The sequence below is a fragment of the Cupriavidus sp. BIC8F genome, assembly GCF_032465815.1.
Lineage (GTDB): Bacteria > Pseudomonadota > Gammaproteobacteria > Burkholderiales > Burkholderiaceae > Cupriavidus > Cupriavidus necator.
The window spans coordinates 229,101-341,589 of sequence record NZ_CP136096.1 but is presented as its reverse complement, the minus strand read 5'-3'; the positions used below and the strand labels follow the sequence as shown (position 1 = coordinate 341,589).

111 protein-coding genes and 5 pseudogenes (2 of these 116 only partly in view) are annotated in these 112,489 nt (G+C 61.7%); 70 read left to right on the top strand and 46 right to left on the bottom strand.

Annotated elements, in window-relative coordinates; translation table 11 throughout:
* The 7 genes in view from RS901_RS36475 to RS901_RS36445 are tightly spaced (at most 17 nt apart) and all read right to left on the bottom strand, a layout consistent with a single transcriptional unit that may run on beyond the window.
* Positions 1-961: the 5' portion of a TraI domain-containing protein gene (locus RS901_RS36475; RefSeq protein WP_316157629.1), read on the bottom strand. 299 nt of this gene lie to the left of the window's left edge; only the first 961 of its 1,260 coding nucleotides appear in the window; it begins with the start codon at positions 959-961; the stop codon falls past the left edge of the window.
* Entirely contained in the window at positions 961-2,010 is a 1,050-nt protein-coding gene (locus RS901_RS36470) for a type IV secretion system protein (protein ID WP_316157502.1), read from the bottom strand. The genes RS901_RS36475 and RS901_RS36470 overlap by 1 nt, the downstream gene beginning before the upstream one ends.
* A complete protein-coding gene (locus RS901_RS36465; protein WP_316157501.1) occupies positions 2,007-2,744 on the bottom strand; it encodes a conjugal transfer protein TrbJ in 738 nt (245 codons plus the stop codon). Before RS901_RS36465 ends, RS901_RS36470 begins: the two co-directional genes overlap by 4 nt.
* 11 nt (positions 2,745-2,755) lie before the next feature.
* Positions 2,756-5,209, bottom strand: a complete 2,454-nt coding sequence (locus tag RS901_RS36460; protein WP_316157500.1) for a conjugal transfer protein — start codon at positions 5,207-5,209, stop codon at positions 2,756-2,758.
* Positions 5,203-5,532, bottom strand: a complete 330-nt coding sequence (locus tag RS901_RS36455) for a VirB3 family type IV secretion system protein (RefSeq protein ID WP_058698205.1) — start codon at positions 5,530-5,532, stop codon at positions 5,203-5,205. The genes RS901_RS36460 and RS901_RS36455 overlap by 7 nt, the downstream gene beginning before the upstream one ends.
* A gap of 1 nt (position 5,533) precedes the next feature.
* Positions 5,534-5,881 carry a prepilin gene (locus tag RS901_RS36450; RefSeq protein ID WP_316157499.1) on the bottom strand — a complete coding sequence of 116 codons (348 nt, stop codon included), beginning with the start codon at positions 5,879-5,881 and terminating at the stop codon, positions 5,534-5,536.
* A gap of 17 nt (positions 5,882-5,898) precedes the next feature.
* Positions 5,899-6,951: a CpaF family protein gene (locus RS901_RS36445; RefSeq protein ID WP_316157498.1), complete on the bottom strand. Its 1,053-nt coding sequence runs from the start codon at positions 6,949-6,951 to the stop codon at positions 5,899-5,901.
* A 441-nt stretch (positions 6,952-7,392) separates the two neighbouring features.
* On the opposite strand from RS901_RS36445, the gene RS901_RS36440 reads away from it, so the two are divergent.
* From RS901_RS36440 to tnpC (RS901_RS36345), 20 genes are all read left to right on the top strand, one after another.
* Positions 7,393-8,100, top strand: a complete 708-nt coding sequence (locus tag RS901_RS36440; RefSeq protein WP_316157497.1) for a VirB8/TrbF family protein — start codon at positions 7,393-7,395, stop codon at positions 8,098-8,100.
* A 16-nt stretch (positions 8,101-8,116) separates the two neighbouring features.
* The gene (locus RS901_RS36435) at positions 8,117-9,013 is read left to right on the top strand and encodes a TrbG/VirB9 family P-type conjugative transfer protein (RefSeq protein ID WP_316157496.1); all 897 of its coding nucleotides are present in this window, start codon (positions 8,117-8,119) and stop codon (positions 9,011-9,013) included.
* A complete protein-coding gene (locus RS901_RS36430) occupies positions 9,013-10,242 on the top strand; it encodes a TrbI/VirB10 family protein (RefSeq protein ID WP_316157495.1) in 1,230 nt (409 codons plus the stop codon). The genes RS901_RS36435 and RS901_RS36430 overlap by 1 nt, the downstream gene beginning before the upstream one ends.
* 54 nt (positions 10,243-10,296) lie before the next feature.
* Entirely contained in the window at positions 10,297-11,526 is a 1,230-nt protein-coding gene (locus RS901_RS36425; protein ID WP_316149395.1) for an ISAzo13 family transposase, read from the top strand.
* 34 nt (positions 11,527-11,560) lie between these two features.
* Complete coding sequence (locus RS901_RS36420) at positions 11,561-12,343, top strand: transglycosylase SLT domain-containing protein (protein ID WP_316157494.1); 783 nt, start codon at positions 11,561-11,563, stop codon at positions 12,341-12,343.
* A complete protein-coding gene (locus RS901_RS36415; protein ID WP_316157493.1) occupies positions 12,340-13,605 on the top strand; it encodes a TrbG/VirB9 family P-type conjugative transfer protein in 1,266 nt (421 codons plus the stop codon). The genes RS901_RS36420 and RS901_RS36415 overlap by 4 nt, the downstream gene beginning before the upstream one ends.
* Positions 13,605-14,039, top strand: a complete 435-nt coding sequence (locus RS901_RS36410; protein WP_316157492.1) for a lytic transglycosylase domain-containing protein — start codon at positions 13,605-13,607, stop codon at positions 14,037-14,039. Before RS901_RS36415 ends, RS901_RS36410 begins: the two co-directional genes overlap by 1 nt.
* Positions 14,040-14,067: 28 nt before the next feature.
* Positions 14,068-14,613, top strand: coding sequence for a toxin co-regulated pilus biosynthesis Q family protein (locus RS901_RS36405; protein WP_316157491.1), 546 nt, complete (start codon positions 14,068-14,070; stop codon positions 14,611-14,613).
* On the top strand, positions 14,610-16,265 hold the full coding sequence (locus RS901_RS36400; protein WP_316157490.1) for a pilus assembly protein PilN: 1,656 nt from the start codon (positions 14,610-14,612) through the stop codon (positions 16,263-16,265). The genes RS901_RS36405 and RS901_RS36400 overlap by 4 nt, the downstream gene beginning before the upstream one ends.
* Positions 16,266-16,280: 15 nt before the next feature.
* Entirely contained in the window at positions 16,281-16,949 is a 669-nt protein-coding gene (gene pilP, locus RS901_RS36395; RefSeq protein WP_316157489.1) for a type IV pilus biogenesis protein PilP, read from the top strand.
* A 3-nt stretch (positions 16,950-16,952) separates the two neighbouring features.
* Positions 16,953-18,215 carry a type 4b pilus protein PilO2 gene (gene pilO2, locus RS901_RS36390; RefSeq protein WP_316157488.1) on the top strand — a complete coding sequence of 421 codons (1,263 nt, stop codon included), beginning with the start codon at positions 16,953-16,955 and terminating at the stop codon, positions 18,213-18,215.
* Positions 18,212-20,014 (top strand): GspE/PulE family protein, encoded by a 1,803-nt coding sequence (locus RS901_RS36385; RefSeq protein WP_316157487.1) that lies wholly within the window; start codon positions 18,212-18,214, stop codon positions 20,012-20,014. Before pilO2 ends, RS901_RS36385 begins: the two co-directional genes overlap by 4 nt.
* Positions 20,011-21,051 (top strand): type II secretion system F family protein, encoded by a 1,041-nt coding sequence (locus RS901_RS36380; protein WP_316157486.1) that lies wholly within the window; start codon positions 20,011-20,013, stop codon positions 21,049-21,051. The genes RS901_RS36385 and RS901_RS36380 overlap by 4 nt, the downstream gene beginning before the upstream one ends.
* 36 nt (positions 21,052-21,087) lie before the next feature.
* The gene (locus RS901_RS36375) at positions 21,088-21,588 is read left to right on the top strand and encodes a prepilin type IV pili (RefSeq protein WP_316157485.1); all 501 of its coding nucleotides are present in this window, start codon (positions 21,088-21,090) and stop codon (positions 21,586-21,588) included.
* Between the two features lie 207 nt (positions 21,589-21,795).
* Positions 21,796-21,969 carry a hypothetical protein gene (locus tag RS901_RS36370; protein ID WP_316157484.1) on the top strand — a complete coding sequence of 58 codons (174 nt, stop codon included), beginning with the start codon at positions 21,796-21,798 and terminating at the stop codon, positions 21,967-21,969.
* A 169-nt stretch (positions 21,970-22,138) separates the two neighbouring features.
* Positions 22,139-22,618 (top strand): hypothetical protein, encoded by a 480-nt coding sequence (locus RS901_RS36365; protein WP_316157483.1) that lies wholly within the window; start codon positions 22,139-22,141, stop codon positions 22,616-22,618.
* A gap of 7 nt (positions 22,619-22,625) precedes the next feature.
* Positions 22,626-23,717: a shufflon system plasmid conjugative transfer pilus tip adhesin PilV gene (gene pilV / locus RS901_RS36360; RefSeq protein ID WP_316157482.1), complete on the top strand. Its 1,092-nt coding sequence runs from the start codon at positions 22,626-22,628 to the stop codon at positions 23,715-23,717.
* On the top strand, positions 23,650-24,126 hold the full coding sequence (gene tnpA / locus RS901_RS36355; RefSeq protein ID WP_316151030.1) for an IS66-like element accessory protein TnpA: 477 nt from the start codon (positions 23,650-23,652) through the stop codon (positions 24,124-24,126). The genes pilV and tnpA overlap by 68 nt, the downstream gene beginning before the upstream one ends.
* Entirely contained in the window at positions 24,126-24,479 is a 354-nt protein-coding gene (tnpB, locus tag RS901_RS36350; protein ID WP_316151029.1) for an IS66 family insertion sequence element accessory protein TnpB, read from the top strand. Before tnpA ends, tnpB begins: the two co-directional genes overlap by 1 nt.
* A gap of 57 nt (positions 24,480-24,536) precedes the next feature.
* The gene (gene tnpC / locus RS901_RS36345; protein WP_316151028.1) at positions 24,537-26,141 is read left to right on the top strand and encodes an IS66 family transposase; all 1,605 of its coding nucleotides are present in this window, start codon (positions 24,537-24,539) and stop codon (positions 26,139-26,141) included.
* 74 nt (positions 26,142-26,215) lie between these two features.
* Here tnpC (RS901_RS36345) and RS901_RS36340 read toward each other — a convergent pair whose 3' ends face one another.
* On the bottom strand, positions 26,216-26,476 hold the full coding sequence (locus RS901_RS36340) for a hypothetical protein (protein ID WP_316151027.1): 261 nt from the start codon (positions 26,474-26,476) through the stop codon (positions 26,216-26,218).
* 96 nt (positions 26,477-26,572) lie between these two features.
* Between RS901_RS36340 and RS901_RS36335 the strand changes: the two genes are divergently transcribed.
* Positions 26,573-26,884 (top strand): hypothetical protein, encoded by a 312-nt coding sequence (locus RS901_RS36335; RefSeq protein ID WP_316157481.1) that lies wholly within the window; start codon positions 26,573-26,575, stop codon positions 26,882-26,884.
* A 696-nt stretch (positions 26,885-27,580) separates the two neighbouring features.
* Here RS901_RS36335 and RS901_RS36330 read toward each other — a convergent pair.
* From RS901_RS36330 to RS901_RS36320, 3 genes are all read right to left on the bottom strand, one after another.
* A complete protein-coding gene (locus RS901_RS36330) occupies positions 27,581-28,594 on the bottom strand; it encodes a CAP domain-containing protein (RefSeq protein ID WP_316157480.1) in 1,014 nt (337 codons plus the stop codon).
* A gap of 533 nt (positions 28,595-29,127) precedes the next feature.
* Positions 29,128-30,303, bottom strand: coding sequence for a FlhC family transcriptional regulator (locus RS901_RS36325; RefSeq protein ID WP_316157479.1), 1,176 nt, complete (start codon positions 30,301-30,303; stop codon positions 29,128-29,130).
* 11 nt (positions 30,304-30,314) lie between these two features.
* Positions 30,315-31,523: a hypothetical protein gene (locus tag RS901_RS36320; RefSeq protein WP_316157478.1), complete on the bottom strand. Its 1,209-nt coding sequence runs from the start codon at positions 31,521-31,523 to the stop codon at positions 30,315-30,317.
* 417 nt (positions 31,524-31,940) lie between these two features.
* Here RS901_RS36320 and RS901_RS36315 point away from each other — a divergent pair.
* The 7 genes and pseudogenes from RS901_RS36315 (at position 31,941) to RS901_RS36285 (ending at position 37,600) form a co-directional block, all read left to right on the top strand.
* A pseudogene (locus tag RS901_RS36315) lies at positions 31,941-33,493 on the top strand (IS3 family transposase).
* 290 nt (positions 33,494-33,783) lie between these two features.
* Positions 33,784-34,092, top strand: coding sequence for a hypothetical protein (locus RS901_RS36310; RefSeq protein ID WP_316157477.1), 309 nt, complete (start codon positions 33,784-33,786; stop codon positions 34,090-34,092).
* Between the two features lie 95 nt (positions 34,093-34,187).
* Complete coding sequence (locus tag RS901_RS36305) at positions 34,188-34,616, top strand: hypothetical protein (protein WP_316157476.1); 429 nt, start codon at positions 34,188-34,190, stop codon at positions 34,614-34,616.
* Positions 34,617-34,619: 3 nt separating this feature from the next.
* Positions 34,620-35,420 (top strand): hypothetical protein, encoded by an 801-nt coding sequence (locus RS901_RS36300; RefSeq protein ID WP_316157475.1) that lies wholly within the window; start codon positions 34,620-34,622, stop codon positions 35,418-35,420.
* A gap of 12 nt (positions 35,421-35,432) precedes the next feature.
* On the top strand, positions 35,433-36,002 hold the full coding sequence (locus RS901_RS36295; protein ID WP_316157474.1) for a single-stranded DNA-binding protein: 570 nt from the start codon (positions 35,433-35,435) through the stop codon (positions 36,000-36,002).
* 210 nt (positions 36,003-36,212) lie between these two features.
* Complete coding sequence (locus RS901_RS36290) at positions 36,213-37,289, top strand: primase-helicase zinc-binding domain-containing protein (RefSeq protein ID WP_316157473.1); 1,077 nt, start codon at positions 36,213-36,215, stop codon at positions 37,287-37,289.
* Between the two features lie 101 nt (positions 37,290-37,390).
* Positions 37,391-37,600 (top strand): hypothetical protein, encoded by a 210-nt coding sequence (locus RS901_RS36285; RefSeq protein WP_316157472.1) that lies wholly within the window; start codon positions 37,391-37,393, stop codon positions 37,598-37,600.
* Positions 37,601-37,878: 278 nt separating this feature from the next.
* On the opposite strand, the gene RS901_RS36280 is transcribed toward RS901_RS36285, so the two are convergent.
* The 3 genes from RS901_RS36280 to RS901_RS36270 all read right to left on the bottom strand — a co-directional run bounded on the left by RS901_RS36280 (position 37,879) and on the right by RS901_RS36270 (position 40,192).
* Entirely contained in the window at positions 37,879-38,367 is a 489-nt protein-coding gene (locus RS901_RS36280) for a hypothetical protein (RefSeq protein ID WP_316157471.1), read from the bottom strand.
* A gap of 11 nt (positions 38,368-38,378) precedes the next feature.
* A complete protein-coding gene (locus tag RS901_RS36275; RefSeq protein ID WP_316157470.1) occupies positions 38,379-39,380 on the bottom strand; it encodes a PRTRC system protein D in 1,002 nt (333 codons plus the stop codon).
* A gap of 578 nt (positions 39,381-39,958) precedes the next feature.
* Positions 39,959-40,192, bottom strand: coding sequence for a hypothetical protein (locus tag RS901_RS36270; RefSeq protein WP_316157469.1), 234 nt, complete (start codon positions 40,190-40,192; stop codon positions 39,959-39,961).
* A gap of 300 nt (positions 40,193-40,492) precedes the next feature.
* On the opposite strand from RS901_RS36270, the gene RS901_RS36265 reads away from it, so the two are divergent.
* Positions 40,493-41,644: an integrase domain-containing protein gene (locus RS901_RS36265; RefSeq protein ID WP_316157468.1), complete on the top strand. Its 1,152-nt coding sequence runs from the start codon at positions 40,493-40,495 to the stop codon at positions 41,642-41,644.
* 158 nt (positions 41,645-41,802) lie between these two features.
* Here RS901_RS36265 and RS901_RS36260 read toward each other — a convergent pair whose 3' ends face one another.
* Together RS901_RS36260 and RS901_RS36255 are read right to left on the bottom strand one after the other, a co-directional pair.
* On the bottom strand, positions 41,803-41,934 hold the full coding sequence (locus tag RS901_RS36260; protein ID WP_316157467.1) for a hypothetical protein: 132 nt from the start codon (positions 41,932-41,934) through the stop codon (positions 41,803-41,805).
* A gap of 171 nt (positions 41,935-42,105) precedes the next feature.
* Positions 42,106-42,513 (bottom strand): DUF6788 family protein, encoded by a 408-nt coding sequence (locus RS901_RS36255; RefSeq protein ID WP_316157466.1) that lies wholly within the window; start codon positions 42,511-42,513, stop codon positions 42,106-42,108.
* On the opposite strand from RS901_RS36255, the gene RS901_RS36250 reads away from it, so the two are divergent.
* Positions 42,499-43,092: a DUF4277 domain-containing protein gene (locus RS901_RS36250; protein WP_316157465.1), complete on the top strand. Its 594-nt coding sequence runs from the start codon at positions 42,499-42,501 to the stop codon at positions 43,090-43,092. The genes RS901_RS36255 and RS901_RS36250 overlap by 15 nt on opposite strands.
* Before the next feature lie 21 nt (positions 43,093-43,113).
* Here the strand turns inward: RS901_RS36250 and RS901_RS36245 are convergent, their stop codons facing one another.
* The 3 genes from RS901_RS36245 to RS901_RS36235 are packed head-to-tail and all read right to left on the bottom strand — an operon-like array spanning position 43,114 to position 45,738.
* A complete protein-coding gene (locus RS901_RS36245) occupies positions 43,114-44,130 on the bottom strand; it encodes a site-specific integrase (protein WP_316157464.1) in 1,017 nt (338 codons plus the stop codon).
* Positions 44,123-45,073 carry a tyrosine-type recombinase/integrase gene (locus RS901_RS36240; RefSeq protein WP_316157463.1) on the bottom strand — a complete coding sequence of 317 codons (951 nt, stop codon included), beginning with the start codon at positions 45,071-45,073 and terminating at the stop codon, positions 44,123-44,125. The genes RS901_RS36245 and RS901_RS36240 overlap by 8 nt, the downstream gene beginning before the upstream one ends.
* Positions 45,070-45,738 carry a tyrosine-type recombinase/integrase gene (locus tag RS901_RS36235; RefSeq protein WP_316157462.1) on the bottom strand — a complete coding sequence of 223 codons (669 nt, stop codon included), beginning with the start codon at positions 45,736-45,738 and terminating at the stop codon, positions 45,070-45,072. Before RS901_RS36235 ends, RS901_RS36240 begins: the two co-directional genes overlap by 4 nt.
* A 358-nt stretch (positions 45,739-46,096) precedes the next feature.
* On the opposite strand from RS901_RS36235, the gene tnpC (RS901_RS36230) reads away from it, so the two are divergent.
* Together tnpC (RS901_RS36230) and RS901_RS36225 are read left to right on the top strand one after the other, a co-directional pair.
* A complete protein-coding gene (tnpC, locus tag RS901_RS36230; protein WP_316148913.1) occupies positions 46,097-47,551 on the top strand; it encodes an IS66 family transposase in 1,455 nt (484 codons plus the stop codon).
* 472 nt (positions 47,552-48,023) lie between these two features.
* Positions 48,024-48,503, top strand: coding sequence for a hypothetical protein (locus RS901_RS36225; RefSeq protein ID WP_316157461.1), 480 nt, complete (start codon positions 48,024-48,026; stop codon positions 48,501-48,503).
* A 231-nt stretch (positions 48,504-48,734) separates the two neighbouring features.
* Here RS901_RS36225 and RS901_RS36220 read toward each other — a convergent pair whose 3' ends face one another.
* The 3 genes from RS901_RS36220 to RS901_RS36210 form a co-directional block, all read right to left on the bottom strand.
* The gene (locus tag RS901_RS36220) at positions 48,735-49,313 is read right to left on the bottom strand and encodes a hypothetical protein (protein ID WP_316157460.1); all 579 of its coding nucleotides are present in this window, start codon (positions 49,311-49,313) and stop codon (positions 48,735-48,737) included.
* Between the two features lie 53 nt (positions 49,314-49,366).
* A complete protein-coding gene (locus tag RS901_RS36215) occupies positions 49,367-49,639 on the bottom strand; it encodes a hypothetical protein (protein ID WP_316157459.1) in 273 nt (90 codons plus the stop codon).
* Between the two features lie 332 nt (positions 49,640-49,971).
* Positions 49,972-50,280, bottom strand: coding sequence for a hypothetical protein (locus RS901_RS36210; protein WP_316157458.1), 309 nt, complete (start codon positions 50,278-50,280; stop codon positions 49,972-49,974).
* 214 nt (positions 50,281-50,494) lie between these two features.
* Between RS901_RS36210 and RS901_RS36205 the strand changes: the two are divergent.
* The 6 genes and pseudogenes from RS901_RS36205 to istB (RS901_RS36180) form a co-directional block, all read left to right on the top strand.
* A pseudogene (locus RS901_RS36205) lies at positions 50,495-51,022 on the top strand (IS21 family transposase); the annotation flags it as partial.
* Between the two features lie 146 nt (positions 51,023-51,168).
* The gene (locus RS901_RS36200) at positions 51,169-52,401 is read left to right on the top strand and encodes a tyrosine-type recombinase/integrase (RefSeq protein ID WP_316157457.1); all 1,233 of its coding nucleotides are present in this window, start codon (positions 51,169-51,171) and stop codon (positions 52,399-52,401) included.
* Positions 52,398-53,357 carry a tyrosine-type recombinase/integrase gene (locus tag RS901_RS36195; protein ID WP_316157456.1) on the top strand — a complete coding sequence of 320 codons (960 nt, stop codon included), beginning with the start codon at positions 52,398-52,400 and terminating at the stop codon, positions 53,355-53,357. The genes RS901_RS36200 and RS901_RS36195 overlap by 4 nt, the downstream gene beginning before the upstream one ends.
* Positions 53,350-54,354 (top strand): tyrosine-type recombinase/integrase, encoded by a 1,005-nt coding sequence (locus RS901_RS36190; protein ID WP_316157455.1) that lies wholly within the window; start codon positions 53,350-53,352, stop codon positions 54,352-54,354. The genes RS901_RS36195 and RS901_RS36190 overlap by 8 nt, the downstream gene beginning before the upstream one ends.
* A gap of 121 nt (positions 54,355-54,475) precedes the next feature.
* Positions 54,476-55,513 (top strand): annotated as a pseudogene (istA, locus tag RS901_RS36185) (IS21 family transposase); the annotation flags it as partial.
* Between the two features lie 21 nt (positions 55,514-55,534).
* A complete protein-coding gene (gene istB / locus RS901_RS36180) occupies positions 55,535-56,287 on the top strand; it encodes an IS21-like element helper ATPase IstB (protein ID WP_316157628.1) in 753 nt (250 codons plus the stop codon).
* Positions 56,288-56,524: 237 nt separating this feature from the next.
* Here the strand turns inward: istB (RS901_RS36180) and RS901_RS36175 are convergent, their stop codons facing one another.
* The 3 genes from RS901_RS36175 to RS901_RS36165 form a co-directional block, all read right to left on the bottom strand.
* The gene (locus tag RS901_RS36175) at positions 56,525-56,932 is read right to left on the bottom strand and encodes a DUF1173 family protein (RefSeq protein WP_410054264.1); all 408 of its coding nucleotides are present in this window, start codon (positions 56,930-56,932) and stop codon (positions 56,525-56,527) included.
* Between the two features lie 232 nt (positions 56,933-57,164).
* On the bottom strand, positions 57,165-58,487 hold the full coding sequence (locus tag RS901_RS36170; RefSeq protein ID WP_316157301.1) for an IS4 family transposase: 1,323 nt from the start codon (positions 58,485-58,487) through the stop codon (positions 57,165-57,167).
* 126 nt (positions 58,488-58,613) lie between these two features.
* Positions 58,614-59,063, bottom strand: coding sequence for a hypothetical protein (locus RS901_RS36165; protein WP_316157453.1), 450 nt, complete (start codon positions 59,061-59,063; stop codon positions 58,614-58,616).
* A 159-nt stretch (positions 59,064-59,222) separates the two neighbouring features.
* Between RS901_RS36165 and RS901_RS36160 the strand changes: the two genes are divergently transcribed.
* From RS901_RS36160 to RS901_RS36150, 3 genes are all read left to right on the top strand, one after another.
* Positions 59,223-59,780 carry a hypothetical protein gene (locus RS901_RS36160; protein ID WP_316157452.1) on the top strand — a complete coding sequence of 186 codons (558 nt, stop codon included), beginning with the start codon at positions 59,223-59,225 and terminating at the stop codon, positions 59,778-59,780.
* 965 nt (positions 59,781-60,745) lie between these two features.
* The gene (locus RS901_RS36155; RefSeq protein WP_316157451.1) at positions 60,746-61,963 is read left to right on the top strand and encodes a Fic family protein; all 1,218 of its coding nucleotides are present in this window, start codon (positions 60,746-60,748) and stop codon (positions 61,961-61,963) included.
* A 963-nt stretch (positions 61,964-62,926) separates the two neighbouring features.
* Positions 62,927-63,238 carry a hypothetical protein gene (locus RS901_RS36150; protein WP_316157450.1) on the top strand — a complete coding sequence of 104 codons (312 nt, stop codon included), beginning with the start codon at positions 62,927-62,929 and terminating at the stop codon, positions 63,236-63,238.
* 44 nt (positions 63,239-63,282) lie between these two features.
* Here RS901_RS36150 and RS901_RS36145 read toward each other — a convergent pair whose 3' ends face one another.
* A complete protein-coding gene (locus RS901_RS36145) occupies positions 63,283-64,548 on the bottom strand; it encodes an IS256 family transposase (RefSeq protein WP_316154236.1) in 1,266 nt (421 codons plus the stop codon).
* Positions 64,549-65,077: 529 nt separating this feature from the next.
* Between RS901_RS36145 and RS901_RS36140 the strand changes: the two genes are divergently transcribed.
* The 19 genes from RS901_RS36140 (at position 65,078) to RS901_RS36050 (ending at position 80,433) form a co-directional block, all read left to right on the top strand.
* Positions 65,078-66,745 (top strand): PRTRC system ParB family protein, encoded by a 1,668-nt coding sequence (locus RS901_RS36140; RefSeq protein WP_316157449.1) that lies wholly within the window; start codon positions 65,078-65,080, stop codon positions 66,743-66,745.
* A 62-nt stretch (positions 66,746-66,807) separates the two neighbouring features.
* The gene (locus tag RS901_RS36135) at positions 66,808-67,248 is read left to right on the top strand and encodes a PRTRC system protein E (protein ID WP_316157448.1); all 441 of its coding nucleotides are present in this window, start codon (positions 66,808-66,810) and stop codon (positions 67,246-67,248) included.
* An 11-nt stretch (positions 67,249-67,259) separates the two neighbouring features.
* Complete coding sequence (locus RS901_RS36130) at positions 67,260-67,484, top strand: PRTRC system protein C (protein ID WP_316157447.1); 225 nt, start codon at positions 67,260-67,262, stop codon at positions 67,482-67,484.
* 4 nt (positions 67,485-67,488) lie between these two features.
* A complete protein-coding gene (locus RS901_RS36125) occupies positions 67,489-67,692 on the top strand; it encodes a hypothetical protein (protein WP_316157446.1) in 204 nt (67 codons plus the stop codon).
* The gene (locus tag RS901_RS36120) at positions 67,611-68,720 is read left to right on the top strand and encodes a PRTRC system protein F (protein WP_316157627.1); all 1,110 of its coding nucleotides are present in this window, start codon (positions 67,611-67,613) and stop codon (positions 68,718-68,720) included. The genes RS901_RS36125 and RS901_RS36120 overlap by 82 nt, the downstream gene beginning before the upstream one ends.
* A 9-nt stretch (positions 68,721-68,729) precedes the next feature.
* Positions 68,730-69,452, top strand: coding sequence for a PRTRC system protein B (locus RS901_RS36115; RefSeq protein ID WP_316157445.1), 723 nt, complete (start codon positions 68,730-68,732; stop codon positions 69,450-69,452).
* A gap of 2 nt (positions 69,453-69,454) precedes the next feature.
* Complete coding sequence (locus tag RS901_RS36110; RefSeq protein WP_316157444.1) at positions 69,455-70,096, top strand: PRTRC system protein A; 642 nt, start codon at positions 69,455-69,457, stop codon at positions 70,094-70,096.
* Positions 70,093-70,893 (top strand): PRTRC system ThiF family protein, encoded by an 801-nt coding sequence (locus RS901_RS36105; RefSeq protein WP_316157443.1) that lies wholly within the window; start codon positions 70,093-70,095, stop codon positions 70,891-70,893. Before RS901_RS36110 ends, RS901_RS36105 begins: the two co-directional genes overlap by 4 nt.
* Positions 70,894-71,067: 174 nt before the next feature.
* A complete protein-coding gene (locus RS901_RS36100; protein ID WP_316157442.1) occupies positions 71,068-71,793 on the top strand; it encodes a hypothetical protein in 726 nt (241 codons plus the stop codon).
* A gap of 184 nt (positions 71,794-71,977) precedes the next feature.
* Positions 71,978-72,427, top strand: coding sequence for a glycine zipper 2TM domain-containing protein (locus RS901_RS36095; protein WP_316157441.1), 450 nt, complete (start codon positions 71,978-71,980; stop codon positions 72,425-72,427).
* A gap of 86 nt (positions 72,428-72,513) precedes the next feature.
* Positions 72,514-72,918: a hypothetical protein gene (locus tag RS901_RS36090; protein ID WP_316157440.1), complete on the top strand. Its 405-nt coding sequence runs from the start codon at positions 72,514-72,516 to the stop codon at positions 72,916-72,918.
* A 180-nt stretch (positions 72,919-73,098) separates the two neighbouring features.
* On the top strand, positions 73,099-73,479 hold the full coding sequence (locus RS901_RS36085; protein ID WP_316157439.1) for a hypothetical protein: 381 nt from the start codon (positions 73,099-73,101) through the stop codon (positions 73,477-73,479).
* Between the two features lie 9 nt (positions 73,480-73,488).
* Positions 73,489-73,959, top strand: a complete 471-nt coding sequence (locus RS901_RS36080) for a hypothetical protein (RefSeq protein ID WP_316157438.1) — start codon at positions 73,489-73,491, stop codon at positions 73,957-73,959.
* Between the two features lie 264 nt (positions 73,960-74,223).
* Positions 74,224-74,616, top strand: coding sequence for a hypothetical protein (locus RS901_RS36075; RefSeq protein ID WP_316157437.1), 393 nt, complete (start codon positions 74,224-74,226; stop codon positions 74,614-74,616).
* 68 nt (positions 74,617-74,684) lie between these two features.
* On the top strand, positions 74,685-76,244 hold the full coding sequence (locus RS901_RS36070) for a hypothetical protein (protein WP_316157436.1): 1,560 nt from the start codon (positions 74,685-74,687) through the stop codon (positions 76,242-76,244).
* 267 nt (positions 76,245-76,511) lie between these two features.
* Complete coding sequence (locus RS901_RS36065) at positions 76,512-77,537, top strand: ATP-binding protein (protein WP_316157435.1); 1,026 nt, start codon at positions 76,512-76,514, stop codon at positions 77,535-77,537.
* 109 nt (positions 77,538-77,646) lie between these two features.
* A complete protein-coding gene (locus tag RS901_RS36060) occupies positions 77,647-78,564 on the top strand; it encodes a hypothetical protein (RefSeq protein ID WP_316157434.1) in 918 nt (305 codons plus the stop codon).
* Between the two features lie 7 nt (positions 78,565-78,571).
* The gene (locus RS901_RS36055) at positions 78,572-79,738 is read left to right on the top strand and encodes a vWA domain-containing protein (protein ID WP_316157433.1); all 1,167 of its coding nucleotides are present in this window, start codon (positions 78,572-78,574) and stop codon (positions 79,736-79,738) included.
* A gap of 311 nt (positions 79,739-80,049) precedes the next feature.
* On the top strand, positions 80,050-80,433 hold the full coding sequence (locus tag RS901_RS36050; RefSeq protein WP_316157432.1) for a hypothetical protein: 384 nt from the start codon (positions 80,050-80,052) through the stop codon (positions 80,431-80,433).
* Between the two features lie 109 nt (positions 80,434-80,542).
* Here the strand turns inward: RS901_RS36050 and RS901_RS36045 are convergent, their stop codons facing one another.
* From RS901_RS36045 to RS901_RS36035, 3 genes are read right to left on the bottom strand one after another with little or no spacing between them, the layout of a single operon-like run.
* Positions 80,543-80,950: a polymer-forming cytoskeletal protein gene (locus RS901_RS36045; protein WP_316157431.1), complete on the bottom strand. Its 408-nt coding sequence runs from the start codon at positions 80,948-80,950 to the stop codon at positions 80,543-80,545.
* Between the two features lie 8 nt (positions 80,951-80,958).
* Positions 80,959-81,534: a hypothetical protein gene (locus RS901_RS36040; protein WP_316157430.1), complete on the bottom strand. Its 576-nt coding sequence runs from the start codon at positions 81,532-81,534 to the stop codon at positions 80,959-80,961.
* 15 nt (positions 81,535-81,549) lie between these two features.
* Complete coding sequence (locus tag RS901_RS36035) at positions 81,550-82,155, bottom strand: hypothetical protein (RefSeq protein WP_316157429.1); 606 nt, start codon at positions 82,153-82,155, stop codon at positions 81,550-81,552.
* Between the two features lie 491 nt (positions 82,156-82,646).
* Here RS901_RS36035 and RS901_RS39055 point away from each other — a divergent pair, with 491 nt between their 5' ends.
* The 5 genes from RS901_RS39055 (at position 82,647) to RS901_RS36015 (ending at position 88,863) form a co-directional block, all read left to right on the top strand.
* The gene (locus tag RS901_RS39055; RefSeq protein WP_425476462.1) at positions 82,647-83,108 is read left to right on the top strand and encodes a DUF7696 family protein; all 462 of its coding nucleotides are present in this window, start codon (positions 82,647-82,649) and stop codon (positions 83,106-83,108) included.
* The gene (locus RS901_RS36030) at positions 83,057-84,355 is read left to right on the top strand and encodes a hypothetical protein (protein WP_316157428.1); all 1,299 of its coding nucleotides are present in this window, start codon (positions 83,057-83,059) and stop codon (positions 84,353-84,355) included. Before RS901_RS39055 ends, RS901_RS36030 begins: the two co-directional genes overlap by 52 nt.
* A 103-nt stretch (positions 84,356-84,458) precedes the next feature.
* Positions 84,459-85,871, top strand: coding sequence for a metallophosphatase family protein (locus RS901_RS36025; RefSeq protein WP_316157427.1), 1,413 nt, complete (start codon positions 84,459-84,461; stop codon positions 85,869-85,871).
* 167 nt (positions 85,872-86,038) lie between these two features.
* A complete protein-coding gene (locus RS901_RS36020; protein ID WP_316157426.1) occupies positions 86,039-86,551 on the top strand; it encodes a hypothetical protein in 513 nt (170 codons plus the stop codon).
* A complete protein-coding gene (locus RS901_RS36015; RefSeq protein ID WP_316157425.1) occupies positions 86,539-88,863 on the top strand; it encodes an AAA family ATPase in 2,325 nt (774 codons plus the stop codon). Before RS901_RS36020 ends, RS901_RS36015 begins: the two co-directional genes overlap by 13 nt.
* A gap of 380 nt (positions 88,864-89,243) precedes the next feature.
* Here RS901_RS36015 and RS901_RS36010 read toward each other — a convergent pair whose 3' ends face one another.
* The 15 genes from RS901_RS36010 to RS901_RS35940 form a co-directional block, all read right to left on the bottom strand.
* Complete coding sequence (locus RS901_RS36010) at positions 89,244-89,693, bottom strand: HU family DNA-binding protein (protein WP_316157424.1); 450 nt, start codon at positions 89,691-89,693, stop codon at positions 89,244-89,246.
* A gap of 144 nt (positions 89,694-89,837) precedes the next feature.
* Positions 89,838-90,749, bottom strand: coding sequence for a tyrosine-type recombinase/integrase (locus RS901_RS36005; RefSeq protein WP_410054255.1), 912 nt, complete (start codon positions 90,747-90,749; stop codon positions 89,838-89,840).
* Positions 90,750-90,843: 94 nt separating this feature from the next.
* A complete protein-coding gene (locus tag RS901_RS36000; RefSeq protein ID WP_316157423.1) occupies positions 90,844-91,176 on the bottom strand; it encodes a hypothetical protein in 333 nt (110 codons plus the stop codon).
* Positions 91,173-91,949: a DUF6884 domain-containing protein gene (locus tag RS901_RS35995; protein WP_316157422.1), complete on the bottom strand. Its 777-nt coding sequence runs from the start codon at positions 91,947-91,949 to the stop codon at positions 91,173-91,175. The genes RS901_RS36000 and RS901_RS35995 overlap by 4 nt, the downstream gene beginning before the upstream one ends.
* Positions 91,950-92,142: 193 nt before the next feature.
* Positions 92,143-92,679 carry a hypothetical protein gene (locus RS901_RS35990; protein ID WP_316157421.1) on the bottom strand — a complete coding sequence of 179 codons (537 nt, stop codon included), beginning with the start codon at positions 92,677-92,679 and terminating at the stop codon, positions 92,143-92,145.
* A gap of 1,130 nt (positions 92,680-93,809) precedes the next feature.
* Positions 93,810-95,039 (bottom strand): ISAzo13 family transposase, encoded by a 1,230-nt coding sequence (locus tag RS901_RS35985; protein ID WP_316149395.1) that lies wholly within the window; start codon positions 95,037-95,039, stop codon positions 93,810-93,812.
* A 298-nt stretch (positions 95,040-95,337) separates the two neighbouring features.
* The gene (locus tag RS901_RS35980; RefSeq protein WP_316157420.1) at positions 95,338-95,712 is read right to left on the bottom strand and encodes a helix-turn-helix domain-containing protein; all 375 of its coding nucleotides are present in this window, start codon (positions 95,710-95,712) and stop codon (positions 95,338-95,340) included.
* Positions 95,709-96,008, bottom strand: coding sequence for a toxin-antitoxin system TumE family protein (locus RS901_RS35975; RefSeq protein WP_316157419.1), 300 nt, complete (start codon positions 96,006-96,008; stop codon positions 95,709-95,711). The genes RS901_RS35980 and RS901_RS35975 overlap by 4 nt, the downstream gene beginning before the upstream one ends.
* 362 nt (positions 96,009-96,370) lie before the next feature.
* Entirely contained in the window at positions 96,371-96,871 is a 501-nt protein-coding gene (locus RS901_RS35970; RefSeq protein ID WP_316157418.1) for a hypothetical protein, read from the bottom strand.
* Positions 96,864-99,182, bottom strand: a complete 2,319-nt coding sequence (locus tag RS901_RS35965; RefSeq protein ID WP_316157417.1) for a hypothetical protein — start codon at positions 99,180-99,182, stop codon at positions 96,864-96,866. The genes RS901_RS35970 and RS901_RS35965 overlap by 8 nt, the downstream gene beginning before the upstream one ends.
* Positions 99,179-99,538, bottom strand: a complete 360-nt coding sequence (locus tag RS901_RS35960; protein ID WP_316157416.1) for a hypothetical protein — start codon at positions 99,536-99,538, stop codon at positions 99,179-99,181. Before RS901_RS35960 ends, RS901_RS35965 begins: the two co-directional genes overlap by 4 nt.
* A gap of 33 nt (positions 99,539-99,571) precedes the next feature.
* Positions 99,572-100,837 carry an IS256 family transposase gene (locus tag RS901_RS35955; protein WP_316154236.1) on the bottom strand — a complete coding sequence of 422 codons (1,266 nt, stop codon included), beginning with the start codon at positions 100,835-100,837 and terminating at the stop codon, positions 99,572-99,574.
* A gap of 83 nt (positions 100,838-100,920) precedes the next feature.
* On the bottom strand, positions 100,921-102,150 hold the full coding sequence (locus tag RS901_RS35950) for a tyrosine-type recombinase/integrase (RefSeq protein ID WP_316157415.1): 1,230 nt from the start codon (positions 102,148-102,150) through the stop codon (positions 100,921-100,923).
* A complete protein-coding gene (locus RS901_RS35945) occupies positions 102,134-103,369 on the bottom strand; it encodes a tyrosine-type recombinase/integrase (protein ID WP_316157414.1) in 1,236 nt (411 codons plus the stop codon). The genes RS901_RS35950 and RS901_RS35945 overlap by 17 nt, the downstream gene beginning before the upstream one ends.
* Before the next feature lie 292 nt (positions 103,370-103,661).
* Entirely contained in the window at positions 103,662-105,062 is a 1,401-nt protein-coding gene (locus RS901_RS35940) for an ISNCY family transposase (RefSeq protein ID WP_316157413.1), read from the bottom strand.
* A 1,215-nt stretch (positions 105,063-106,277) separates the two neighbouring features.
* Here RS901_RS35940 and hmpA point away from each other — a divergent pair.
* The gene (gene hmpA, locus RS901_RS35935; RefSeq protein ID WP_316157412.1) at positions 106,278-107,489 is read left to right on the top strand and encodes an NO-inducible flavohemoprotein; all 1,212 of its coding nucleotides are present in this window, start codon (positions 106,278-106,280) and stop codon (positions 107,487-107,489) included.
* Positions 107,490-108,209: 720 nt separating this feature from the next.
* Here hmpA and RS901_RS35930 read toward each other — a convergent pair.
* On the bottom strand, positions 108,210-108,581 hold the full coding sequence (locus RS901_RS35930; protein WP_316157411.1) for a GGDEF domain-containing protein: 372 nt from the start codon (positions 108,579-108,581) through the stop codon (positions 108,210-108,212).
* 196 nt (positions 108,582-108,777) lie between these two features.
* Between RS901_RS35930 and istA (RS901_RS35925) the strand changes: the two genes are divergently transcribed.
* The 3 genes and pseudogenes from istA (RS901_RS35925) (at position 108,778) to RS901_RS35915 (ending at position 111,434) form a co-directional block, all read left to right on the top strand.
* A complete protein-coding gene (istA, locus tag RS901_RS35925; RefSeq protein ID WP_425476463.1) occupies positions 108,778-110,289 on the top strand; it encodes an IS21 family transposase in 1,512 nt (503 codons plus the stop codon).
* An 18-nt stretch (positions 110,290-110,307) separates the two neighbouring features.
* Positions 110,308-111,126 (top strand): annotated as a pseudogene (gene istB, locus RS901_RS35920) (IS21-like element helper ATPase IstB); the annotation flags it as partial.
* On the top strand, positions 111,123-111,434 hold the full coding sequence (locus RS901_RS35915; protein ID WP_316157410.1) for a hypothetical protein: 312 nt from the start codon (positions 111,123-111,125) through the stop codon (positions 111,432-111,434). The pseudogene istB (RS901_RS35920) and the gene RS901_RS35915, both read left to right, overlap by 4 nt.
* Before the next feature lie 337 nt (positions 111,435-111,771).
* On the opposite strand, the gene RS901_RS39005 is transcribed toward RS901_RS35915, so the two are convergent.
* Positions 111,772-112,023 carry a hypothetical protein gene (locus RS901_RS39005; RefSeq protein WP_410054263.1) on the bottom strand — a complete coding sequence of 84 codons (252 nt, stop codon included), beginning with the start codon at positions 112,021-112,023 and terminating at the stop codon, positions 111,772-111,774.
* Positions 112,024-112,292: 269 nt separating this feature from the next.
* Here RS901_RS39005 and RS901_RS35905 point away from each other — a divergent pair.
* A pseudogene (locus RS901_RS35905) lies at positions 112,293-112,489 on the top strand (hypothetical protein); its annotated part runs 103 nt beyond the window's last position; the annotation flags it as partial.

Sequence of the window (112,489 nt, the reverse complement as noted above, 5' to 3'; positions counted from 1 at the left end):
CGGGGCGCAGCGACTTGGTGCCGTCGAGTTGTACGACGCTTCGCGCTACCTCGCGTTGCGTGCCTTCGGCTGACTCGGCTTGAGACTGGGCTTCGCCAGTTCCAGGGCCCGCTTCCTTATCCATCTGCCACACCACCACAGTGCTCGCGATCTCCGGGCCGGGTGTCGAATAGGCTTGCGCCGCTGCTGGTGCGGCGGGTGGCTTGATCTGGGTCGACTCTACCGCGGCGGTTAGCGCTTCGACACTCGGTGCAGGCGTCGTGTCGGGCGCAAAGGCGGCGCGGCGGGCTTTGATCTCGAACTGTGTCACTGTGTCGATGGCCTGCCGGACAACCTTGTGAAGCAAGGTCTCGAGGCCGGTCGGTCGAGGCTCGGGGTTGATGGCGCCAAACAGATCAGCGAGGACCTGGCCGTCGAACTGTGCGAGCCGGTCAGCACCAAGAATCTCGCGCGCCAGCAACGCGGTGCGCATGCGCTCCAGTGGGAGCACCGCGTCACGACGGGTGACGCGATACGTGTCATCGCCTAGCCACGGACCGAAAGCTCCATGCACGGCGGGGATCCACTCCGCCCCATCCCTATCCCGAAAGAATTGGAAGTGTCGGCATGACTCATCAAGGCGGGAGCAACAGGCGGCGAGAAAGAGCGCATACAGGTATTGCGGTTCCAACTGCCTGCGCCGTTCGGACGTCTGATTGGCCGCGAACTTTTGTGCGCCAGACAGGCGCATGGCGAAGTAGGCCGCCTCAACCGTTGCGCGAAAAGCCCCACCGGCCTCGGCGTGCTCGCTGTGCCGCAGTGGCATACTTGAGAACCAAGTTGCACAACGCTCCAGCACATCAAGCCACTTGCTGTTGAAGTCCGCGCCGTCCGCTTCATTGGCGTACTGTCGGATGAGCGCGACGCGGTCTGCCTGGCAGGAAAGGAGAGCGGAAGCGGAAAGGTGTATGTGAGGGGTCATCATTTCCCTGCCAACTTCCTGCCGAGGTTCCAGGCTCCACGCCCAAACATCTTCATCCCACCGGTGCCACTCACCCCGCCACCAGTTCCAAAGAGAGATCCGGCGATCTTCGGAATCTCCAGGGCGACAAAGCCCAATAGGATGGCAATACTGAGTGCATAGCTTGCAGCAAGAAGCGTGTCCGTGCCGATGTTGCCAACGTCTGTGACGATGCTAAGCAGTGTGGCGCTCACCAGCTGAGAGATGATGGCGGCGACAACCATATACATCGAACCGGTGACCATGTAGTCCAGCCACGCGGTGAAGTATTTTCGGGAGATGTCCGCCATGCCAAATGCAACGGCTAGCGGGCCCACCACGATGCCTACGGCTACCTGAAGGTGACCCACCAGAATGAACCAGGAGTAGATCAAGGCGGCAATCAACACCGCAATGAATGCCAAGCCAAACAGAATCGCTGAGACGACGGCATCAATCAGTTTCAGTGGGTTAGCGAACCCAGCGAGCAGTGTCCTGAGCACGGAGTCGTAAAAGCTGCCTCCGGTCCTTGCCAACGAGATCGGCACGTTGTAGATGTCCACACCGCCATTGATCGCTTGGGCGAGATGGTTGAACCACACAAATAGACCGGGCGCGAAGCTGGCGTAGCTGGCGTAGAGTGACGCGAAGATGCCAACTACCAGAAAGGTTTCAAACAGATCTGTCCAAGCGGAAACTGCGTCGCTCGTTGCCGCGAACCGAAGGCCCGCGAATACGAGGGTAATCACGCCCAGCCCAAAGGCGATTTTGTCTGCGTCGTCGCGGGTGCGATCGCTCAGCGATGTGGCGGCCTGGATGAGGCCGCTTCGCAGGCCGTTCATCTTGTCCAGCGCTTTCTTGATGCCTTGACCGACCTCGCCAGGTGCGCCAGCATTTGCTACCGTGGCGCTCTCCGGACCGCTGTTCGATTCCTGTGCAGCGGCAACGCAGGAAAAGAAGGTGAGGAAGCTGAAGACGAGCGCGGTGAGCATCGCACAGAGGCCGTGTCGGATCAGCGAGGCGTAGCTCATTTCAAGTTCAGGATGCGCTGACGTTGCTGTTCGCGTTCTGCCTGCAGCCGGCGCGCGGCGTCTACCGACTCGGCTTCGACGGCCAGTGCCTTTTGATCCTTGTCGGCGTCCGACTGCGTCCTCGCGCTCATGATTTGCAGCAGATCGGAGTTCTGGTTTGCAAGGACATCCAGCATCTCGTTCGTCGCTTCGGCAGCAGCCTGTGCCGTTCCAGTCAGCTTCATTTCCTTCTGGATCTTCTGGCGCCGCTTCGCCTGGGTCTGCACGTTCTTGACGACGCTGTTCCCCAGGTTGAAAAGGTTCTTCGCGGTCTTGTCGCCGTTGGCGAGAAGCGTGCGCTGATCCTCAAGCCACTGACCGCTGGATTTTCCGGATGCGGCCACCATGCTCTGAACCTTGCTCAGGTAATCGGCATTCTCGGAGACCGTGCCATAAAGATCCTTCAGCGTCACGCCGTAGACGTCGTATTTGCCGATGTCGTCTTTGATGGCGTCCAGCTGTTCAGCTAGGTGCACGGGGTCCATGCCGGTGGCCTGAAGCAGCTGGTTGGCCATCATCCGGTATTGATAGGCAATGTTTGTGTTTTCGTAGATCTCCGTTTTCAGCGATTGCAGGGCGGTCCTCGTCGTTTGGACCAGGTTGGCCACATCGATAACGGGAAGCCCGCTGGCATGCGCAACCGACGAAACAAAGATGGATGCCGCGACCGCGGTCTTTGTGAACCAATTTCTCACGGGTAATCCCCTTAGACGGATCGCGCGAGCATTTCGCGCACATAGCTTTGCTGCCAGTCGGGCGCACCCGACGCGAAATGACGATCAAGAATCGATTGCGCGACACCATCCGAGCGCAGCATCGCTACCATCTCGTCGGAGAACGGGCTTTGCAGCATCCGGGTCTGGGAGCGCGTGATCCAGAGATAGTCACGATTCGGTACTGCGTCGGTGACCATCTGGATCTGGTCATCCGTCAGGCCGAACTTCTCCTTGTAGAGATCCTTGCTGGTATTGGCCTGGCTGTTCGGCAGGTAGACGAAGTTGCCGACGTTCTCCTTCAGGATCTCGAAGTCAGCGACCCGGGCCAGTTGTTTGAGCGACTGCGTGGCACCCCAGAGCGCAGCATTGAGCTTGCGGATGGTCACGATCCACATTTCGAACCGCTCGTAGAACCGCTTGTTCGTGAAGAAGAAGCCCAACTCTTCCACCTCGATGATCGTGTATCGCGTGCCGAGGCTCTGGCTGATGCGATAGAACGCGTAGTCCATGAATAGCGCTCCGGCGCGCGGATAGTTCAGGAACAGATCCCCCATTTCGATGGACAGGTTGTCGCTGATCTCAAACGCATCCTCTGCATGGTCGAAGAAATGCCCGTACTGTCCGCCTTGCAGCCAGATCTGCAGACGTTCCCGCAAGCTGTCGTGCAGCAGCGTTGCGAGTCGGCCCAACGTCCAGCTCTCTCGCCCGTATCCGGCAAGGATTTTCACTGCCTCGAAGATATCCTGGCGTTGCTGCGGCGAAAGCGTGAAGGAGTCGTCCTCAATGGCCAGCGTCACCCACTCGGAGACGTAGGTGAAGTTCATGGGGACGGCCAGCAACGACAGCGGATTCACCCGAGTCGCAGCCTCGAACTTGCCGGTGATGTCGATGAACTTCCCGCCGCTCAGGAGCGTCGTGATGCGAGTGGATCGGTCCTTGTCGAATCGGATGCGGCGAGCATCGTGTCTTCCAGCCTGGGAAACCAGGAAGTTCAGGAACACGGACTTACCCGCACCGATTGGGCCAATGACGATCAGATGGGCATTGCCACCGGGTTGGTGCAGGTCGACACGTTGTGCGGTCCGATGGCGGGTGGGCAGGCAGGTCAGCGGCGGCACTTCCTTGCCCGCCTTGTCCGAGAGCCAGTCGTTGCGTAACGGGCCGGGCATGACAGATCGGACGGGGGCGAGGTCGGAAACCGCCGGCGTCTCCACGAACTGCAGTCGGCGCTGCTTGTCCCAGCGGCCGGGCAGGGTAGAGTTCCAGGCGGGCATCAGATTCGCTTTCTCGCGGATGGCCCCAAAGCCAGCATTGGTGAGCGCACCGACCACCTCACTGACCGAGTCCTCCACGGCCGCCTCGGAATCGCCGTAGACGGTGATGGAAATGTTGGCAAAGCCGTGCTGCGTGTTCTTGGCCGTTAGGCGCTGGAGCGCCTTGCCAGCTTCCTTGGCCAATTCCTCGCGGCCTTCGTCGTTCTCGGCTTCCTCCTTGGCGAAGTACTGCTTCAGGATAGAGCGGATGTTGAGCGCTGCCATCTTGTAGAAGCGCCTGACCTTCTCGATGTAGGCAGCAGCGCGAGCCGTGTCGAGGAATCGGTACATGATGCAGACATCGAGCTCGGCGTCGATCCGCATCAGGCTGTCCAGTGCCGCTTCCTGAAAGCTCATCCATTCTTTGACGGCGACGATTGCCGCGTACCGCTTGCCGTGAGCAGACTCGAACAACAAGCGCTCGGCGCCGACGGTAACCTCGGATTCAGTCAGGTGGGTATCGAGCAGGGTCACCGGGTAACGAATGCACCGCGGCGGAACGCTCGGATTGGCAGCCTGGTGCAGGGCGGCATAGCTTTCCTGCATGACAAGGCGGCGGGTGCGCAGGCGCGGCACGCCGCCGGTGAACGCGTCGAGCATCGACTCGAAGCGACGCGCATCGGTCGAGATCTTCTCCAGATCAAAGGCAAAGGCGCTGCGCGCGAAGAGCGTGTCCTTCGTCGCCTCGAAGATCGCCGCGTAGATGGACTTGCCACCGACCGTCATGTGGAAACCGGCCTTGTCGAAGAACTTCGCGATGCCGCTCTCTGGCGTGTAAGCGAGTGCCAGCGAGTGGGCATTATGAAAGTACTTGCCGGTCGTCATGTGCGCCCGGTTAAGCGCGTCCAGACGCCCATCGGCCTGCGACGCGAATTCTCCTGCGACGTAGTCCCGGGCGCGCCGGTGGCTAATCTTCCACCACGCGGTAACCCGGTTATCGAACGTGCGGCATGCCTGGTCCAGCTGATTACGCGCAGACGTGATGTCATTGCTATCGGGGCTGTCGGCGTCCACACCCTGAAACTCGTAGGAGGCCAGTAGCGACCCATCCTTGTTAAGGATGAGCTCCGGTGTGATCGATGTCAGCCACGGCACCAACTCATAGAGGGGGCGTCGCTTTAGCTTCAGCATGGCAGGTCGCTGTCAAAGCCGTAGGGACGGCGAAAGAGGGTATGCAGCTTGCCGTGCCACGGGGTGGACTCGTACAGATCGCCGTAGTGGTTATAGACGTTCAGGATCTGGTTCCACCATGGGTCCCGCGTCGTGAGCCAGCGCAAGAGCGCATGGAACGCCATGCCCATCAGCACCACCGCGACCGGGATCTTCCAGCCGCTTCGAAAGGTCACATACACCAGCAATGCGACGACCGTGCCGTTGGCGATGGCCAGTCCGCGCACGGCCCCGCCGATTTGGCGAGGGCGGGAAAGCCCAATGCTGACGTGGTGTTCGCGCATATCAGAATCCTGAGCACTGGGCAGCAACGCCGAGCGTCTTCATGATCGCGGGTGCTGCAGCGGCAAGACCGATGCCGATACAGATCACCGAGACGAACTTCATGATGGTCGACTCGGAGTTGGCGATACCGATAGCGCCCAGGACGATCAGGATCAGACCGGCGACAAAGAGGTACTTCGTGTTGATGAACGTGGCGATGCCGCAGATGAATTCGCCCAGGTTGCCGAGGAACCCGTAGTCGGCCGCGACGGCGGATGTGGCCACGCTCATCATGCCGACCAGGACCAGCATCGACGGGGCGTACTTGCGCGCTGTCTTGGCGGCACATTGAACGAGCGGGGAAGACATTGGAAAGACTCCTTGGTTTAGAAAACGCGTTCGAGGTCGTAGTCGTTGTTGCGGAAGCCCTTGATCTCGATGATTTCCGAGACGTGCCGCATTTCGCCGGTGCGGCGCATGTGCACCACGTAGTTGAAGCACTCGGCGATCAGTTTGCGCATGTCGTCCAGCTCCCAGCGCGAACCCGGTGGGATGCCAAGCATGGCAAGGCTTTCCATGCGGGAGAGGGCCGAGCGGGCGTTGTTCGCGTGCAGCGACGCCATGCCGCCGTCGTGACCCGTGTTCAGCGCTTGCAGCAGGTCGAACGCCTCACCGCCGCGGACCTCGCCAACGAGGATGCGGTCGGGGCGGAATCGCAGGGCGAGCGCGACCAGCTGTTGGGTGGTCACGTTCTTGTCGGTGTTGGAGAGCAGGCGGACCGTATTGGGTACCCGCGTTTTGAGCTCCATCGTGTCTTCGATGGTCAGGACACGCTCGCCGTCCGGAATGTTCTCGACCAGGGCGTTCAAGAAGGTGGTCTTGCCGGAAGATGTGCCGCCAGCGACGAGGACGTTCTTCCGCTGCCGAACCAGCTCAATGAGCGCATCCTTGAGCGCTTCATCTTCGACAGCGCCCGTGAATATGGGCTGATCGGTGTGTTTGGTGCGGGCGTGCCGGGACGAGAAGGCCCCCGCCTTGACATAGTCGCTAAGAGAGAGATTGGTCTCGCGGTGCCGGCGGATGCTCAGCGCATGGCCGTCAATGGCTGTGGGCTGCATGACGGCGGCGATCCGAAGCCCTTTGTGGCCCGCATTGATGATGCCTTGTGCGGTGCCCCGCACCGCAGACTTCTGCACCGACGAAGCCAGGGAGCGCACGGCGCCTTCCAGCTTAGCGGGCTCGATCCTCACGTCCAGTCGCTTCATCTCGCCGCGCCGCTCCACCCAGATGCTGTTGTGCCGGTTGACCATGACTTCAGCCACATCGGATGCATCGATGTAGGCGCGTATTGGCGCGAGTGATTCAAAGAACATCGCGACCGCGCATTCTTCGAGCTGGCTGAGCTGCAATACGGGATGGTTGGCGACTGAGGATTCCATGCCCGATATTGTTGGCGGGCGATGAATCGTGTGGCGCGTTGAAAGCTATACGACTTTTGCCAGCTTTCTACGGATTTTTTTTGAGCACGGCTCTGGCCTGAGCCAATGGTGGTGGTGCGAAAGGAAAAGTCTGAGCATGCTCACGCTGTTTTCCCGGAAAGCGATACCAAAACGATCGGCTTTCCGGGCAATCCTCCTTCGGAGCGGTTTGATATAGGGTGGGCGGGAGAGGCAGCATGAAACGACGCCTCTTGCCGGCTCCCAAAGCCCGTCGCAGGATCCAGGCGTCGCTACAGCGTCCGGAGGTCTCCCAAGTGTCCTGCGTGATCTGGCGAGATCGCGGAGATTCTCGGAAAGCCGCGCAAAATCGCATGGCTTTCTGCGATCTGCAGGGTCGACTTCACTGCTTAAATTAGCGGCATCCCAAAGAACTGCCGCAGCATGCGCTTCTTCCGCAAAGATTCCGACAATGCCAAGCCCCTCGCCGTTGCGCCAGGGATGTATGGCAATGAAAGCCCCGAGCAGCTGATCTTCGATCGCACCACGAGAATCTCCGTGGAGCGCAACCATTGGAAGGTCGCAACGCTCGGCCTGGGCTGCATTGCGTTGGCGGCGATCATGACGCGTGAACCGCCGCCTTCGGTCGTAAAGGCTGTAGGCGTGTCGGCAGATGCGAACGGCAAGCCCATCGTGCGGGAGCTTGAGGCGTTCCAGCCGGAAGGCATCCAGTTGCAATGGGCATTCAAGGATCTCGTGACGCGCTGGTTCACCATCGAACCGATCCTGACAACCCAGGTCGAGGACTCACGGATGGCGCGCAACCTGCGCTCTGTCCGTGAGCAGATGATCGGGTCCTCTCGCAAGCAGTTCGAGGATTGGGTGGCTGAGGATGAACCGTTCCGGCAGGTCGGTGCGTCGGCAACCCTTGTCCGCGAAGTCAGGGTAACCAATGTCGCCGTCCTGCCCGACAGTACGGTCGCGGTGGAATTCATTACCACCACGACGGAGGACGGCTACAAGCCGCGAAAGATGCGGTACGCGATGACGTTCCGCTACCAGGTGAAACCGCCAACCAGCGACGCCGTGCTTGGCACCAATCCATTCGGTGTCCATCCCGTGTTCTTCAGCCTCCAGAAATCGCCGGCATAAGGCCGGGTCTACGCACATGGAAATTCGCCAGTCATCCCCGCTGAGTTCCCTGGCAGTCGCCGTACTGGTGGCGATGAGCCTCGCCATTCCGGACGCGAACGCTGCTGATAAGCCGGCGCGCCGGGGCGGCGCCGGCGTCGCGGGCCTCGGCATCGGCGACATTAGCGACGCCATGAACCCGGCCAACCCCTTTAACGGCGGCGTGGAGCCGATCGCGCTGCCGGGTGACTCCCGCCTCGTCGTCTTTACCTACAACCGCGACCAGATCTTTCGCGTGCTGAGTGCACCGCTGAAGATGACCACGATCGAGTTCCCTGAAGACGAGCAGATCGTTGGGGAGCCTGCGTGGGGTGAGAGCGTTCGTTGGGACTACGAAACCGATGGCTTGAACCATCTGTACGTGAAGCCGCAGGCGGCGGGTCTTGTCAATACCCTTTCAGTGAATACCAACAAGCGCAGCTACGAGTTCACGCTCGTATCGTCGCCGTTGGGCGGCATCTTCTACCAGAAGGTGCGCTTCCGTATCCCCACGACGTTTGCGGCCAGGGCCAAGGCGCGCAGTGAGGCGAGAAGCGAGCAAGCCGATGGCAGAGGCGACTTGGAGGTTCGCAATCCGGACGCCGTCTCCGTGGCTCCAGAGCAGCTGAATTTCGAGTATTCCATCTCGGGCAGCGCTAGCTTCAAGCCGGAGACTGCCTTTGACGATGGCAAGGCGGTGTGGTTACGGATACCGAAGGGCGCGGACTGGCCGGTGCCGCTTGCCAAGGACGGCAGCGACTACGTGGTGGTGAACTTCATACGCCATGGCGACTTCCTGGTCGTACAGCGGCTGGCGGAAGCTATCGCGCTGCGCTCCGGGAGCGAGGAGGTCAGGGTCGAGCGCGGCCGCCGGCGCATCCTGGGGCTGTTCTGATGCGCGATCGCACATCGTCCACCGGTGTCTCCGATGTGACGGATGCGCAGGAGCGCACCGTCAAGGGAAAGCTGCCGCGCAACATCGTCATGGCGCTGGGCGTCATCGCCGCCTTGCTGGTGGGTGGGCTCGGCTACTACTTCCAGTCGGTCAGCGAAGAGCAGTCTGACGCCAAGGCGGAGCAGGATCGCGCGGAGCAGCTGCGCCAACGCTCCAGCAGCGGTGACAACGGACAATCGCTTGAGGCCACGATTCGTGATCAGGCGGCCAGGGCGCGCGCTGAAGCGGAGCGCCAACGCGCATTGGCAGTGAAGCCGGACACAGGCAACGCGCCAGTAATGACGGCGAAGGATCTTGCCGCCCCGGCCAAAGCTGCAGCATCCGATGTGAAGAAGAACGAAGAAGACGATATCTTCACGGCGTCGATCTTCAAGAAGGGCATGCGCAAGTCCCAACTCGGGCAGGCCAAGGTGCCGACCGGGCTTGCTGATCTGACCGATCCCGCGCAGATGCGGGCGCTGCAGCAAGGCGCGGTGGCCCGTGCCAGCACTGCCAACGGGGCGCCGGAAGCGCCGGAACCGGCCGTCTCGCTGGACAAGCAGTTTCTCCGCGAGGCAGGTGCCATGACGACCCTGCGCACCGGCTTTGACGGCAAGCTCCCGAAGTGCACGCTGAGCCGAGGCTTCGTCATCCCGGCAACGTTCGCGGGCGGCCTCAACTCGGACAAGCCCGGCGAATTCCGCGCGACCGTCTCGCAGGACGTCTACGACACGGTGAATGGCCGGTGCAAGGTGATCCCGGCCGGCAGCACCCTGGTAGGCACCTACAGCGCCGAGGTCGCGGTCGGCCAGGAGCGCATCCTTGCCGCGTTCGTTCGTATGCAGCTGCCCAATGGGAAGACAGTACCCCTCTTGGGCATGCAAGGGGCGGACCCGAATGGGTACTCCGGCATCAGTGGAGACGTCAACAACCATTTCTGGAAGATCTTCAGTGGTGCACTGGTGATTGGCCTGCTTCAGCAGCGCTTTAACGACAGCAACACAGCCACCACCGTGGGACCGTCTGGTCTGACGACGTATGGAAATGCAGCCGGCCAGATTGCCGCTCAAACTGCTTCGACCATTCTGAACCGCAACCAGAGCATTCGGCCGACGATCACGACCGAGCCGGGCCAGAAGATGATGGTGCAAGTCAAGCACGACATGGTGCTGGAGGCATATCGTGACTAAGGACCCTAGCAAAAATAACTTGAACAGTTGTCCTCGCGTCTATACGATGCGCACATGGATATCAGCGAGGCAGTCGAAGCGAAGTTTCGGGCCCTGCAGGCGCGCCTTGATGAGGCGACGTTGCGCCTATGGGCCGCCGCCGAAGCGCGCAGCCTGGGGCGTGGGGGCGTGAGTCTGGTGGCCAAAGCGATAGGCATCTCGCGCACCACGATCTATGCGGGACTGGCCGAACTCGAAGCGGCCGGTGGAGCGACGCGGGACATGACGGCCAAGCGCATTCGTGCCCCGGGAGGCGGGCGCAAGAGGCTAACTGAGCTCGATGCGAGGTTGTTGGAGCACCTGGATGCACTGGTGGAGCCGACCAGCCGGGGTGACCCGATGTCAGCACTACGATGGACGTGCAAGAGCACCACCCGTCTGGCCGAAGAGCTCAACCGGCTGGGGCATCGCGTGAGTCAGCGCACGATCTGCGATCTGCTGACGCAGACGGGCTACAGCTTGCAATCGGTGCGCAAGACACGCGAAGGCGCGCAGCACCCCGACCGCGACGCGCAGTTCCACTACATCGCCGACAAGGTGGCGCAGTATCAGCGCCAGCGTCAGCCGGTCATCTCGGTGGACACGAAAAAGAAGGAGCTGATCGGCGATTTCAAGAACGCTGGCCGCGAATGGCAGCCCAAGGGCCAACCCGAGCAGGCGCGTGTGCACGATTTCATCGACGATGAACTGGGCAAGGTTGCCCCGTATGGCGTCTATGATGTGACGGCCAACGAGGGCTGGGTCAGCGTGGGCATCAACCACGACACCGCCGAGTTCGCGGTTCAAAGCATCCGTCGCTGGTGGCTGGAGATGGGCCGTCCGTTGTATCCGAAAGCCAGGCGACTGCTGGTCACCGCCGACTGCGGTGGCAGCAACGGGTATCGTGTGCGGCTGTGGCGGGTGCAGTTGCAGCGACTGGCCGACGAACTCGGTTTCGCTGTGCAGGTGTGCCACTTTCCGCCGGGTACGAGCAAGTGGAACAAGATCGAGCATCGCCTGTTCTGCCATATCACGAACAACTGGCGCGGCCGACCGCTGTTGACGCGTCAGGTGGTAGTGAACCTCATCGGCAGCGTGAGTACCGCTGAAGGGCTGAAAGTGCGTGCGGAACTGGACGAGAACATGTACGACGCAGGTATCAAGGTCAGCGACGCCGAACTCGCTGCCGTGGCCATTGAGCGCGACGAATTTCATGGCGAGTGGAACTACCGCATCAAACCTCGAACATCTCGTCGCAAGACGTAATTGTTCAAGTTATTTTTGCTAGGATCCTAAGACGATGATCGCCCTGACCACGCTGGTACTGGCCGGTGCGGCGCAGGCCGCAACGATTCAGGCTGTGATCAGCCCGAATGCCGTGGTAGTGCACGCCGATGGGAAAGACCGGCTGCACACGGTCGCTGGAAAGCCGGTCCTGTATTGCGGCCTCGACGCGTTCCTCGGCTGGTCGGCGAGGCTGGTTGGCGCATCGATCGAACCCGGGGCCGAGGACGGTCCAGTCGTCCAACTCGACGGGAAGGCTGTGCCGGTCGCAGTCCTCCTCGCACGCGAAGGCTGGCTGCGCCCGCCTGTCCTCTCCGAAGCAGCGCAAGAAGCGCTCGCGGAGCGCCGTGGCGGGTGGGCCTGCGCGCCGAAGACCGAGCCGTTCGCTCAGATGGGCCTACGCGTGGATCCCAAGATCACGGCTGGCATCGCGATGAATGAATCGGCATACCGTGGCCGGCCGTGGCCGTGGACCGTGAACGTCGCGGGGCGCGGCACGTTCTTCGCCACGCGCGAGGAAGCCTACGCGGCCATCAACCGTCTGCTGGCCAACCAGCGCTGCGATTTCGATGTCGGTCTCATGCAGGTGAACTGGTGCTATCACGGCAAGCGCTTCTCGTCGCCTTGGGAAGCGCTCGCACCGGCGACCAATATCCGCGTCGCGGAGGACATCCTGGCCGAAAACCTGCGGCGCAGCGGCTCTCCGATGAAGGCCGTGGCTTGGTACCACAGCGCCAATTCGGAGCGCGGCGGCCCGTACTTCGCTCGTTTCATGAACCACGTCGCCCAATTCCGATGATCAGGTCGCTTCTTCTCTCCGCGCTGGTGTTGACGGCGAGCGCTCACGCTGCGAGCGACACCGAGCCGCTGGACTTCGATTACCAGGTCGTTGCACGGGCTGCGGATCGGCCCGCCCTGATCTTCAATGATGGGCTCTCGACGTATATCCAACCGCGGCCGGGCCAAGTGGTGCAGGCTGACGGCGCCGCGCAGAACGGCCCGTACTGGGTGGTCGATGGTGTTCCCGATGTGGTGCGCTATTCGGCCAACGGCCAGACGGTCGTGGCGCGTTGGAAGCGAGCCAACGGCTTTACGTCCGAGCCGGCCAATCCGTTGGGCGATCTGCCGCGTGCGGCGATCTCGGGCAGGCTGGCTTTGATCGGCAGCTATACGGGCTTGCCACTGGTGCGCGCGGGCCGGTCGTCCCTGCCTCTGGCGCAAATGGTCAAGTCTATCGCGCCTGCCGGTTGGACCGGTACGGCGCAGAAGGACATTCCGCTGATGGATGACGTCTCCATTGAGCTGCATGGTGGTGAGAACTGGCTCCAGGCGCTCGCGCGGGTCCTCGATCGCCGCAATCTCTACGCCGAAGTGGATTTCACTCGCCGCAACATCGCACTGCGCGTTGCGCCGCCGAAGAGCTTCTCGGTGATGGGTGACGCGTCGGCCGCGGGGGCGGGTGGGCTGGTGCAAGCCTCCGCGACAGCAGCCGATATGGAGCCGGGCGGCCCAACTGAAACCGCAGCGGCGGTGCCGGTGACTGGCTCGCCACTGCAGGAGGGCCCAACCCTGGCATCGGCCTTCGGTGCCGTCGCAATTCGCGACGACAAGCAGGGTCGCATCGAGATTCGGTTCGAGCAGGAGCCCAAGGACCTGGTGTTGCGCGACGAGTCCGATAGCAAGATCTGGACGAAGTGGGATGGAGCACAACGCGTGCTGTCCTTTGCCACCGTCAACCGGTTCACGGCCATAGCGGACGGAAGATCCGTGAATGTGCATCGCGTGCCGGAGATCGACTACGTCTTCCCGCGAGAGAACGGCGCCGGGCTGGAAATGGCTTTCGAAAAGGACGGCGCGACCTACTTGAGCTTCGCCAAATCGATGGTGAGCGTGTCGGTTTTCGGCGATGACCACCAGCGCAACGGTGAGCAAAAGGACCGCTACTACAAATTCAACGGCATTGCGGCGCGATTGACGGTGATCGCCGACGGAAACGTGGTCTACGTGGATCGTGTGCCGCAAGTGCGGTTCAAAGAACAACCCGGGAAGGTGGCGCTGTGATGATCCGCAGGATCGCAGCGCTGATCGTCACCTCGCTGCTGGCTGGGACGGTCTATGCCGACTGCCTGGACGGTGCCGCCGTATTCCACGGTGTCAGCCCGTTGCTGCTGCGGAGCATCGCCATGCAGGAGTCCGGCATGAGGCCATGGGTGACTAACCGAAATGCGAACGGCTCAGAGGATATTGGGCTCATGCAAATCAACTCGATTCACTTGCCGCGGCTGGGCAAGTACGGCATTTCGCGGGCCCACCTCTTCGATGGCTGCGTGAATGCCTACGTCGGCGCGTGGATTCTGCGCGAGAACATCCAGCGCTTCGGCCCGACATGGAAGGCGGTTGGCGCCTACAACGCCGCGTCGCCCGACAAGCAGTTGCGGTACGCCAACCAGATCCATGCCCGGTGGCAGGCGCTGCAACGTGCCGCATTGCGGTAGTCCATTCCGTTCATTCGAAAGCATAGCTATGCGCCAATCCAACCGAACCCTCCGCATCGCCGGGGCTATTGCCTCGCTGGTCACCGGTCTGTGCGTCACGCCGGCCGCCAACGCTTCCAAGGCACCCAGCGCGCATCCAGCACAACAACTGTCGAGCGATGGGTGGCAGTCGTTGCAGCCCGATCGCACCGGCAAGGCCGCTGGCGGGGAGGCGGCACTGCTGTCCGCGGTGTCGCCCATCAGGACCACTGTAACAGGCGGCGCCGTGCTCGGCTCCGGTGACACCTCGACCGCTGCGGCGGCCGTCGCGCCGGTGACTCAAGAGTTCAGACTCCTCAAAGGGGAGCCCCTCCAACAACAGCTTCAAGGCTGGGCTACCCGGGCTGGCTGGACTGTGGCATGGAACGTCCCGGACGGTTGGATCGTTCCCGGCGACAAAGCTTACGGCAGTGACTTCGAAACGGCCGTCAAGCGTGTCGTCGAAGAGCTCGCGAGCAATGGTGCGGACGTGGTCGGCGATAGCTGGCGCGGCAACCGCACGGTGATCATCAGCCAAAACGGAATGGTGCAATGAGTATGCGAAGCAAACGCTTTACGGCGGCTGCCGTGGCGGCCGCCACGTTGATGTCCGGCTGCGGCGTGATCGAAACACGCAATGTACAAACTGCGATCGGCAGTGAGGCCAACGCGCACTATGCCGATGCGCCGCGCAGCCGGCCGGTGTTCCGTGTGCATGAGGGCGCATGGCTGATGGGAGAGAAGGTTCGCGCAAGCAAGCCACAACCGGACATCTACAGCAAGCATGTGGTGTTCAAAGGCAGTATCGGCTCACTGACGGAGGCCGCCAACTGGATCGCGCAAAGCGTCGGTGTGCGCGCCACCGTGGACGCGTCGGCGCTGCCAGTCAGCCCGGCTCCGGTGCAAGCGGGGACACGACCGGGTGGGCCTATCCCGATGGGTGGGGCGCCGCGTACAGTGGACCTCGGTGCGCCGCTGGCCGGTGGCGCCTCGGCATCGGCGAATGGCGCAAGCATGGCGTCGGCATTGCCGCTGACCCTGCGCTATGAGGGCAATTTCAAAGGATTTCTGGAGGTGCTCGAGGCGCATTTTGGCGCCTGGTCTCGCTACAACGACGGAACCGTGACCTTCTTCCGGACCGAGACACGGACCTACATGCTTCCGAGCCTGGCGGACTCCTCATCCATGAACGGATCGATCACCACCTCAGACAGCAGTTCCGGCAGCATGTCCGGTGCCAGCAGCAATGGCAGCGGTGCTGGCGGGAGCGGCGCGGGCAGAAGCGGCCAGTCGATGAACATGTCGGTCGAGATGAAACCCTGGGAAACCCTCCAGCAAACAGCGAAGGCGGTGGCCGGCGCCAGTGCTGAGGTCGTACTCGACAAGAACCTGGGCACCTTGACGGTCACTGGCGACCCCGTGCAGTGCGATCGCGTCGAGCAATTCGTGAAGAGCCTGGCTGCCATGTATGGCAAGCAGGTTGCCATCGACGTGCAGGTCTATGAAGTCCGCGTAACGCGCGAGGACAACTACGGCCTGAACCTCTCGCTCGCTTACCAAAGCTCCAGCGGCCATACCGGCGTCTCCTTCAGCTCACCCAGCACCCCGACTATCTCCGGCAGCGCCTCACCCATGAACCTCGGCGCAACGATCATGAGCGGCCCCCTGGCTGGAAGCAAGGCCGTGGTCCAGGCGCTCTCCAGCCTCGGCAACGTGTCGCAGGTGGTGTCGCGCTCGGGCGTCACCCAGAACGGCAAAGTGCTCGCCCTGCAGACGGCAACCCTGCAGGACTACGTGCCGCAGTCGCAGACGACGTTGGCAGCGAATGTCGGTTCCACCAGTTCCATCCAGACCGGCACCGTGACCTATGGCTTTACCAGCGCGTTCCTGCCCAAGGTCGTCGATGGTCGGATCCTGATGAACTTCGACATGACGTTGTCGGATTTGCTGCCGCTGCAGCGGTTCAACGCAGGCGGGGACGCGAATCAGACTAGCGTGCAGCTGCGCACCATGCCGACCAATCGCTTCGCGCAGTCGGTAAGTCTCAAGCCCGGTGAATCCCTGGTGCTGACAGGCCTGCGCAACCAGAAGGCGGCAACAACCAACAACGGCGTCGGTGAACCATGGATGGCTGCTCTTGGTGGCGGTGTCGGCGCCACCAAGGGAGACACGGTGATCGCGATCGTGATCTCGGCCCGCCTCCTGTAACACAGAGACAACACCATGCAGAAACGCGCATTGAATCTTCGTTGGGCTGCGGCTGCCCTGACCATCGCCGCTGCAACCGCCACTACCACTGCGGCTTTCGCGTCGCCCAATCCGGCTGCCGCCGCGATTGCCTCAGTTGGGGCTGGCCCCGTGACCTGGCAGTCGGCTTCTAGTCCGACGGCGAAATCGGTCACGGACGCTACCGCAGCAACCGCTGCAGCGAGTGCGGCTTCGCCCACTACTGCCGGTGCTCCGGTCGAAGCCAACCCGCCAGCTCGGCACACGGATGCGCCGGAGCTGGCCGCCCTGCAGTCTCAGATAGTGCTGTGGAAGGCACGTGCGGAAATCGCCAAATACAAGGCGGAAGTGAAGCGAGCGGAGGACTCGATGACGGCCGCATCCACGGGGGCGCCGCAGTCAGGCGGAGCACCGTCGATTTCGCTGACCGGTCCAATGCCGATGGGTGGGACCATCGAACGCAGTTCGAGGGTGTCGTCGGATGGGACGCGCCTCGTGTCGCTGCGTGCCTTCGATGGCCACTACAACGCCATTCTCGATGTCGGCGGGCGTACCGTGCCGGTTCATGCCGGTGACACGCTGGATGACGGCTGGAAGGTGGTGAGCATCGATGACGCCGGCGTGAAGCTTGCCAACGGTAAGCGCGCGCGCACCCTGAGGCCCTGAGCCATGGCAGAGATTTTGTCATTCCCCGGGATTAAGGGCGGCTTTGCCATTGGATTGTCCTGGCTGCACGAGGAGGCACAGCCGAGCAAGAGCGCCTTGCGTGCAAGCGCTCTGGAGCTCGGTCGCAATGTTCGTTGGGGCGTGGTGCATGAAAGCGCAGAAGGTGCCGTCCAGAGTGGCTTCTGCGAACCTATCGCCGGTGCAAAGCCTGCTGGGATAAAGCCGCTCGCCGCCATCGTGGCGAGCCAGCATCGTCAGCCATGGATGGGCCTCTTTCACCTGCAAGGCAGCCGCTACTGGTATGTGGCGGTCAGGCAAGGCCACGCCGTCATTACTGGTGGAGATCGGGTCGGCACGCTGGAAGAGTTGACTGCAGTCCGCGCGCAGCAGCGGGCGCTGGGCGAATGGACGGAGGTTGAGGGAACGCTGCGCGACCTGGCGGCGATGGCGCGTGCGTCGAAGGGCGTGTCGGCTATGCGAGACGTCCTGACGGGGCCGTGGAAGTCGACCGCTTACGTCGTGGCAGCGATCGCGGGGACCGCCTCGCTCGCCGGAGGCGGGTGGTATTGGTATGACCAACAGCGGGAAGCGGAGCGCGAAGCCCAGCTGATGCGCCAACGCGCGATCGCCGCCGCGCAGCGAGCCAATGAGGCCGCGCAGCCACGGGTGTTGCCTTGGGTGGAAGAGGCGACGCCGGGGGCTTTCCTTCAGGCATGCCGACGGGCGTGGGACATCCAGTCGCTCGCCGATGCCGGGTGGACGCTCGCCGGATGGCACTGTAAGCGAGCTACGTCGACGACCCTGACGGTCGAAACGAACTGGAAGCGGGACGGTGGGGTTGCCGCTAATGCGCCGGGCGCGCTCACTTCGGACGGCAATCAGGCGAATGCCTCGTCAAATGCCCCGGCTGCCTTCCTGCCGTCGGCGTCGGCAGTCCATTCCGTTGCGGACGCGCAGCGGTCAATCTGGACCTACGGGCACGACAACGGCGTGGGCTTGCAGCTGACCATGCCGCCGGCGCTGCCCCCGTCAAACGGCGATGCACCAGTTGAGCCGTGGTTGGCAATGTCTGCGGATATCGCTTTCGGTGCACCGCCGTGGCTGGGCGTTGGCGGCGGCCTTGATGCCGTGCCTGGCTTGCGGCTCACAGAAGTCAGCTACGACGCAGCCACTCAGGCATGGAAGGGAATCGGGAAGCTGTACGCAATGCGGGACGGCGTATCGCTGCCCGTGGCGGCTAACCACAACGTCGGAGAACCACGATGATTGGGACCATTTCGCGCCTGTGGCGCAATCCGAGCCGAGATCCTGCCCGTTTCACGGCATTTGCCTTGCGGGCCGAGCCGTCGGTGAAATCCGACGTGCTGACTTTGCCCCCGCCACCGGATGTGTTGGCACCCCATATCCTCTATCCGAAGACCCTTCTGGCCACCTTCGACCGCGTTGCCTGCAACATGAACCACCTGACGGCTGAGCAGGCAGCGGCTCTACGTCAGCGCGCGTCCGAGAGCGGACTCTATGTGGAGGATCTCGCCGAGGAGTTCGGCCTCACCAGTGACGAAGTGCAACAGGTGCTGACAGTGCACGGTTGCGAAATCTACGTGGATGCGCGCCACTTTGGCACGCCTCGCTTTCTTACTTGGGAGGCCAAGCTGCGGCGCAGCGGTGCGGCGCCACAAGTGCGCAAGGTGTCCGCGCAGGAACTCTCGGTATTGCGGCAGCAGCGCGGTACAGGCCTGTTGCAGGATGCAGACCTGCATACGTTGAGCTTGGCGCGCCAGCTGATTGCCGATTGCGCCGTGCTGGTCGCCTCGGACATCCACATCCTGGTCCGTGAGCACCATACTGAGATTCAGGTGCGGGTCAAAGGGGACCTGCGCACGGTCGCCGCCCTGTCCATGCGCAGGGAAGAGGGGGAGCGCCTGATCCGGGCAATGTACACGGGCTTGGCCACCGTGAAGGCCGCCACCTACAACCCGCTGGACGTCCAGGATGCGCAGATTGCCGGCGACGTGCTGCCCAGCACTGGCCTTTCCAGTGTGCGTATCGTCCGCGGGCCGGCCTATCCGGTGGAGAGCGGCGGTGGGTTTCTCGTGGCGCGCCTGCAATACCGGGAACATCACCAGGGAGCCAAGAAAGCCGAAGCGTTCGAGGCGGCGAAGCGATTGGAGCTTCGAATGCCAGAGAGTCCGATGGGCGATTTCATGCTCGGCGAGATGGGATACACGCCCCTGCAGGTGGAACTGATCTCGCAGCTACTTCGTCGGCCCATGGGGGTGATCGTCGTGACGGGCCCAACCGGCAGCGGCAAGACGACGACGCTCTTCGAGTGCACCCGCCATCAGGCCCGTCTATTCCCCCAGAAGCGGCTGATCACGATCGAGAACCCGACCGAGTACCCGATGGACTGGGCGATCCAGCTTGTCACGGAAAGCGAACGCTTTCCGGAGATGCTGCGCATGACACTGCGGATGGACCCGGATGCCGTACTGCTGGGCGAAATCCGTGGTGTTGAAGAGGCGATCGCAACGCTGCAGGCCGCGGCCACTGGTCACCTGGTACTGACCACCCTGCACGTGACCGATCCGTTCGAAACCTTCTTGCGGCTGGTCATGCTCGACCACGTGCGTCTGGCGATGGAAGTGATCTGCAATCACAATCAGGTCATCGGTCTGATTGCGCAACGGATCGTCCCGTTACTTTGCTCGAAATGCTGCGTGCCAATTGAAAGCGCGGCAGAACCGCTGCCGGACTACATGATGCGTGCGATGCGCTCTTGGGGGGATCTGTCTGGCGTGCGCGTTCGCGGCGCAGGCTGCGAACACTGCCATGGTGAAGGCATTGTCGGTCAGCAGGCAGTGGCAGAGGTTGTAGTGACCAACGAGGCGCTGATGCAAGACTGCGTCAACCATGGGGTGTTGGCGGCGAGGCGCAACCACAGGGCGCGTCCCGGCTCCGACAAGTCGATGATCGCTCACGCCATGGACTTGGTCCTGGCCGGCCGGCTCGATCCGGTCGACGCCGAGCGAAATGTCGATGCCATTCCGATGCGGGAGGAAGTGTGAACGGATTGTCCTGGGGAATGCGGCGGCGCCTGTATCAGCAGGCATCCAGCCAGTTGGAGAATGGGCTGACTCTCGCGCAGGTTCTGGAGGATTTCCGCGAACGGCAAGCTCGGCGCGGCAGAAAGCGCGCGGCCGGGGCGGCGCACGAGGTGGGTCGCCAGGTACGCGACGGCAAGACGCTGATGGCGGCAATGGGCGCAAGCCTTAGCGATCTCGAGCGCAGCGTGCTGGACGCGGGTGAGAGGGCGGGGCAATTGCCGGAAGCGATGCGGCTCGTGCTGGACGTTCGGGACCTGACGACACGCCTTCGCCAGAAGCTGCAGGCGAGCTTTTTCGCGCCAACGGTGTATCTCGTGACGCTCTACGTGGTCTTGCAGCTGATCGGGGGATACATCGTCCCGCAGTTTCTCGACGTACTGCCGCTCCAAAAATGGACGGACTGGGCCTATGCGATGTACTGGATGGGTCAGTTGGCGGTGGGGTGGCCAGCGCCAGTGATTTTCGGCGGGCTCGGTGCATATGCCGGCTGGAGTTGGTGGGCGCTGTCTCGATGGACGGGGCCGGGCAGGCGAGTCTGTGACCGGCACGTGTTCCCGTTCACGGCGTACCGAGAGATTACTGGCTTCACTTGGCTGATGTCCTTCGTCGCACTGTTGCGGGCGAACGTACCTGACACCGTTGCGCTGGAGGGACAGATCAGCTCGGCGTCGCCCTGGCTGGCGTCACGGCTGCGGCCGATTCGTCTTGGGCTGGCCGATGGGCTGGATCTGGCCGAGGCCATGCGGCAGACCGGCAATGGATTCCCGTCCTTGGATCTGATCGACGAAATCGGTGCGTATGCGGGCTTCGACGACTTTACCGAAAAGATCACGGTGGCCGTGCGCCAGAACGCTGAGGTCATCGAGCGGCAGTTGCTCGCCAAAGGGATGGTCATGTCCGCGATCTTCACCGGGTTGATGTTCCTGGCCTTCGTGGTGCTGCAACTCGGCTCCAACTCTCTCTCATCGATCCTCACGTCCTCGATGGGACAGTTCTAATAAACGGCGTATTTCAAACTCAAAAAGGGGTATCGAATGGATGGAATTCTCGGGCGCATCGTCGCCATTGTCTTGGGCCTGCTCGCACTGGTTGGCATTGCCTACGCGGGTTACAACGGCTTTCAGACCCATAAAGCCGGTGTGGTCGCGACCAACATCACGCAGCTGATTACGAATGCTCGTGCCGGATTCTCGCAAGGGAACAACGGGTATGCCAACTTCACGACGGCGAATATCGCGGCCATGGTTACTGGCGGCATGTTTCCGACGGACATGGTGCGCGGTACGTCGCTGGTCGATCCGTGGGGTAATGCAGTCACGCTTTCGTCCGCCAACAATGGCTCGCAGGGCGTGATCACCTTCGGCGGTGGCAACGCACAGACCGCAAAGCAATGTGTAAGCGCAGCCGTGGGTCTCAAGGACTATGTGACGCTGACGGTCGGCTCGACGACGTTCAACCAGACCAACCTCCCCGACCAGGCGACCGCCGGCGCGGCCTGTAGCGCCACGGCGACCTTCGCTCTGACATTCCAGTGAGTAAGGCGAGCGCGCGGGTACAGCGACCGCTTCTGCATCGGTATCACGTCCACGATGGAAGGCAACGTCATCGCGCGTTGCACTTTAGGAATATGACATGGATGGAGTTCTTGGTCGGATCATCGCGATTGTGCTGGGCCAGCTGGCACTCGTTGGTGTTCGCCTACGCGGGCTACAACCGCTTCCAGAGCCACAAGCCCGGGGGTAGTGGCAACCAACATTGCACAACTGATCACGATTGCCCGCGCAGGCTTCTCGCAGGACGACGACGGCTACACGAACTTCACGACGGTGAACGTTCCGTCGATGATTACCGGCGGGATGTTCCCGACGGAAATGGTTCGCAGCACCACGCTGCTCGATTCCTGGGGCATGCCATGACGCTGTCTTCTGCCAACAGTGGCTCGCAAGGGGTAATTCAGTTTGGTGGGGGCGGCGCTCGGACCGCCAAGCAGTGCGTGAGCGCGGCCCTGGGTCTCAAGGACTGCCGCCTTTACGGTCACCTTCCAGTGAGGTCGAGCGCCCGCGCCGGTTCCTCAGGAGAAATGTCATGGGTTACCTGATCATGCCCATCGCCACGGTCCTGTTTTGTCTTGGCTTCGTGGCGCAGCACGCGCAGCTGTCGCAAGCGGCGCCCGGTGCCGGTGTGCCCGGTCGCATGGAATCGGTGGCAACCATCACGGCACAGCAGGCGCAGGCCTACGGCGCAGCCTGCGTAGCTACGGCCGGCGCGACGCCCGGCCTGGTCGGAGCAAGTGTGACGCCGGTGCTGCCGGCGGGCATGGTGACTCCTGCCGGCGCGGGCTGCATGGCCGTGGCCAACCCCGCTGGGGGGCGGGACGTGTATGGCTATGTGCGCGTGTCCTCAGGGGCGGGCGCGTCGCTGCTCGGCACCACCCAAGGCAGCCTGGCGTGGTTCCGCGTCCGAAGTCAGGGCACGGTCGTCAATCTTGCAACCGGCATGGCGTACAGCGTGCCAGCGAACATTCCCGTTGGGGCGCTGGTCCACTGGGTCCAGTTGAACACCTGAGAAACGCATGGAAGCGATACTCGGATATCTCATCGCACTGATGCTCTCGATGCTGAGCCTTGCCGGCTTCGCGACGTGGGCGAAAGCCGGCGTCACGAATGTGCAGACCGCAGCCGCGGCGAGCCAGATGCTTGTTTTCGATAAGGCCGCCCTGCAGTTCGTGCAGGACGAAGCCGCAACGCTGGTCGCCCAGGCCACGGCGAGTGTGCCGGTGTCGGTCACGCCGGCGATGCTAGTCAATGGTGGCTATCTGCCCGCTGGTTTCTCAGCGACTAACGTGTTCGGGCAGACGTGGTTGCTCCAGGTCATGCAGCCAACGCCAAACAACTTGCAGGCGCTCGTCACATCGCAGGGCGGCCGTGCCATCACAGACACGCGCCAGTTGGTCCAGATCGCCGCGCAAGCGGGTGCGCAGGGCGGCTTCGTGCCATACGCAGGGCAGAACGGAGACCCGACGATGGTGCCAACCAGGGCCTATGGAGCGTACGGCGCGTGGCAGGTGCCGCTGGTGAACTACACCAACCCCGGGAGTGGCCGGCTGGCCTCGTTGTTGGCCTTCACCGGAGCGCAGGCCAATAACGGGTACCTATACCGGGTCCAGGTACCGGGGCATCCCGAGCTGAATCAGATGCAGACGTCGATCGACATGGGCGGTAACGACATCAATAACGCAAGACGGGTGACTGCAAACACGTCGCTGACGAGCAACAGTGACACGTACCTGACCAGCACCGGCAGTCCCGGCGGAGCATGTGGCGTTGACAGATCGATCCGGACAAGCGCAACGGGAACGGGGCTCGTGATCTGTTTTGGCGGCATTTGGCAGCCGATCGGGACGGCCGTCACGAATGTGACCGACGGTATATGGTGCGGAAACAATGGCCAGCTTGCCACGAGCGGTACAAACGTCGGCTACATCTGCAAAGGGAACCGGTATGTCGCATTGACCGTAAGCGCGAAATTCTCCGCACATAGCATCAGAAGCGCAGACGGCGCAGGATTGTGTCCACCATTTTTAGTGGACACAAGTCATGGGCCAGATCGATTTGGATTTCTTGCCGCTGCGGGCGATCAACGTCGGCGCCAACGGCAAGCGTAGCTTTGACAAGGGTGACAAGCGGCGGTTGGTTGAAGCTTGCCTGCGGCCAGGGGTATCGGTGGCCAGCATGGCAATCAAGGCCGGGGTGAACGCGAACCAGTTGCGCCGATGGATCGGGCAACACAAGGCGGAACAAAAGGTTGCTGCTGGCACGAGGGACGTCATCGAAAGTGCGCCGGCGGCGTTCGTTCCGGTGGTGGAAATTCACGGTGCCGGCCCGCAGGCCGAGCCCGGGCGGACAACTATGCCTGGGGCAGTGTCGGTGCCTGTGCGTGCGTTGCAACCGCCGGCGCCATTGCCGTCTCGGCTGGTGGCGCAGTTGCCCAACGGCGTGACGGTCGAGCTCCAATGCGGCGGGCAGGACGTCGCGCTGGTGAAGGCGATGATCGAAGCGTTGGGAGCGCGTTGATGTTCAAGCTCGACGCTGACCTGCAGGTCTACCTGCACCGCAATGCGGTGGATTTCCGCCTCGGGATCAATGGATTGGTTGCCCTGGTCGAGCAGTCGATGCAGCTCGATCCGTTTGCCCGTGCCGTCTACGCCTTTCATAACCGCCGGCGCAACCGGATCAAGCTCTTGCTGTGGGATCGCACCGGCTTCTGGCTCCTGATGAAGCGCTTGGAGGAAGACCACTTTGTGTGGCCACGGCGTCAGCAGGCGGTGATCGAGCTGACGACCGAGCAGTTGCACTGGCTGCTGGACGGTATCGACGTAGACGCCGTGCAGCGGCATCCGTCGCGCAAATATCAGCACACAGCTTGATGGTCGTTCGGTGTGACGTATACCCGAATGGGCGGCGGCTGCACTATCGTGTTCAGCATGAACGAACACGACCTCTCCCAATTGCCGCCGGCCGCCCAGGCCTATATCCGCGAACTCGAAGCGCGGGCTGCTGCCAACGCCCAGCACATCGCCGAGCTAAACGAGCGCATCAGGCTCCTTGAGGAACAGTTCCGCCTCGCGCAGTCCAAACGCTTCGCACCAAGCAGCGAGAAGCTCAAGGACCGCGTGTTCGACGAAGCCGAACAAATGGCCGCAGAGTCGGCCGACGACAATGAGGATAACGCGCTCGCGCTTCCGGACACGGGGTTGCCGGAGCCTGACAAGCCTGCAGGCCGCAAACGTGGTCGCAAGCCGCTGCCGGCGGAGTTGCCGCGCCAACGCATCGAATACGACCTGCCCGAGGACCAGAAGATCTGCTCCTGCTGCCAGGGCGCGATGCACCGCATGGGCGAGGAGGTCAGCGAGCAGTTGCACATCGAAGTCAAGGTCTCGGTGCTGCAGCACGTCCGCTTCAAATATGCGTGTCGGCACTGCGAGCGCAACGCCGAACGCACGCCGGTGCTGACTGCGCCGATGCCGGCGCAACCACTTCCAGGCAGCAATGCAAGCGCGGCTATGCTTGCGACGGTGACCACCGGCAAGTACGTGGATGGCACACCACTGTACCGTATGGAAGACGCACTGAGTCGCGCCGGCATTGAAGTTGGCCGCGGCACACTGGCCAACTGGATCATCCGGCCCGCGCAATTGCACTACAGTCGGCTGTACGAGGCGCTACGCCGCACGCTGCTGTCCCAGCCGCTCATCCACGGCGACGAAACGACGGTGCAGGTCCTGAAGGAAGAAGGCAAGACCCCGCAGAGTCAATCGTACATGTGGGTCTATCGCAGTGCCGAAGACAGCGAACAGCCGGTCGTACTGTTCGACTACCAGCCGGGGCGCGCTCAGGAATATCCGCGAGCGTTTCTCGCCGGCTATGAGGGCATGCTGATGACCGATGGTTACAGCGCGTGGCGCACGGTCAATGGCGTCACGCACTTCGGCTGTCTCGCCCATGCCAGGCGAGCGTTTGTCGACGCGCTCAAGGGCCAAAAGAAACCCGGTGGCCGCGCGCAGCACGCGCTCGAGTACTTCAAGGCTCTGTATCAGGTCGAGACGCTCGCCAAGGCAGACCTACCCGAAGGTGAAACGCGCATCGACTACACGTACCGGATGCGTCAGCAGCACAGCGTGCCGTTGCTCGAAGCGTTCAAGGCATGGCTGGACGAGCAGGCGCCGCAGGTACTGCCCGAGAGCCTGCTGGGCAAGGCGATCGCCTACACGCGAAACCAGTGGGAGTACCTGAGCCGCTACGTCACCGACGGGCAAGCGGCCGTGGACAACAACATCATCGAGCGCGACATCAGACCATTCTGTACGGGGAGGAAGTCGTGGATGTTCAGCGACACAGTCGCCGGCGCCAAGGCCAGCGCGATGGTCTATAGCCTGATGCTCACGTGCCGGGCTTGCGGCGTGGAGCCGTATGCCTATCTGCTACACGTGCTGACCGAATTGCCGCAGCGTGCCCCGGACGCGGACGTCACCGACCTGCTGCCGTTCAACTTCGCCAAACGCCAAAGCGCCGCTGCGCCCGCCGCCTGAACGACGACCGGCCGCAACCAAGGCGCTGATCGATCATATACGGCACTCGCCCGTTACACGGTAACGGGCGAGCATTACCGGCTCGCCTTGAAGTAGAGGTCCCATTGCTCTGAATCCGGATCGAGCCGGCGCACGATTGCTTCGTCGGCACGAACTATCAGCCGCTCCAGCATCTGACGCTTCGTTACCGCGTAACGGCGTGCCAGGCGCGCGAGCGCGAGATCCACCTCGCTACTCACCCACATGTCCAGCCGACGTTCTCCGTTGCCGTCCTTGCCCGCTGTCGCGCGTCTTGCCCGATAGGCCGCCTGCCGTTGGGCTGTCGTCTGCGCCATCCTGCACTCCTTAGTTACCCGGTAACGTTTCCATATTGCGTACGTTACCGGGTAACGGCTCGACTCAACAAGGTGTGCTGAAATGAGCGGTTACCATTGACCAACGGGTTGGGCAACTTGTCGATCACGCGGAAATTCGAGAACGTATCGGATGGGATGACATTCTCTAAGGACAACTGCCCTGGGGGCACCGCTTGGGCGATGTACACACCAAGGCAGGAAATGGTGAATATCACCGGAACCGTGATGCCGCCCATCCAAGGAACGTACTTCTCAATGAACGACTACGGCACCTACTGGTACGCGCAGGCAAGCGCCATGTCGCCAGGGGCGTGGTATAGCGGCAACGATACCGGGGCTCTTGGAGGTCAACTGCTGGGCACTGTCACGACAGGCTGCATGTATTAGAAACAGGATCGATCTATGAAGCGCATCCTTTTGGCGTGCGTTGTCGCTGCCGAGTCTTCAACAGCGGCCGCACAGTTGTACACCTTTCCGGCGTCACCAATGACAGTGGCAGACTGTCCTGCCGGGAAGATCTGGCTCGTCCAGATTGGTCTGGCCACTTGCGGTGCTCCGGCGCCGCCCCCCCCGCCACCGCCTCCACCACCGCCTCCACCATCGCCAAACACGGTGACGTTTGTACTTGTTGCTGGCGGTTTTGCGTTGGGTGGCGGCGTGCCGGTTCCAGCGGCTACCCCATACGCATACTCGTACACATCCCGGCAAGGTTTCGGAGGCAGTAACGTAGAGTATGTGCTGTTCGGCAGTGTCCCCTACGATCAATTGAAAGCTTCTGGCGGATACGCAGCATTGACGTCTGCGCTGGTCACCGTGAGAAATCCCGGGGCGTCGACGGTCGTGAACGGGTGGGTCATCACTCATGGCACACCGTCAATGCAGTTTCAAGTCGTCACAGGGCCTGGGTTCGACTCGGCCTTGACAGGCGGCGGCAGCAACGGCCCAGGGACGTGCTTCACTTGGACCTACTTGGCGCCGGCCAGTGTTTGCAATAACGGCTCTACAGTGCAATGAGACTAGCCCGCGGGAGAATATGGCCCGCAGCGATGCGGGCCATTTCCTATTTTGCAGCTTGGCGCTACGTCAGAATGCCGTGAAGCTCCAAGACTTGCTGATAGCTACGCCGTTGCGAGCGCCAGCGAAAGTTGCGGTGTAAGTGCCAGCCGCGAGCGGTTGGGTAGGGAGAAGGAAGGCCACTCCACTGTAGACGTAGGGATCAGAGATAGCCGAAGCGACTGAGCCCGGCTTCGCGGCGCTGGCAACCAGAATTCTGGCGGGAACTGCACTACCCCCCGGGCCGGTGAGGGTAAAACTTGAGACCGTCAGCACGTCACTTGCATTGGGAGCTGGAACCCTGAACATGACAGGGTGGCCTGCGCTCGGCAGATCCGGGGCCGGGCTTGGCGACTCCGCGGTGGCGGTGAATGTTCCTGGGACGCTTTCGGCGTCGATCGGAGAGTAAGCAAAGGCGTTCGTCGCCATTTGCTGTCCACCCCACTGCGGGAGGCCATATCCGCTGCCGTTTGCACCGGTCTTTACGCCAAAATTCATAACGCAATAACCCTCGCGAATGGAAAGGCCGATCGTCTCCTGGTTGCTGGTGATGCCCTGCAGGTGATACACCGAGTTCCTAAAGTCCGCTAGGCAGCCAATGGAACCATCTGCCGCTTGGCTGATCCACTGGTCCTTCGAGGCGCCCGCGGCCACACCTTGTTCGTAAGGAGTTGCACCGGTAAAGCCGGGCTTGCCGGCAGTTTCCTCGTGACCAACCGCAGAATTTGCTTTCAGGTACGCGACGTGGTTGTCCGCGGCGACATCGAGGGCTGTATCTTGCTTCAGGGCGCCGACGCCCATCTTGATCCGATAGTCGCTCAGGGCATTGAACGCTGTCAGACGCAGGTCGCCACTGGGGTACGTAGGGGCGGAGACCGTTGTCGCCGGCGGCACCGACGTCGGAGCCTGCGGAACCGTTGGCGTGGTTGGTGTACTCGGCTCCCGCTTGGAGCCACCGTCGTCGCCACCACCACCGCCACATGCGGCAAGAGCGAGCGTCATGGCCGTGGCCAGGACCGAGAGAGCGAATTTGGAGTTTTGCATTTTTCTTCTCTGATTTTGAATCGGCCGGGGATCGGTCCGTTATTTTTAGCTTAACGTCCGGGGCGCAAAGTCAAGTCCGCGCCCAGCCTTCGGCCGGCGTGAGCATACACGAAGAGGACCACTATCTAGACGACAAACTAAAGCCAACTTTGACCCCCTGAAGGTGGGGCATCAGCATCAGTGGTGTAAAGGATCCGGCCGCAGTGGTTGCAAATATGGTGCTGCCGCATGGAGAGGAACCGTTGTTCGCGTCACAGGCGGATGCTGCGCGATCCGCAATAGGAGCAGGGCATGCCATTATCCGTTGCGCATTCAGGATGCTTCCCGCAGTACTGCTGAAGCCTTGGGGTCGCCCGTGACGGAAGCAGATACAGCAGGAAGAGGCCGATGTAATGTGTGCAGAAGCAGATCAACGCCCACTTCCAGCCGCTTCGTCCCCATTGTCGCGCGAGCTTGTATGCCAGGACCGGGGGCACCACAAAGACGAGAACGAATAGAATAGCGGTACTCATCATCGTTCAGTCCTCTTTGATCTATTTGCGCCGGCGCGCCGCGCCATTTGCACCGCCCAGTAGCCCACTGCAGCCAGGGCAGGAGAATGCATGGCTGAGTTCAATACGGGGTGCCACGTTTGCAATGAGATAGGGTGTCCGACATACCCTGCAGGGTGCCAATTCGAGTTGCGCATCGGTGGACATGGTTCGGCAAATGTGACATGCCCGATCGGCAGATATCTTGGACGCAGTTCCGAAGAATTTGTCGAAGAGATCGTAGGCCGCGATGAATGCCTCCGGGACATTAGCGCCGAACACCAATCCAATGCGATACAGCGAGACGATGATCGTCGCCTGAAGGCGATGGGTCGGGTGCTCGAAGTACCAGGCGGTCGACGTCGGTAGCTGACCCGAGGGCGAAGATTTTCCGTGGATCTGCTGAAACAGCTTGCGGGTACGTGTCGAGGTAATGCCCAGCAGCGATGTGATAGTCGAGGCCCGGCAGTGGCTTCGGACCATCATTTCGCTGTAGACCTTCTTTTGGAATGGCTCCAAACGGAGGTTCGTCCAGCTGTTCTTTGTCGCCATGCGATCGGCGCGCAGCGGGGTGGAAGTCAGGAAGTGATGCCCATTCGAATCGGGACTCAGCCGATTGGAATCGAAGTCGATCCAGAAAGTCCTGCTATGCAGGCGCCAACGGAAGATCGGGAAGTCGACTCGCGCAATGGCCATGTCAAAGACGTGCTGCGGGAGCGAACGCAGATACTCTGCTAGCTCCTTGTTGATTCCGAGAAGAGGCGCGGCCAGAATGCTGACATGGAGCAGCTCGACCATCAGCCATATGTAATGGCGATTGTTGTAGAACAAGCGAAGCTTGTCGTCGTTGGTCCAGCCAGGCAACTGGGAGCGCAGTGTGTCGACGGCTAGCGTGGTCGTTGTGTTCTCCGTCAAGCAACGCCAGTCCTGTACATCGGCGAGCGTTGGTACGACAACGAGGAATGGGGTACCCATCAAATCGCGTTGCGTGGCCTCTGCCTTGCGGACCTTGTCGACGGCACCTTTGCCAATATGCAGCACCTGCTCAAGCTCAGGGTGCGCGCCGAGCAGTTCCGCAAGGTGATCTGTGAGGTGATAGTTTGCCGACCGAATCCGATCGCATGTCATCCGGGTGAGTTGCAAACGATCAAACTCGGCGGTGGGGGAGTGCTGTTGCATATCTCTTGCTCTCATCGGGCATTCAGGGCCGAGCGAATGTCAGCGTGGAGGCGGGAGATGATGCTGTCGAGCACCGTCAAGGCCGGGCGAAATTCGGAGATGTCTCCGGCCATATGTACGGTGAGTTGCGCCGACGCAAATGTCGAAAGGATTTGCTCGAATTGGGTCACCAGTTTGGCGAGGTCATCACGGGCGCGCGCACGCCTATCCAGGACAGAAGAACGTTCTGCGATTTCGCACTCAATCTGCTGACGCCGCGACTGGATATCGGCCAGATCTGCCTTTGCCGAGGAGAGTTCGTCATTCTTCGCGGCCAGGGCCTCTTCCAGAGAGGCATAGCCTGGCGGGACGATCTGCACTTCAACGGTTTCCGGGCGGGTATTGGCCTTCGAAAACGCCATGCGTTCCTGCAGCTCCCGCTTCTCGCGTTCCAGATCATCGATCTGCATCCGGATGGCGCTGTAGCTCAAGTTTTGCCGGGTCATCTCCTCCCGTACGTGACTCAGCGCTTCCCGATCCGCGTCGCGTTCTGACGCCAATCGTCCGAGCTCAGTATTGAGGCGCCGAATCTCAAAATCCTTGTCAGCATTCTCGGAAACCGTACTTGCAAGTTCCGCCGTCGCGATGTCCAACTTGGTTTGGACGTCGATAACCTCCTCCTCCTGCTTACGAAGCCGCTCGACGAACTTGCGAATGTCCTTGCGATGGTAGGCCGGGTCGTTCTCCTTGAATTCGATGACCGCGTCGATTTCCTCCGACGAGTAGTCACGCCGGCGGAGAACCATAAGTTCACCGATATTGAGCTTGGAAAGCGCGCCGTTGTGCTGAAGAAAGCGATGGTAGAGACTCAGGTATAGCTGTGCCTGGCTACGAGTTAGGTCCAGTGCCTCCTCAGCGATGATGAAAAACATGTCGCGTGCGCGTGACCGTGCCGCTCGGGTGTCGCCATACTCAGCAGCGACGATTTCCGTCGTTGATTCATGCATGAGCAGAAGGTCCGCCCCAAGGTCCTGGAGCAGACGAGAGATCTTGTCCTTCGTGCGCTGAATGTTTCGGACACATTGGAGAAGACGGCTGAATGCGTCCTCGTTGACTGGAACGGTACCCAGCGCATTGCGTAAGGCCATCTCCGCTCGGGAGACCTCAGGTTGCACAGGGAAATTCACGATGTCTGCCCGCACGGCAGGAACGTCTTCAGTTTTGATTTTTTTCTGCGGCATTTTTCGCTCACTCGGAAAGAACCTGACAACCAGCGTTACGGCCCAGAAGCGTTGTCAAGTCCTCATGGAGAGTACGGAACGTGCGACGCCTTTGGGTCAGCAAAAGCTCTTCATTTAGGGGCGTCTTTTGCCGGGAAAGGTGCAAAGCTGATTGCTTATGCTTCGCTTATCGGTACCGTCTGCCCGGGAATTTAGGGGTTTACCCCTAAAGTTAGGGGTCGATATTAGACATTCGAAAAACAGAAATAAACAAACCTTAATTTGCGGACGCGACCTCAAACTATGAGCATGCTCATGCGTTTTTCCCGGAAAGCCACCGTCTTTTGGTTAGCTTTCTGCCTACCCCCCGGCGTCAGGATAGATGTCACGTCACCTGATTCTTAGAGACGAGGTCCGGGGGCGGTAAAATCAGGGTAAATGAAAGCCTACTCAGCAGAGAGAAGAGAAGCGCTGGTGCGCCGCATGATGCCGCCAGAAAACGTGCTGGTTTCAGCGCTGGCCAGGGAAACGGGGATTACCGAGCAGACGTTGTACACGTGGCGCCGACAGGCGAAAGGAAAGGGGCTGGTCGTGCCGGGCGATGGGAAGAATCCCGAAGGATGGTCTTCGGAAGACAAGTTTGCGGTAGTGCTGGAAACCGCCCCGCTCAATGCAGCGGAGCTGGCCGAGTACTGCCGGCGCAAGGGTCTTTATCCCGAACAGATCGCCGCCTGGCGGGCCGCCTGTCTGGCAGCCAATGCGAACGCTGCGGAGCAGGCGCGGGAGCAGCGGCATCAGTCGAAAGACGACAGGAAACGCATCCACCAGCTCGAGAAGGAATTACAGCGCAAGGAGAAAGCGCTGGCGGAAGCGGCTGCGCTGCTGATTCTGAGAAAAAAAGCCCAGGCGATCTGGGGAGACAAAGAGGACGATTGATCAACGTCCCGGATCGCCTGTTATGTATATCGTTGATCCGCGAGGCAGCGCAGTCCGGCTGCCGGTTGGAGAAGGCTTGCAAAGAACTGGGCCTGAGCCTGCGCACGTTCCAGCGCTGGGTGGGTGACGGCGACGCGGTGCCGGCCGATCGCCGCACGACGACCGTGCGGCCGGAACCGGGCAACAAACTGAGCGACGCCGAACGGCAACAGATTCTTGAGGTTGCCATCAGTGAGGAGTTTGCCAGCCTGCCGCCCAGCCAGATCGTGCCGGGTCTGGCCGACCGCGGCGTGTACCTCGCGTCGGAGTCGAGCTTTTACCGTGTGCTGCGCAGCGTTTCGCAGCAGCACCACCGGGGTCGTGCGCGCCAACCCTCGGCTCGGGTGGTGACCAGTCATTGTGCGACGGCGCCGAACCAGGTCTGGTCGTGGGACATCACGTGGCTGCCGTCGGCGGTCAAGGGGCGGTATTACTACTGGTACATGATGCTGGACGTGTTCAGCCGCAAAATTGTCGGTCACGAAGTGCATGAGGCGGAATCGGCGGAACTGGCCGCACTGCTGATGCGGCGTGCCAGTCTGGCCGAGAGCCTGGCGGGACGTCCGCTGGTGCTGCACTCGGATAACGGCAGCCCGATGAAAGGCGCGACGATGCTCGCCACCCTGGAAAACCTGGGAGTGGCGGCGTCGTTCAGCCGGCCGCGCGTGAGCAACGACAACCCGTACGCCGAGTCGCTGTTCCGCACCTGCAAGTACCGGCCCAACTACCCACGCAGGCCGTTCGGCAGTGTCGATGAGGCCCGTGCCTGGACGCAGCAGTTCGTGCGTTGGTACAACCACGAGCACAAACACAGCGGCCTGAAATTCGTCACGCCGGCGCAGCGCCACAACGGTGTAGCCGCTGCTGTGCTTGCGCAGCGCAAGGCCGTGTACGCGGAGGCCAAGGCGCGCAATCCGCAGCGTTGGTCTCGATCGACGCGCAATTGGGAGCTGGAGAATGAAGTCTGGCTCAATCCGGAACGGATGCAGCCGCAAGAACTAAAGCAGTCCGCATGAAGTGACGCGTCAACTATCTTGACAACCGCCGCTACCTTCCTTGATCCTCTGTCGTTAGGATCGTGACAAACCTGCGTTCAGACGCATCGACCTAGCGCGCGCGCCAATTGGCGGCAGCGCTCAATCTCATAGTCCTCCGCCCACGCCAGCGTGCTTTCGCCATGCGTTACTGCATGCCGCAAGCGCGTTGAAGCGCAGCTGTTCCTCCAGAGATTCCTTGCTCCTCGGAGCATCGAACCATCGCCTGGCATCCGCCAGGAAATCCCTTGCAACGTTTCTGGAGAGAAACCATGGAATCCTTTGTCACGAATCTCATCAAGCGTCCGTTCAAATTCTTCATGCTCTGCATGGTGTTGTACATGGCGTCGCAGTCGTTCATCGTCGGTGCCTTTGTGACCGTCGTTGGACTGTCATTCCTGTATCACCGGGTCATTGCCTGGAACAAGGCCATTCCCGCAGCGCCCAAGGTTTCCATGCCGGATATCCAATCCAAATCGAAGCACGAAGCGCAGGAGATGGCGGAGCCCAAGCAACAACCTTATGAGCGCTCGGCAGTGGTTACGCCGCTTCGTCGAACGGGAACGTACGACCGTTCCTGATCCGTTGCCGCCTCTTTGAGGCGGCGCTTTCCACCTGTCGCGGGTACCCGTTACCCGCCGGCTGGTGGGTCTTCGGGTGCCTGTCCGGAGACTAAATGAAAACGACGACAGCTGGATGGCAGCTCGACTTCTTCGGTGAAGCGGCCGCCATCGTAATGCCCCCTCCCAAGCTCGACCCGTTGCCCGACCCCTCTTTCTGGAGCGAGGCGGTGCGCGAGAAAATGGTCGACGCTCTCATCAGCCTCGCCTGCGATAGCCGCCGCGGCGACAACATGCCGGAGTCCCTTATCGACTGTGCCGAGATGTTGCGTGCCCGCATGCGCAATCGGGCTCTCGACCTGGAGGAGTACTCCATGACGCTCGGCTGGATATTTGGCTATTGGAATGGCGCGTTGCCATACAGCTACGTCTGCGGCGTATCCGGGGTCAACCCTGAGACCCTGCAAGACGTGATTCTCAATCACGCCAGGCTGCGTGGCGACCTCGATGCGGTCCGACGTTTGTGCTGTGGCTCCCTTCTTTAGACCATGACTTGGCTTAATCTCATCAAGCGTGTGGCCGGTGTTCTGAGCGCGGAACAGAGAGGGTCATCCTCTTCCAGCATGATCCCGGTCGGCACAGGCGCCGCCAACGAGCGGCAGTTCTATGTTCACGGCATCCCCCATCTGCTTCGGGACGAAGGTGATCGCGTAATCCACTTCGTTGGGGGCTTTCATCATCGGCTGCAGAGCACGCCGTATGGCGACAAGCTGCTGCCGGAGGTGATCCCTCGTTGGAAACAGGTCAGCGTGCATCCAGGCGAAGCGCTAGAGAAGGTCGCGGCTGACGTCATTTTTCAAGCCGAGCGCGAACTCACGCCGGACTCGCCGACAAGTAGTGACGCGCCAGCAGGAGGGCGCCGCTTTCAGGCAACGCGCAGCTTGGATGGCGTCCAGCCATCGCGCAGCAAACGCGAAGGCGGCGAGCGGGAAGGGGGCGGAAGCGCCTCCTCTGAAAAGGGTTCCACTTCCGCCTACACCGTTGGCAAGCTCATCGAGTGGGGCGAAATGGAGTTCCCCAATCGTAAGTCTGGTGGGCCACGTACCTACACGTCGTTTGCCGTCAAGCTGTACATGGGTGCCGGCGAGAAGACCCTGCAGGGCGAAGGTCTGAAGGACGCTCTCGCAGAAGCCGGTTGCAAGCTAGGTGACCGTGTTGCGGTCAAACGCCTGCGCAAGGAGAAGGTGCCAGCCTTCGATAAGAAGACTGGCGATCCCATTAAGGACCCAAGGACCGGAGAGCAGAAACTCTGGGACAGATGGGTCTGGAACATCAATCTCGTTCATTGAATAGGAAGCACCATGGCATCCGTCAACAAAGTCATCCTCCTGGGCAACCTCGGGGCAGATCCTGAAACTCGTTACATGCCCAGTGGCGACGCGGTGACAAACATCCGTGTTGCGACCACCGATCGCTACAAGGATAAGCAGTCCGGCGAAATGAAGGAAGCAACCGAATGGCATCGCATTTCGTTCTTCGGCAAGCTGGCAGAAATCGCTGGTCAGTACCTGCGCAAGGGTTCGTCGGTCTACATCGAAGGCCGCATTCGTACGCGCAAGTGGCAGGATCAATCCGGCCAGGACAAGTACAGTACAGAGATCGTCGCCGATCAAATGCAGATGCTCGGCGGTCGCGCAGGTGCCAACGATGACGACGGCGATGCCGGCGCAGAGCGAGGAGCTTCGCAGCAGCGTCGTGGGAGTGAGCAGCGCTCGGCTCCGCCAACGCAACGCTCGGCCGGGGCGCGTCAGCAGCCTGCGCAACCGCCGTCGGGTGGCTTCGGCGGATTCGACGACGAGGAGATTCCGTTCGCGCGACCTGCAGCGCTCGATGGCATTCCTTTCCGCAACGATGGCGCGCCGATGTACTGACGCGCCCCTCCAAGAAGTACCTCTTTGAACTGACTGCTACCGGCTTGCCCGGTAGCAGCGGTGCCTTTCTCGGCCGGTCGGCCAAATCCCCATATTCCCCAGCAAAACGCCGTGCTGAAAAGACCTTCTGGCTACGGCCGGGACGTCTTTTGAGCAAGCGTTCCTTCGCCTGTCTCAGGCATCGACCAACCCTCCATCTGGAGCCATCCCATGAAAGAACTGAGTGACATTGTGAAAAGCTGGACGCCCGCTCAATGGGACGCTCTGGTGAGGCAGTACCTGCCAGCGGAAGTCCTGCCGGACAACTTCTGGCGAGGACGTCCTGGTCCTTGCCCCCTATGCGGCGGCCATGACCGCTTTACCTATGACAACAAGCGCGGCCGCGGCGATTGGGTGTGCCGCAAGTGCAATGCGGGCAACCCCAAAGCCGGCGACGGTCTGGAGCTTGTGCGCTGCTACACCGGCATGCCGTATTGGCAACTGCAGCGCGAATTGAACGGCGAGCCAGCCGTTCCGGTTGATCCTCGGCCTTACCGGCCTGTTCCCGCGCGGCATTGCAGGCCCGATGACTCCGCGGCCAAGATGCGGCGCATCGTCAAGCAGTGGAACTCTGCCGCCGAGTTGGTACATGGCGATCACGCCATGCGCTATCTCGCAGGCCGGGTTCCGGATCTGCGAGCGCCGCGGCCCGCTTCGTTGCGGCTGGCGGTGCAGGACTACTGGTATGAGGGCCAGCTAGTCGGTCGCTATCCCACCATCGTTGCGCAGTTCAGCCTGCCAGATGGACGCATGGCCACGGTGCATCGGACGTCGCTGGACCCGGTATCGCCTGCCAAGGCGACGATCGTAAGCGCTGACGGTGAAATCCTGCCGGCCAAGCGAAATGACGCATCGGCGTTACCGGTTGCAGGTGGCGCGGTGCGATTGATGCAGCCGCGTGCCGGTGAAGTTGGCGTTGCCGAAGGGCTGGAGAATGCCTATGCAGCTTACATGCTCTTTGGCGTGCCGGCCTGGAGTTGCTTGAACCGTGTGCTGCTTAGCCAGTTCGTGGTGCCACCGGACTTGGGCATCCACACCGTGCACATCTTCGCGGATTTCGACAAGGTCGATCCGAAGACAGGCAAGTCGCCCGGCATGGCCGACGCGTTGAAGTTGGAGAAGCGGTTGCGGGCCGAAGGGCTGTGCACGGTCATGCATAGACCGAAAGTCCGTGGCACGGATTTCTGCGATCAATGGCGCACCGAGTACCAGCTGCGCCTGATGTCTCAACAGGTAGCTACAGCCTGATCAGATCGCCACCAGACGGTGGCGTCATACTTAAACTCTGCCCTGTGGGTCCTTCCCATAGGGGAGGGTATCCCGTGGCAGATTCTCCAAGGAGAAATGTAATGCCGCAAAAGGGATTCACAGCAATCATCAACAAACTGCATATCCAGGCCATGCGCGCTACGGCAGCTACGGAAGTCCAGGCCGGACAATCGGAAGCGGAGTTCTTCGATGTGTACCGCCGTGAGCCGTCCGGTAGCTTCACCTTCCTGGGCCGGAAGTTCTCGTTCGATTCCGCCCTCGATTACTGTTTGGCGCCGACTCTTCACTGAGAGGCAATCCCATTAACAAAAAAATGCCCAGCGTACTGCTGGGCATTTTTTTTGTCTGAGGATATCAGCGACGCTTTCGGTTCTTGATGCCATTGTAGACAACCAGGGTGGCCTCTAGAAGGCACCACCCAATGAGGACGGTGAAGACGAAACGGTTAATGCCTTGAGTGTTGGACAGGTATTCGAACATGGCTCGCTATCCTTCGTGTCTTTGAACGATATCAGGTTGCCACACAACGAGAGTCAGTCAAGCGCCGCGAAACTCCGCGGCGCCTCGCTCACCCGAATCGCGCCATGGCGTCATTGAGCGCGCCGACATCCAGGCCGGCAAGCGGGTCAATGCCGGGATCTACAGGCACCAACACTGGTGCGGTCACTGGCGCAGCCTGCTGCCCCTCCGCTGCGGAGGCTAACGCGTGTTGCGGTCTTTCCACAACAAGCTGGCGTACCGCTGCCGGCGACGACGGCGAGATCTGCGACACGGCTGCATACGGTGCGGGCGGCTCCTCTTCGCTCGATGCTGACCGATCAGGTCGACCCCGGAGCGGAGCATCTAGTGCCGATGGTGCAACGATCGGAGCCGTTGCTACAGTATGCGGGCGCAGCAGCGTGTCGGGACCAGAGCTGAGCACAAGCTGTAGCCCTCGCTGGGCGAGCAGCTTAAGCATGAACGCCCGCTCCCGGGCTCCCGGGTACTGCCGCAGGTAAGCGAGCAGATCGGGAGCCGAGTCGGCGGACAGCGTCACGGTCATCTGAAGCTTGTCCATGGCCGGCATCCTCAGGCAGCCCTGGCGGCATGCCGTGCGGAACCGATGGTGTAGAAGCCGCGGACGTTGGCGAAGCACGGCGCGTCCATGATGTGGATCACGTTGAGCGGGAAGGCAGCACGGATGGTCGGGGCATACAGCTGGGCGCCACCACCGGTCAGGATGATGGCCCGGATATCTTCGGTGCGGCCGACGCGTGCCTGAATCTCCTTGACTGGCTGATGGGCGACGGCCATGGCCTCCGCCAGGTAGGGCGAAACATCCAGATCCTGACCATAGAACACCATGGGCTTGTCATCGCGAATGGCCTTGTCGATACGCTCGATGCTGTCGGTTGGCTGCCCACGGTCAGCCGAGATCAGGCTTGCCACTTGCTGGTAGATGCGCGCTGCGCCACCGGGCGCCCCGCCGCTTCGGGTGTCGTCCATGGTGTAGCCGCGCGCCACCACCCAGTCGGTCGTGAAGTAGCCGACATCGATGACCAGGTAGGCATTGTCAGGGTCGTACTTCTTGCCGCTCTGCTGGATGTACGTGATCAGCGTGCCCAACGGCTGCGGCAGCGGGAGGACGCTGTTGATTCGGACATCGCCCCAGCCAAAGTCATGGATGCCGGTGAAACGGTCCTTGAGGTAGGCCGAGTACTTCTGGGTATTGTGGACCGGCAGGCCGAGGACCAGCCGATCAACCTCCTTGGCATTGGCGTAGTGCAGCGATCCGGCAAGCAAGGCAGCGTAATTGGGCGTCGTCACATAATCCTCGGAGAGGGAGCGACCGGTATGGACATGGGCGGCGCTCAGCGAGACATCAGGCCCGACCTCATATCGCGCGCCGTCGATCTCCATATTCACGACGTTGCGTGCCCGGAAGATGCCACCAGCGTGCGCGGTGAGGGAGGATGTCGCGGCAACGGGTGCCAGGGACGGGAACATGTTAGTTGCGATGTCCGAGCCAAGCGGGAAGGCGGACTTGGTGTTGCCGTAGCCAACATCGATTGCGACGGTCGAGATCTTCATTTGGGCTCCTTGGCGATTCATAGAGGTGGATGGCTCGATTTGCCGAATGTCCTTCGTACCTCGAGCAAGTGGGACTTCGTGCTCCCGAGTCCCACTCACTCACCTCGGGGCGGTACGAGCATCTGGGACTTGGTCGGACTTTGTCGGTCTTGCTTTGAGAACGTCGGATTAATTGGCACATCGACATAGCCCACTCTACCGTCGGAAAATCGAAGTCAAGTCGCCGAAAGCTCGCGATTTTGCAGTGGCAAACGTTGCCGTTTGGCGCACGCCTGGTATATGCTTCGAGCACTTACCGCGTCCCCAACGCATCGACCTCGCCGCCAGCTGCGCGGCAAATCCAGCATGCAAAGCCCCGACATCCTGGCCTTGCGATCGCCAGTTGTTCACGCCGGAAATTGAACCGGCATTTTTTTCAATCAAATCAAGTGGACCGTGTCGGATAGTGAGGACACCGGACACCGCGATACCAAGCCGATTGGCGGTCTGTTCGTGAAAATAGACCGTAGTGTGGACAATTCCGAAGCCGGACACCGGACAGGTGCTCTGTGGAATTTCCACGAATGCCCGACGCCCTTTCAGCCGCTTGGCTGGGCGCGGATCACGAAGCCCGACACACCGCGGCGGGGATGATCCGGCTTTGGGGCGGGGAGCTGTTTGCGTACCGAACAAACGGTGGACGCAGGCTTCTGAGCAATATCGACCCGGGGGGCGCTACCGGTACCAGAACGGCGCAACAAGTAATCACTCATCACGGCATCGGCCGGCTGCACCAGGACGAAATCCCTGGCGCCGTCAGGGCTGGCATCCATTGATGCACCGGATAGGGTGGCCGCGCAGCGGCGTGCAAGGCGAAGGCCTGCGCCCGCACTGCGGACAGTCACGACGCATTGCTTCCATGCTCAGGGCTGATCGGTTTGGCATCGCTAAAGGACAGGAAGGTAGTGGCAAGACCGGCTAGGTGGGCCGGAAAGCTGGGGGTGGTACCCCGGAGCACCGAGGGGACAAAGCCGGATCGGGGGTCGGCGCTGTCCAGCAGCGAGCTGCGAGGTCCGGTGGCGGACACTCGCCGTGGCGCGCACGCGCGAAGCGCAAACGTTCGAGAACGCCGTATGACCAAGACAATCAACCTGCGCCCCATCATTAACCAATACCACCTGCCAGAGAGATTCAAGGCTGAGTTCGCAGTCCTGGCTGCGGAACACTTGCACCTGCCGTATAGCGGGACGCGAGTCAGCGGCAGATCGCTGTCGCAGATGTCACAGCGACAGCGCGTGCAGGCACTTCTCGCCATGTTCGTGGAGCTGCGCAGCATTGGTGGCATGGCCGTAACCTCGCCCTACAGCATTCGGCAGAAGCACATCCGCTGGCTGGTCCAGTTTTGGGTGGAGGAGCGCAAGCTGAATGTGGGAACGGTGGAGCTACGCCTCACCCACCTGCGTGCGCTGATGTCATGGATGGGGAAGACCAACGTGGTCGGCCGAATCGAAGACTATGTGCAACGACCGGCCGGATACGAGCGCAGCTATGTTGCGCGCGAAGACCGGTCGTGGGATGGCAAGGGCATTGATGCGGCGGCGAAGATCGCCGAGATCGCGGTCACGGACGCCCACGTCGCACTGCAGCTCAAGCTGGAAGCTGGCTTTGGCCTGCGAGCAAAGGAAAGCTGGCGATTGCGGCCTGCTTTGGACGTCCTGCCATCGGGGATGCTGCTCGTGCATGACGGCACGAAAGGCGGGCGCGCCTGCCGGGTCCCGATAGAGTTCGGCTGGCAGTACGAGTTGCTCGGGCAGGCGGCAACACTCGCATACGTCACGAATCCGGAGCGAGGCACGCTGATGCCTGCTTCCTTCACCCAGAACCGGTGGCGTCGACGCTTCTATACCGTGCTGGAGAAGCACGGAATCACCAAAGACGGCGACGGTGTGACGGCGCACGGGCTGCGTCACCAATACCTGCAGCAGATGTATAAGCGGGAGAGCGGCCAGCCGGCGGCTGTGAAGGGGAGCGGGCGAGTTGTTGATGTGGCGGCACACCGCGAAGCGATGTGCAAGGTGGTGGAGGCCGCTGGCCACAGCCGGGCGACCAAAGCGAATGCCTATCTTTCTACCTACTCCACCCAGTTGAGCTTGGGTAAGAAGGAACCCACTCTGAATGAGGTCAAGGCCGCAATCTTGGCCGCCGGTGGCAACAAAGCAGTGGCTGCGCGGCAGCTTGGGATTTCAAGGACCAAGCTCTATCGAATTCTTGCGAAGCAGGGCTGAGGCCGGAACTGCTCATCGGAAGCAGGCCCCTATTCGACGCTGGTCGGCCGGCCTTCCGGCCAGTATCCGCAAACGCTCGATGGCAAAGGTATGAGCATGCTCATACTGTTTTCCCAGAAAGTTCGCAGAAAAAGGGTCGCTTTTACCGAAAAGCCGCGTCAATACAAAATCCTCGCGCTGGCTCCCTTGTGCTTTGTTGCCATTTTGGTTGCCCCATAGTCAGCCAGGCTGGCGCGCTCATTCGCGGGAAGCCAGTCGCTGTCGCGCGGCAGCTCGCGGGCGGCATCCATCGCTTTCCGGGTAAGGTATTCTCAGAGCGCCGTTCGGGTCTGAGCGGAGCGCATCACGGCATAGGCGCGGTAACACAAGAGCCGCGTCTGGCTGGTCTTGGTGATGGCTGGCCTTACTTTCCGCAGGTCGCCGATCGAATTTCCGCGTAATTTCCCGGGCGCCCCGGTAGGTCAGGGCTTGCGGGGAGCTTCGGCGTCTATTAGGCGTTCGGTTTCGTCCTCCCACGCCTGCATCAGCTTCTTCGCCTGCCGATAGTTGGCGATGGCACGCCGTAACACGGCGGCTTGCTCGGGTGAGACCGTCCGATGGACAAGCTTGCCGCCTTTCATGTGCCCCCACTCATAGTACGGGCCATGGCGTGCGTCGGGATCCTGCGCGCAGCGGCAGCCCGGCTTGCCGCAGACCTTCATGCGTTCCAGTAGCGTCCCGGAACACAGATAGTCAATCTCATTGAGCGTCTCCCGGATGCGCTCGATCCGCTCGCGGGCTTGCTTGATGACGGCTTCGGGGCGGTGTGGCATGAACTTGACTTTTAAGATTCTGTCGCTAAGCTTAGCGACAGAATGAAAGGCACGCAAGAACCTTCTCCGCACAAGGCTCGCTTCATCCTTCACAGCGAGCGCTTGGGGCCTTTACCCCTCATCAATCACTTCATCCAACGCATCGGCCTGGAGGACGTACTCGATCGACACGTCCCCTCGGACGCACGCTGTGCGGTTCCACACGCCAGAGCCCTGGGCGTCCTGCTGCGCTCGATCATCGTCGAACGCGAGCCGATTTACCGCCAGCACGACACCGTGCACGGCTTCGCCAGTGGGATGTTCGGCATCCGTGCCGAGGAGATGGCGCACCTCGGCGATGATCGGCTCGGACGCGCGCTGGATCGGCTGTTTGACGCCGACCGGTCGGCCTTGTTGACCGAGGTGGCGTTGGCGGTCGGGGAGCGTTTCGGCGTGAACTTCGACGAGTGCCATAACGACAGCACTTCGATCCGCTTCTGTGGCAGCTATCGTGGCGCCTCAGGCCGCAAGATTCGCGGGCGAACCGCACCGGTGATCACCTATGGCCACTCGAAGTATGTGGCGAGCGCAGTTATGTGGCGCAGTCCCGGGAACCCGTTGATCCATCGTGGGTTCGCCTTGGGGCTGGCCACATAACCGGGCGCCGGTCGGTTGCAGTTACAGCGAATCCAGGAAGGCCATCAATTCGGGATCCTTTCGCCAGAGCGGTCCTTGATAGGTTCGTCCTTCTTTCGGAGTCACCGTGCACATTGCGATCGCCTTCGCCTTCATCTCGAGGTCGACTTCAGCGTACCGGTTCGTAGTCTCGACCGAGACGTGACCCAGCCACGCGCGAATTGTGTTTACGTCAACACCGGATCGCAACAGATGGACGGCAGCGGTGCGCCGAATGGCATGCGGGCTGATTCTCTTCGTGCCCAAAGATGGGAGCGTCCTGGTTGCCCGCAAGACGATCCGCTCGACCAGGGTGTGGATACCGAAGCGTGTCATCGGTGCACCGCGAACATTGATGAAGAGCGGCCTCTGGGAAGCAGAATCATCTCGTTCCGCGAGCAGATCCCGGAGGACATTTGCGGTATGAGGCCATAGCGGGCAGATGCGCGTCTTGCCTCCCTTGCCACGAATGCGAACGCAGACGGAGGAACCCGGAATCAGATCGCCGATCGTGACGTCGGCAGCCTCCTGTGCGCGAGCCCCGGTATTGTAGAGAAATAGAAGAATCGCGTAGTCACGGCGGCCCTGTGCGTGATCTCGATTGGGGACGGCCAGGAGAGCATCCATTTCCGCCTTCTCCAGGTAAGGCATCGGTTGCGAAGGGACTCGTCGTAGGGGGATGCCTTGGACCTGGGTCGCAAGGTCAAGCAACTCCGGGGCTTGACTCGCGGCGAAGCGCAGGAAGGAATGGATGACAGCGAGACGGTGATTGCGGGTAGCGGCCGAGTTACCGTTGTCCTTCTCCAGGTGTTTGAGAAAGGCACGTACAGCGTCTGGTGTAATGTGTTCGACCGTGAGCTGTGTGGCGTCACTATGGTGATGGGATTCGAGAAACCGGACCAACAGGCGAATGACGTCGCGGTAGCCCTTCTGGGTGTTGCGACTCAGGCCGCGGTCGGATATCAGGTACTCCAAAAGGAAGCGGCGCACATAGGGACCGAGCAGAGAATGCTTAGCCATGGTTATCCTCCTGGCGAGATAAGGCATAGCGCTCGAAGCGGAGTGAGGCTTCGCTCAGAAGTTCCGGGATCATGGAGAGATAACATGCAGTGCCCGACACACTTGCATGTCCAAGGTAAGTAGCCAGAAGGGGCAAACGGGTCTGCAAATTGGCGCCCTCGCGATACCAGGCAAGCAGCCGGTGAACAGCAAAGGTGGCCCGCAAATCATGGATGCGTGGCTGCCAGCGATCAATGGCGGGTCGCCGGATGTCAGCCAGCTCGCGAAGCCGTGCGAACACGGATCGGACCGCGGCGTAGGAGAGCGGCTTTCCGGTCCGAAACACGAAGAGTGGTGACTGCTCTTCTGCTGGAAGCGGGAGATACTCGCGCTGGCACCGGTATTCTGCAAGCACCCTGCATAGATCGCCTCCAATCGGAACCAGGCGGGACTTGAAAAATTTCGTATCCACGATGTGCAGAACAGCGTTGGCGAGATCCACATCGCAAAGTCGCAGCGAAAGCGCCTCGCTCACACGCAACCCGGTGCCGTAAAGCAACAGGAGCAACGTTCGCAGTGTGATTCGCTGCATGCGCCATCGCCTCGATGAATCCACGATGGCCGTCGCCGCAAGAAGATGCTCAAGCTCCTCGTGCGAGTAGATATACGGCTGAAAAGTAGTCGGACTTCGCTTTGGCGGATGCGGAAGTGGGGAGACGCTGAGCAACTCCCGCCCAACCAGATAACGAAAGAAGCCGCTGAGGATGTGATGTTTGTTCCGCTGATAGCCTCCGCCAGGGCCGCCGGAGCAGAAGGCCACACACTGTCCAGCGCTGATTTCCTCGACGGGCCGGTCACCGACTGTGCGCCCGAAGTGACACAGTACTTTGGCGGCGGTGGTGAATTCGGCCCCCATCGCCTTCCTGACGCTCACGTAGGCCTCGATTGCAGGGAGCAGTTTCATGCAAGTCCCCCCAAATCTTCCATGGCCACGAGACGCAGCGCGTTCAGATCCACCTTCGTGTAAATCCGGGTTGCCTCGGCGCTGCGGTGACCCAGATGATCGCCGATCTCCTTCAGGCTGAAACCGGCATCAACGAGATGACGCGCACAGGCGTGCCGCAGCGCGTGGGGGTTGCAGCCCTTCCTTCCCGGAATTACCTCCGCAAGATGGTCATGGACGATGTGGTAAAGACCTTGGCCGGAGAGCGGACGAAAGGGCGCGAGAAGTGTCAGGAACAGGGTCCTGCCTGAATGGGGTGGACGTGCATGACGCAGGTAGTCCAGGATGGCATTGCCGACAGTTGCCTCAAGTGGATAGATATCCCGTCTGCCACTCTTGGACCGCTGGAAGTGTATCGTCTCCTGCCGCCAGTCGATATCGTCGAGCCGCAACCGGCACAGCTCACCGGAACGAATACCATAGATCGCGAGGAGCAGAAGAATTGCCCGCGCTCGAAGCTGCGCTGGTTGAGCGCCTTCGGCCCGGGAAATGGCGAGGGAAACCTGCTCCCAGGTGGGACTGACCGGAACGCCTTCATATCGGTAGATCCGCGGGGCCATGATTGCCTTCGCGAGCCCCGGGTGCACGTCGCCCTTCTCCTCGCAATAGCGCAGCCAGGCGCGCAATGATTCCGCCGCGGTCCCCATGGAAAGACGGCACCAGGAGGCAGCGAGGTGTTGAAAGTAGGCATCCAGATGTGACGCTCGAACCTGCTCAAGGCCGACGTCGTGCTGTTCGAGGTAAGCGACGAACTTGCGAGCCTGTTTGATCCGTTTGATGCATGTGGCCGGGGCCAGGCCCCGATCCTGCTGCGCAACAAGAAACGCCTGGATCCTGTCCTCGAAAGGTCCGGAGACGGCGGCGGGAGCTACCCACTTGCCCGCGTCGCGGAGGAAGCCACGTGCCGTCGAACGGAAACTCTCCTTGGGGGGTAACTATTCAGCGGGTGTTGTAAACATTGGCTGAACCCGGCATAGTGTCGGGATGTCGAATAAGACCCCCGAGTTGCCGGTTCCCGATTTGAAGTCGATGACGCACGAGCAGAAAGATGCGTTCATCATCGAACTGGTCGCAATGGTCAATACGCTTCTGAAGCGGGTGGATGAGTTGGAGGCAAGGCTCGGGAAGGACAGTCACAACTCGAGCAAGCCGCCATCGTCGGATGGCTTGCGCCGCAAGCCGAAGTCTCTGCGCGAGCGTGGCAAAGCAAAGGCCGGTGGTCAGCCCGGCCACAAGGGCAACACGCTCAAGCGCGTTGAGCAGCCTGATCACGTTGAAATCCATTCGGTTGCGCCGTTGTGCGACGCTTGTGGTCAGCCGATTGCCCGCGAGGACGTGTCGGTATTGGCCGAATCGCGGCAGGTCATTGACCTGCCGCCAATCCGCTTTGAAGTGACCGAGCATCGCGTCGAGCGGGCACAGTGCGGATGCGGGAAGGTGCATCGCGCAGCGTTCCCCGCAGGCGTGAGTCAGGCGGCGCAGTACGGATCGCAGATCAAGGCGGCAGTCGTGTACCTGACGCAATATCAGCAGCTGCCGGTGGACCGTACGACCCAGGCGCTGGCCGATCTGTTCGGTGTGCGGCTGAGCACAGGTACAGTCCAGAACTGCATCAACGAAGCCGCCTTTGCGCTCAAGCCTGCCGTTGCACAGATCAGGCAGGCGTTGCAGGAGGCGACCGTGGCACACTTCGACGAATCGGGGGTGCACGTGGCAGGCAAGCTTCACTGGCTGCATAGCGTATCGACGGCGATGCTCAGCTGGCTGGGCGCGCATCAGAAGCGGGGCAAAGAGGCCATGGACAGTCACGGCATTCTCCCGGCGTTCACGGGCGTTGCCGTGCATGACGGCTGGGCCCCCTATGCGCACTATGAATGCGAGCACGCGTTGTGCAACGCCCATCACCTGCGCGAGCTGATTTTCATCTCGGAAACCACACAGCAGCCCTGGGCCGCAAAGCTGATTGAGCTGCTGCGCCAAGCGTGCGGCGAGGTCGGCCGCAGTATCGACCAGGGTGCGCAGAGCCTGCCCAAACAGCGTCAAAGTTACTACCGGCAGCGTTCGAGCAAGTTGATTGCCGAAGGCCGTAGACTCAATCCGCAGCAGCAGCGTGCCCCCTCGCAGGCAAAGCAGCGAGGCAAGATCAAGCAAAGCCCTGCGTTCAATCTGCTGGCGCGTCTGGAACGTCATGCCGACCAGGTCTGGCGCTTTATTGCCGATCATCGGGTGCCATTTACGAATAATCTGGCCGAGCGCGACATCCGCATGCCCAAGCTCAAGCAGAAAGTCTCTGGCTGCTTCCGCAGCCAAAACGGTCTCGACGCGTTCTGCACCATCCGCTCCTACCTCGCCACCCTGCGCAAGCAGTCCCGACCTCTCTTTGAAGCCTTGGCTCACGCGTTCACCGGCAACGTGCTTTCGCCCATGCCCGCTGAATAGTTACCTTGGGGGAAGGTAACGGCACCGCTCGCCTTCTGTTCGTTGCACGTCGGCGTGCCCACGATACGGCTAGCATCTTCAGGTCTTCTTCGCATATGCCTCGATTGGGAGGCCAACTCCTGGTGCGCTGAGCGACCCATCGGCAAACGAATGCAGCTTGCCGGACCACGCTCAACGACGATCCCTGATCAATCAGCTTCGTGAGATACGCGGCTCGCTCGGCAGCCAACGGGGCATCCTGGTGCCGCTTTACTGCGGACGGACGGGAGAAGAGTAGTTCGAACATGGTGGTCACCTCCTTGGGGAAGGACACACCATTCTATGGGTTCCTGATTATGTGGCCAGCCCCAAGGCGAACCCACGATGGATCAACGGGTTCCCGGGACTGCGCCACATAACTGCGCTCGCCACATACTTCGAGTGGTGTGGCTAGCCACACCACTCGAAGGACCATCGCCCCGATCTGAAGCAGTTGCTGTTCATCCTTACCATGACCGCCGACGGCAACATTCCCGTCGCGTTTCGCTGTACCGACGGCAACGCGAGCGACTCGCGTACCCACATTGAGACCTGGAATACGCTGCGCGCCGTGGCAGGGCGCAGCGACTTTCTCTATGTAGCCGATTCAAAACTGTGTTCGCGAGAGAACACCGACTACATTGATCGCGCGGGCGGGCGCTTTGTTACCGTGATGCAGGCGCTCATTGAGCGCGAGCTACGTCTTGCCATGAAGCGCGAGCACATCGATGAACTTCCTCTGTACCCGGAGCAGCGTCAGTGCAGACGCCCCACCACCGAACAAATCTTACGTCTGTTCAGCCTCGCTGAGCGCCACCAGTTGATCGAAGGTGCGCACACCGTGCAAGTCTTCGACGTGCCGCTAACTGGCTTGCAGCATCAGGTGCTCACGCTACTCGGCGTCTCAGAGAACGTCTTTCGGTCGCCAGGCTAGCAACGAAATTCGCGTCAAATTGTGTCCGCGACGTGCGGAATGTAAGGCTGGCGGCCGCCCTTGCGCCATTACGTGTGCACAGGCCCGAGCCGGTGAGTCCTTCGCGCTGGCCGCAGCTGGGGTAAAGCAGAGGAAATTCGAGAGGGCGGAGGCGAGCGGTCGCAGCATGGAAATGTCCTGGCTTGTGGAGCTTCCAGCTTGCCGCGGCCTGCGCGAAGTCAAGGCTCGGCGTTATCCGGCAAGCATGTCTAATGCCCGCGCGACAAACTCTTCAAGAATGGGGAATGGCCATTCATCGTCTTCCTTCGCTTCCTCGGCGATTGCTGCGGCGAGGGCCGGTATGTGATCGAACCGGACCAGGGGGGCGCCATCTATATAGATGACCTTCGAGCGGCGGACGAGTTTGCGGTACCGGCCGGCGTCCTCCAGGACGGTTTCGGGCGGGGATACATGCTTGAACTGGAATCCAGGCTGCGCCAACGCCGCGGCCATGGCGGCGAATTTCGGCCCGTTCGTTGCCCATTCTCCAGTGGTCGACGCGAGCAGGTTCAGGAAATAAGGAATGTCGGAGGAGGTCAGCTCACGGCGGGCGAGCATGGAAATCGTCTGCTGGTCTGCCGGCCGGTGTTCCACCCGGGTGTTCCAGATCGCGCGCAACTGCGCAAATGCGGTGTCCGTGTCAGTGGATTCCAGGCGGACTGGCGACGTTGAGATACCGCATTCCTCACAGACGACGACGGCCTGCAGCCGGCCGGCGATGAAAAGTGGGGCGCCATCGCAGTGGGCGCAGTTGAGCAGGCCGGTTGGCATGGCAAGGTCCGGGTGGAAAAGCCGGAATTATGCCTGCACCGACCGGCTGCCCGTTAAGATCGCTCGTCGGGCTGTTCGAATACCGGCTCGTTGATGGCGAGGTATCGCGTCGAAGTGCTGAGCAGGTTGCGGCACGCGGTGCCCTGGAAGCCCTGCAGCATGTCGCTGTGGTCGCGAAGCGTGCGGCCGATCTGCCAGAACTCGTTGAGCCAGTGACCCTCAGGCCCCATCGGACCGCCGTGGCGCCCGATTGCGATCGCGCCGCGAATGGCTAGGACGGTTTCAGGCTCCGGGTATTCGGATTGGTCGTTATCGAACTGCTGCATTGCTACCTTGTTGATTGGCCCAGTGCAGGGCCGGGTGGATGTGGGACCTGTCAGCCTCTCGGAACAGCTCGATGGCACCGCTTTCGCGGACCGCCTGAACCATCGTGAACTTAGCGTAGCGCGCGCGACCCGAAGTCAAGCAAGGAGTGAACCATGTGGACTTGCACGAAGTGCCGGCTCTCGGTGATGTTTAACGCGGCAGACCCACAGCTGGACGAACGCGGCTTCTTTTTCATCGGCCTTGGGTGCGGACATAGAAATCCGCTCGCCCGGGTTGGACCAACGCACAGGGGCGACGATGCTCCCCTGTATCTCGCTCAAGTCGTGGATGCCTAAGGCTCACCAGAGCCCAGCGCCGCCCCGCTTGCCCTGAAGCATCGGACCGGGAACTCGAAGAGCGTCGCGCAGGCGCACTGGTCGCCGCAACGAGCCGAGACGGTTGTCTCTGCAGCCAGGCCATAGCGAATGGCAGAGGCCCGAAGGTGGGCCGCGTCGATGCAATCTTCCGTAAGCGCGGCCAGCACCTCCTGCGCGAAGCCGTTCAGGCGCGCCAGTTCCGCGCCGATAGGGCCGTGGATGTAGAGGTAAAGGCCGTTCTGCATCTTGCGAACGGCCATCGTTTCGGCGGCCATGCGGGCCAACAGTGCTTCCGCAGCCTGCCAGCTGCGTTTTCCGCGCCAAACTGGACACCCATTCCACGGCAAACTGGACACTGATTCCACGGCAATCTGGACGGCGATTCCAGCGCAAACTGGACACTGATTCCGCCTCAAACTGGACAGCTTGAGGCGGCCACGAAGGGCGTAGCAACGCGGGATAACCGTGGCACTCTGGCAGATTTTTCCGGGGTGTCAGTTGGCCAACAAGAGGTTATCCATGCGTAAAATCCAAGAAGTATTGCGGCTGTATTTCGGCCACAGCCGATCGAAGCGAGAAATCGCTCGCATCATTGGCGTCTCGCCGACCACCGTGTCCGATTACTTGGCACGTGCCAAGTTGGCGGGCCTGAGTTATCCGCTGCCGTCGGAGTTGGACGAACCGTCCCTGGAACGGCTGCTGTTCCCGCCCAGCGAGCCGTCTTCGGTGCAGCGACCAGCGCCGGACTGGCTGCGCGTCCACAACGAACTGCGCGGCAAGGGCGTGACACTGGAATTGCTGTGGCAGGAGTACAAGGCCGGGCAGGAGGACGGCTTCCAGTACAGCGCCTTCTGCGACCACTACCGGCGCTGGCGCCAGCGGCTGTCGCTGTCGATGCGCCAGACCCACACGCCGGGAGAGAAGCTGTTCATCGACTACGCCGGCCAGACGGTGGCCGTGACGGACGGTGCTACTGGCGAGATCAAGCAGGCCCAGATCTTCGTTGCCGTTCTGGGCGCGTCTAATGCAAACAGCGTTTTTATGCGACGTCGAGCGATGCGGTCCAGCAGACGTGGCAGTCTGAGAGTGGTCCTCGACCAAGTCAGGCGGAATTGGACTTCACATAAAAAAACAGGTCTCCTGTAGTGGCCGTCCCCCTTCAGGAGCCATTCATGGATACCCTTCCTTCGCTTCACGCTGCACCGGCTTCGTGGCTGCGCGACAGCGTTCTCGCTCCGTACATTGGTGGCTATTGTCAGTACCTCGTCAGGCGAGGCTACGCCGATCACACCGTAAGAATGTACCTGTATTGTGTCGCACACTTCGCCCGCTGGATACGACGCCGTCGGATTGCCGCGTGCGACCTTACAGACGACGTAGTTCGGCGTTTCATCACTGAACACCTCCCGCGCTGTACCTGCCCACCGCCAGTTCGAAGGCACGGGCGCACGGTCCGAGCGGCACTGCGGCATCTGCTCATCGCACTGGATGAAGCCGGGCTGCTGCGTAAGGAGCAGGTTATCGCCGCGATTGATGATGAACTTCGCCGCTTTGATGATTACATGAACCGCGCACGCGGACGGGCGCGAAGCACGCGAATGCAACGTCTCAGCATCCTACGATGCTTCCTGCAACAGAGCCACGGTGCTGGCTCACCTACCCAGGACGAACTGCGCCGGTTCATCGACAGACAGCTTCGGCGACTGTGTCCGGGCAGCGCAAAGGTTGTTGCAGGCACGCTGCGCGCGTATCTCCGCTATCGAGCAACATTGGGGGACGCGGTGGCGCACTTGCTGCCGGTCATCACATCGCCCGCGAACAGACGCTTGGCGGTATTACCGCAGACGCTGTCGCAGCAGGAGGTTTTGCAGCTGCTTGACGCATTTCCACAAGGGTTGCCATCCAGGCATCGCGCTTACGCCATGGTCCGGTGCCTCGTCGATCTGGGCCTGCGAGCCGGGGAAGTTGTCACCATCGATCTGGACGACATCGACTGGGAAGCGGGAACCCTTCGCATCGCCAAGAATAAGTCGCGTCGAGTAGACGTGCTGCCGTTGCCCCAGACCACGGGCCAGGCCATCGCAACCTATCTACAAGTGGAGCGACCTCCGACGGCGAGCAGGCGCGTCTTTGTTCGCCATGTCGCGCCGGTTGATGCCCCGATCGGCCCGGAGGTGCTACGCAAGATTGTGCGCGAGGCATATCGGCGCGGCGGACTTCCCCATACGAGGGTGCACATATTGCGCCATACGCTGGCGAGTCGGATGCTCGCCAGCGGAAGCACCCTCAAGGAAGTCGCCGACGTGCTGCGTCATCGTGAGCTCGACACGTCAATGATTTACACCAAGGTCGACATGGTTCACCTATCGGCTGTTGCAATGCCCTGGCCGGGAGGTGTGAGATGAGCACTACCAACAACACTGTACAGCTTGCTGTCGAACGATATCTGAATCAGCGCAGACGACTTGGCTTCGAACTGAGTTTCACCGGCCAGCAATTAATGCGTTTCGCCCGGTACGCGGATGCCCGTTGGCATCGAGGGCCGCTGACACTCAAACTGCAACTCGACTGGGCGCGCGAGCATGTCAAGCGCACCGGACCTGTGACCTGGGCTCGCAGGTTGGAAGTCGTTCGACCTTTCGCGGCATACTACCGCCAGTTCCAGCCCGACACCGAGATCCCTGACTTACACACCTTCGGGCCAGGCCATCGGCGCTTAGCGCCGCACATTTACACCAGGCAGGAAGTGTGCGATTTGCTCGAGCAGGCAGGTCGCCTGCCCCCGTTGGACGGACTACGACCCGCGACCTACCGGACGCTGTTCGGCCTTATCGCCACCGTCGGCCTTCGGCTCTCAGAAGCATTGAACCTTCGTGATGGGGACGTCGATTTGCGACGTGCTTGTTTGACCGTGCGTCATACCAAGTTTAACAAGTCGCGTTGCCTGCCGTTGCACAGCAGTGCAGTACAAGCGCTCAACGAATACCGGCAACTTCGTGATCGGCGTGTCGAAACCCGTGCGGACATGCCGTTCTTCGTGTCGCAATCGGGCTGCGCCCTGCCGAAGAGGACGGTTCAAGACGTCTTCGTCCAACTGCGTCGGCAATTGGCTTGGCAGGCACGCGGGGACTACCCGCATCCGCGCATTCAGGACCTGCGCCACAGCTTCGCCGTGGCTCGATTGCTACGATGGTATGAGACAGGAGAGACCGTCGATCACGCCGTGCTCTGGTTATGCACCTACCTTGGTCATGCCAGCATCTCGGATACTTACTGGTACCTCAGCGGCACGCCAGAACTGATGAGGGTGGTGGGTGCGAAGTTCGAATGTTTTGCACTGGAGGAGGTGCGCCATGCATAGTTCAACTTCACCCACCTTCGGCGGCTTGGTGCAGGAGTTTTTCACCGACTACATGGTGCAGCAGCGAGCGCTCAGTCCTTGTACCGTCGCTTCCTATCGCGATGCCTTCTTGCTCATGTTGCGATTTGCCGAGCAACATCTGGGCAAGCCGCCGTCGGTCTTGCGGTTGGCTGACATTGACGCGAAGTTCCTGGCCAGCTTTCTGGAGCACCTCGAAAAAGACCGGCACAACACCGTCCGTAGCCGCAATATCCGGCTGGCGGCTATACGGTCTTTCCTGCGATTCGCGGCTCGTCGCGACCTCGCGAACCTGCGTGTCATTGAACAGGCGATGGCGGTCCCAATGAAACGCTTTGACAGGCCGATGATCGGATTCCTGTCAAAGGAGCAAATGTTGGCCCTCATGGACATTTCTACGGCGAGCTGGCTCGGTCAACGAGACCGACTGCTCTTGACCTTGCTTTATAACACTGGCGCACGAGTATCGGAGATCGTTGGTGTTCAGGTCGGCGACGTCATCCTTGGCCCGACCTCTTTCATTCACCTACATGGAAAGGGACGCAAGCAGCGGTCGCTGCCGCTTTGGAAGAGCGCAGTCCGAGATATTCGCGACTGGCTTGGCCGCAACCCGCAATTGACCGAGCGATCGCCGCTGCTGCCCACACGTCAAGGCAATGCAATGAACCGAGCCACGGTCTGTCAACGGCTGAAGCTGGCGACCAAGGCAGCGTCGGAACGACATCCCGAACTCGCTGACGTCAAGGTATCACCGCACCGTATCAGGCATTCGACCGCCATGGCGATGCTGCAGTCCGGTGTATGGCCCACTGAGATTGCGTTATGGCTCGGTCACGAGAGCCCGACGACGACGCACATGTACGTCGAGGCGGACCTTAAGATGAAGGAGCGCGCGCTCGCTCGGTTGAATCCGCCAATTGTGAAACGAGCTCGGTACCAGCCACCCGCGACGCTTCTGCAATTCCTGAAGTCGCTATGATTATGTGAATCGAATGAGGACACGCCGCGCCTCCAACCGAGCGCGGCACCTCACTCGTCTTGGCAGGATCTACATAAAAACGCTGTTCGCATTAGACGCGTCATGCGTATGTTGGCATGACGCGTCGAACTACACCTACATCGAGGCGACCTGGTCCCAACAACTGCCCGACTGGATCGCCAGCCATGTGCGTGCCCTGAACTTCTTCGGCGGTTGCACCGAGTTGTGGGTGCCGGACAATCTGCGCAGCGGCGTGACCAAGGCGTCGCGCTACGAGCCGGACCTTAACCCGACCTATCAGGACCTTGCCAGCCACTATGGCGTGGCTGTATTGCCGGCCCGTGTACGCCGCCCCAAGGACAAATCGAAAGTGGAGAACGCGGTGTTGGTGATGTCGCGCTGGGTGCTGGCGCGCCTGCGCCATCAGCGCTTCTTCAGCCTTGGCGAACTGAACCGCGAGATGCGTGCCCTGCTGATCGCCTTGAACCAACGGCCGTTCAAGAAGCTGCCCGGCAGCCGCGCCAGCGCCTTCGCCGAAATGGATCAGCCAGCCTTGCGCCCCTTGCCGGCACAGCCCTATGAATACGCCGAGTGGAAGCTGGCCCGCGTCGGCGTTGACTACCACGTCGAGGTAGACGGCCACTACTACTCGGTTCCTTACCAGCACGCACGCGAGCAGGTCGATGTACGCGTCACCGGAGCGACGGTCGAGATCTTCCGACACGGCCACCGGCTGGCCAGTCATGCCCACTGCGCCTTCAAGGGCCGGCACACGACGGTTGACATGCACATGCCGCGGACCCACCGCGAGGTAGCGGGCTGGAGCGCGGAGAAACTGACCAGCCGGGCTACTGCCATCGGCCCCCGCTGCGCCACGCTGGTCGAACGCTTGTTGCACCAGCGGCGCCATCCGCAGCAGGCGTTCCGCAGTTGCCTGGGTGTGCTTCGGCTGGGACAGGAGTTCGGCAACGCGCGCCTCGAAGCGGCCTGCGCGCATGCGCTCAAACTCAACGCCGTGAGTTGGAAGAGCCTGCAATCGATCCTCAAGAATAGCCTGGACTTGCAGACCCCGCCGGGCGCGCAACGCACGCTCGACCTGCCGGAGCACGAGAACCTGCGCGGCGCCCACTACTACCAATCGAACTCCATCCTGCACTGAAGCGCCAACGAAAGGAAAATGATGCTGCACCATCCCACCTACGACAAGCTGAACAAGCTGCGCCTGTTCGGCATGGCGCGCGCCTTGCACGATCAGGGCAGCCTGGACCTTGATCACCTCGGCTTCGAAGAGCGCCTCGGCCTGCTGGTTGACCGCGAGGCGACCGAGCGTGATGGGCGGCAGTTGGCTTTGCGCCTACTGCGCGCCAAGCTCAAGCCGAATACGGTTGCCGAAGACACCGACTACCGCCACGCACGAGGACTGGACAAGCCATTGTTCCAGCGCCTGCTGGCCGGGCAGTGGCTGTCTGAGAAGCAGAACGTGCTGCTGACCGGCCCGACAGGCGTGGGCAAGACTTGGCTCGCTTGCGCGCTGGCCCACCAAGCGTGCCGTCAGGGCTACAGCGCCTACTACGTGCGCTTGCCGCGCCTGCTCGACGAACTGAGCATCGGCCGAGCCGACGGCCGTTACACCAAATTGCTCAAGCAGTTGGCCAGAATTGACGCCTTGGTGATCGACGACTGGGGTCTGGCTGTCCTCGACGATGTGCACCGCCGCGATCTACTGGAGGTGCTCGACGACCGCCACGGCGCCCGTTCGACCATCGTCACCAGCCAATTGCCGATCGATCACTGGCACGCCGCCATCGGCGATGCCACATTGGCCGACGCGATCCTCGACCGGCTCGTCCATAACGCGCATCAGCTCACGTTGAAAGGTGATTCCATGCGAAAAATGCGCGCCCGTTTGACAGCGCAGACTGACCAGGAGTAAAACCCGAACTTCGACCCCGCGTCGCTGCGCCCGTAGTGTCCAGTTTGGCCTGGAACGCGTGTCCAGTTTGCGTTGGAACAGGTGCCCAGTTTGCGGCGGAGCGGGTGTCCAGGTTCGGCGGAATACGCATGCCAGCCGATGCGCAGATGGCGCTGGATTAGCGCCACCGACGCGGCGCGGTGTTGGTGGACCAGTTCCATTGCCCTATGGAACAGTTCTTCATCCATCGCTGCGTGATCAGCCTGCATGGGTGGTCTCCGGGGCTGTCCCGACAGGGGGCGGCAGCCGAACCGCGGAAAGCGGTTGCGCGGGAGTGTTCCATTCGACGAACGGCACGCCGGCGGCGCGGTAGCGCTGGCGCTTTGCCGCCATTCGGGTGTCGTATTCCGGGTTGCCAGCCATTCCCAGCACTTCGATTACCACCTCCGGCGATGTGTCGGTCAGCACGAAATCGGGATGAACCGGCGCGTTGCCGATGTGCCGGAGCGGTTTACGGAAGGCGCGCCGCTGTGCCACCAGGTGGTCCGCCATCGCCACCTCGTGCGCCGAGTCGCAAGGCAGAAACTGCGCGTTGGTGAGCATCGCGGCTGCGTCCACGATCGTGAGGTAGTTCGACTTGGATCGTTCGAACAGCAGGATCGCCACGCAACGCTGATCAGGCTGACCCACCCCCGCGTGCGCCGTGCCATGGGAGCGCTGCCAGCGGGCGAGCAGGAAGATATCTCGGTGGCGCCGTATCCTAGCGTCGGGTGGCGCGTGGAGGTCTTGCCCGCGCCGGCGTAAGCCTTGACTTTGAGGGCGTCGCCGCCCTTCACCGCGTCAACGACGGCGTCCTGCTCGTCGGTCGGGGCCATTAGACCCACCCCTTTCAAGGTGATCAAACGACACGTCCAGCCTTGATGACACGGGCCGTAGACACATGCCGTCGTGCCACGCAGCCGGCAACATAGCCTTTCTTCTTGGGCGCTTTCGGTCCCCGTGCATGTTTGCGCATCGCGCGGGGATCAACGTGCGTCGCGATTTTGAGCAGCATGCGGCCGAGTTGGGCCGGAGTGAGTGGGTCATAGCCTTGCCACACCTCGCTTGGTACAGCGATCATCATGCCGGCATACGTCGCCCGGATTTCGCTGGCGAGGTAATACGGCGAAAGCTCGATATCGCTGCTATCCAGTTCATGTTGGATTCTCACCGCGGTCGCAATCACGCTCAGCACGTTATATGCGAGCGCGGCCACGCCAAAGGCCAGCAGCGCCGCGCGTGGCTGACTCAACGAACGGATCTCGCTATTGAGCACGGATTCGAGTCGCTGAAACAGATTCTCGATGCTCCAGCGTTGCCGGTAGCGCTTGGCCACGGCCTCGGCTGTCAGGTGGGTGGCAGGGACATTGGTCAGCAGGCGGATGACGGTGTCACCGTCCTCGGTAGCGCCATCCAGATGCAGTTCAATGCGCCGCAGCACCAGCGGCGCGTCTGACTCATCCGGAATGCTGACCGCCTGCTCGTACACGAGCCCAGTCTCGACCCGGCCCATTTTGCGTGCCGGCTCCAGCTCGCTGGGGTTCGGATTGCGGCCGTGCTCCCGCACGATGAAGGCGCTGCCACGTCGCTGCCAGCCGGCCAGGATCGCCCGGGTGCTGAAGTTGCGATCGGCGATCCACAACTCGCCAGGCTGGGCCGATTCGAGCAGGGTTTCCATGATGGCCCGCTCCTGGGCATGCGCGTCTTCACAGGGCACCAGATCGACGATCATCGCTGTATCCGGGTCGTAGACCACCAATGACTGCCCCGGCAAGGCCGCGCCGCGAAACCCACGCAATGGTTTGAGGCGCTTTTCGCTCGCCGGCAAATGGCTGCCATCCACGATGCGCAGGCGATAGCCGTCCACCGAGGGCGGCTGCTTGCGCAACATCGGTTGCACAACCGGCGCCAGCCGCCGCGCGCTGCCTTGCACCAGGGCACGAACCAGCCCCGGCTCGGTTCGGCTGATCTTGTCGTACAGCGCGGTAATGGATACCGGCAGCGCCGGACTGGCCTTGGCCGCCGCATGCACCGACGGGCGCAGCCCCACGGCCACCAGCGACATGATTTCCACCGTGGTCGAGAACAATAGCTCCCGCGTGTATTGCATCTCCCGCTCCTGCTCGAACAACTCATCGATCCAGGCCGGATCGAGCGCGCGTTGCAGCCCCAGGCGCGCCATCACGCTGATCGGGCTATGTTCGATGAAGCGTTCCACCACTGCATCCAGTACCACGCCACTGACTCCGCTTTCGGCTCGAAAACACGGAGCGTGCCCTATTTTTCGTCACCTTGAAAGGGGTGGCCATTAGACCACCTCCAGCGCGGCTTGGCGGTTCACGGATTTCCACGCGTGGCGTCGGATCTCGGCGTGGCTGGCATTGGCCTCGGCCACCCGGCGTGCCCGGTCACCGCTCAGTTCGTCGACGATGTAGATGAAATTGGTTGCGGTAGTCGGCCCGGGCCAGGACAGCCACTTCGCGCGGATCCGCGCCTTGACGGCTTCCGGCAACGAAAAGAATCGGGTACGGGCCTTGCGCCACACGCGGGCCTCGAACGCACGCTGGCTCGCTTCGAACCTGTCCGCTTGTCGTTGCCGGCGATCAATCTCTTCGTCGGCTTTGTGCTGCTCCGCGGCGACGTGCCCGGGGAAGAGCGGGTATCGGTCGCGCTCGCGCTGCTGCTTGCGCGCGAGAGCGGCCTGCCGGCGGGCGTTGAACTCGATAGGGGTGTAGCGTTCGAAGCGGGTGAAGCGCATGGTAACGAGGTATCGAATGGTCTATGACCAGGATACCGGCGCCATCGCGAAGTCAAGGCCGCCGGCCGGCGAGATTCGCCAAACACCATTCTCAAGGCGCACATGGCCGGAGTTGCGCCCGAAAGTTATAGAATTTGGGGCATCTTTTCGGGAAATCCCATGTCATCACCCCAGACCCCCGCCGTTCGCGAGGTTTCCCTCGGCACACGGCCCAAGAGCGAACGCGAGTTCATCCCGCCCGGCGACCCGCAATACGCGGAAATCGCGATGCTTGATGCCTTCACGTTCAAGCGCTATCTCGACCGGACGTTCTGGTACCCGAGGCGGGAAGTGCTGCGCTTCGAGGTTCGGGCGATGCCGTCGCCGACCGGCAGCATCTACGACGTCGTGGCGCTGGTCGCGTCGGGGGAGGGCGAGGCGTGGTTTTCGGAGGCCGCAGTGCCCGCACGATGGGACTATGTCGCCATCAGCGAAACCAGTCACGGCCTGTCGAAGATGCAGACCGCCAAGCTGAAGGCAGAAGGCAAGCTGCCCGCTGATTATGAGCCGTTCGGGGACGATGGGCCGGTGCTTGACCACTCCAACCTGGAGAACCCGGAAGAGGTTGACCTGCGCCGGTGGGATGTGGTGAACCGCGTGCGCGAGGCAAGCCGACAGCGACGCGCGACAGGTCAAGCCGCAGCTAGGGTCTTATCCCCGAGCGGCAATTCGCAGTAATATCCGCCCGATTCTCCACGCTTTCAGCGCATCGACCCTGCCGGCGTACCCGCCATCCATTTTTTGGCGCCTTGGCATCCGCTGCCGAGCATGGCTGAGCCGGAGAAGGCGAGTTGTCTGCTGACGGATTTAGGTGACTACGATCCCGTTCACTTGGCGGGCTGCACAACAAGGTGAGCCTGCATGCGGTGGACTCGTGGTTCAACCGCATCCGCCGATCGGCGATGCTTGAGCGGCCGATAAAATCCTCCGCGAACCGCAGCCGGCTGTGGAATGGGATTCCGCCTACCGTCCGGGGCAGATCGGCAAGCTGCTCACGATCGGGAGCGCTACGTCCCAAATAAACTGGGCCAGTCGTGACCGACCCCGGTTGGGCTTAACGGCTAGCTGCAGGCGTACTACGACGGAGAAAGTAACCCGCTGAACGTGGAAGTTGTGGCCGGTTACGCACACAACATGCTGTCTCCCCGAAGCTAACGCCGGCCCTCCACATATATTCGAAGTGAGCCTCCACAAGACTTTGTGTGAGGTGCTTTAGGCACAATTCGCTGTCTTTGGTAGTCATTGATAAAATTTTTTGTCAATATTTTTATTAACGCCCGACGCTCGTTAAGTGGCCTTAACTATCGAAGCCCTATGCCATCAGACGACACCGCCCTGGCCTCCGCACCACAGAACCCGAATCGGCCGGTACGTGCCGACCGTGGCATTCGACGAGACGGTGAACGCTCACGTCCCGCTGGTTACGCACACAACATGACTGTCTCCCAGAAGCTAGCGCCGGCCCTCCACATATATTCGAAGTGAGCCCCCGCAACACTTGTGTGAGTTGTTTTAGTCACAATTCGCTGGCAGGGGATACTGATGTAGGGTCTTGCCGTCTTTGGCAAGCCTTAGTAAAATTTTCATCAATATTTTTTATTAACATCCGACGCTCGTTAAGCGGCCTTAACTATCGAAGCTCTATGCCATCAGACGACACCGCCCTGGCCTCCGAACCACGGAACCCGAGAATCGGCCGGTACGTGTCGACCGTGGCATTCGACGAGCCGGTAAACGCCTACGTCCCGCCTCCGCTGCCGCCTGAGCCACCGCTGACGCTCAACCCGCACCTTCTCCAGCGACTCAGCGAGGCGGACAGGGCCATCGGCCGTCTCGACGGCGTGGCGATGCTGCTCCCGGACAAGGCGCTGTTCCTCTATATGTACGTCCGCAAGGAAGCGGTCCTGTCATCGCAGATCGAAGGGACGCAATCGACCCTCGATGATCTCCTGCAGTACGAGAATGCTGCGCTTGCCGGGAAGCCGCTAGACGACATCACCGAGGTTTCGAACTACGTCGATGCGATGATGTACGGCCTTGGCGTCCTGCGAGATCCGAAAGGGCTTCCGCTCTGCCTGCGTCTGCTTCGGGACATGCATGCGCGCCTCCTCCAGAAAGGCCGAGGAGAAGCCAAGAACCCCGGCGAGTTCCGACGCTCGCAAAACTGGCTCGGCGGGACCCGGCCCGGGAACGCCCATTACGTGCCGCCGCCGGTCAACGAGATGGAGACGTGCCTCAGCGATTTTGAACGCTTCTTGCATGACGACTACGCACAGATCCCACCTCTCATCAAGGCCGGATTTTTGCACGTGCAGTTCGAATCGATCCACCCGTTTCTGGATGGCAATGGCCGTCTCGGCCGCCTGTTGATCGCCCTGTTCCTTGTTGAAAAGAAGGTCCTCCAAGAACCACTGTTGTACCTCAGTCTCTACCTGAAGACGCACCGTGAGCAGTACTACCGCCTGCTTCAAGACGTTCGGCTGCGCGGAGACTGGGAAGCTTGGACAGAGTTCTTCCTCAGTGGCGTCGCCGAAACAGCCAACAACGCCCATGAAAGTGCGATGCGTATCGTAGCCCTCTTCCAGGCTGACAGAGAACGTATTTCGGCGAGCGGCGAACAGACCAATTCCATGCTGCGGATCCACGAATTGCTCCGGACCCACCCATTTCTCAACGCCGCACAGGCTCAGCAGAAGACAGGACTCAGCGCCCCGACCGTCAACAAGGCTTTCGAGGCACTGGAGAACCTCGAGATCGTGAAGGAAATCACTGGAAAGCAACGCGGGCGGGTGTTCGCGTATACCGAGTTCCTGAGAATTCTGGATAGCGGAACGGAGGTGCAGGCCCCGCCACGGCAATGATCGAACAAGTAAGCGGTCGGGACGAAAGGGGAAGGGCTCCAAATCGATCACGGTCCCGCTGTCACTCGGCCTGTGACGTCGCAGAAACGGGTACGCATCTCCCATGTCGGCCGTCGAATCATTCTCGGTTTCGAGTGCGGATTCACCGAGGCGATGGTGGTCAATCATGTGTTGGACCGCCGAGTCGTTCGCTGGAAGGCAGCGGCTGCGGCTTTCGCTATGCGGGCACCGGCCGGCTGGATCTGGAGGCCTACCTTGTGCAGGACGATCCGATCGCTGCGCTTGGGCAGCTCGTCAGGCTGGTGAAGCGCGCCAGCGGCGAGCCGCAGTTCGCTCGGGGGCTTTCTGGAGCATGCGCCGGCGGCTGTGCCGCAGTGCACCCAGTCGCGCGCGGCCGGGCCTTCGGTCGTACCCGCTCGACCGAGTCAATATGAGGCGAAAGACGTATGAAATTGGCGAGCTTTTGGGCGACAGCGAAAGCTGTTCGCCCCATATGAGGGTTTCCGTATTCCCCGCTACGGAAAACCCTCTCGGACTTGCTCCCCGCCCTCCTTTCCTGAGAGCATTTGGTTGAAAAAACTAGACTAGGAGCCAATCCGTCGACTACGGTCATCGGGCGAGCGCCGGGCTATTTGATCCGGAGGGCTGACTTCGGATATCCTCTTACCACTTTCCGCGTCCCAGACGCATCGACCCCGCACCGCAAGGTGCCAGCTTCTGCAGTACGGTGGCCTCCCGCTTGGCCGGGCCAGTCCATCCATTCCATCCCACCGGGAACCACGTTCCCGGTGCGGCAACGGGTTCCCCATTCCTCTTCGGAGAACCCACAATGCTATACCCAACTGCTGTCGCCCTTCGCAAGATCCGTACGGCTCGCAATCCGCGCACGTACTTTGATCCGATTGAAATGGCTGAAATCACCGAGTCTCGACTTCAAGCTCGTCGCTGGAGAGCAGCGCTACCGTGACGTCGCTTGCCGCTGAATTACGATTGGGAATCACAATGAAAAAATTGCCGGTTGACTACTACTTGACGCTTTCCGCCTTCCACCTATCGGAAGAGACTTTTTGCTGCTTTGGTCAAGAGCCCGTTTTGGCTAATAACTTTGCGAGCTATTTTGTGGAGGTCATTAACGTCTACGCACCCTCTGCTAGGCACTATGCAATACCAGAGGACCTGGAGAAGGTAATGCAATACGCGATGTCACTTGGCATCAAGTTGCTGCATTTCGATGTGAGGGCCGACGAGATAGAGGTTTTGCCGCGGTATGAGTGAGATATTGTCAAATCTGGTGTACGAGGGCTGATCGTGGCCGGCTGTCAGGCGGCGAGTTTCTGCTGAACCGGCGGATTGTCATGCGCCGGAGTTCCGTCCTTGAAGGGAACGCCCTTCAAGAGCAGTTCGATGTGTTCGGCACCGTTGATGCGGCGCCAGGTTTTCTCGGCTTCCTCGATCAGCTTGAAGGCCAGGCCAAGGAAGGTCGCTCGGGACACGCAATTGCGCGTGCGCGTCGTGCGGTGACGCACGGTCGCGAAGGTTGATTCAATCGCATTGGTCGTGCGGATGTGCTGCCAGTGCTCGGCCGGGAAGTCGTAGAACGTCAGCAGGCTGTCTCGATCTTTGGTGAGCACGCCGGTGGCCTTGGGATACTTGGCGCCGTAGATCGTTACAAAGCGATCGAAGGCGGCATCGGCATCGGCCCTGGTGGCTGCCATCCAAATCGCCTGCAGATCTGCCTTGGCGCGGCCATGCTGGGATTTTGGCAAGGCGTTCAGGACATTGCCCATCTTGTGGAACCAGCAACGCTGGGTACGCGTGGCCGGGAACACCTCTTCCAGGGCAGCCCAGAATCCCATGGCGCCATCGCCGACCGCCGCCAGCGGGCCAGCCTGCAAGCCGCGGGATTTCAGGTCCAGCAGGACTTCCACCCACGATGCCTTCGATTCCCGATAGCCGTCACCGATCGCCACGCGCTCCTTCCTGCCGTCGGGCGTAACGCCGATGATCACCAGCAGGCATTGCCCGTCCGAGCCTTCGCTGCGCAGACCCGTATGGATGCCGTCCACCCACCAATACACATACCGCGCCGCTGACAAATCACGCTGATTCCAACTCGCATGCTCGTCTGCCCACTGCGCCTTCAATCGGCTCACCACGTTGGCCGATAGCCCTTTGGCATCCTCGCCCAGCAGCACCGACAGCGCCTCGCTCATGTCGCCTGTCGAGACTCCCTTCAGGTACAGCCAGGGCAGCGCCGCACTCACCCGCGGCGACTTCCTCACATACGGCGGCACGATCGCCGAGTTGAACTTCACGCCGGAACCGGACCGGTCGCGCACCTTGGGCACCTTCACGGCAATCGGTCCGGCGCCCGTCAGCACCTCCCGCTCCGGGAGGTAGCCATTGCGAACCACGGCGCGCTGCCCGCTCAACGTCTTGACGTTACTGAACTGCTCAAGCAGCTCTGCCAGTTCCACTTCGATCGCCTCCTGGATGACCCGCCGGGCCCCGCGCCTGATCAACTCCTCGAGCCCAAGCCCGATTTCCGATAGACCGACTGCTTCTTTACCCTTATCCTTGCTCATGGTGGTGGACTTTTTTTGTGCTGGTTTCCGATCTCGACAATCAGATTCTCAGCGAAAAGCTCCACCGCCCTCGACTCCGCGCCTCAAATCCCCCGCCGTACACCACTTTCGACTTTAGCTCGGTATGAGTGGTCGTAGCCGTTTCGCGCCATGGGAAGAATTGAGGTGCTAATGCATGTTCGTGCTGTAAGGCGCAGAAGCCATGTAGGCGCGGCAAGCGGCCGCCAGCTGTCACCAAAACTTGACGTTTTCCTTAAGGCCGCATTCCATACGAACCTGGTCTGTGTCCGGCTGTTGTTCGCCGCCACGTGGCAGCAATCAAATTGCGGGATCTTGCTACGCAAGCCAATATTGGCTATCCTCACATCACTTTCCGCGTCCCTGACGCATCGATCCCGCACCGCAAGGTGCCAGCTTCTGCAGTACGGTGGCTGCCCGTTTAGCCGGGCCAGTCCATCCATTCCATCCCACCGGGAACCACGTTCCTGGTGCGGCAACGGGTTCCCCATTGCTCTCCGGAGAACCCACAATGCAATATCCCTCTGCTGTTGCCCTTCGCAAGATCCGTACTGGCCGCAATCCGCGCATGTACTTCGATCCGGTCGAAATGGCTGAACTCACCGAGTCCATCCGGGCTTCCGGTGTCTACCAGCCCATCCTGCTTCGCCCCATCGAAGACGAGGAGTTCGAGTTTGAGCTCATCGCAGGCGAGCGTCGCTACCGTGGTGCCGTGGAGGCCCACGGCATCGACTGGGTAATTCCCGCCCTCGTCAAGGTAATGACCGACGACGAGGCTGACCGAGCGGCGCTCATCGAGAACGCCCAGCGCGCGAACATGGCGCCGTCTGAAGAGGCCGTTGCCGCCTCGAAGATCGTCGGCCATTGCAAAGGGGATCGCGAGGAAGCCGCCAGGCTCCTGGGCTGGTCCCGCGCGACGCTGGATAAGCGCCTTGCTCTCATGAATTGCAGCCCGGATGTTCAGGCGGCATTGAATGAGCGCAAGATTCAACTCGGTCACGCCGAGCTGCTCGCCACACTCGCCAAGGACAAGCAGGACAAGCTCCTGCCGGTCATCATCAGCGAGAAGAAGGCGGTGTCGGAGTTGAAGAAGACCATCGAGGCGGCCGCGTGCAGCCTGGAAGTGGCCATCTTCGACAAGACCGACTGCGCCACGTGCCCGCACAACTCCTCGTTGCAAACGGAGATGTTTGGCGAGGCGATCGCTACCGGCAACTGCACCAACAAAGCCTGCTACGCCGAGAAGACCGACCGCAAGCTCGAAGGCATCGTCTACGGGCTCAAGGAAGAGTATCCGATCGTGCGCATCATCCGGTCCGGCGACAACCATACCCGCATTCAGCTGAAGCTGGATGGTCCAACCGGGGTCGGTGAGGAACAGGCCAAAGCTTGCCATGCCTGCCAGAACTTCGGTGCCGCGGTCAGCGGTCTGCCGGATTCGATGGGCAAGGTCTACAGCGGCCAGTGCTTCGACACGGCATGCAACCAGAAGAAGGTAGCTGCCCGAATCAAGGCGGAGCGTGATGCGGCCAAGGCGCCTGCTGCAAAGCAGAACGCTGGCAAGCCGGCGGCGGCATCGAAGGGCGACAAGTCGTCCGCAGCTGCCGACAAGCCGGTCACGGTGATCAGCGAGTCGGAGAAGGTGAAGCAGTACCGCATCGAGCTCTGGCGCAAGGCGCTGCGCAAGGAAGTCGCGCAGAGTGCCGAGCAAGCCAACGCCTACCTGCTGGCAATCGCCATGAACGGTCTGTCGCGTAATATTGGCGGCGACGTGATGGGCAAGTTCTTCGAAAAGCTCACCGAGCAGAAGTCGTCCTCGACCCTGCAAGGCTGTCTCACGGCTGTGCATGGCATGGACGAGGGCCGTCGCCAGCAGTTGACGATCGGCATGACCGTGGCGGCAATTGGCGGCATGGAGGTGAACAACCTCCGGGAACTGTGCCGGTACCACAAGCTCGACCTGTGCAATCACTGGAACCTGCAGAAATCGCAGGACTTCCTGGAGATGCTGACCAAGTCCGAGATGAAGGTCCTGGCTGACGAACTTGGCATCCGCAAGGTGCTGGGCGACGGCTTTGCCAAGCTGTTCGGCAAATCAAAGCCTGAAGTTGTTGCCGGCCTTCTGGCCGTCGACGGCTTCGACTACACCGGCAAGGTCCCCAAGGTCCTCGGCTACTAATCTTCTTTCCAATCGGAGGCGCCAGGGCGCCCTCGGCCTCATTCATTTCCCAAGGATTCACTATGTTCACTGAATTGGCTGCGCTCGTTCGCCCGAGCGAAAAGGTTGTCGTCACGCTCACCATGCAAGGCGACACCATGTCTGTCGTTGTCGTGCCCGTTGTCAAGGACGCTGCAGATGCTGCGCTGAGCACGCCCTTGGCACTGTCGGCGACGCCGGCGGAGCTTGATGAAGGTTTCGCCGCCGCGATTGCAGGAGTCAGCGCTGCGCGTCAGTCGCTGGCTGAGCAGGTCGAGGCCACCACGTCCATCCTGGAGGCGGCCAAGATCTCGCAGTCGACCAAAGCCACGAAGGCCCTGACCAAGGCGGCGGCGCCGACGGCATCGGAAACGTCCGCGGAGGACGATGACGACGACAAGCCGGAAGGCAGTGCCGGCGCGCAGGCGAAAGCTGACGACGGCGCGGCCAAGACAGCCGGCACCGACCTCGCGTCGCTGCTGTAAAGGAGACTGGCATGGCACTCGAAGTTAAGAAGCTCACTCGCGAGTTCTCCTATAACGGCATGACGCTGATGGACCCCGGTCCGCAGTTCACGCCCCAGCAGGTGCGCGACGTCTATTCCGCCCAGTACCCCGAGCTGACCACCGCCGCGGTGGATGGCCCGGAGCACAAGGGGGAAGTCGCGCGCTACACGTTCGTCCGCGCCGCCGGCGCGAAGGGCGCCGATGCGCAAATCTGACCTCATGAAGGCACTGTCCACGGGACAGTTTGCCTCCATCAACAAGGGGCCGCTCGAAAGGGCGGTTTTTTTACATTCTGAGGAGACCCAACAATGTTGTTCGATCCTCGGTCGTTTGTTCCTGACATCCATCCGGGACAGCAACCCGCATGGACGCCACACCGAAAGCATCCCGCTGCCGGACGTCGACCTGCCCATGATTTTCTGACGCTGCCGAGGATTCCAGGAGCTGTTCCCGCCACTGCGCGCCTGAGGTATGGCGATGAGTTGGAAGTTGGGGATCTCGTGCTTGCGCAGTTTGCGGCCGGCATGCTTCGGGCTAGCGAGGTGTCGAACCCGACCAGTGCGGGGGATGCTTTCGCACAGGCCATGTTCGCTTGGCTGGGTAAGCGACTCCCAACGTGTCAGCGATTGCAATTCGGCGTGACGCTAATCGATCGCGGCGCTGCCATGGACCAGGTCATGCAGTTCGGCTGGGAAGACGGGCTGGAAGCGCCACTCTACCTGGCCATCGAACTGCCCGGCGAGGAGGTGTATGCGATCGGGGAAGCGCGGGCGCAAGCCATTCGTGCGGCCCACCCGTCGCTACTCTTTACCGCGATGAGTCTGATCAACGCCGCATGCGGAAAGTCGTTGTTCGTCCGCACGCCGGACGTGCTGTTGGACCAGTTCGCCCGCTGGCACTGGGACTACGACGCGACCCTGGCCGACGACGAGAACGCCCGGGAGTTCCTCAAGGAGAACTTCGGCGGCGAGGATGCCGATATCGAGCGCTATCTGCCGTCGGTGGTGCGCGCCGAGCTTGCACCGGACGACACCCTGCCAAGGTATGCGCACGTCGACGCGGCTTCCGCGCATCTGCGTGAGCTGGGTCCGTGCAACTTGCGCGCTCTGGCTCGGTTGCATAGCGGATGGGTTGGCGAGCTTGGTACGGCGCTCGCCGACCTTCGACTGCTGCTGGCGAGGGCGGGGGAACGGTCCGTCATCGCCGGCGCCCAATGGGCAGAGCCGGCCTATTCGGCAGCGACCATCGCCTATCTTCCCAGTGACTATGTGTCGGAGATCCTGGACGACCATTACGAATGCCTGAACAACGCTGGCGACGCCACGATGTTCCAGTGCTTCATTCCCCTTGCAGACGACGCCGCGGCGATCCGCCAGCAGTTCCGCGATCTGGCAGACATGCTGCAAATCATTGGCGCGCTTGACCGCGTGCTCACACTCATTTCTTCATAGGAGAGCCTCATGGCCGAAATCCTGACCGCTTCGCGGTCGCATGACATTGCCCTGCAAGGGGCCATATTGCTTTATGGCCGTTCTGTCGGAGACTTTTCGTATGCCACCGCGCATCGAATCGAACCGGACGGAAACACCGGCCGCCCCGTGATCGGGGCCGGCACGCCGCTCAATCGGCTGGCGCTGATTCAAGCGGTGCGCCAGGTCGCCGAGGCCTCGTTGCCAAGGGGCGAGTTCCTGACGCCCAATGTGCTATCGATCAGCCCCGCCGCGGTGACGTGGTGGTGTCCGGCAGACCGTCGACGCATCTTTTTCAACTGCAAGGAGCTTGGCGAGTGCAGCGGCGTGGTGCCGCATCCGGCCCTCGTCTTCCAGGCGTCGCACACGGGGTTCCGTGTCTTCGCATTGCCCGGGGAGGAGCGGCCGGCGCCTGCAACGGTGCTTTACGAACCGCCTTACTTCAACACGTGGGACAACGGGAAGATCTGCATTGGGAGCGCACATGTTCCAAAGCAGATCGACGTCGCCTCGGTCGCAGGATGGGAATCCGGGTTCTTCAACTCGGCATTCACCCATCCCAACCACGGCGGTCAGCGCGTGAAGTACAAGCGCGGCGCCTACGCCTTCTGGAAGGACATGCTTGACGGGAAGTTTCCGGACTACCCGAGGCAGGTTCTCATCCCCATGAAACGGACGCTGGCCGATCTGATCGCCGGCAAATTGGACAATTGATCATGCATCCTGCTGATGTGACTCTGCAACAATCCTTCCCGTCCATCATGGTTCCGCGCCTTTCCAAGCTCGAACCCGTGACCCGGGCGGGGGAACGGCTGCTCATCGCAGCCAACGGCGTTTTCCTTGAGATCACGCGCCCCTGGCTAAGGGTCATTCGCCGGCTTGGCGGTTTCCAGCATCGCACGGCTATCCCATATGGCAACGTGAGCGAAGAGACCGATCTTCGGTGCGGCCGTATTCCCGCACAATTGATCGGCGAGTTTGCCGAAATGGCGCGTGCCGCCTACCCGAAGGAAACGGGTGCGTGGATGGTGTGGAATACCTCGACCCATGCCTTCAGGCTGGTGCGGGTGCAGATCCTCGAGCACGGTGCGGGTCACCTAAAGTATGACCGACCAGCGTTGGCAGACGATGACGTGCTGGTGGTGGACTGCCATTCCCATGGCCGATCGCCTGCATTCTTCTCGCCCACGGACGATGAAGACGACCGGCACGACGTGAAGTTTGCGTTGGTGTTGGGCAACTGCGCCGCGCCTGTGCCTTCCTTGGTCCTCCGGCTTTGTGCCAAGGGCATCTTCGAGGCCATCGAAATCGTGCCGGCAGAGTGGTATGCGGCGGCGTCCTTGGAGGTCTTGGCATGATCGAGCATCGTATTCCGGAGATCATGACCCGACGCGCCTGGAATGTCGTCATCGTCGGTGCAGGCGGTACCGGCAGCGCCTTGCTACCCAATCTGGCGCGGCTGCATCACGCCATGATCGAACTGGGCCACCCCGGTGGCATGGAGTGCACGGTCTACGATGACGATACGGTCAGCGAGACCAATGTCGGCCGTCAGGGCTTCTATCCCGTGGACGTCGGTCAGCCCAAAGCGACTTTGCTGGTCAACCGGCTCAACAATCTGATGGGAACGCGCTGGGAAGCGCGCGTCTGTCGCGTTGGTAGCCGGGATCGCTTAACCTGCGACATGGTGGTCGGCTGCGTCGACACACGGAAAGCTCGCAAGGCCATCCTGGGCGCGATGAGCCGGGGGACCGGTGGCTACTATCTTGATTGCGGCAACGAGTCGGACAGTGGCCAGGTCATCCTCGGTCAGGTTCGCGGCAAGGCCGCTGAGCGGCTGCCCCACGTGGGCGATCTCTTTCCGGAGCTGTTGGACCCGAAGGGGGACAAGAAGGACACGGCTCCGTCGTGCTCCATGGCCGAAGCGCTTAGCAAGCAGTCGCTGGTCATCAACCAGGCGATGGCGGTGCAAGCGTACAACCTGCTGTGGACGCTGTTTCGCACGAGCACCCTGCAGTACTGCGGCGCGTTTGTGAATCTGGCGGTGGGTCGCACGAACCCGCTGCCAGTGGATCCCCAGGCTTGGGAACGATTCGGGTATCACCGCCCCGAGCCGAAGCGGCGTGCGAAACCCGCCACGCGCCAAGCCGTTTGAACCCGCGATCCCCGCTTTCCTTGGGGATGGCTTCTTTCATTGGCGAGTTCGGGTTGCATTAACCTGGGGCCCGTTTGAACGTAATACCCCGCGCCGCTGGCGCGATCCACTTTCATCAACCCGTTGGGGCACTAGCCCTGCGGGCGTGCTCCATCTCTTACCTTGGAGCACTTCATGAGCAATTCTTCAAACACTCCGCGCGCTTATCGTCGCATCTTCGTGACCGGGAGCTGGCTGCCGGACAACACCGCGGTCGGCGCCTACTGGAACGGCACGATGTGGAACGGCTTTCCGGTCCCTATGTTCACACGCGAAGACGGCGACGGACTGTGTGCGGTCATGCCGAACCTTGTCTACGTGGAGCGCCGGCAGGCGTTCCTCTTCGACGAAAACCAGCAAGTTGAATGGTTTCGTCCCTCGATCGCCGTGGTGGACGGCAAGGAACAGCACCTCTACGCAATCGGCGATAGCTGGTGTTGGCAGTTCACGGAGACTACGGACGACGCGAGCGGCGGGAACTGGCTCGCCGGTAGCTACCTGCAACTCCGTCTGCGACCGGGTGTGCACGCATGGATTCAGGGACTGGCACGGTCGAATGGCCAGGCGGTGGAACACTATGCTGAATTTCTGCTAGCAAGCTTCTGTGAGGAGCGCAGAGACGGGCGGCCCAAGTTCGATCTATCCGGTTTCGAGGCGACAGCGTTGCGCGCGCAGCACGCAACGCCTATTTCGGTGGGCGATGCCGTGCGCGTGTGCCGTGGACCGTGGCTCAACGTCGTAGACGCTGTGTTGTCGCTTGTCGCGGCAGAAGTCGGCGGCGAGCCATCGAGGCTCTCGCGCGAGATGTTTGCAGAAACAGTGCTGGATGGTCTCGCTCGCGGGCTCGGCGGTGTGGTGTAGCCGGACCTCTCCACATTCTCCGCCGAGCCTGCTACCATTACGTCACCTACCGCGTCTCAGGCGCATCGACCCTTCCGGTTGTATAGCCGGAAATCTCTTCTCCCCCACCTACGGGCCTCCCTGCCCGTTGGCATGTTGGCCTTTTTTCCTTGAGGCCATCATGTTCAAGTGATTTTTCCTGCTTTTGCTTTGCTGCGCCATTATCACCGGCTGCGCTGCACAGCCGACTTCGCCGAACACCTATCAGGGTTCCGAGGCGCTGCGCCGTGGTAGTGCCGAAGGTGTCACCGTCCTCCGGGTCCGTCCCGTCACGATTGTCGACAACGACGGCATGATGTCCGCGAACACCGGCGTGCCTGGCGTTCTTGGTGCCGTCGTCGGCGCGGTCCTTGGCGCTCGCGTCATTGGCAACGGCAACGGTCGTTACCTGGCTGGCGCCTTGTCGGGCACTGTCTCCGCGGTGATCGCGCAGACCGCAGCCAACCATCTGAGCCGCCGCGATGGCGTTGAAGTCATTGTCCGCACGGACAACGGCCGGCAGATTGTTGTCACCCAGGATGCCGATCAGCAGTTCGTCACTGGCGAGCAGCTGTACCTCGTCTCGGGTGCCGGCGGCTATCGCCTCATTCGCTGACGGGCTTCAGTCGGAGCCTCATCTTTTTCACCTTCCCCGCGCGGACCTTCCGCGCGGGGGGATCTGTCGCGACCTGGAGTTCACCAATGTTCGACGTTGCAGAAGCACCCCCCATCACCATTACCCCAATTGAAACGAAAGGGAAATACATCTTTGAAGTCGCGGATGACATCCGTCGTCAACTGCGCAGTGCTGGGCTGGAGCCGGAATGGCTCAATGCTGCCAACTTCATGGATGACGACAACGAAGCCTTGTACGGTCCGAAGTCGTCCCGTCAGTGGCCCATGTTCGGTGCGCGTGAACGGCTTGCCGTCTCCGTGCATCGCGGCTGGTCGGAAGGGTGGGCGGTCTTCGTTGACCGCGTCGGTTATACCGGTGATGCGTCCAACCTGGTCACCACGGCCCAGAAACTGTTGGTTGGCAAGACGCTGTCCGAGCGGCAAGCTTGGGACACTGTCCGCGCAGTCAGCAAGATGTTCGAGATTGCCTGATATCCAGGCCTATCCATTCGCAAGCCCGAGAGGACTTGCCCAACCCCTCCGGGTTCGGCAAGTCGCTTTCACCCGCGTCATCGACGCATCGACCCACTGTCCGGCAACTCCGGACCAACCCATTGCGGGACACTCGTCCTGTCAAGGGAAGGGATGTCCCCATCTGATTCGAGGATATCCATGAAGCTTCCCAAGTCTTTTCTTCGTCCCCACGCTTCCGGCAATCCGGCAGCATGCCAGGCGCTGCGTCGCGACGCATGCCGCATGCTGCGCCGCTTTGCCGGTGACATGGCCTTGCACCCACGCGACTACACGATCCGCGAGCATCGTCAACGCCGGCGCGAGGTGGCCGTGTTCGCGCTTCAGACGGAGTCGTTGCTGCTCGAAATCCAGCATCCGCCAGGCCCCGACGGCATTCGCATGTCCTACCGGACGTGCCGCGGTCGCAATGACCTCAGCGGTGGCCGCAACAACGCCATCGACTTGCCTTCGCTCTCCACCGATGAGGGCTATACCAATCTGCTAACCACGCTTCGCGTGGTTGCCGGTCGGCGCAGCTGAGGGATCATCATGACGACTCTTATTAAGGTCACATTCACATCGACGGCGGGCGAGGAGATCAACGGTCAGGCGCAGTGCGAGCCGATGTCTGAGCTCGTGACGCTGCCCTCACGATTGCTTGAGCTTGTACAGCGAGCCAGGGCTGCAGGTGATGGGCATGCCCTCGTCGCACATGAGGACGGCTATCGCTATCCGCTGCAGCCGGTCAAAGATGGTGTCTACCGGCTTGACCGCTCGCGTCGGCATCGGCAAAGGCTACTGGAGCAAGCTTGGAAGGCTGTTACGGCGCCAATCAAGGATCAGCGGCAGCAGTCTGGCCGCTTTGCACACATGCTGTCAGCCGCCGCGCTCATCGGCGCCAGCGTCTACGTGGGGTCTAGCAAGGTATGGACGCTGGTCGCCCTAACCGAAGTTCTTAGCCTCGTCGGCGTTGGCGTTGTACTATTTCTCGTAGGCGCAGTTCTTTCCAAAGGAGACTGAGTTATGACTCTCGGCCTTTTTGTATTGATTCTCGGCGGTGCCATCTCGGCCTTCCTGCTCTGGGCAGATCGAAACGGTCGACGTGTACACAAGGACTAAGCGCTGTTTCGACCACGCCCAGCCATCTGCGCGTCGCAAGGCCGAAAACGCCGATCCAATCGGCTCACCGCATGAACGCACTCCACACAAGGGGTGCGTTTTCATTTCCAGACTCACACGGGCGTCGCCCCGATGGGGCGGCTCCCTCCCAAAGGAGTATCCCCAATGGACGACATCGTCTTTGGCGTTGGCTCGGCCAGCTATCCTGCCGGCGTGCTGTTGCGCGTCGGCCTTTACGGTTCGAATCTTCGCCCGGCAATCCAGCTGGTCTGCGCTGACGATGGCATGCCATTTGCATCGCTCAGCGTGAACTTGCCGGAGGCGCCATTGCTCGCCGGCGAATTCTGTGTGGCGGCCGACTGGAACTTGCCCGCGAACCTGAAAGCGGCGTTGCTTGCCACCGGCAAGTTCGCGGCCACGGGCCGCGGTACTGAAGGCTGTAACCAGGGTGGCGCCATCTGGCGCATCACGTGTCCCGAGCTGCTGTCGCAGCTGGCAGCCGCCCGCATCGTCGCCAGCCGGTCCCGTCCGACCCCGCGCATGGCCGCCTTCGCGTAGCGCTACATCCTATTCCAACCCTTTCGGGGCACGTCCCCGAAGGGGCGTGCTCCGTCCAGGAGCACATCATGTACGTCATTACCCTCGGCCAACGTGCCGAAACTCGCACGACACTCGCCGGCGTGCTGCATCTGCTCAACGACGACCGAAGCGAGACGGCCCAGTCGCGCTTCGAAGAGATCGCCGTGCGCCACGTGGAGGGCGGCAACATCCCCGTTGTGTGCCTGTCGCATGGCAGGCTCGGCGTTCGTCCTGGCGGAAGCGCCCGTTCGATTCTCACGCGGGTCATCGATGAGGTGGATCGCTTCATCGTGCGCGTTGGCGGAAAGGTCCTGCATCCGCAGGAAATGAGCCGTGCATCCTGGGGTGCCGTACTGGCGGCGGGCCGCTTGGCCTACTTCCCGGAGGAAGCCATCGACTTGTCACAAGGCGCGGCCGGACCGCTGTTCCGGACGGCGGATCTCTTCGAGGAGTCGGGGCCCTTCGACATTGCGCAATACGTGCAGTCCGAATTTGTCCGGCGCTTTGGCTATGGCACCAACGGGCCGTTGTACGACCCAGCTCAGATCCCGAACGCCCGTCATGAAGTGCACGTCGCATACGCGCTCTTGCGAGGCGAAAAGCTTCGTGAGTGTGTGCTGAACACGTACCGCGACAATCCGCGCTTCGGGCGGTCAGACCTGGACTGGCTGGAGCCGCTGATCGCTGTGCCAGCACTGCGTGGCGCCCTGTCGGCCCATCACCTGCAGACACTCTGCCGTCTCCTGCGACTCGAGAAGATCGCAATCACGCCGCAGAACGCGCCGAAGCTCCTGGCGATCGTTCGACGCGTCCCTGCCGACGGCACCGATGTGCACATGGACGACGCCCTGTACGAGGCTGGCGTACTTGCACCACGGTCCACTCTTGTAGCGCGCCCGGCGGAGGGGCAGGCCGCAGCGCCCGTCTCTGCGCTTGCCTCGCGGATTCATCACCTCATCACGCAGCGGCAGTTCCATGCGACGATGGATAAGGCGAAAGCGCAACGCGAAGCGTTGGAGATCAGCCAGCGGCATTTCGATGATATTGCCAGGCGCGCGGTGCATGCTCGCGTGTCGACCAGCTTCGACTGGCCCAACAAGGTTGCACTGGCGGTCCTTCAACGGGACGTGGCCACGCTTCTGCACATCTTCGACAATCCGAAGGACTGGAATGTCGACTCCAAGCGCGCTTTGCGCGAAGAGCTCGACGTCGACCTGCTGCAATGCACCGCGGCGGTTCGTCGCCAGCGCATCTTTGAGATGTGTGGCTTCTCAGCGGCGGAGCAACAACGCTGGGAGCAGCAGGCGGTGGCCGCGAAAGCTAGCCGGCTGGCGTTGCAGGATTTCGAGGATGCCCGCAAGCGGGCTGAGGCGTCGAACTGGCGGCTTGAGAGCGGGAAGGTACTCAATGGCCGCGAGTACGTGGACTTTTGCATCGCCGAGGGCTTCTCGGAGATCGTCGATGTGCCGCCCGGTCGCGCGCGCGAATATCGCATCCGCGATCCGCACCGCAGCATGTCCCGACGCCAGCGTGCCAAGGATGGCACGCTGGCCTATGCCAGGGCAAAGCTGGCGCAGGCCGGCACGCCCAGGGCGCTCGCAGCCTGAATGAACTTACCCCTGGCCAACCGGCCGGGGGATTTCCTTGAAACACATAGCAAAGGTGCGAGTTTTCAGCGGCACCGAACGTCACGTCGTCAGTTAGCCTCTGTCTATCGCGAGCTGTGTTCGCACTGATCGGAATCAGTCCAAACACAGTTTCACCCGCGTCCTGGACGCATCGACCCCAACGCCGGCCTGCCGGCCATCTCTTGAACCTCCCCACAGGGACCGCTCCCTGTGGGGACGGCCTGTGGGATCCCCCTAAGGAATCCCATGGAACTCAGTCCTTCCCAACTGCAGAAGCTGCTTGCTGCTTGCATTCCGGCTACGCTGCCCGTCCTCGTGACGGGTGCGCCTGGCATCGGCAAGAGCGATCTCGTCGCCCAGGCCGCCGCGGACGCTGGCCATGAGCTGCTCATCTCTCATCCCGTGGTCGAAGATCCGACCGATTCGAAGGGCTTGCCCTTCCCGTCGTCCGACGGCGCTCACGCCCGGTTCCTGCCCTTCGGGGATCTGGAGCGCGCGCTGGGTGCTCGGCGTCCGCTGGTCTGGTTTATCGACGACCTGGGTCAGGCTACGCCTGCCGTCCAGGCGGCCAAGATGCAGCTGCTGCTGGCCCGCCGGATCGGCGAACACGCGCTGCCGCCACACGTTACCTTCGTTGCTGCGACCAACCGCCGCGTCGACAACGCCGGTGTTTCCAATATCCTCGATCCGCTGAAGTCTCGCTTCGCGACCATCGTGGAACTGACAACCTCGGTCGAGGACTGGACGCGATGGGCGGTGGCAACGAACCAGCCGCCGGAGCTGATCGCGTTCTTGCGCTTCAAGCCCGATCTGCTGCTGTCCGAAGACCGGACTCGGGAAATCGAGAACCTTCCCAGCCCCCGAAGCTGGGGGATGGTCGGCAAGCTGTCGAACGTGGTGCCTGCCGAACTCGAGCACGTGGCCTTCGCCGGTGCGGTCGGGGAGGGCGCTGCAACGGAGTTTGTCTCGTTCAAGCGCCTCTTCCGCCAGATGCCGTCTCCGGATGGCGTACTTGCGGCGCCCGCCACCGCACCGATCCCGACCGATGTCGCCGTGCAGTACGGCATTGCCACGGCGCTCGCGCGCCTGGCCAACGCCAGCAACTTCGATCGCGTGATGGTTTATGCGAGCCGGCTCCACGAAGCGGGGCTCGGCGAGTTTGCCGTGCTCCTAGTGCGCGACGCCGTGGAGCGCGATGCGTCGATCGCCAGCACCCCTGCATTCATCGTGGCGCAGGGCGGCCCGATCGGGGCTCACATCCGCGGCCAGTAAAGCCGCCTTTCTGCAACAGCAACACATCTGCCGGCCGGCTCGGGTCTTCCCGAGTCGGCCCTTTTTCTTTCCGCTGCCGCTTTGCGGCACATCCCTGTGAGGATTCATCATGAACATCACCAATCTGACGTCCCGCGTCATGCTCTCGACCCTCAATATTTCTGTCTGGCGCGCGCGTCGTTTCGACACCCGTGCCACGCAGGAGGTGGAGGCCAAGCACGAGGCCAAGGACATCGGTCGCTTCAACAAGCGGCTGCTGACCGAGGGTGCAACGTCCTACAAGGAGGTCTGCGCCATTGGCAATCGTGCGCGCTCGCTGTTCGATAGCCACTCGCTGGACTACGACCAGCTGGGAGTGCGTCTGCTGCCGACGACCGTCTACATGGAGGTCGCGGAGAAGCTGCGTGCGCTGCGCGACGAGTTCGACGGCGCCACGGCGCAGTTCCTGGCCGACTATCCACGCCTGAAGGACGAAGCACGGGTCGCGCTCAACGGTCTTTTCGACGAGGCGGATTACCCGACCCAGGCAGAGCTGCGCAAGAAGTTCGGCATTCGCTTCTCCGTGCTGCCTTTCCCCGATGCCAGCCAGTTCGGCATCGATCTGCCGCCCGACGTGCTGCAAGGCATTCGTGATGAGATGGATGCGCGGGTCATGGGCGCCGTGAAAACGGCCAACAATGACCTGGTCGGCCGTCTGTACGAGGCCGTGCAGCACTTCGCCAACCGGCTGTACGGGGAGGGCAACGTGCGGCTTGACGTGGCCGATAAGTTGCGTGAACTCAGCGCGCTGCTGCCCAAGCTGAACTTCTCCGACGACCCCGTGCTCGCGGCCATCCTCGCCAAGACCCAGGACCAGCTTGCCTGCTACACCGGGGCGCAGCTCAAGGATGACCCGCTGCTGCGGCTGAATGTGGCTGAGCGCGCGATGGAAATCGAAGCGCAGATGGCCGCATTCATGGGCGGCCCGCCGCCGGCGATGACGCGCGAGCAGAGCGACATGCCCATGCTCCAATTGCTTGCCGCGTGAGGTTGCCATGCATGCGCGAATCGTGAAGCAACGCGCGGCGCTGGTGCTATCGCAACCGTTCTTCGGTGCGTTGGCCCTGCGCCTGGCCCTCGTTGAGGATCCTGCCTGCGAGAGCCTGTGGGTCGATGGCGTGCGCCTGGGCTACAACCCGGCGTATGTCGAGACTCTCGACGACCTCGAGCTTCGGGGCGTCCTCGCGCACGAAGTGCTCCACGTGGCCAATGGCCATTGTTGGCGCATGGGGGCGCGGGATCAGGAGCGGTGGAACCGCGCGTGTGACTACGCGGTGAACCCGCTTGTGCTCAACGCGCAGTTCAAGCTGCCTCAGGGCGTCTTGCTGGATGGGCGATACCTGGGCAAGTCGGCTGAGGAAATCTACGCGATGCTGCGACAGGAAGAATCGTCGCAGCAGCCGGATGCCGCGGCGGGCGGCGGCTCGGGAACTGGGCCGTCACCGCAAGCCAGTGGCCAGCAGCCAGCACCACCGTCGACAGGATGTGGCGAGGTGCGGCAATACACGGCCGCCGACCGGCCGACGGTGGAGGGCGAATGGCGCGTAGCCGTGAATCAGGCGGCGAAAGCGGCCAAGATGCGCGGCGCGCTGCCTGGCGACCTTGAGCACCTGGTGGAAGCCGCGCTTCGGCCGTCTGTCGACTGGCGAGCGGTGTTGCACCGCTTCGCCGCCCAGGCGGCCCGGTCGGACTACAGCTGGAAAGTGCCCAACCGTCGCTATGCCCACTTGGGCCTCTATCTGCCGTCGTTGCATTCCGAAGCGGTGGGAGACGCGGTATTCGTGCGCGACTCCAGCGGCTCGGTCTTCGACGAGACGCAGCGGCAGTTTGCGGCGGAGATTATTGCGGTGCACCAACAGCTGCAGCCGGCCCGGCTCGTCGTCATCGATTGCGATACGCGGGTCACGCAGGTCCAGGTGTTCGAGCGTGACGAGGTGGTTGATCTGCGGCCGTTGAAGGGGGGCGGAGGGACCAGCTTTAAGCCGCCATTCGTATGGCTGGAGCAGGAGGGCATCGAGCCTACCTTCCTCGTCTATCTCACTGACCTGTACGGTGCATTCCCTGCCGCGGCGCCTGCCTATCCAGCCCTCTGGGCTTCAGTCACGCCGTTGGATCGCATCGCCGCACCACCTTTTGGCGAATGCGTTGAGGTGATCGTATGAATTAAGCCCTGGCTACGTCCGGGGCACTTTTTGCGGAACGAAGTCACTACTGAGCTGTCAATTCCTGTCACCCTCAAGCGAGCCACAAACGTGCCGATGGTGGGTACCGAAGTGGTCGTAGCAGGCTCCAGCCCCGGCGCGCCCCGGGCCTCTTCTTTTTGGATTCATATGTCAGCAAGCATTGTTCATCCGAAGTATGTGGTCGGGCTATTCGCGTAGCCGAAACAACGGCAGGTGCCAGTCGCAGTCAGCGGCTGGACCGTTGCCAAAGGCGGCGCGCGGGTTGCCGGCAGGCGCCTGAGGAGCGAGCTTTGGAACCCCAGCTTCAAGTGACGGACGTCGACCGCCTGCCGCGACATGGCATCGCCTTGCGTGTCGACGAGTGGTTTTCAGTTGCCCACAACGGACATTCCTCGCCGTTTGACGACTGGCTCCCGATTGTTGCAGTGCCCGTGCAATCTGCAATTGTGGGCATGCGATTGTCGCAAGGCAATGTCGCGTTCGAGCTGCGCCACGGCAAGCAATACGCGATCGAAGACTCGGTGCATGGCGGTCGGACATTTCAATGCATCATTGACAGCCGCGTGCCACTTGTGGCCTTCATTGACGCGCGAGGCAGCCGGGGACCGTGGATCACAGTCCGAAATCTCTTTACTATTCAAAAGATAGTGAGCATGCGCGAACTGCGCGAATGAAAAAGGAAAGGGCCCAACGCGTCTGCGTGTCGGGCCCTTGTTCTTTACGGGTTCTAGCAGAAAGACGACGCTTATGTGCGAGCTTTCCGGAAAATTGCCTTGAGCATGCTCATACTTTTGCCGCCGGCTCGGCCTCCGTCGTCGGCGCGGTGGCTTCGATCGTCGACTTCAGACCGTCGCCATAGGTGAGTGCGGGAACGCGCGAAATGTTCCCCTCCAAGGCTGCAGAGGTCCCAAGCCGGATGGTACCGGCATAGGCAATCCGGCCTTTCACACGGCCATTGATATGCAAGGAAATCCGGGCCGCCACATCTCCCTCGACGGTGCCATCAATTAGCACGTGATCGCCTTCAACGGTGCCACGAATCAGCCCTTCCGCACCGATATGGACCAAGCCTCGGGACGAACGCAAATCGCCGTCGACCAGGCCAAAACAGCTGACGCCGTGATCGCAGGCCACGTGCCCATGGATGCTGAGGCCCGCTTGAATCAAGCTGAAAGTTCGTTGCTGGGTCATATCTGGAGTCAGAACAGTTTGATCTCGTTTCCGCGGCTGGATGCTGGGGTTACCTGCGCGGTCTGTGCGGGGGAGGCCTGTTGCTGCCTGGTGGGCGCCGGCGCAGCCACGTTCTGCTTGGGCGCTTGGGGCTTCGCCCGGGCCTCGGCAGCGACTGCTGAGCTCGCCGCAGGCGCGGGCGCGGAGACCGCCGGCGCAGCCGAGGGTGAGGGGACAGGTGCAGCGGCTGGCTGCGCGACGCTTGGCTGCGACGCGGGCCATCCGTGGCCGCCATCTTCAGCTGGCGCATTGGCCGCTGGCAAAGCGGCTGCCGTCGACGAGTCGGGGCGCTTGTGCGTCTCGCCCGACGCGAGCCATCGACCGCCGCCGAAGGCGAGAACGGCAATCAGCACAATGCCAAGGCCCTGCCAATGGATCGGCTTGATACGCGCCCAGACGGGCACCGGCTCGTTGCCGGACGGCGTGTGAGGTGGGGGCAGCGCCAAGGAGGCGCTAAGGCTCACGGCACCGGACGGGGCCAGTTCGATCGTGACTGGCGGTTCCGCGTAGTGCGCGTGCAAGCGTTCGATTTCCTTGATGTCCATACTGTCTTTCGTGTATCAGGCTTGATCGATCAGCTTTCCGTCGGGTGAGAAGCAGTCGTTGTCGGGGATGCAAAGCCGGTGGATCGCGCGGATTTGTCGGGCGGCGCCAAAAATCGCATCGTCTTTCTCAGTGTCGGTAATGGACTGGGCCATGTATGCTCCGAGCGCACGGTGGAAGAGCCTGTCGTGCTGGTTAAGCAGCCGGATTAGCCGTCCGGCTAACGAGTGTGTCACCACGAGCTGCCGTTGGTCGAACCTGAGGCTGAGATGCCGCCTTGGCTGCCGCTCAATCCACTGCAGCCTCGCGTCCATCCATTCCTGCGCCGCCCGAAAGGCCTCGTCCAGGGCGAGGATCTTGCCTTTGCTGGCCACTGAGAATTTGGACGTGATGTAGTTGTAGTCGCTGCGCAGGAAGTTTCGTACGAAGTCGGTGCAGTAGGACACTTCTGTGCCGCTGTCCGTTTGAGGAACGATCTTGGCGACGCGTCCCTCGCTGAGCATCCGGCGGATGGGCTTGGGTCCGGCGTCGGCTGCGGTGGTGTCAGAAGGCGCGTCCCGCGATGATATCAGCGGTATCGGACGCGCCTCGCCATCGGGCAGATGGTGGGAAGGTTCGGCCATGTTTCATGTGGTGGGATCTCTCTCAGCAGGAATTCTGAGACAAAATACTGCACACATGCCCGGAGAAAGCGACACATAATTGGCGAGCTTTCTGACTTATTTCCGGGTGCTGATATGCCACAATTCACTCACACCTCGCGTCACTGACGCATCGACCTGACTCCTGGCGAGTCCATCTTTTGCTTCAAGTCGTGCCATTTGCGCACGCGCCGACCGGCTGGCTACCGGTGTGGATATTCCTTGTGATAAGTGTTTTCGCCGAACACTTCCCTCATCAGCTCGTAATACGCGTCTTTCGCTGTGCCTCTTCATGAGTGCACGCTGGACACCGTTCGAGCCTGGGACCATGTGGCGTCTCTCTCCAGGCCCCTCCTAGGCAGAACGGCTGGCGTCGAGCCGATCCGTGAACCTGCGGCCGAACCTGTGGGTTCGCGAAATGGGTTGTTGTGCAGCGTGACCATGCTGCACGAGGACGACTTTACGTCCTCAGCATGAGCGGCGCGTACGTAGCGCGCTGCTCCCTGAGTGCCACGCCCCCGGAAGGGGCGTGGCATGCAGGTCTCTCGAACAAAGCTCGCTTTCCGGCGCACCCGGGACGCGGGCTTTCTTTGTTTGTGAGAAGCCTGTTTCGGGGAGATGCCATGCACCACGATTCCGAGATTTCCGCCGCCATCGCGGCAACGCTGCTTCGTCGGCGTCCGATGTACAAGGACATGCCGGCAGCCTGGCGAAATCTTTGTGAGGCGGCACACGTCGCCAGTCTTCCGGAAGCCGCTCGCGCGGCCTTCCTTTCCACCGTAACGACCCAGCGCGGGGCAGACACAGCCTTGCGCCTACGGGAGCATGGTGCGTCCATCCGGGCGAACGTCGTTCGTTTTCTCTCAGAAAGGAGAAACAACGCATGCATGCACCCATCACCTACAGCGGCTTCGACGGACCGAGAAGCCTTCTAGAGGAGCGGCCCATGCGGCCGCCCATCATCGGAAAGATCCGGCCGGGAATCAAAGTCCTGACTCGCAAGGCCCGGGAGAATCCCGAAGCCGTGCGAATCCACGACGCGATGCTTGCCCAAGGGCATTCATTTGAGTCGATCGGCATCCAGATCGAGCGCAAGACCCAATTGCGCAACGCCCTGGTGCCGAAGAACGTGCCATGGTTTACCTGCCGGGGCACGGACTTCGCGAATCCTGCCGTGGCCGACGACATCATGCAGCGCTACGGCGAAGACCGCGGCGATGGCAATGGCCTGAAGCTATGGCGCTTCCCCGTGGTGTTCGCCTTTGATGACTGGCTGCGCAACATGCCAAATGAGCTGGTGACGTACACGGCCAGCGGCAGGCAGTTCTTTTCGGAGTACGGACCTGACGGCTTGCGCTACTGCAAGACCTATGCGCTGGTACAACGAGATGCGCGAGCCAATCGTGCGAAGCGCGTGTGGGGTGGTCGACCCGTCATCCTCCGTCAGGACGATGCAATTCCGGACGGCCGGTGCGATCCACACAGCTGCCCTCAGTACCAACAAGGTCTCTGCAATCTGTCCGCCTCGTTCTTGTTCGCGGTCCCCAGCACTCGGGGCCTGGGCTTGATCGAATTGCCGACAACGTCAATTTATGTCCTGCAGAAGGCGCACGCGGCCATGCAGACCGTTGCGCTTGCACGAGGGCGTCTGGTCGGGGTCCAGTTCTTTATGAGCAAGCAAGAGGTCGAGATCAGCCGGATCGAGCCCGAATTCGGCAAGCCGGTCCGGCAGATGCAGTGGCTCATCACCCTCGATGCGGATCTTGATCTGGCCGGGCTGCTCGATGGCTCCGATCGACCGCAACTCGCACATGTCGAAGCCGCGCAACACGCGGTCGCAGCGCTCGAGAGCGCACCGGACGCGTCTCATCAGAGCGAGTCTCTAGGCGAATTACTGCCAGAAGATGAGCGTGCGTTGCCCGATGCGCATGCCCCGCACGCGGCCGACAAAGACCTGGCCTCGGAATTCAACGAACTTGCGGGGCGCTTGGGTTTTGACAACGACCAGGACCGTATGGATCTGCGCATATTCCTGCAGGACAGATTTGGCGCTGGTTGGACGAAGCGGCCCACCGCAGTCCGGCAGGTGGTCAAAGATATGCGCATAGCGCTGGAGAACAACCCGGTCGCGTACCGTGAGCAGGTAAAGGTCATCGCTGCCGAGATTGCCCCTCTGAGCTAGCTCCCGGGGCCGGCTCGCTTTGGTGATGCCTGACGGCGTCCATTCTTCGTTTCAGCTTCGCCGGCGCCTTCCGCCGGCACATTGCCTTTTCCTAGGAGGTTCCATGTTCAATGAAGGCGAAAGCCTGCGTCTGGGTCATTTCTCAGACCTGCATTATTCGCCCAGCCACCTGGCTGAGGCGGACCGCTGCTTTGGCTTTGCGGTCGACGATGCGATAGCGTCGGCCTGCCAGGTCGGGGTCGTGTCAGGAGACTCCACCGATCATCGCCTTGACGCGCACACGCCGGCGTTGTCCGCGCTGGCCCGTCAGATTCACCGGCTGTCGGCCCACATGCCCGTCCTGCTCCTGCAGGGCACTTACAGTCATGAGCCACCGGGCACGCTGGACCTGTTCCGACTCATCGGTGCGCAGTATCCTGTATACGTAGCCGATCGCATCCACCAGGTAGCGCTGTGCACGGGGCAGTTTGTACCGTCGGATGGCCCGGTCTTCTCGATCGCTGAAATCGATGTATTGCTCGCCCAGCACGGCATGCCCGACGTCGTCTTCACCTGCGTGCCGACCGTCAACAAGGCGGTACTGGCTGCCGCCGCCGGCGTGGCCAATGCAGCGACGGCGGTGGGTGACCACCTTGCCCACTACCTGGTCGCGGCAGGCGCTATCAATCGCCAATGGCGGTCATGGGGCGTGCGCACGGTCGGCGTGTCGCACGGCACGGTGAACGGCTGCCAGACCGAGCACGGCGTACCCATGGCCGGCTTCGACCATGAGTTCACCATCGGCGCGCTGTTCGAGGCCGAGTGTGACGCCTTCATGCTTGGCCATATCCACCGCGCACAGCAATGGGAGCGGGAGGGCAGGGTAGTGGCATATGCCGGCTCAATCGGGCGATTCCACTACGGCGAGATTGGGGAGAAGGGATACCTTCAGTGGCAAGTGATCCCCGGACATGCCACGGCCTCGTTGGTGGCCACGCCTGCACGCGAGACGGTGTGCGTGGACTTCGACGGCCTGCCGGACATGGCAAGGCTTGCCGACATTGCCATGGAAGCCGGTGACAAGTTCGTGCGCATTCGCTGGACGGTCAACGAGGAGCATCGTCAGCTGGTCGACCGTGACGCGGTTCTTGCGCTGTTCGGGAAAAGCGCCGAGGTCAAGATCGAGGCGCGCGTCTTGCCGGCCGTGCGTAGCCGCGCTGAAGGGATCAGCCGGGCGGCCAGCCTGCCGGAAAAGCTCTCCCGCTGGGGTGAGCTGACCGGCGTTGACACTGCCCCGTTGGTGGACCGTTTGACTATGCTGGAAACGCTCGATGCGCAGTCGATCGCGGACGGCGTGCTGGCCCAACTGCGCGAGGCTGGTGCGGAAGCACCTCCTCGAGCGGAAGTGACACCAAGCGGCGTTGAACGCTCCGAGCCGAGCCCCGACCCCGTGGCGTTTCTCGCCTCGGCGCCGTTGGGCGACCAGTCAAGTATGGACTGGCTCACCGATGACCTGTTCGCAGGGCAACCCGCTTAACCCTCTGAACATGCGAGCCATGTTCCGACAGCCGTGAGAGGCTGTCGAAACCCGGTTTCACCCCGCGTCATTGACGCATCGATCCAGCAGTATCCATTTCTCTTCTATCTACCCTGACGGGGTGCTTCCCGTTTGGGGCGCGCTCCGTCCTACCCCTGGAGTGCAACATGATTCTCTATCACGCCGGTCCGAAGTGGCTGCATGTTGAGGAAAGTGCTATGACCCGTACGGATCTGGCCAAGCGGTTGTGCGAGAACCACCAGTTCACGCAATGCATGATGTATGAGCCGTTCGGCCATGGCCGCGGTGCTGTGATTGGCAAACGCGATCACATGCTGGTCATGGCGATCGCCACCGACGGTGGCAACACCTGGTACTCCGTGGCACCGTCCAAGGAGCTGCAGGACCTTATCTGGTCATTTTCGAACGGCTTTGCCGGACAGTGGAGCGCATTAGAGCTCAGGGCCATGACTGGCCTGGACGACTGGAAGGCGCTGCTGCAAATGGCCGGAGTTCAGTTTGCAGCGGCGGTTCGTTCGGTCGAACGTGCGATCGCTGGCCTGCCGGAGCAGGATGTGCCGGCTGCGGCAGAGATGCCGTTGCTGGATAGCGACGCCATGGAGCTGCCGCCTGACTATCTCCACTCCTTTGGTACGGAGGTCGTCGAATGCGCCCCTTGAAATTGACCCTCGCCGGCTTCCACGGTATCCGCGATGGCATGCACCGGGACAGCGTTACGGTGGATTTGACCGATCTGCCGGCTGGCCTGATTGCAATTGTCGGCCCCAACGGCACAGGCAAGACCACGATCATGGACAACCTGCATCCGTATCCACTCATGCCGAGCCACGCGACGAAGATGTCGGCCGACGCTTTCTCGTACTGGGACCACCTCTGTGCCCCGCGCGCTGAGAAGGACCTGGAATGGGAGCACGGTGGCAAGGCTTACCGGTCGGCGTTCGCGTTTCGTAACCCAGGCAAGAGCCGAAAGGCGGAGTACTACCTGTTCGAGAACGCGATGGGCGACTGGAAGCCGGTGCAACTGGCGGACGGTACCGTATCCGATGGCAAGGCTGACACCTACGGTCGCTGTCTTGACTCGGTGCTCGGATCCGCCGAAGCCTTCTTCTCCAGCGTGTTTTCCGCGCAGAACCGGCGGCCGCTGGCAAGCTACCAGCCCGCCGAGATCAAGAAGCTGCTCGCCGAGCTGCTCGGGATCGATCACCTGCGCGAGCTGTCCGCGAAAGCGGGCGACGTGGCCAAGGCGCTGAGCCGTGCTCTGGATGGCCTGCAGCGGAATGTGCTTGTGCTGTCCGGCAAGCGCGACACCGTGGCAGCGATGACCATTGAGATCCAGGAGATCGACCAGGCCCTTGCTGCTGAGCGGACGCATCGTACGGAGTGGCTCAACCGTGGCAGCAAGCTGGAGCAGGAACGTGCCACGCTAGCTGCCAAGCAGGCGGCATCAGCCGGCACCGAAGCCCGGTTGCGCGAGTTGCATCAGCGCAAGCGGGAGTTGACGGCACGTGCCCAGCAGCTTGCCATTGACCATCGCACGGCGATTGCGAAGGCGACTGCGCGGCAGCGGGACCTTGAGCATACCTTGGCGACGAGCCAGGCAGCCCTTGCTCAATCCGAGGTGATCACCGCCGCAGGCGCGCAACGTGATGGCGTGCAGATGGCCCTTGGCCGTCGGCAAGCGGAACTTGCCGAAGAGCAGCGGGAGTTGGCCGAAGTCGAAGCTCTTGCGACGCGGCATGCGGGGCTGGCAAGTGAGCTGCGCGGGATGGAGCAGCGCGGCTCGGTGGCGGCACAGCTGGCGCGGACCCTCAAGGCCCAGACCGATGTCATGGATACCGTGCCTTGCAGCGGCCACCCAATGCACGGCCAGTGCCCATTGCTTGCGCAAGCCCGCGAGGCCAAGGGCCAGTACGAGGCCCAAGCTATCGTGGTGACCAATCTGCGAACGAGCTACAGGGATAAGCAGGAAGCCCTGAGACCGATGGAGGCGGTACTACCGCGTCTGCCGGCGCGTCGTGAAGCGGTGGCGTCCCTGCAGCGTGACATCGCGCGAGACAATCAGGAGCTTCAGCGCCTGACTGCCCTGGCGGCTCAGAGACCGTTACTTGACACCGCCGCCGCTGCGCTTGAGAAGGCACGGGGCGACCTGGCAGCCCTGGCGCAGGAGGAGACTGAACGGAAGGACCGGCTCGTCCGGGATCTCCAGGATGTTGAATCCCAGCTGGCTGCGGTGCAGCGAGAGGTTGACACGCTGGCTGTAACTGACGTGACGGGCCTGATTGCGGACCTCGACCGCGACATTGCGGGCGTCCGGGAAAGGGTCAGCGCGGCCGACGGCAAGATCGAATCATTGATCCGCCGTCAAAGTGCGCTGGCCACCGACCGTGACCGCATCGAGCGGGAGCTTAGTGGTCTGCCGGCGCTTGAGTCGCAGGTGCAACGCCTGTCCGACGAAATCGCGCAGTGGAAGCTGCTCGGCAAGGGGCTCGGCAACGACGGCGTGATCGCGTTGTCGATCGATGATGCGGGGCCGGCCATTACCGGCATCGTCAATGACTTGCTGCTCGCCTGCTATGGGCCGCGATTCACAATCGCGATCCAGACGCAGACGACGCTGGCCAGCGGGGAAGCCCGGGAGGGATTCTCGATTGCGGTGTTGGATGCCGATAACGATAGCTCGAAGGAGTTTTCCGTGATCAGCGGCGGCCAGAAGGTGTGGATCAACGAGTGCCTGACGCGCGGTATCGCCCTGTATCGGGCGCAACACGCGCAGCAGTCCTTTCAGACTCTGTTCACCGATGAAGCGGACGGTCCGCTGGATCCGGAGCGCAAGCGCGCCTTCATGAAGATGAAGCGTGAAGTATTGCGGGTTGGCGGATATGAGCGGGAATTCTTCATCTCCCAGACGCCGGAGCTCGTTGATGAAGCCGATGGCATGATCGACGTCAGGGCGCTTGCTGCCGGGGCGTAATCGCCTTCTCCATTTCATTCCATGGCCGGCTCCCGAAGAGACCGGCTTTTCCTTTTCTTCTGACCAAAAACTGGAGCAACCATGGGTCTGATGGTCGTAATCGCTGTTGAGGGTACCACCTTCGATGGCTCGGGCGAACCGGCGAAAGCTCCTGCGCTCATGTACGTATTGGCCGGCGAGGTTGTGCCACGGATTCCGAAACTTGAGCCGGGCCAGTCGGCGCGTTGCGCGCGCGGGCGGGGCCTGCCGGCGGCCGGGCAGTCGGCGTGGCGGCGCATCGCTACGCGGCAGCAATCGCTCTTCTAGGCAATGATCCATGCAAAAAAGCCCCGAATCGCGAGATTCGGGGCCATTTCTTTTGCTAGTCGGAGCCGGTGCGATTACAGGGCGGCGTCCTTCAGCTTCTTCATCGCGCGAACCTTCACCTTCACGCTGGCCGGCTTGGCCGCAAACCATTGGTCCTGGCCGGTGAACGGGTTCTTGCCAAAGCGCTTCTTGGTGGCCGGGACCTGAATGGCCGACACCTTGAACAGGCCCGGGAAAGTAAACTCGCCGGCGCCCTTCTTGTGGATGGCGCTCACCATGGTGTTTTCCAGGTGGGCTAGTACCGTCTGAACGGTCTTCTTGTCCAGTTCCGTCTGGGCAATCAGGTGTGCCAGCAGGCTGGACTTGTTGAATGTGTCCTTCAGCGGCTTGGCGACCGGGGCAGCCGACGCGGCTTTCTTGGCGGGAGCGGCCTTCGTCACGGGAGCTGCCTTCTTCGCGGGGGCTGCCTTCTTTGCAGCGGTCTTCGTTGCGGTCTTTGCTACGGGTTTTGCTTTCGTGGCCATAGTCGTGTCAGGTTGGAAATGCGCGCCTGCAAGTCGGATTGAGCGTGCATCGCACCGGCGAAGAATAGCAAATACAGACGCGCATGCAAGGGGAAAGAGCCTTGATCTAGGGCATTTCCCAACGAAATTGAGCTTTTTGCAACGTCAGTCGGCTTGGATCGTGGCAGCAATTCGGTCGCAGGTGCGATGGCTGGTCAAGCCCAGTATCCGGCTGACCTCGTCGCGCGAGCGGCCGGCGAGCAGCTGCCGCCTGCAGAAGGTGTTGCGCAGCGTGCGCGGGCTCGGCTCTGCGCCGGCGAAGCCGATGGCTTCGAGCGCCGCCGCGACGATCCGCCCAAAGCTCATGTCCGTGATCGACCGACCATCCGGGGTGAGCGAGAAAAGCAACTCGCCCTCGATGGGCAGTGTCTCGCGCCGGGCGCGGCAGGCACAAAGCAGCGGCACGGCGAAATCGGCCAGATGGACCGTGCGAGCGTCACGCGGACCGTGTGCCAGCACGAAGAGGTAGGGTGGGATTGCATCGGTGCTTAGGTCTACCAGTCGCGCGCTGCGGGCCTCCGCGGCAGTGACGCCTGTCGCGAGGAACGTGGCGACAATCGCGCGGCTGCGCAGGCTGGCCAGATCCTCGGCAGGGGATTGAAGGTAAGCCTGCAGCCGCGCATCCTCGGCCGCATCGAGATACTGCAGTGCAGGATCAGCGTCTGGCCAGCGCTCCGCGCCCAACAGCGCGGCGGCCGGGTTGTCCCGGCGCACGCCCGCGAAAACCAAATGCCGGCATAGGCGGTCCAGCAGTTTCACGTACCGCATGCGCGTCGCCTGCGAGTAGTGCTTGGCGTCGGCTGTCTGCCAGAACGCTTCGATATCGGCGGCGCCAAAGGAAGCGATGGATGCGCCCCGGGCCAACAGATGGCGTCGGAAGTGCTCGAACATGGCCTGATGCTGCACGATCGAGCGCGCGGAGAACGGGCGGCGATCGGCGCCAGCGGCCTCGCGTGCCTGCCAGTCGCGATAGGCACGGGTCGGGTTCGTGAGCCAGAGGGAGTCCATTCGCGTCATACACGCTGTTATATACTGAAATTGCCCAATCCCTCACCCCTGCCGCCTCGCCGAGGCGGGCATTTCTGCTGACAGAGGAGGGGGGCAGCGGGGGTCAGAATTGCGGCCGGCCGTAGCGATTGCGCCGTGCAGACACCCGAGCGCGCGTGCAGGCATAGCGGGGATGGCTCGCATCCAGCATGTCGGCTATCTCACGCAATCGGTAGTCCTGCGTGAAGCAGCAGGCCAGCAAGCAGCGCGAGGCGCAGTAGCGCAGGATTTCCTGGAGCAGCGCATACCGCTTCTCGGGCGGGAAATGCAGATTGCCGACCTTGGCCCAGGCCCGATATCCCTCATGGGCAAGTGCCAGCAGCCTTTCGGGCGTGTCTGGGCCCGTCTGGCACAGGTCCTTCGCCTCTCGTTGGAGCGCCGGATAGAAATCGGTCATGCTGCCTCCTTCGGCGTGAGGGGATGCAGATCCGCGACGCTGACCCAGCGGGGGCAGATTTTCGCGCGGCCGCGCACGAACTCTTCCACCTCGACATCGGCGGTGGGGCCGCTCGGCCCATTAAAGACCGAAAGCACGCGAGCCTGGCGTGCGGGGCGAGCGGGCGCCGCCCGGTAGAGCAGGGTGGCGATGGCGCCGGACTCGATCCATCCATATGCGCGATAGATCGGCGTGCCGTTGGCATGCTGGCCGATCTGCTCGCGGAACGACGGCGCCAACCCGTCAAGGAAGGCGCCAAGCTGGGACCGCTGCATGCCGATGCCACCGATGGTTTCCTGCAGGACAGGCAATGTGGGACCGTACTGGAGAGCCAGCGCGGCGCGCATGACGCGCCGATACTCGGTGCCGCCAGCGAACATCACCGACCCGAAATGGGTCGGCCAGGCAGCTGGCCGAAGGTAGCTCGATAAATCAGCCACCATCTGGTCGGCCCGTTGCCGCGCCATGCGCTCGTCGTATGGCGCAATCTCGGTGTCGGGCTGCAGGAAGCCGTGACGCGCGGACAGGATCAGGACGCAGGGCGCCGCATCGCTGCGCAGGTGTGCCCGGTACGATTGGAACATGACGCCCCTATAGAGATCGATAGCACGTGCATCCCGATCGAGCTTCGAGCCGGAGCAGGCCATCAAAAGCAGAGCTGGCTTGGCGGGATCGTTGCAGAGCCTCGGTGTGATGGGAAACAGGGAAAGTTGCATAGTGGAGAGCATGGGCATGGAGTCGCGTCGCATGCGTTTCACTCTACCGATGCAGTCCCAAAGTCAAGGGAGCGGCGCACCCAGACGACAGAAGCGCGCGAAGGCTGCGAATTGCTCAGAAAAGCTTGTTTTCCGCATACGCTGTCGGCGCACGCTGCCAGCCCCAACACCCTCCGGCACTCGGCCAACTTTGAGCCGCAATGGACAGGGTTCAGCTTTGACGCGGCACCATACTGGCGATCTCCAGTTTCTTCTGGAGACGCATCCAGTTGCAAAGCGCGTCATCAGACAAGGGCCCGTCGCACACCTCCAGCCATGACGGCCGCATGTCCATCCAAGCCTTCGCGAACCACTCGAACTTTGCGCGCTCTCGTCGTGCGAATACCTCGCGCATGGCGGTACTGTCCGGTTGCTCGCAGAACTGTCTGAGCGCAACCTCACTGTCCTGCTGGTACTTTGCCCAGAACCTATCTGTGCGCTCGGAGATCACGAAGTCGAATTGCGCCCGCACAGTCATGATTTTGAAAACATCGACGGCACCATCGCTCTCGTTGGTGGGTAGCAGCCATCGAGCCAACTGCTTCATCGCAGTGGCATGCACATGGCTCACGCTTCCAATGCCAATCGTGGTGGCCGACAACGCTCGTAGCGCCTTGCTCAGGAGCGGCACCCGGACCTGATGTGGCGTACTTTCCAGCCATTCAAGCAGGACGGACGCCGGATTCTCTGGATTTTGGTAGGTATGCATGGGACAGCATGGGGAACATCGAAACACGCGAACTAGTAGCGTGCGCTAACGGTTCAGCCTACAACTATCGGCGGGAATGCAAGCGCTCTGAAGCCGTACATCAACATATTCGCCCCTTGCTGTATGGCCGCCTTACAGCAATAGCGCCCCCATCGCCCGACTCGCAAGCCTTCGACGCCAGCCACCGAAGGCCAACGGTCGTGCCGTGGGCCGGCTGATGGGCGTGCTGGGGCTGACTCTCGACCTGACGGACCCTGAAGCCAGTCAGCACAAAGGCACGGCGACCCGCACGCTATGGATGCCGCGAAGGGCGCGAACGTTAGTTACATGGGCGAGTTCACGCCGGAGGAACTTGAGCGGGCCTGGCCCCTGGTGAGGTCCCGTTGGCGTACCGACTGTATGTCGCAATGGCAGACGCACCGCTACAGCTCGTCACCAAGGCTGTAGTCGAAGTAGCGGCTAAGCTGCACAGGATGCCGGCTGACATTTGGAAGAACCTCCGACGGCTCGCGCAATCTTTGAGCGCGACGCGGAGTGGACTACGGGACGATCCGAGTCGGAAAAGGGGCAAGTAAACCAGGGCATCCGAACGCGCACGCTTCAACTTCGGGGGCGCTCCCTGTTGAAGGACTCTGCGATCGCATCAACTTCCGCTTCACGTGCAATCTCGATGGCGTGGCGGAAATTCGCCTTCGACATGGCAATGCCGCCGACATATCCACCGAGTGCGTGCGTGGCCCGGTCTTCAATCTCCGCTGCTGAGGTCAGGCCGGCCGCGACCAGGGCGCGAATGTCCTCGCGGCCATTGTCAGCGAGTCTGGTTATCTTGCTGACAACTCGACGTCGGTCGTAGCACGGTTGGCCGTATAGAGGTGGACCGCCATGCCGCCAGCGAGACACAGTAGGCGGTTGCCGGAGGGCAAGTCGATGCCCCAGTTGCTTGAACAGCTGCCGAAGGCCTTCGGCAAGGGCAGTGCGTGTGTGAAAGGTGACGCCGTCGGACATATCAGTGGTGACACAGCTGCATAGTCAACATGTCGCGCAGTCGCGGCAGGCCCCATACCCAGCCGTTTCGAACCACTTCGGCGCTGGGGACCAGGTTAGGATCCTAGCAAAAATAACTTGAACAATTACGTCTTGCGACGAGATGTTCGAGGTTTGATGCGGTAGTTCCACTCGCCATGAAATTCGTCGCGCTCAATGGCCACGGCAGCGAGTTCGGCGTCGCTGACCTTGATACCTGCGTCGTACATGTTCTCGTCCAGTTCCGCACGCACTTTCAGCCCTTCAGCGGTACTCACGCTGCCGATGAGGTTCACTACCACCTGACGCGTCAACAGCGGTCGGCCGCGCCAGTTGTTCGTGATATGGCAGAACAGGCGATGCTCGATCTTGTTCCACTTGCTCGTACCCGGCGGAAAGTGGCACACCTGCACAGCGAAACCGAGTTCGTCGGCCAGTCGCTGCAACTGCACCCGCCACAGCCGCACACGATACCCGTTGCTGCCACCGCAGTCGGCGGTGACCAGCAGTCGCCTGGCTTTCGGATACAACGGACGGCCCATCTCCAGCCACCAGCGACGGATGCTTTGAACCGCGAACTCGGCGGTGTCGTGGTTGATGCCCACGCTGACCCAGCCCTCGTTGGCCGTCACATCATAGACGCCATACGGGGCAACCTTGCCCAGTTCATCGTCGATGAAATCGTGCACACGCGCCTGCTCGGGTTGGCCCTTGGGCTGCCATTCGCGGCCAGCGTTCTTGAAATCGCCGATCAGCTCCTTCTTTTTCGTGTCCACCGAGATGACCGGCTGACGCTGGCGCTGATACTGCGCCACCTTGTCGGCGATGTAGTGGAACTGCGCGTCGCGGTCGGGGTGCTGCGCGCCTTCGCGTGTCTTGCGCACCGATTGCAAGCTGTAGCCCGTCTGCGTCAGCAGATCGCAGATCGTGCGCTGACTCACGCGATGCCCCAGCCGGTTGAGCTCTTCGGCCAGACGGGTGGTGCTCTTGCACGTCCATCGTAGTGCTGACATCGGGTCACCCCGGCTGGTCGGCTCCACCAGTGCATCCAGGTGCTCCAACAACCTCGCATCGAGCTCAGTTAGCCTCTTGCGCCCGCCTCCCGGGGCACGAATGCGCTTGGCCGTCATGTCCCGCGTCGCTCCACCGGCCGCTTCGAGTTCGGCCAGTCCCGCATAGATCGTGGTGCGCGAGATGCCTATCGCTTTGGCCACCAGACTCACGCCCCCACGCCCCAGGCTGCGCGCTTCGGCGGCGGCCCATAGGCGCAACGTCGCCTCATCAAGGCGCGCCTGCAGGGCCCGAAACTTCGCTTCGACTGCCTCGCTGATATCCATGTGCGCATCGTATAGACGCGAGGACAACTGTTCAAGTTATTTTTGCTAGGGTCCTTAGCCTGCGGATTTCGGTGAAGAGGACCAGTTGTTTCGGCGAACGTGATCAGGGGCGGAGGGGGGCAGGCAGCGCGTGCCGGGATGCATCTGGTACAGCGCAATGCCGACGGCAGTTGTCTCTTCTATCCCGAAACCAGGTCGATGGCGGAACTCGGTGTCCAGATTTGGGAGGCCTTGGGGCACCGTTAACGTGCATTTTCCCTTCGCTGCTCTTCCTGCAGGCGACGGCTCTAAGCCGTGTCTACGCGACTTCAGCGTGGAGATGAACCCGAACCGCCGCTGCACGAACTTCCTTCATACGGCCATGCCCAGGTAGTACCTTCTCGGCAACTGTCACCAGCCCGGCGTGAGCCAGTTCATCAACATCCCGCTTGACGGCGCTGCGATCCCGATGCAGTCGCTCTGCAATCTCAGTGATCGAACCCGGCCGCTCTTTCACAGCATGAAATAATGCTAGGCGAGCTGCCGTAATGAGCTTCAGCACGTCAGCAGGATCCTCAAAGCTGATGGTTCGCTCATCCGGCAGCTTTTTGGCTCGATCGGCCATCCTGGCCAGCTCACGGCCACGCTTGAAGAAGTCCGCCTCAGTCCCGGTTTTGATGATGAGCTTTGTCATTTGCACTCCTTCAGGGCAATCCAGTCTTCCTCGAATCGGGCCTCAATGTCTTCGAAGCTGACGAAATCTATCGGTTCGACGACGCCAAAATAGTGGCGGTGGTGGCCGTCATGGGCATTGTCATAGCCGACGACACGCCCGTTGTCGCCCGCAAAAAGACTGTGGTTGATGTAGGCCAGGTTATACCGGGTCACTTCCCCGGTGGCCGTGTCACACCAGACTTCTCGCCTCAACTTCCCGTTTCCGCGCTTGTCCGAAATCTTATGCGTTTCGTCAATGGTTTTCTTTTCAGCCATGATCGATCATATCATGGCTGGTTGGGGCCAGCATCCCATGTGGCCGGCGGCTGGCGCCGTCCATACCATCACGTAATCCGCCTGGCGTGCCTCAGCTGAGGCTGCGTAGTAAAAGCGCTGATGAAGACACCTGCACCAGATACAGCGCAAATGTGACGCATAGGACTCATGTCGCACAGTTGGTATGTCGGGGTTTTTGTTGCGAGGGGCGTTTTCACTGCCCCATATTGATATATAGCGGGTTTTCAGCGAAGTTATCCACAGCCGGGTGGCCGCACTGTTGCGCAACGATCTGAGGTCACTTTGTTGCGCGGGATGGCTGCCAGCAACGCAACAGCGTATTTGACACGAAGTCGACGCGCCTAGGCTTTGGGAGGCTCGCCCTCGTCGGGCCGGGAGACTGAGGGAAGTGCGGTGATCGTCGCGAGCGGCAGGGCGCCCAGCGCTTCGAGTTGCGCCCGGGCCTCGGCATAGTGCTCATAGAAGGCGGCCCATTTGCTGAAGCCGCCCAGTTCGCCCACGACCCGGATCATGGCCAGGTGCGAACTCGTCAGCAGCCTCACTTGCCGCTCGAGCTCGGCAATGCGCAGCTCCTTGTCGGCCAGCGTTGCCGCCGTCACCGCGCTCGCCTGTCGCGGCAGGCGACGCTGCCAGCGGCGGAATTCCGCCTGGCGCTGCTGGTATTGCGCCAGCAACTGGCTGCGCACGGGGCTGCGCGTGATCGACGAAGCCGCCTTGAGGCTGGGATGGCGACGCGCGACGGCGCGCGCCGTGATGGTCTCGTCGTGGGCCAGCAGATCTTTCAGAATGCGAACGAGGTCTGGATCGTCTGGCGCCGCCGCTGTCGTCTTGGTCTCAGTCATCGAGCACTCCGCGTGGCGGTATCACCGACAGATCCGGGCCATCAGGGAAGGGCAGCTCGCCGTTAGCGCTGGCCAGCAGCTTGCGCACGCCTTCGAGCCGAACGCGCGCATGAGCGATCTGGTTGTCGCGCCCCGGCGCCGTGGCCGGCCGTGCCTCGGCATGCGCGAGAGCGGCCACCAGCTTGCCTTCCAGCTTGAGCAGATGCGCCCGGTTCTCGGGCAGATTGGTCGCTGACAGGTGCCGGCAGCCGGTAAAGCATTCCAGATGCTTGGGGCAGGGATCGACCGTGAAGCTGTTCAGGCAGTGCCCGTACGGAGTCACATGGAAGCCATCGGCTTCCGCCTTCAGATAGGCGAAGGCCGCCTCGTCGCCTTCGTCAGCCTGGATGCGCAGGAACGCGGCAACAAGGGGGCCGCTGGCCTTGCCAGCCTGGATCATTTTGGCCACCGTCGCGGCTTTCTCGCCCAGGGAGGATTCCACTTCAGCCGGCAACTCGATCTGGTCGAGTTGCTCGGCCAGGCTGCGATGGTCGTACACGTAGCTTTGCGTCACGCTACGCCGGTTAAAGCGCTTGGAGATGATCGTGTCCGCGACACCGAGCCGGAACAGCTCGGTGTTCTGTAAATGGCGCAGCATGTGCGACTCAAGGTGCAGTCGCTGGTCCTCCGGGCTTTGCCCGTAACGCTGGAACAGCGTTTCTCCCGAGGGCCGCTCTCCGATCGCATTGGCCACGAAGCCGCTATCTGGCCGGTTCACCGCCATCACGCGTGTTACATCGCAGATGCCGTCATCACGTTCCTCCGCCAGCGAGCGCTTGGGCGCCAGGAACAGCAACTCCCAACTCTGGAGTTGGCCAGCCATCAGTGGCAACGGTGCCGTGTCCGACAGCTTGGTCGGCACCGCGGCCCGCAGGTAGGCTTCGAGTTCGCCCACATGCAGGCATGTCTGCGACCATTGCAACCGGACGTCAGGCGGGATCACACTGCCATCGGCCCGGCGGAATGATAGGGGGGGCTCGCCAGCCCGCATGGCCTTTTCAAGACGGTTCAGATAGACGTAGGCAGCCGAGTCCAAGCGAGGCTGCCGCGCATGGCTGGTGCGTTGCAGGTCATGCATCTCCTGCAGCAAGGTGATGTCGAACTGCGCGCGATAGCGCTCCAGCAGGTCGGCCCGCTGCGCGCCATCCATAGCAGCCCAGAACGGATTGCCGGTCAGGTGAGGGTACAGATGGGCGGCGGGCACGACCTCATGCTCGGCGTACCACGGCAGCAGACGGCCGGTTTCGGTTTGCTGTCGCAAGGTCCTGCGTAGCGGCTCGGTCAGCGCCACACTGCGCACTAGGGTCTCCGTCAGCAGGTCGCGGAACATCTCCGGTACATACTGCACCTTTTCGAACAGCACACGACTGTCCGACGTCGGGGTCTGCTGCTTTTCCGCGAAGTGGCGCAGCAGCAGCGCCTCCGCGTAGCCGCCCGACGTGCCCGCGGACTGGCCATGCCGGTCGTAGTAGGCGCGCGTGCGCTGCCAGTCCGCCGGCAGTAGCACGACCTCGCCAATGCGCAACCCGGTCACGATCATCGCGCGCAGGCACAGGAAGCGCAGCGTATCGACGAAGCTACGGGGTGGCTCGGTCATGACGATGCGCACCAACTCCCAGAAGGCGCGCCGCTCCGGCAGACGTTCAGCGCGCTTGCGTTGCTCGAGGGTGGCCCGTAGTTCGTCCGCGGATTGCAGGAAGGCGGCCCGACGAACCCGGCGACTCGTCGCTCGGCGCTGGATCGCGGCCTGGTAGAGCGGACCGCCGTTCGCCAGCCGCTGCACGTCGAACAGATTCCTGAGGACGCCCTCCACGAGCTGCCCCAGCTTGCCGCAGGCCTGGATGCTGCTCGCCAGTTGGACAGCATGGTGTCCATCCTGTGTCGTCAGTTGCCAAGGCTCCTGGCCGGGTAGGCACGTCGCCAGTACCCGCAAGGGACGCACGATGTTAGACACGATGTGCCCGGTGGTATTGCGCTTGACCAGCAGCTGCTCCAGCACGGCGGCCTTGATCAGATCCTGCCATGCCGCCGACAGCGCTGCTGGGGCAAGCGCTTTCGACTGCTCGGCCAAGGCCGTCAACATCTTGGCATCACGGCCGAGATGGTTCAGGTAGTGCACGGGAGGCGGCACATCGCCCACGAGCGCGGAGAGGTTCCAGCCGTGCCCTTGGCGCACGCGTCCGTCCGGCTCCAATGGCAGTGCCCAGGCCAGGCCCCGTTGTTCTGCCAAGGTTTGCCCCAAGGCGATGTAAGCGCGGTAGCCAGCGTTCATTTCGCCTCGCCCTCCAGCTCGGCCAGCACCGCTTGCACGCCGGCAATGGCCCGCTGCAACTGCAAGTAGGCTGGGGACGCCACCTCGTCGCGCGAGGCGTCATGGAAGAAGCGCACCACGCTGCGCAGGCCCGCCAGCACTTCGCGATGCAATGTCACATCACGGACCGGCATGAACCGGTGGCAGCCATAGCAAGAGGTCACCGGATTGAACGGGCAGGCCGGCTGGCCGCTGGTGCAGCCGCCGATGCCAGCGATCGGGATGCCATGCGGCACGCCGGCGATCTGCTGCTCGCCCTTGAGCGAACCCAATTCTTCCGCAGTGATGAAGCGCGCGTGCGCGAGAGATATTGTCAAATCTGGTGTACGAGGGCTGATCGTGGCCGGCTGTCAGGCGGCGAGTTTCTGCTGAACCGGCGGATTGTCATGCGCCGGAGTTCCGTCCTTGAAGGGAACGCCCTTCAAGAGCAGTTCGATGTGTTCGGCACCGTTGATGCGGCGCCAGGTTTTCTCGGCTTCCTCGATCAGCTTGAAGGCCAGGCCAAGGAAGGTCGCTCGGGACACGCAATTGCGCGTGCGCGTCGTGCGGTGACGCACGGTCGCGAAGGTTGATTCAATCGCATTGGTCGTGCGGATGTGCTGCCAGTGCTCGGCCGGGAAGTCGTAGAACGTCAGCAGGCTGTCTCGATCTTTGGTGAGCACGCCGGTGGCCTTGGGATACTTGGCGCCGTAGATCGTTACAAAGCGATCGAAGGCGGCATCGGCATCGGCCCTGGTGGCTGCCATCCAAATCGCCTGCAGATCTGCCTTGGCGCGGCCATGCTGGGATTTTGGCAAGGCGTTCAGGACATTGCCCATCTTGTGGAACCAGCAACGCTGGGTACGCGTGGCCGGGAACACCTCTTCCAGGGCAGCCCAGAATCCCATGGCGCCATCGCCGACCGCCGCCAGCGGGCCAGCCTGCAAGCCGCGGGATTTCAGGTCCAGCAGGACTTCCACCCACGATGCCTTCGATTCCCGATAGCCGTCACCGATCGCCACGCGCTCCTTCCTGCCGTCGGGCGTAACGCCGATGATCACCAGCAGGCATTGCCCGTCCGAGCCTTCGCTGCGCAGACCCGTATGGATGCCGTCCACCCACCAATACACATACCGCGCCGCTGACAAATCACGCTGATTCCAACTCGCATGCTCGTCTGCCCACTGCGCCTTCAATCGGCTCACCACGTTGGCCGATAGCCCTTTGGCATCCTCGCCCAGCAGCACCGACAGCGCCTCGCTCATGTCGCCTGTCGAGACTCCCTTCAGGTACAGCCAGGGCAGCGCCGCACTCACCCGCGGCGACTTCCTCACATACGGCGGCACGATCGCCGAGTTGAACTTCACGCCGGAACCGGACCGGTCGCGCACCTTGGGCACCTTCACGGCAATCGGTCCGGCGCCCGTCAGCACCTCCCGCTCCGGGAGGTAGCCATTGCGAACCACGGCGCGCTGCCCGCTCAACGTCTTGACGTTACTGAACTGCTCAAGCAGCTCTGCCAGTTCCACTTCGATCGCCTCCTGGATGACCCGCCGGGCCCCGCGCCTGATCAACTCCTCGAGCCCAAGCCCGATTTCCGATAGACCGACTGCTTCTTTACCCTTATCCTTGCTCATGGTGGTGGACTTTTTTTGTGCTGGTTTCCGATCTCGACAATCAGATTCTCAGCGAAAAGCTCCACCGCCCTCGACTCCGCGCCTCAAATCCCCCGCCGTACACCACTTTCGACTTTAGCTCCGTGCGCGATGCGGGCCACCTGTTGATAGATCGGAGACAGTCCCATGGCGCGATTGACGCGCTCCGCCTGGTTGGGCGAGCTGTCGAAGTACACGAGGCCGGTGGTCACGTCGGCGTGACCCAGGAAGGCGGCCAACTCTTCCTGGTTGGCGCCGGCATCGACCAGGCGCTGGGCAGCGGTGTGTCGCAAATCCGTGGCCGTGACGCGCACGCCCAGCAGCCGCTCGGTCAATGTGGCAATCCGTTCGGAGACTTCCGACGCGGAGGCCACGCTGCAGAAGCGATCACCACCGGCATGTCCACGCCCGCGTTGACGCTGCTCCAATTGGCCAGGTAGCACCGCCCACTCCCGTTTGACCCGGCGGGGCAGGGGCTTGATGGCGGCGCCACGCCGCTGCTTCACCATGCGGAAGGTCAGATGCACCGCTGGCAGCTCGTCGGTGCCGTCCGACCACACGCGCACGTCGCGCATGGTCAGTAGCGCAATCTGGATCGGGCGCATGCCGAACTGATAGGCACACAGCAACATCACCGCGTCACACAGCGCCGCATCATCCAGGCATGCGCCATCGCGAACGCCTTGTGCCGTGTCATCCAGATAGTGCACGATCGCCGCTTCCTCCTCGATCGACAGGAAGACGTCCCCGGTGCGTACGCCAGCGTATTTGTCCCGGGCCGGCCAGGGCAGGGCAACGCCGAGGAACTCGCGGTACTGGGGCGACCAGCCACACAGCCGATAGTGGCAGAGCAAGCGCAGCAGCGCCTTGGCGAACCCGTAAGCGTCCGCTCTTTTCCCCAATGCTCGTATCGCTGCCCAACTGGCCACGCAATTTTCGGGACCGGCCATCAGCAGGGCAATGACTTCCGCATAGCTGAAGTGCTTCGCCGCTTGCAGGTATCCCGTCGCAGTCGATACGTGCAGGTTTTCCCCGAGCAGATACAGGAACAGATGCTTCAGCAGTGTCGCGTAGCCGCCGTCATAGATAGAGAAGTCGAGATACTGGGTGCCGCCATTGATATGGACGGCGAAGACGCTTGCGCTGGCCGGTTCGTGGATCACGCGCGTGGCGTCGTCGAAGTCGTCGTAGTAACGCAGCAGGGACGGCAACGCCGGCAGTTGCAGTACGATCTGGTCCAGCCAGGCTTGCGCTTCGCTCGCGGTCCATTGGTTGACGTCAACGTGCGCTGGCATCTCGGTCTCCCGGTGGCAGGGCACGCAGCACCGCGACCCGGTCGTCAAAGACGTTGTTCCAGACCGCCGACAGGCGGTCTTCGAACACAGCCCGCGCATAGTAGGCCGGCATGTCCGATGTGCGGGACCAACCAAAGAAGCTGCGCAGCTTTTGCAAGGCCTCGTCCATCGAGTCGCCCTGGGTGAGCAACTGATTGAGTCGCACGACGGCGCTGGTATGCCGGAAGTCGTGTGGCGTCACACTGGTCTTGCCGGTCCGGTCTTCCAGTTCGGCCAGCACGTGCGCCGGCAAGGCCGCCGACGCCCGTGCAAAGAGCTTGGTGAGCGACTCGGTGGACAGCGGCGTGTTGGTCTGCGCGTTGAGCAGGTAGGGGTGATTGGGCCGCCCGCGGTAATTGTCGACATAGCTTTGCACCAGGTTCGCCGTCAGCTCGCTGACCGGAATCTGCCGAATCGAATCGGGCGTCTTGATGCCGGGGCGCGAGTGACGGGGATCCGCCGCGCCGTGACGGTGTTCGCCCACGTTGAGCCAGTAACGCGTCCGTTGCTGCCTGGCGTCAAAGCCGGACTTGATGGCATCCGCGCTCAGCAGTAGCAACTCGCCGCGGCGCAGGCCTTGATGCAACATCAGCACGAAGGCGATAAAAACCCGCCAGCGGGTGCCCATTCCCTTGAACGGGTTCGTCGGGGCGCTGGGGTCCAGGCGTTCGTACAGCGCTTGCACGACCGCTGCAGGCAGCGAGCGCAGGACGTTGACGCGATGGTGGCGTTGGAGCTGGAGCTGGCCGTAGAGCAGATGAAGGCGTTGCCAGCGCGCGTCGAGCTGCGCCAGCCGGTCGTCGCGCGCCATCCCTTGACCCAACCAGGTCGACACCGCCACGACGAATTCCAGCCCGGCGCGCCAGCGCTCCTGATCCGAGGCTGTCGGCCGAGCCTGATTGCGCAGCGAGACGAACCAGCCTTCCAGGATGGTGCCAAGCCGAGCGTCATCCAGGTCCGCCAGCGCATCGTCCAGCGCGCCGGCGCCCAACATGCCATCGGCATACGCATACAGGCGTTCGACATGATGCAACTTGCGCAGCCGCGTCAGTTCGGCGTGATCGGCCAGCGCCATCAGCGCCCACACGTTCGCCCAGAAGCGTGGCAAGCCATGCCGGTCCACCAGCGTCACGCCGTGCAGACGCTGCGGCACCTCCGGCTGATTGAGCTGAATGACCATGGCCGCCGAGGTCCAAGCCCCAGGAATCTATACCATAGACCATCCTGCCTGTTGCGCCAGAAGCGGGACGTCAAGGCTTCAGAACGCAACAGCCGTAAACCTACCGTTTGTCCAGCCAAAGTTGAAATGTCCGGTCCCCGGCAAAGTTAAAATGTCCGGTGAGTTTTCAGCTTGCTTGTTCAGTTTTTGGGTTTCCCATAGGGCGGTGGTGCTGGCCTGACACGAATGAGTCCAGCTCAGGGTGAGGGCTGTCATGCCAGCGGAGCGAGTGTGTGTCCCAGTAGTAAGTGGGTCAGTTCTCCGTTCCGTTAAGCGGCCACGACTGCTTCTGCAACCGCTGCAGCGCCTCCAGCATGTCGTTCTGGCCCAGCGACCGCTGCGACTTCTTGCCGGGCGATCGTCCACGCTTGCGGGGAGCTCCCTCCGTGCCAGGCACAGATAGTGACCGCGTGTTGTCGCGCTTCTCCTGAACGTATTGCGCCAGTTGCAGCACGTGTCCCAGCCGCTTGTTATCCACGATCGCGCCCTGATCGACTTCCGACAGCTTGTCGTAGATGGTGTAGGGCAGGGCGGCGCCATTGGCCCGAGGCTCGATCCTGCCATCCGGGTAGTGATAGACATCGATGTAGCGACCGGCCAGCTTCCGATGTTCCGGGGTGTCGGTCAGCAGGTAGAGCATCTTGTCGTACCGGATCGTCAGGCTCTTGGACACGCATCGCGGCTCGCGCCACGCGAAGATCAGATCCAGGTTCTCATCCGATCGCAGCGACCGATGGGCGTTGTGGTTGTTGCGCGGCACCTTGGCAAAGCGCGCGTTATAGTCGACGATGAATTCCGCCATGAAGGCATTGGCGGCCTCCATCGTATTGATCCCGCGCAGGCGCAGCTCCTTGACGAGGCGGTCCTGCAAGGTCAGGTGAGTTCGTTCCACGCGGCCCTTGGCCTGGCTGCTGTTGGCGCAGATGCCTTCGATGTTCAGCTCAAATAAGGCCCGGGCGAACTGGGTATGGCCGTCGCCGCCGGTCGCGTTCGGCTTGTTGACGCGGAACACGCTCGCCTTGTCACTATAAAATGCCACCGGCTTGCCGTGGCGCTCCAGATAGGCGCGCGTCGCCGCGAAGTATGTGAACGTGGATTCCGAATGGGAGAAGCGCAGTTCCATGATCCGGCTGGTGGCGTCGTCGACGTAAACCAGCAGCGTGCAGGCTGGCGCGCGCTCCTCAAACCAGCGGTGATCGCTGCCGTCGATCTGGATCAGTTCGCCATAGCAGGCGCGCCGGTTACGAGGCTGGTAGACCTTCGGCGGCCGCTGTTTGCGCGGCACCCACAGTCCGGCCACCGTCATCAGCCGGCGGATCGTTTCCTTGGACAGCGTCAGCCCATGACGCTCGTGTAACTTCTCGGCGGCCAGGGTCGGGCCAAAGTCGGCGTAATGCTCGCGGATCAGGTCAAGCGCTGCGGCCTCGCGATCGGCCGATAGGCGGTTGTTGGCGGGCCGGCCGCGCTTGCGGGAGACCAGCCCAGACGGTCCTTCCTGCCGGTAACGCTCCAGCAGCCGCCGGAACTGCCGGTCGGTGATCTGCAACCGTTCGGCGGCCACGCCGGGCCGCAACTGACCATCCACGACCGCCTGGACGGTCTTGAGCCTGTCTAACTCTCGCATGCTGACTGTAATGACCTCGGATCTAGCCATCGTCGGGCGTCCTCTTATGCATTCAACCGGGCTGGCTGAATACCATGGACGGGCGCTCAGGCGGACATTTCTGCTTTGCCAGAACCGGACATTACCGCGTTGCCGCTACACCGTTCCTTCGCAGAATACTTTTTATGTTAAATTACGCGCGAGATGGTGTAGGCGGCAGCTTCGTGATCTTCTGCCTTAGGACCCCCATTTGGGCGGAACTCCATGTGCTCCACAATGCGTATGGGGATCCAACATTACTGCACGAACCAAATCACTCAGGGCCATCTTCGCAGGATGGCACGTCTGGTCGGCCGTGGCATCGAGCAGGTCCGGATCAACCTTGTTGCGCCCCCATGGTCCAGGGACCGACCAGCGCCGGCTCGGCGCACCTAGCCCGGATCATTTCGGTCCCCATCCTCGTTTACGATGACCCCCGCCACGGCGCCCTTCGCCATATCGCAAGCGCCCTGCCATCGAGCAGCGCCTCCCCTGCCTTGTGCGCACCGTGAACACCGCCGAGAACTAGCCGTTGTGACCGTCTGCTCAACGTTTGTTTTCGAATAGAAGACTCAGAGACTCATCCTGGAATCCAGACCCGCCGCAACTGCCTATCGACGCACTGCGGAACTCCAACGCGCTTGTCTGCATCGCTGTGCAGGTGGCCTCCATACTGTGCGATCCCGAGAACCCGCAGCCAGTCCGCCCGTTGCACATTGACTTCGCGGACTGCGTGCCGTTGTCTGACTTGGCGGGAAAGATTGTCCGAGGCCGTGATCACCTGTCGCGATTTGCGCCATCTGGCGATCACCCGAATGGCGGTGAGCGGCCTGTATTCTGGGCCACTCAACATTCGGAAGGGCAAACAAGAAACCCGCCGAAGCGGGTTGGTTGGACGGGCGTCGGAACGAAGCGGAAGTGGGGTTGCGGCCCAGTATGGGCGACCGCCTTTAGGTACGTTCGTTCCGACTTAGGGCCAGTCTACGTGCACCAGCTTACGTTCCATATTGGGGAAAATCGTAATGGCGAGACGATGAAGTGATTCAGCGTAGACGACTTCGATCTCCGCCATGGTAGTGGCATCGCTCAAGCCTTCAAAAAACCGCTGCGCGTTGCCCCGTCAAGAACGTCTCACCTAGACTTGACCTTGATCAAGGCGGCGAGATTGGGCCACCGTCTAGCCTTCCCAATTTGGCGACCCCCCACGCCCGCGTAAGGAGAGAGGCAATGCTGACCCAGCAGACAAAGGACATCGTAAAGGCCACGGCACCGGTTCTGGCCGCACACGGTTACGACATCATCGAGTGCTTCTATAAGCGGATGTTCGAAGCGCATCCCGAACTGAAGAATGTGTTCAACATGGCTCATCAGGAACAGGGCCAGCAGCAACAGGCGCTGGCGCGGGCGGTCTATGCGTATGCCGAGAATATCGAGGACCCAAGCAGTCTGCTGGCTGTATTGAAGAACATTGCCAACAAGCATGCGAGTCTCGGCGTCAGGCCGGAACAGTACCCCATTGTTGGGGAACACCTGCTGGCAGCGATCAAGGAAATCTTGGGCGATGCCGCAACCGACGACATTATTTCCGCATGGGCGCAAGCCTATGGGAATCTGGCCGATGTCCTGATGGGCATGGAAAGCGAGTTATATGAGCGTTCTGCGGAACAACCGGGCGGCTGGAAGGGATGGCGCAACTTTGTGGTTCGCGAGAAGCGCCCCGAAAGCAACGTGATCACGTCATTCATCCTTGAGCCGGTCGATGGTGGTCCGTTGTTGAACTTCGAACCCGGCCAATACACCAGCATCGCGATTGATGTGCCCGCGCTCGGCTTGCAGCAAATTCGCCAGTACAGCCTGTCGGATATGCCAAACGGACGCAGCTATCGCATCTCCGTCAAACGTGAAGCTGGCGGGACGCAGCCACCGGGCTATGTTTCGAACCTGCTGCACGATCACGTCAATGTCGGGGATGAGGTCAGGCTGGCTGCGCCGTACGGGAGCTTCCATATCGATGTCAATGCGAGAACACCCATCGTATTGATCAGCGGCGGCGTGGGGCTGACACCCATGATCAGCATGCTCAAGAACGCATTGCAGGAACCGCCGAGGCAAGTGGTTTTTGTGCATGGGGCACGCAACAGTGCCGTACACGCCATGCGTGACCGGCTGCGCGAGGCAGCTAAGGCGTACGAAAACTTCGATCTTTTTGTGTTCTATGACCAGCCGCTATCGGAAGATGTCCAAGGCCGGGACTACGACTACCCAGGATTGGTCGATGTAAAGCTGATCGAGAAATCGATCCTGCTGCCTGACGCCGACTATTACATCTGCGGTCCGATTCCGTTCATGCGGATGCAGCATGATGCACTCAGGAAGCTGGGTGTCCATGAGGGATGCATCCATTACGAAGTGTTTGGTCCAGACCTTTTTGCTGAATAGCAGGACGGCGGTGGGGAGCAGTCAGGGTACAGGCTGCCAGGAATGCCTCCCATTGGCACAACCTACGGCATACGGCGATCATGCGGCTGGCGACAAGGCTACGCGCACTGGCTGCCGTATCCGGCCATCACAACCTGACCATGCTGCAGCCTGAAGCAGCACTACTATCCGTCGACCGCCGACTTGGCAAGAAAGATCGGCTGACCCAACAGGCGAGCGCCTGTGTCCCTGTTAGCCCGGCGTGAACTGCTTCTTTCTTGTTCCAGGCGAAGGCTTACGCGGAGCCACTCTTGCAGGCTGGCCCGGGAATTGCGGAGATTGCTAGTTGCAGTTCCTCATCGCTGATGATCCCAGTCTCACACGCGGGGCATCTCCACATATGGGCAACATGAATCTTGGAATCACATCTGCCTCCCACGGTGGTGGGCAGCGGGAGTGAGACAGGAGCCAGTTCGGCCTGTCCGCAGTCGGGGCATTGCATGATGTGATCTTGGGGAAAAAGACGGTCTCGTTGTATCTGGGCTTGTCCCACGACCCCACATTCTTGTTGACGCGTTAGGGTTGGGCAAGCAGATCATGGACTTTGCCACAGAAGGACGTCAGTCACCCGGACATCGGGGACGTGGTTCGCCGTGGGACTGACTCGTAAAAAAACTCACTTCAGCGTGTCGGCAACCACGGGCAAGTGACCGGCGCCCGCTGAAATGAGGGAGCCTTTGCTCAGCCAGCCTCAACACGGTTGCGCCCATCAGCCTTGGCGCGATACAGCGCGGAATCGTCCCGCGCCAGCAATTCGTCAAGGGTTGCTTCCCCGGCCTCGATGGTGGCCAACCCCAGGCTTGCCGTGCAGGCGGGCTGTCCCGCGATGGCCGATTGCTGCTCCACAGCCTGCCGCACGTGTTCGGCCACGGCAAGCACGGCCTCCATGTCGGTACGGGGCAGCAGCACGACAAACTCTTCGCCGCCAAAACGGCCGAGATAGTCCGTGTGGCGCAGCGCCCGGCCCACGGTTTGTGCGAAATGAGCCAGCACGCGGTCACCCACCAGGTGTCCGTGCTGATCATTGATGCGCTTGAAGTGGTCGATATCCATCAGCTATTGCGCGTCAATCAAGATGAGAACAGCGCGTCAATCAGGATGAGAACTGGCGTGGCGGCAGCGGTGGAGGGCGTAGCCCGGAACCGCTGCCGCCACGCCGCGCCGAACAGTCCTCCCGTCGTCGGGGAGCCTTGTAGGTGGTCGCGGTGGATCGGGTATGAAGGAGCCTTCCATTTCACGGGAGGCTACGGTGCCCGGGCGTCACGTCAACGACCACCAGATGAGGCTCTACATGAAGTACAGACACAAGGAACAACCGACCAAGGCAGGCGCACGCGCCGGGTTCAGCGCCGCCACTGCCTATCGCATCGAACAGGACCCACGACCGCCGTCGCAGAAGAAGGCGCCACGCACGCGGCGCCGTGCTGATCCCCTGGCGGCGATCTTTGAAGCCGAGATCGTCCCGCTGCTCCAGTCCGCTCCCGGCATCCGGCCCGTGGCCGTACTGGACGAGATGCTGCGGCGCCATCCAGACCTCCCGGGCAACGTGCGTCGCACACTGGAGCGGCGTATTCGCGACTGGCGCGCATTCCATGGCGAGGAACGTGACGTCATGTTCCGTCAGGTGCACGAGCCTGGTCGCCTCGGCTTGTCCGACTTCACCGAGATGGACAGCCTGGGCGTCACCGTGGCGGGTGTCGCGCTGGACCACCGCCTGTATCACTTTCGCCTGGCCTGCTCGGGTTTTGAGCATGCGCACGTCATTCTCGGCGGCGAGAGCTATGTTGCGCTGGCCGAAGGGCTGCAGAACGCGCTTTGGGCGCTCGGTGGCGCACCGCTCGAGCATCGCAGCGACAGCCTGTCGGCGGCATTCCGCAATCTCGAACGCGAAGCGCGCGACGATCTGACCACGCGTTACGAAGCGCTATGTGCTCACTACGGGATGCAGCCTACGCGCAACAACCGCGGCGTTGCCCATGAGAACGGCTCCATCGAGAGCCCTCATGGCCACCTCAAGAACGCAGTGCGTGATGCGTTGCTCCTGCGCGGCAGTAACGACTTCGATGACCTCGATACCTATCGCCGCTTCATCGACGAGCACGTCTGCCGCATCAACGCACGCAATGGCAAGCGCATTGAGGCCGAGCGCCCACTGCTTCAGCCACTGCCGCCGCAGCGCACGACGGACTACGAGGAAACGCGCGTGTACGTCGGCCCCAACTGCGGCTTTGTCCTGCGCAAGGTGTTCTATACAGTCCCGTCGCGGCTGATCGGTCATCGACTACGCGTGCGGCTGTATGACGACCGGCTGGATCTGTTCCTGGGCAGCACGGCCCTGATGACGCTGCAGCGCGGCCGTCCGGGCCCCAATGGCAAGCATGGCCACGTCATCAATTACCGGCACATCATCCACGCGCTGCGCCGCAAGCCCATGGCGCTGCTCAACCTGGTCTACCGCGATCAGATCTTTCCGCGTGAGGCCTATCGATTGACCTTCGATCGTCTGCTCGAGCAGCTCCCGGAGCGCGCGGCATGCAAGACCATGGTCGAACTGCTCAGTCTGGCCCACGAGCGCAACTGCGAGGCACAACTGGCGCAGGCGCTCCAGCAGTGCCTGGCCGATCGGCAATTGCCCGATCTGGACGCGCTAAGTTCTCGTTTCGAAGCGAAACCCGCGAGCATGCCGCAGGTGAGCGTCCAGCAGGTTTCGTTGCGCGACTACGAGGCCCTGCTTGACCTGCAAATGGAGGTGGCAGCATGAACCACGAACCACGAATTCGACGCTACCCGCCTGTCGCTGCTGCTCAACGATTTGCGGCTGCCCGCCATCAAGCAGATCTGGTCAACCTTCGCCGACCGGTCCGACAAGGAAGGCTGGCCCGCAGCCCGCCTGCTCATGGCGCTGGCCGAACACGAGATCGCCGAGCGCGATCGACGCCGTATCGAACGCCACCTCAGGGACGCCAGGCTGCTGCCGGGCAAGACGCTGGAGAACTTCGATTTCGATGCGGTGCCGATGGTGTCCAGGGCGCACGTCTCGGCGCTTTGCGCTGGCGACGGCTGGCTGCGCAACGGCGCCAACCTGATTCTTCTGGGGCCGTCTGGGGGAGGCAAGTCGCACTTGTCGTCGGCCATTGGACTGAGCCTGCTGGAGAACGGCTGGAAGGTTCTGTTCGCGCGTACCACCGACCTCGTGCAGCGGTTGCAGGTCGCGCGCCGCGAGCTCGCTCTGGAGTCCGCCATCAACCGGCTGGATCGCTTCGATCTCGTTATTTTGGATGACTTTGCATACGTCAGCAAGGATCAGGCCGAGACGTCGGTGCTGTTCGAGCTTATCAGCGCGAGGTATGAGCACCGCTCCCTTCTCTTGACCGCGAATCAGCCATTTGGCGAATGGGACAAGGTCTTCCCCGACCGGGCCATGACGGTGGCCGCCGTTGACCGGCTGGTCCATCACTCGACGATCTTTGAAATGAACGTCGAAAGCTACCGTCGGCGTACCGCCCTGGAGCGCAAGCAGCAGGGCCCGGGACGCCGGGCCAGTATCGCGACACCAAACAACGTCGGCGTGCCGCCGCGCCCGGAGGATCAGCAATGAAGCACAACGCACATCTGCAGCTCGTCACGCGTGACGATACATCCGATAGCTCTACGACGAAGCCCATCGCACGCACTGCCGCACAACGGCAACGCGCTTACCGCTTACGCCGCAAACGGGCCATGATTGACGCCACGGGTGAGGAAGCCGGCGCGTCACGCGTTACGCTGCTGGCTCTGCTCGGCGACGGGTTGGCGGCATTGGATGCCAGCGACACTCCGACAAGGCTCATTGAGAGCAGACGCCACAGCGTAAGGCGTGTGCTCAAAGTCATCGTCACGCGTTACGCAATCGACCTCAACGACTGACGCGCTGTTCTCATCCTGATTGACGCGCGGCAGGCAGGCAACGCTCGCCGGCGTCAATCATCATCGATATCATCAACCTCGCCGCCGCATTCTCATCTTGATTGTCGCGGCGGCACAGAATGCCTGCATCGTAACGCGTTACACTGCAGGCTCTGCTCGGCGCCGGCCTGGCGGCATTGGATGCCAGCGACATTCCACAATGCTCATCGAGATCAAACGCGACAGCGTCAAGCGCGTGCTCCAAGCCATCGTCACGCGTTACGCAATCGCCCTCACCGACTCACGCGCCGTTCTCATCCTGATTGACGCGCGGCAGCGCCAATCAACATCGGCATCATCAACCTCGCCGCGACATTCTCATCTTGATTGTCGCGCGGCACAGAATACCTGCGCGTAACGCGTTACGTTGCTGCTTCTGCTTCTGCTTCTGCTTCTGCTTCTGCTTCTGCTTCTGCTTCTGCTTCTGCTTCTGCTTCTGCTTCTGCTTCTGCTTCTGCTTCTGCTTCTGCTTCTGCTTCTGCTTCTGCTCATGCTCATGCTCATGCTCATGCTCATGCTCATGCTCGGCGACGGCCTGGCGGCATTGGATGCCAGCGACACTCCGATAAGGCTCATCGAGATTAAACGCGACAGCGTCAGGCGTGTGCCCAGATCCACCGTCACGCGTTACACAGTTATCCTCAACGACTGACGAACTGTTCTCAGCATGATTGTCGCGCGCAACACGCTTGCCAGCGTCAATCAAAAACTGCGCGTCAATCAATAAACGCTTGCCAGCGTCAATCAACATCGGCATCATCAACCCCACCGCGACATTCTCATCTTGATTGTCGCGCGTCTCTCATCCAGATTGTCGCGCCACAGCACACGAACGACAGCGAACGGGACATTCGCGATCACGTGAAAAAGCAGAAGATCAGTGGCGGCACGCGCAGCGAACTCGGTCGTCAATGCCGTGACACCTTCTCGAGCTTGAAGAAGACCTGTCGAAAGCTGGGAATCTCGTTCTGGGACTACCTGGCCGACCGCATCTCACACACCAATCACATTCCCCT

Excerpts from the sequence above, each read along its gene's own strand:
- RS901_RS36470 (WP_316157502.1), bottom strand. The coding sequence starts at position 2,010 with ATGAGCTACGCCTCGCTGATCCGACACGGCCTCTGTGCGATGCTCACC.
- RS901_RS36460 (WP_316157500.1), bottom strand. The coding sequence starts at position 5,209 with ATGCTGAAGCTAAAGCGACGCCCCCTCTATGAGTTGGTGCCGTGGCTG.
- RS901_RS36455 (WP_058698205.1), bottom strand. The coding sequence starts at position 5,532 with ATGCGCGAACACCACGTCAGCATTGGGCTTTCCCGCCCTCGCCAAATC.
- RS901_RS36450 (WP_316157499.1), bottom strand. The coding sequence starts at position 5,881 with ATGTCTTCCCCGCTCGTTCAATGTGCCGCCAAGACAGCGCGCAAGTAC.
- RS901_RS36445 (WP_316157498.1), bottom strand. The coding sequence starts at position 6,951 with ATGGAATCCTCAGTCGCCAACCATCCCGTATTGCAGCTCAGCCAGCTC.
- RS901_RS36440 (WP_316157497.1), top strand. The coding sequence starts at position 7,393 with ATGCGCTTCTTCCGCAAAGATTCCGACAATGCCAAGCCCCTCGCCGTT.
- RS901_RS36435 (WP_316157496.1), top strand. The coding sequence starts at position 8,117 with ATGGAAATTCGCCAGTCATCCCCGCTGAGTTCCCTGGCAGTCGCCGTA.
- RS901_RS36430 (WP_316157495.1), top strand. The coding sequence starts at position 9,013 with ATGCGCGATCGCACATCGTCCACCGGTGTCTCCGATGTGACGGATGCG.
- RS901_RS36425 (WP_316149395.1), top strand. The coding sequence starts at position 10,297 with ATGGATATCAGCGAGGCAGTCGAAGCGAAGTTTCGGGCCCTGCAGGCG.
- RS901_RS36420 (WP_316157494.1), top strand. The coding sequence starts at position 11,561 with ATGATCGCCCTGACCACGCTGGTACTGGCCGGTGCGGCGCAGGCCGCA.
- RS901_RS36415 (WP_316157493.1), top strand. The coding sequence starts at position 12,340 with ATGATCAGGTCGCTTCTTCTCTCCGCGCTGGTGTTGACGGCGAGCGCT.
- RS901_RS36410 (WP_316157492.1), top strand. The coding sequence starts at position 13,605 with ATGATCCGCAGGATCGCAGCGCTGATCGTCACCTCGCTGCTGGCTGGG.
- RS901_RS36405 (WP_316157491.1), top strand. The coding sequence starts at position 14,068 with ATGCGCCAATCCAACCGAACCCTCCGCATCGCCGGGGCTATTGCCTCG.
- RS901_RS36400 (WP_316157490.1), top strand. The coding sequence starts at position 14,610 with ATGAGTATGCGAAGCAAACGCTTTACGGCGGCTGCCGTGGCGGCCGCC.
- pilP (WP_316157489.1), top strand. The coding sequence starts at position 16,281 with ATGCAGAAACGCGCATTGAATCTTCGTTGGGCTGCGGCTGCCCTGACC.
- pilO2 (WP_316157488.1), top strand. The coding sequence starts at position 16,953 with ATGGCAGAGATTTTGTCATTCCCCGGGATTAAGGGCGGCTTTGCCATT.
- RS901_RS36385 (WP_316157487.1), top strand. The coding sequence starts at position 18,212 with ATGATTGGGACCATTTCGCGCCTGTGGCGCAATCCGAGCCGAGATCCT.
- RS901_RS36375 (WP_316157485.1), top strand. The coding sequence starts at position 21,088 with ATGGATGGAATTCTCGGGCGCATCGTCGCCATTGTCTTGGGCCTGCTC.
- RS901_RS36365 (WP_316157483.1), top strand. The coding sequence starts at position 22,139 with ATGGGTTACCTGATCATGCCCATCGCCACGGTCCTGTTTTGTCTTGGC.
- pilV (WP_316157482.1), top strand. The coding sequence starts at position 22,626 with ATGGAAGCGATACTCGGATATCTCATCGCACTGATGCTCTCGATGCTG.
- tnpA (WP_316151030.1), top strand. The coding sequence starts at position 23,650 with ATGGGCCAGATCGATTTGGATTTCTTGCCGCTGCGGGCGATCAACGTC.
- tnpB (WP_316151029.1), top strand. The coding sequence starts at position 24,126 with ATGTTCAAGCTCGACGCTGACCTGCAGGTCTACCTGCACCGCAATGCG.
- tnpC (WP_316151028.1), top strand. The coding sequence starts at position 24,537 with ATGAACGAACACGACCTCTCCCAATTGCCGCCGGCCGCCCAGGCCTAT.
- RS901_RS36340 (WP_316151027.1), bottom strand. The coding sequence starts at position 26,476 with ATGGCGCAGACGACAGCCCAACGGCAGGCGGCCTATCGGGCAAGACGC.
- RS901_RS36330 (WP_316157480.1), bottom strand. The coding sequence starts at position 28,594 with ATGCAAAACTCCAAATTCGCTCTCTCGGTCCTGGCCACGGCCATGACG.
- RS901_RS36325 (WP_316157479.1), bottom strand. The coding sequence starts at position 30,303 with ATGCAACAGCACTCCCCCACCGCCGAGTTTGATCGTTTGCAACTCACC.
- RS901_RS36320 (WP_316157478.1), bottom strand. The coding sequence starts at position 31,523 with ATGCCGCAGAAAAAAATCAAAACTGAAGACGTTCCTGCCGTGCGGGCA.
- RS901_RS36310 (WP_316157477.1), top strand. The coding sequence starts at position 33,784 with ATGGAATCCTTTGTCACGAATCTCATCAAGCGTCCGTTCAAATTCTTC.
- RS901_RS36305 (WP_316157476.1), top strand. The coding sequence starts at position 34,188 with ATGAAAACGACGACAGCTGGATGGCAGCTCGACTTCTTCGGTGAAGCG.
- RS901_RS36300 (WP_316157475.1), top strand. The coding sequence starts at position 34,620 with ATGACTTGGCTTAATCTCATCAAGCGTGTGGCCGGTGTTCTGAGCGCG.
- RS901_RS36295 (WP_316157474.1), top strand. The coding sequence starts at position 35,433 with ATGGCATCCGTCAACAAAGTCATCCTCCTGGGCAACCTCGGGGCAGAT.
- RS901_RS36290 (WP_316157473.1), top strand. The coding sequence starts at position 36,213 with ATGAAAGAACTGAGTGACATTGTGAAAAGCTGGACGCCCGCTCAATGG.
- RS901_RS36285 (WP_316157472.1), top strand. The coding sequence starts at position 37,391 with ATGCCGCAAAAGGGATTCACAGCAATCATCAACAAACTGCATATCCAG.
- RS901_RS36280 (WP_316157471.1), bottom strand. The coding sequence starts at position 38,367 with ATGGACAAGCTTCAGATGACCGTGACGCTGTCCGCCGACTCGGCTCCC.
- RS901_RS36275 (WP_316157470.1), bottom strand. The coding sequence starts at position 39,380 with ATGAAGATCTCGACCGTCGCAATCGATGTTGGCTACGGCAACACCAAG.
- RS901_RS36270 (WP_316157469.1), bottom strand. The coding sequence starts at position 40,192 with ATGGATGCCAGCCCTGACGGCGCCAGGGATTTCGTCCTGGTGCAGCCG.
- RS901_RS36265 (WP_316157468.1), top strand. The coding sequence starts at position 40,493 with ATGACCAAGACAATCAACCTGCGCCCCATCATTAACCAATACCACCTG.
- RS901_RS36260 (WP_316157467.1), bottom strand. The coding sequence starts at position 41,934 with ATGGATGCCGCCCGCGAGCTGCCGCGCGACAGCGACTGGCTTCCCGCG.
- RS901_RS36250 (WP_316157465.1), top strand. The coding sequence starts at position 42,499 with ATGAAAGGCACGCAAGAACCTTCTCCGCACAAGGCTCGCTTCATCCTT.
- RS901_RS36245 (WP_316157464.1), bottom strand. The coding sequence starts at position 44,130 with ATGGCTAAGCATTCTCTGCTCGGTCCCTATGTGCGCCGCTTCCTTTTG.
- RS901_RS36240 (WP_316157463.1), bottom strand. The coding sequence starts at position 45,073 with ATGAAACTGCTCCCTGCAATCGAGGCCTACGTGAGCGTCAGGAAGGCG.
- tnpC (WP_316148913.1), top strand. The coding sequence starts at position 46,097 with ATGTCGAATAAGACCCCCGAGTTGCCGGTTCCCGATTTGAAGTCGATG.
- RS901_RS36220 (WP_316157460.1), bottom strand. The coding sequence starts at position 49,313 with ATGCCAACCGGCCTGCTCAACTGCGCCCACTGCGATGGCGCCCCACTT.
- RS901_RS36215 (WP_316157459.1), bottom strand. The coding sequence starts at position 49,639 with ATGCAGCAGTTCGATAACGACCAATCCGAATACCCGGAGCCTGAAACC.
- RS901_RS36200 (WP_316157457.1), top strand. The coding sequence starts at position 51,169 with ATGGATACCCTTCCTTCGCTTCACGCTGCACCGGCTTCGTGGCTGCGC.
- RS901_RS36195 (WP_316157456.1), top strand. The coding sequence starts at position 52,398 with ATGAGCACTACCAACAACACTGTACAGCTTGCTGTCGAACGATATCTG.
- RS901_RS36190 (WP_316157455.1), top strand. The coding sequence starts at position 53,350 with ATGCATAGTTCAACTTCACCCACCTTCGGCGGCTTGGTGCAGGAGTTT.
- istB (WP_316157628.1), top strand. The coding sequence starts at position 55,535 with ATGCTGCACCATCCCACCTACGACAAGCTGAACAAGCTGCGCCTGTTC.
- RS901_RS36170 (WP_316157301.1), bottom strand. The coding sequence starts at position 58,487 with ATGGCGCGCCTGGGGCTGCAACGCGCGCTCGATCCGGCCTGGATCGAT.
- RS901_RS36165 (WP_316157453.1), bottom strand. The coding sequence starts at position 59,063 with ATGCGCTTCACCCGCTTCGAACGCTACACCCCTATCGAGTTCAACGCC.
- RS901_RS36160 (WP_316157452.1), top strand. The coding sequence starts at position 59,223 with ATGTCATCACCCCAGACCCCCGCCGTTCGCGAGGTTTCCCTCGGCACA.
- RS901_RS36155 (WP_316157451.1), top strand. The coding sequence starts at position 60,746 with ATGCCATCAGACGACACCGCCCTGGCCTCCGAACCACGGAACCCGAGA.
- RS901_RS36145 (WP_316154236.1), bottom strand. The coding sequence starts at position 64,548 with ATGAGCAAGGATAAGGGTAAAGAAGCAGTCGGTCTATCGGAAATCGGG.
- RS901_RS36140 (WP_316157449.1), top strand. The coding sequence starts at position 65,078 with ATGCAATATCCCTCTGCTGTTGCCCTTCGCAAGATCCGTACTGGCCGC.
- RS901_RS36135 (WP_316157448.1), top strand. The coding sequence starts at position 66,808 with ATGTTCACTGAATTGGCTGCGCTCGTTCGCCCGAGCGAAAAGGTTGTC.
- RS901_RS36130 (WP_316157447.1), top strand. The coding sequence starts at position 67,260 with ATGGCACTCGAAGTTAAGAAGCTCACTCGCGAGTTCTCCTATAACGGC.
- RS901_RS36125 (WP_316157446.1), top strand. The coding sequence starts at position 67,489 with ATGAAGGCACTGTCCACGGGACAGTTTGCCTCCATCAACAAGGGGCCG.
- RS901_RS36115 (WP_316157445.1), top strand. The coding sequence starts at position 68,730 with ATGGCCGAAATCCTGACCGCTTCGCGGTCGCATGACATTGCCCTGCAA.
- RS901_RS36110 (WP_316157444.1), top strand. The coding sequence starts at position 69,455 with ATGCATCCTGCTGATGTGACTCTGCAACAATCCTTCCCGTCCATCATG.
- RS901_RS36105 (WP_316157443.1), top strand. The coding sequence starts at position 70,093 with ATGATCGAGCATCGTATTCCGGAGATCATGACCCGACGCGCCTGGAAT.
- RS901_RS36100 (WP_316157442.1), top strand. The coding sequence starts at position 71,068 with ATGAGCAATTCTTCAAACACTCCGCGCGCTTATCGTCGCATCTTCGTG.
- RS901_RS36090 (WP_316157440.1), top strand. The coding sequence starts at position 72,514 with ATGTTCGACGTTGCAGAAGCACCCCCCATCACCATTACCCCAATTGAA.
- RS901_RS36085 (WP_316157439.1), top strand. The coding sequence starts at position 73,099 with ATGAAGCTTCCCAAGTCTTTTCTTCGTCCCCACGCTTCCGGCAATCCG.
- RS901_RS36080 (WP_316157438.1), top strand. The coding sequence starts at position 73,489 with ATGACGACTCTTATTAAGGTCACATTCACATCGACGGCGGGCGAGGAG.
- RS901_RS36075 (WP_316157437.1), top strand. The coding sequence starts at position 74,224 with ATGGACGACATCGTCTTTGGCGTTGGCTCGGCCAGCTATCCTGCCGGC.
- RS901_RS36070 (WP_316157436.1), top strand. The coding sequence starts at position 74,685 with ATGTACGTCATTACCCTCGGCCAACGTGCCGAAACTCGCACGACACTC.
- RS901_RS36065 (WP_316157435.1), top strand. The coding sequence starts at position 76,512 with ATGGAACTCAGTCCTTCCCAACTGCAGAAGCTGCTTGCTGCTTGCATT.
- RS901_RS36060 (WP_316157434.1), top strand. The coding sequence starts at position 77,647 with ATGAACATCACCAATCTGACGTCCCGCGTCATGCTCTCGACCCTCAAT.
- RS901_RS36055 (WP_316157433.1), top strand. The coding sequence starts at position 78,572 with ATGCATGCGCGAATCGTGAAGCAACGCGCGGCGCTGGTGCTATCGCAA.
- RS901_RS36045 (WP_316157431.1), bottom strand. The coding sequence starts at position 80,950 with ATGACCCAGCAACGAACTTTCAGCTTGATTCAAGCGGGCCTCAGCATC.
- RS901_RS36040 (WP_316157430.1), bottom strand. The coding sequence starts at position 81,534 with ATGGACATCAAGGAAATCGAACGCTTGCACGCGCACTACGCGGAACCG.
- RS901_RS36035 (WP_316157429.1), bottom strand. The coding sequence starts at position 82,155 with ATGGCCGAACCTTCCCACCATCTGCCCGATGGCGAGGCGCGTCCGATA.
- RS901_RS39055 (WP_425476462.1), top strand. The coding sequence starts at position 82,647 with ATGAGCGGCGCGTACGTAGCGCGCTGCTCCCTGAGTGCCACGCCCCCG.
- RS901_RS36030 (WP_316157428.1), top strand. The coding sequence starts at position 83,057 with ATGCATGCACCCATCACCTACAGCGGCTTCGACGGACCGAGAAGCCTT.
- RS901_RS36025 (WP_316157427.1), top strand. The coding sequence starts at position 84,459 with ATGTTCAATGAAGGCGAAAGCCTGCGTCTGGGTCATTTCTCAGACCTG.
- RS901_RS36020 (WP_316157426.1), top strand. The coding sequence starts at position 86,039 with ATGATTCTCTATCACGCCGGTCCGAAGTGGCTGCATGTTGAGGAAAGT.
- RS901_RS36015 (WP_316157425.1), top strand. The coding sequence starts at position 86,539 with ATGCGCCCCTTGAAATTGACCCTCGCCGGCTTCCACGGTATCCGCGAT.
- RS901_RS36010 (WP_316157424.1), bottom strand. The coding sequence starts at position 89,693 with ATGGCCACGAAAGCAAAACCCGTAGCAAAGACCGCAACGAAGACCGCT.
- RS901_RS36005 (WP_410054255.1), bottom strand. The coding sequence starts at position 90,749 with ATGACGCGAATGGACTCCCTCTGGCTCACGAACCCGACCCGTGCCTAT.
- RS901_RS36000 (WP_316157423.1), bottom strand. The coding sequence starts at position 91,176 with ATGACCGATTTCTATCCGGCGCTCCAACGAGAGGCGAAGGACCTGTGC.
- RS901_RS35995 (WP_316157422.1), bottom strand. The coding sequence starts at position 91,949 with ATGCCCATGCTCTCCACTATGCAACTTTCCCTGTTTCCCATCACACCG.
- RS901_RS35990 (WP_316157421.1), bottom strand. The coding sequence starts at position 92,679 with ATGCATACCTACCAAAATCCAGAGAATCCGGCGTCCGTCCTGCTTGAA.
- RS901_RS35985 (WP_316149395.1), bottom strand. The coding sequence starts at position 95,039 with ATGGATATCAGCGAGGCAGTCGAAGCGAAGTTTCGGGCCCTGCAGGCG.
- RS901_RS35980 (WP_316157420.1), bottom strand. The coding sequence starts at position 95,712 with ATGACAAAGCTCATCATCAAAACCGGGACTGAGGCGGACTTCTTCAAG.
- RS901_RS35975 (WP_316157419.1), bottom strand. The coding sequence starts at position 96,008 with ATGGCTGAAAAGAAAACCATTGACGAAACGCATAAGATTTCGGACAAG.
- RS901_RS35970 (WP_316157418.1), bottom strand. The coding sequence starts at position 96,871 with ATGACTGAGACCAAGACGACAGCGGCGGCGCCAGACGATCCAGACCTC.
- RS901_RS35965 (WP_316157417.1), bottom strand. The coding sequence starts at position 99,182 with ATGAACGCTGGCTACCGCGCTTACATCGCCTTGGGGCAAACCTTGGCA.
- RS901_RS35955 (WP_316154236.1), bottom strand. The coding sequence starts at position 100,837 with ATGAGCAAGGATAAGGGTAAAGAAGCAGTCGGTCTATCGGAAATCGGG.
- RS901_RS35950 (WP_316157415.1), bottom strand. The coding sequence starts at position 102,150 with ATGCCAGCGCACGTTGACGTCAACCAATGGACCGCGAGCGAAGCGCAA.
- RS901_RS35945 (WP_316157414.1), bottom strand. The coding sequence starts at position 103,369 with ATGGTCATTCAGCTCAATCAGCCGGAGGTGCCGCAGCGTCTGCACGGC.
- RS901_RS35940 (WP_316157413.1), bottom strand. The coding sequence starts at position 105,062 with ATGGCTAGATCCGAGGTCATTACAGTCAGCATGCGAGAGTTAGACAGG.
- hmpA (WP_316157412.1), top strand. The coding sequence starts at position 106,278 with ATGCTGACCCAGCAGACAAAGGACATCGTAAAGGCCACGGCACCGGTT.
- RS901_RS35930 (WP_316157411.1), bottom strand. The coding sequence starts at position 108,581 with ATGGATATCGACCACTTCAAGCGCATCAATGATCAGCACGGACACCTG.
- RS901_RS35915 (WP_316157410.1), top strand. The coding sequence starts at position 111,123 with ATGAAGCACAACGCACATCTGCAGCTCGTCACGCGTGACGATACATCC.